Annotated in this window: 98 protein-coding genes (1 of these 98 running past the window's edge); 44 read left to right on the top strand and 54 right to left on the bottom strand. The window is 71.7% G+C overall.

The features are described from left to right. On the top strand, positions 1 to 352 hold a 352-nt coding region (locus tag IE250_RS16160; protein ID WP_308434149.1), incomplete at its 5' end, for a UDP binding domain-containing protein. 153 nt (positions 353 to 505) lie between these two features. Here the strand turns inward: IE250_RS16160 and IE250_RS16165 are convergent. The 4 genes from IE250_RS16165 to IE250_RS16180 form a co-directional block, all read right to left on the bottom strand. Beyond that, a complete protein-coding gene (locus IE250_RS16165) occupies positions 506 to 1900 on the bottom strand; it encodes a polysialyltransferase family glycosyltransferase (protein ID WP_189670345.1) in 1395 nt (464 codons plus the stop codon). Continuing rightward, positions 1901 to 2863 (bottom strand): glycosyltransferase family 2 protein, encoded by a 963-nt coding sequence (locus IE250_RS16170; protein ID WP_189670346.1) that lies wholly within the window; start codon positions 2861 to 2863, stop codon positions 1901 to 1903. A 117-nt stretch (positions 2864 to 2980) separates the two neighbouring features. Beyond that, positions 2981 to 5131, bottom strand: coding sequence for an acyltransferase family protein (locus IE250_RS16175; protein ID WP_189670347.1), 2151 nt, complete (start codon positions 5129 to 5131; stop codon positions 2981 to 2983). A gap of 99 nt (positions 5132 to 5230) precedes the next feature. Further along, positions 5231 to 7111 (bottom strand): N-acetylmuramoyl-L-alanine amidase, encoded by a 1881-nt coding sequence (locus tag IE250_RS16180; RefSeq protein WP_189670348.1) that lies wholly within the window; start codon positions 7109 to 7111, stop codon positions 5231 to 5233. Between the two features lie 142 nt (positions 7112 to 7253). Here IE250_RS16180 and IE250_RS16185 point away from each other — a divergent pair, with 142 nt between their 5' ends. Next, a complete protein-coding gene (locus IE250_RS16185) occupies positions 7254 to 8582 on the top strand; it encodes a SpoIID/LytB domain-containing protein (protein ID WP_189670349.1) in 1329 nt (442 codons plus the stop codon). Positions 8583 to 8635: 53 nt separating this feature from the next. On the opposite strand, the gene IE250_RS16190 is transcribed toward IE250_RS16185, so the two are convergent. Both IE250_RS16190 and IE250_RS16195 read right to left on the bottom strand, forming a co-directional pair. After that, a complete protein-coding gene (locus IE250_RS16190; RefSeq protein ID WP_189670350.1) occupies positions 8636 to 8836 on the bottom strand; it encodes a Trm112 family protein in 201 nt (66 codons plus the stop codon). Next, on the bottom strand, positions 8833 to 10320 hold the full coding sequence (locus IE250_RS16195; RefSeq protein ID WP_189670351.1) for a phosphomannomutase/phosphoglucomutase: 1488 nt from the start codon (positions 10318 to 10320) through the stop codon (positions 8833 to 8835). The genes IE250_RS16190 and IE250_RS16195 overlap by 4 nt, the downstream gene beginning before the upstream one ends. Before the next feature lie 327 nt (positions 10321 to 10647). Here IE250_RS16195 and manA point away from each other — a divergent pair, with 327 nt between their 5' ends. Continuing rightward, the gene (gene manA / locus IE250_RS16200) at positions 10648 to 11886 is read left to right on the top strand and encodes a mannose-6-phosphate isomerase, class I (protein WP_189670352.1); all 1239 of its coding nucleotides are present in this window, start codon (positions 10648 to 10650) and stop codon (positions 11884 to 11886) included. A gap of 88 nt (positions 11887 to 11974) precedes the next feature. Here manA and IE250_RS16205 read toward each other — a convergent pair whose 3' ends face one another. The 6 genes from IE250_RS16205 to IE250_RS16230 all read right to left on the bottom strand — a co-directional run bounded on the left by IE250_RS16205 (position 11975) and on the right by IE250_RS16230 (position 20333). Next, positions 11975 to 12331 (bottom strand): DUF3499 domain-containing protein, encoded by a 357-nt coding sequence (locus IE250_RS16205; RefSeq protein ID WP_189670353.1) that lies wholly within the window; start codon positions 12329 to 12331, stop codon positions 11975 to 11977. Positions 12332 to 12445: 114 nt separating this feature from the next. Beyond that, the gene (locus tag IE250_RS16210; protein WP_189670354.1) at positions 12446 to 13435 is read right to left on the bottom strand and encodes a lysylphosphatidylglycerol synthase domain-containing protein; all 990 of its coding nucleotides are present in this window, start codon (positions 13433 to 13435) and stop codon (positions 12446 to 12448) included. Beyond that, positions 13432 to 14538, bottom strand: coding sequence for a glycosyltransferase (locus tag IE250_RS16215; RefSeq protein ID WP_189670355.1), 1107 nt, complete (start codon positions 14536 to 14538; stop codon positions 13432 to 13434). Before IE250_RS16215 ends, IE250_RS16210 begins: the two co-directional genes overlap by 4 nt. After that, positions 14538 to 15590 carry a glycosyltransferase family 2 protein gene (locus IE250_RS16220; RefSeq protein WP_373301710.1) on the bottom strand — a complete coding sequence of 351 codons (1053 nt, stop codon included), beginning with the start codon at positions 15588 to 15590 and terminating at the stop codon, positions 14538 to 14540. Before IE250_RS16220 ends, IE250_RS16215 begins: the two co-directional genes overlap by 1 nt. Positions 15591 to 17141: 1551 nt before the next feature. Continuing rightward, positions 17142 to 18815 carry a glycosyltransferase family 39 protein gene (locus IE250_RS16225; protein ID WP_189670356.1) on the bottom strand — a complete coding sequence of 558 codons (1674 nt, stop codon included), beginning with the start codon at positions 18813 to 18815 and terminating at the stop codon, positions 17142 to 17144. Positions 18816 to 18824: 9 nt separating this feature from the next. Beyond that, positions 18825 to 20333 carry a glycosyltransferase family protein gene (locus IE250_RS16230; RefSeq protein WP_189670357.1) on the bottom strand — a complete coding sequence of 503 codons (1509 nt, stop codon included), beginning with the start codon at positions 20331 to 20333 and terminating at the stop codon, positions 18825 to 18827. A gap of 209 nt (positions 20334 to 20542) precedes the next feature. Here IE250_RS16230 and IE250_RS24965 point away from each other — a divergent pair, with 209 nt between their 5' ends. Continuing rightward, positions 20543 to 21130 (top strand): metallopeptidase family protein, encoded by a 588-nt coding sequence (locus IE250_RS24965; RefSeq protein ID WP_308434150.1) that lies wholly within the window; start codon positions 20543 to 20545, stop codon positions 21128 to 21130. 9 nt (positions 21131 to 21139) lie between these two features. On the opposite strand, the gene IE250_RS16240 is transcribed toward IE250_RS24965, so the two are convergent. The 3 genes from IE250_RS16240 to IE250_RS16250 form a co-directional block, all read right to left on the bottom strand. Further along, a complete protein-coding gene (locus tag IE250_RS16240) occupies positions 21140 to 22756 on the bottom strand; it encodes a DUF5719 family protein (RefSeq protein WP_189670358.1) in 1617 nt (538 codons plus the stop codon). Then, entirely contained in the window at positions 22753 to 26313 is a 3561-nt protein-coding gene (locus IE250_RS16245) for a glycosyltransferase family 2 protein (protein ID WP_189670359.1), read from the bottom strand. The genes IE250_RS16240 and IE250_RS16245 overlap by 4 nt, the downstream gene beginning before the upstream one ends. A gap of 79 nt (positions 26314 to 26392) precedes the next feature. Beyond that, complete coding sequence (locus tag IE250_RS16250) at positions 26393 to 26734, bottom strand: WhiB family transcriptional regulator (protein WP_229872567.1); 342 nt, start codon at positions 26732 to 26734, stop codon at positions 26393 to 26395. A gap of 362 nt (positions 26735 to 27096) precedes the next feature. Here IE250_RS16250 and IE250_RS16255 point away from each other — a divergent pair, with 362 nt between their 5' ends. From IE250_RS16255 to IE250_RS16265, 3 genes are all read left to right on the top strand, one after another. Then, positions 27097 to 27831, top strand: a complete 735-nt coding sequence (locus tag IE250_RS16255; protein ID WP_189670360.1) for a TIGR03089 family protein — start codon at positions 27097 to 27099, stop codon at positions 27829 to 27831. 148 nt (positions 27832 to 27979) lie between these two features. Beyond that, positions 27980 to 29281, top strand: coding sequence for an LCP family protein (locus tag IE250_RS16260; RefSeq protein ID WP_229872520.1), 1302 nt, complete (start codon positions 27980 to 27982; stop codon positions 29279 to 29281). A 382-nt stretch (positions 29282 to 29663) separates the two neighbouring features. After that, a complete protein-coding gene (locus IE250_RS16265; RefSeq protein ID WP_189670361.1) occupies positions 29664 to 30860 on the top strand; it encodes an LCP family protein in 1197 nt (398 codons plus the stop codon). Positions 30861 to 30991: 131 nt separating this feature from the next. On the opposite strand, the gene purE is transcribed toward IE250_RS16265, so the two are convergent. The 4 genes from purE to IE250_RS16285 all read right to left on the bottom strand — a co-directional run bounded on the left by purE (position 30992) and on the right by IE250_RS16285 (position 34890). Continuing rightward, positions 30992 to 31501 (bottom strand): 5-(carboxyamino)imidazole ribonucleotide mutase, encoded by a 510-nt coding sequence (gene purE / locus IE250_RS16270; RefSeq protein WP_189670362.1) that lies wholly within the window; start codon positions 31499 to 31501, stop codon positions 30992 to 30994. Next, positions 31498 to 32697, bottom strand: coding sequence for a 5-(carboxyamino)imidazole ribonucleotide synthase (locus IE250_RS16275; RefSeq protein WP_229872568.1), 1200 nt, complete (start codon positions 32695 to 32697; stop codon positions 31498 to 31500). The genes purE and IE250_RS16275 overlap by 4 nt, the downstream gene beginning before the upstream one ends. 149 nt (positions 32698 to 32846) lie before the next feature. After that, a complete protein-coding gene (locus IE250_RS16280) occupies positions 32847 to 34202 on the bottom strand; it encodes a sensor histidine kinase (RefSeq protein WP_189670363.1) in 1356 nt (451 codons plus the stop codon). 4 nt (positions 34203 to 34206) lie between these two features. After that, positions 34207 to 34890 (bottom strand): response regulator transcription factor, encoded by a 684-nt coding sequence (locus tag IE250_RS16285; RefSeq protein WP_026366105.1) that lies wholly within the window; start codon positions 34888 to 34890, stop codon positions 34207 to 34209. Between the two features lie 152 nt (positions 34891 to 35042). Here IE250_RS16285 and IE250_RS16290 point away from each other — a divergent pair, with 152 nt between their 5' ends. Together IE250_RS16290 and IE250_RS16295 are read left to right on the top strand one after the other, a co-directional pair. Next, positions 35043 to 36575 (top strand): sensor histidine kinase, encoded by a 1533-nt coding sequence (locus tag IE250_RS16290; protein ID WP_189670364.1) that lies wholly within the window; start codon positions 35043 to 35045, stop codon positions 36573 to 36575. Continuing rightward, entirely contained in the window at positions 36572 to 37324 is a 753-nt protein-coding gene (locus tag IE250_RS16295) for a response regulator (protein ID WP_189670365.1), read from the top strand. Before IE250_RS16290 ends, IE250_RS16295 begins: the two co-directional genes overlap by 4 nt. An 85-nt stretch (positions 37325 to 37409) precedes the next feature. Here IE250_RS16295 and IE250_RS16300 read toward each other — a convergent pair whose 3' ends face one another. Both IE250_RS16300 and IE250_RS16305 read right to left on the bottom strand, forming a co-directional pair. Continuing rightward, positions 37410 to 40034, bottom strand: a complete 2625-nt coding sequence (locus IE250_RS16300; RefSeq protein ID WP_189670366.1) for an ABC transporter permease — start codon at positions 40032 to 40034, stop codon at positions 37410 to 37412. Beyond that, positions 40034 to 40870 carry an ABC transporter ATP-binding protein gene (locus tag IE250_RS16305; protein ID WP_189670367.1) on the bottom strand — a complete coding sequence of 279 codons (837 nt, stop codon included), beginning with the start codon at positions 40868 to 40870 and terminating at the stop codon, positions 40034 to 40036. The genes IE250_RS16300 and IE250_RS16305 overlap by 1 nt, the downstream gene beginning before the upstream one ends. Before the next feature lie 373 nt (positions 40871 to 41243). Between IE250_RS16305 and IE250_RS16310 the strand changes: the two genes are divergently transcribed. Continuing rightward, positions 41244 to 44519: an FtsK/SpoIIIE domain-containing protein gene (locus IE250_RS16310; protein ID WP_189670368.1), complete on the top strand. Its 3276-nt coding sequence runs from the start codon at positions 41244 to 41246 to the stop codon at positions 44517 to 44519. Here the strand turns inward: IE250_RS16310 and IE250_RS24600 are convergent. Further along, positions 44467 to 44739 carry a hypothetical protein gene (locus tag IE250_RS24600; RefSeq protein ID WP_229872521.1) on the bottom strand — a complete coding sequence of 91 codons (273 nt, stop codon included), beginning with the start codon at positions 44737 to 44739 and terminating at the stop codon, positions 44467 to 44469. The two genes, IE250_RS16310 and IE250_RS24600, sit on opposite strands and share 53 nt — an antisense overlap. A 437-nt stretch (positions 44740 to 45176) precedes the next feature. Here IE250_RS24600 and IE250_RS16320 point away from each other — a divergent pair, with 437 nt between their 5' ends. Continuing rightward, the gene (locus IE250_RS16320) at positions 45177 to 45425 is read left to right on the top strand and encodes a WhiB family transcriptional regulator (protein WP_026365970.1); all 249 of its coding nucleotides are present in this window, start codon (positions 45177 to 45179) and stop codon (positions 45423 to 45425) included. Between the two features lie 122 nt (positions 45426 to 45547). On the opposite strand, the gene IE250_RS16325 is transcribed toward IE250_RS16320, so the two are convergent. Further along, entirely contained in the window at positions 45548 to 47029 is a 1482-nt protein-coding gene (locus tag IE250_RS16325; protein WP_189670686.1) for a sensor histidine kinase, read from the bottom strand. Between the two features lie 159 nt (positions 47030 to 47188). Between IE250_RS16325 and IE250_RS16330 the strand changes: the two genes are divergently transcribed. From IE250_RS16330 to IE250_RS16360, 7 genes are all read left to right on the top strand, one after another. Continuing rightward, positions 47189 to 47713 (top strand): DUF2505 domain-containing protein, encoded by a 525-nt coding sequence (locus IE250_RS16330; RefSeq protein WP_189670370.1) that lies wholly within the window; start codon positions 47189 to 47191, stop codon positions 47711 to 47713. A 297-nt stretch (positions 47714 to 48010) separates the two neighbouring features. After that, positions 48011 to 49354: an ABC transporter substrate-binding protein gene (locus IE250_RS16335; protein WP_189670371.1), complete on the top strand. Its 1344-nt coding sequence runs from the start codon at positions 48011 to 48013 to the stop codon at positions 49352 to 49354. A 193-nt stretch (positions 49355 to 49547) separates the two neighbouring features. Then, positions 49548 to 50879, top strand: a complete 1332-nt coding sequence (locus tag IE250_RS16340) for an ABC transporter substrate-binding protein (RefSeq protein WP_189670372.1) — start codon at positions 49548 to 49550, stop codon at positions 50877 to 50879. A gap of 158 nt (positions 50880 to 51037) precedes the next feature. Beyond that, a complete protein-coding gene (locus tag IE250_RS16345) occupies positions 51038 to 52069 on the top strand; it encodes a carbohydrate ABC transporter permease (protein ID WP_189670373.1) in 1032 nt (343 codons plus the stop codon). Continuing rightward, positions 52066 to 52983: a carbohydrate ABC transporter permease gene (locus IE250_RS16350; protein WP_189670374.1), complete on the top strand. Its 918-nt coding sequence runs from the start codon at positions 52066 to 52068 to the stop codon at positions 52981 to 52983. The genes IE250_RS16345 and IE250_RS16350 overlap by 4 nt, the downstream gene beginning before the upstream one ends. Next, a complete protein-coding gene (locus tag IE250_RS16355) occupies positions 52980 to 54581 on the top strand; it encodes a GH1 family beta-glucosidase (protein ID WP_189670375.1) in 1602 nt (533 codons plus the stop codon). The genes IE250_RS16350 and IE250_RS16355 overlap by 4 nt, the downstream gene beginning before the upstream one ends. Continuing rightward, complete coding sequence (locus IE250_RS16360) at positions 54578 to 55603, top strand: LacI family DNA-binding transcriptional regulator (RefSeq protein ID WP_189670376.1); 1026 nt, start codon at positions 54578 to 54580, stop codon at positions 55601 to 55603. The genes IE250_RS16355 and IE250_RS16360 overlap by 4 nt, the downstream gene beginning before the upstream one ends. Positions 55604 to 55618: 15 nt before the next feature. Here the strand turns inward: IE250_RS16360 and IE250_RS16365 are convergent, their stop codons facing one another. Beyond that, positions 55619 to 59254 carry a proline dehydrogenase family protein gene (locus tag IE250_RS16365; protein ID WP_189670377.1) on the bottom strand — a complete coding sequence of 1212 codons (3636 nt, stop codon included), beginning with the start codon at positions 59252 to 59254 and terminating at the stop codon, positions 55619 to 55621. Positions 59255 to 59373: 119 nt separating this feature from the next. On the opposite strand from IE250_RS16365, the gene IE250_RS16370 reads away from it, so the two are divergent. From IE250_RS16370 to IE250_RS16380, 3 genes are all read left to right on the top strand, one after another. After that, on the top strand, positions 59374 to 60138 hold the full coding sequence (locus tag IE250_RS16370; RefSeq protein ID WP_189670378.1) for an AraC family transcriptional regulator: 765 nt from the start codon (positions 59374 to 59376) through the stop codon (positions 60136 to 60138). A 245-nt stretch (positions 60139 to 60383) separates the two neighbouring features. Next, the gene (locus tag IE250_RS16375) at positions 60384 to 61691 is read left to right on the top strand and encodes a Glu/Leu/Phe/Val family dehydrogenase (protein ID WP_229872522.1); all 1308 of its coding nucleotides are present in this window, start codon (positions 60384 to 60386) and stop codon (positions 61689 to 61691) included. A gap of 126 nt (positions 61692 to 61817) precedes the next feature. Continuing rightward, on the top strand, positions 61818 to 62729 hold the full coding sequence (locus IE250_RS16380) for a class I SAM-dependent methyltransferase (protein ID WP_229872523.1): 912 nt from the start codon (positions 61818 to 61820) through the stop codon (positions 62727 to 62729). 76 nt (positions 62730 to 62805) lie between these two features. Here IE250_RS16380 and hemQ read toward each other — a convergent pair whose 3' ends face one another. The 4 genes from hemQ to ald form a co-directional block, all read right to left on the bottom strand. Then, entirely contained in the window at positions 62806 to 63594 is a 789-nt protein-coding gene (gene hemQ / locus IE250_RS16385) for a hydrogen peroxide-dependent heme synthase (RefSeq protein WP_189670379.1), read from the bottom strand. After that, a complete protein-coding gene (locus IE250_RS16390) occupies positions 63591 to 64745 on the bottom strand; it encodes a ferrochelatase (RefSeq protein ID WP_189670380.1) in 1155 nt (384 codons plus the stop codon). The genes hemQ and IE250_RS16390 overlap by 4 nt, the downstream gene beginning before the upstream one ends. Before the next feature lie 162 nt (positions 64746 to 64907). Continuing rightward, positions 64908 to 66059 (bottom strand): glycerate kinase, encoded by a 1152-nt coding sequence (locus IE250_RS16395; RefSeq protein WP_189670381.1) that lies wholly within the window; start codon positions 66057 to 66059, stop codon positions 64908 to 64910. Between the two features lie 26 nt (positions 66060 to 66085). After that, a complete protein-coding gene (ald, locus tag IE250_RS16400) occupies positions 66086 to 67204 on the bottom strand; it encodes an alanine dehydrogenase (RefSeq protein ID WP_189670382.1) in 1119 nt (372 codons plus the stop codon). Between the two features lie 86 nt (positions 67205 to 67290). Between ald and IE250_RS16405 the strand changes: the two genes are divergently transcribed. Then, on the top strand, positions 67291 to 68190 hold the full coding sequence (locus tag IE250_RS16405) for a LysR family transcriptional regulator (protein ID WP_189670383.1): 900 nt from the start codon (positions 67291 to 67293) through the stop codon (positions 68188 to 68190). Positions 68191 to 68200: 10 nt separating this feature from the next. Here IE250_RS16405 and IE250_RS16410 read toward each other — a convergent pair whose 3' ends face one another. Beyond that, the gene (locus IE250_RS16410) at positions 68201 to 68689 is read right to left on the bottom strand and encodes a MarR family winged helix-turn-helix transcriptional regulator (protein WP_229872524.1); all 489 of its coding nucleotides are present in this window, start codon (positions 68687 to 68689) and stop codon (positions 68201 to 68203) included. A gap of 116 nt (positions 68690 to 68805) precedes the next feature. Further along, positions 68806 to 69567 (bottom strand): isoprenyl transferase, encoded by a 762-nt coding sequence (locus tag IE250_RS16415; RefSeq protein WP_308434161.1) that lies wholly within the window; start codon positions 69565 to 69567, stop codon positions 68806 to 68808. A 425-nt stretch (positions 69568 to 69992) separates the two neighbouring features. Between IE250_RS16415 and trhA the strand changes: the two genes are divergently transcribed. Next, entirely contained in the window at positions 69993 to 70667 is a 675-nt protein-coding gene (trhA, locus tag IE250_RS16420; protein ID WP_229872569.1) for a PAQR family membrane homeostasis protein TrhA, read from the top strand. Here trhA and IE250_RS16425 read toward each other — a convergent pair. The 3 genes from IE250_RS16425 to mca are packed head-to-tail and all read right to left on the bottom strand — an operon-like array spanning position 70643 to position 72808. Next, complete coding sequence (locus tag IE250_RS16425) at positions 70643 to 71512, bottom strand: carbon-nitrogen hydrolase family protein (protein WP_229872525.1); 870 nt, start codon at positions 71510 to 71512, stop codon at positions 70643 to 70645. The genes trhA and IE250_RS16425 overlap by 25 nt on opposite strands. Next, positions 71505 to 71924 (bottom strand): hypothetical protein, encoded by a 420-nt coding sequence (locus IE250_RS16430; RefSeq protein WP_189670385.1) that lies wholly within the window; start codon positions 71922 to 71924, stop codon positions 71505 to 71507. Before IE250_RS16430 ends, IE250_RS16425 begins: the two co-directional genes overlap by 8 nt. Further along, a complete protein-coding gene (gene mca / locus IE250_RS16435) occupies positions 71921 to 72808 on the bottom strand; it encodes a mycothiol conjugate amidase Mca (protein ID WP_189670692.1) in 888 nt (295 codons plus the stop codon). The genes IE250_RS16430 and mca overlap by 4 nt, the downstream gene beginning before the upstream one ends. A 183-nt stretch (positions 72809 to 72991) precedes the next feature. Here mca and IE250_RS16440 point away from each other — a divergent pair, with 183 nt between their 5' ends. Together IE250_RS16440 and greA are read left to right on the top strand one after the other, a co-directional pair. Continuing rightward, positions 72992 to 73501, top strand: coding sequence for a DUF4307 domain-containing protein (locus IE250_RS16440; protein ID WP_189670386.1), 510 nt, complete (start codon positions 72992 to 72994; stop codon positions 73499 to 73501). A gap of 205 nt (positions 73502 to 73706) precedes the next feature. Continuing rightward, positions 73707 to 74189 carry a transcription elongation factor GreA gene (greA, locus tag IE250_RS16445; protein ID WP_189670387.1) on the top strand — a complete coding sequence of 161 codons (483 nt, stop codon included), beginning with the start codon at positions 73707 to 73709 and terminating at the stop codon, positions 74187 to 74189. 71 nt (positions 74190 to 74260) lie between these two features. On the opposite strand, the gene IE250_RS16450 is transcribed toward greA, so the two are convergent. The 8 genes from IE250_RS16450 to IE250_RS24880 all read right to left on the bottom strand — a co-directional run bounded on the left by IE250_RS16450 (position 74261) and on the right by IE250_RS24880 (position 80512). Beyond that, positions 74261 to 75583: an RNA polymerase sigma factor gene (locus IE250_RS16450; protein ID WP_189670388.1), complete on the bottom strand. Its 1323-nt coding sequence runs from the start codon at positions 75581 to 75583 to the stop codon at positions 74261 to 74263. Then, a complete protein-coding gene (locus IE250_RS16455; protein WP_189670389.1) occupies positions 75580 to 75909 on the bottom strand; it encodes a YciI family protein in 330 nt (109 codons plus the stop codon). The genes IE250_RS16450 and IE250_RS16455 overlap by 4 nt, the downstream gene beginning before the upstream one ends. Further along, positions 75909 to 76286 (bottom strand): YciI family protein, encoded by a 378-nt coding sequence (locus tag IE250_RS16460; protein WP_189670390.1) that lies wholly within the window; start codon positions 76284 to 76286, stop codon positions 75909 to 75911. Before IE250_RS16460 ends, IE250_RS16455 begins: the two co-directional genes overlap by 1 nt. Positions 76287 to 76395: 109 nt before the next feature. Next, positions 76396 to 77646, bottom strand: a complete 1251-nt coding sequence (gene ilvA, locus IE250_RS16465; RefSeq protein WP_229872526.1) for a threonine ammonia-lyase — start codon at positions 77644 to 77646, stop codon at positions 76396 to 76398. A 38-nt stretch (positions 77647 to 77684) separates the two neighbouring features. Next, complete coding sequence (locus tag IE250_RS16470) at positions 77685 to 78947, bottom strand: AI-2E family transporter (protein WP_308434151.1); 1263 nt, start codon at positions 78945 to 78947, stop codon at positions 77685 to 77687. 174 nt (positions 78948 to 79121) lie between these two features. Continuing rightward, positions 79122 to 79721, bottom strand: a complete 600-nt coding sequence (locus IE250_RS16475; protein ID WP_189670393.1) for a YdeI/OmpD-associated family protein — start codon at positions 79719 to 79721, stop codon at positions 79122 to 79124. Between the two features lie 30 nt (positions 79722 to 79751). Beyond that, positions 79752 to 80177, bottom strand: a complete 426-nt coding sequence (locus IE250_RS24875) for a metallophosphoesterase family protein (RefSeq protein ID WP_268247835.1) — start codon at positions 80175 to 80177, stop codon at positions 79752 to 79754. A 2-nt stretch (positions 80178 to 80179) separates the two neighbouring features. Next, complete coding sequence (locus IE250_RS24880) at positions 80180 to 80512, bottom strand: metallophosphoesterase family protein (RefSeq protein WP_268247836.1); 333 nt, start codon at positions 80510 to 80512, stop codon at positions 80180 to 80182. A 134-nt stretch (positions 80513 to 80646) separates the two neighbouring features. On the opposite strand from IE250_RS24880, the gene IE250_RS16485 reads away from it, so the two are divergent. From IE250_RS16485 to IE250_RS16510, 6 genes are all read left to right on the top strand, one after another. Further along, positions 80647 to 81648 (top strand): hypothetical protein, encoded by a 1002-nt coding sequence (locus tag IE250_RS16485; RefSeq protein WP_189670394.1) that lies wholly within the window; start codon positions 80647 to 80649, stop codon positions 81646 to 81648. Further along, the gene (locus tag IE250_RS16490) at positions 81645 to 82412 is read left to right on the top strand and encodes a hypothetical protein (RefSeq protein WP_189670395.1); all 768 of its coding nucleotides are present in this window, start codon (positions 81645 to 81647) and stop codon (positions 82410 to 82412) included. Before IE250_RS16485 ends, IE250_RS16490 begins: the two co-directional genes overlap by 4 nt. 85 nt (positions 82413 to 82497) lie before the next feature. Beyond that, positions 82498 to 83184: a peptide-methionine (S)-S-oxide reductase MsrA gene (gene msrA / locus IE250_RS16495; RefSeq protein ID WP_189670396.1), complete on the top strand. Its 687-nt coding sequence runs from the start codon at positions 82498 to 82500 to the stop codon at positions 83182 to 83184. A 56-nt stretch (positions 83185 to 83240) separates the two neighbouring features. Next, positions 83241 to 83843, top strand: coding sequence for a pentapeptide repeat-containing protein (locus IE250_RS16500; protein ID WP_189670397.1), 603 nt, complete (start codon positions 83241 to 83243; stop codon positions 83841 to 83843). 122 nt (positions 83844 to 83965) lie between these two features. Beyond that, positions 83966 to 86551, top strand: coding sequence for a glycoside hydrolase family 2 protein (locus IE250_RS16505; protein WP_189670398.1), 2586 nt, complete (start codon positions 83966 to 83968; stop codon positions 86549 to 86551). A gap of 68 nt (positions 86552 to 86619) precedes the next feature. Next, positions 86620 to 88794, top strand: a complete 2175-nt coding sequence (locus IE250_RS16510; protein WP_189670399.1) for an alpha-galactosidase — start codon at positions 86620 to 86622, stop codon at positions 88792 to 88794. A 106-nt stretch (positions 88795 to 88900) separates the two neighbouring features. Here IE250_RS16510 and IE250_RS16515 read toward each other — a convergent pair whose 3' ends face one another. The 4 genes from IE250_RS16515 to IE250_RS24885 form a co-directional block, all read right to left on the bottom strand. Next, positions 88901 to 89701, bottom strand: coding sequence for a hypothetical protein (locus IE250_RS16515; protein ID WP_189670400.1), 801 nt, complete (start codon positions 89699 to 89701; stop codon positions 88901 to 88903). A gap of 543 nt (positions 89702 to 90244) precedes the next feature. After that, positions 90245 to 90910, bottom strand: coding sequence for an LPXTG cell wall anchor domain-containing protein (locus IE250_RS16520; protein WP_189670401.1), 666 nt, complete (start codon positions 90908 to 90910; stop codon positions 90245 to 90247). A gap of 133 nt (positions 90911 to 91043) precedes the next feature. Then, complete coding sequence (locus IE250_RS16525; RefSeq protein WP_189670402.1) at positions 91044 to 92078, bottom strand: LysR family substrate-binding domain-containing protein; 1035 nt, start codon at positions 92076 to 92078, stop codon at positions 91044 to 91046. A gap of 9 nt (positions 92079 to 92087) precedes the next feature. After that, entirely contained in the window at positions 92088 to 92213 is a 126-nt protein-coding gene (locus IE250_RS24885; protein ID WP_268247837.1) for a hypothetical protein, read from the bottom strand. Here IE250_RS24885 and IE250_RS16530 point away from each other — a divergent pair. Then, the gene (locus IE250_RS16530) at positions 92212 to 92613 is read left to right on the top strand and encodes a DUF5997 family protein (protein ID WP_189670403.1); all 402 of its coding nucleotides are present in this window, start codon (positions 92212 to 92214) and stop codon (positions 92611 to 92613) included. The genes IE250_RS24885 and IE250_RS16530 overlap by 2 nt on opposite strands. Then, a complete protein-coding gene (locus tag IE250_RS16535) occupies positions 92610 to 93947 on the top strand; it encodes a class I SAM-dependent methyltransferase (RefSeq protein WP_189670404.1) in 1338 nt (445 codons plus the stop codon). Before IE250_RS16530 ends, IE250_RS16535 begins: the two co-directional genes overlap by 4 nt. 65 nt (positions 93948 to 94012) lie before the next feature. On the opposite strand, the gene IE250_RS16540 is transcribed toward IE250_RS16535, so the two are convergent. After that, positions 94013 to 94414 (bottom strand): FKBP-type peptidyl-prolyl cis-trans isomerase, encoded by a 402-nt coding sequence (locus IE250_RS16540; RefSeq protein WP_229872527.1) that lies wholly within the window; start codon positions 94412 to 94414, stop codon positions 94013 to 94015. A gap of 59 nt (positions 94415 to 94473) precedes the next feature. Then, positions 94474 to 95385, bottom strand: a complete 912-nt coding sequence (locus IE250_RS16545; protein ID WP_189670405.1) for a LysR family transcriptional regulator — start codon at positions 95383 to 95385, stop codon at positions 94474 to 94476. A 144-nt stretch (positions 95386 to 95529) separates the two neighbouring features. Between IE250_RS16545 and IE250_RS16550 the strand changes: the two genes are divergently transcribed. Next, a complete protein-coding gene (locus IE250_RS16550; RefSeq protein WP_229872528.1) occupies positions 95530 to 96435 on the top strand; it encodes a DMT family transporter in 906 nt (301 codons plus the stop codon). A gap of 10 nt (positions 96436 to 96445) precedes the next feature. Here IE250_RS16550 and IE250_RS16555 read toward each other — a convergent pair whose 3' ends face one another. Next, complete coding sequence (locus IE250_RS16555; RefSeq protein ID WP_189670406.1) at positions 96446 to 97759, bottom strand: RNA polymerase sigma factor; 1314 nt, start codon at positions 97757 to 97759, stop codon at positions 96446 to 96448. Positions 97760 to 97782: 23 nt separating this feature from the next. Next, positions 97783 to 98202 (bottom strand): YciI family protein, encoded by a 420-nt coding sequence (locus IE250_RS16560; RefSeq protein WP_189670407.1) that lies wholly within the window; start codon positions 98200 to 98202, stop codon positions 97783 to 97785. A 376-nt stretch (positions 98203 to 98578) separates the two neighbouring features. Between IE250_RS16560 and IE250_RS16565 the strand changes: the two genes are divergently transcribed. The 4 genes from IE250_RS16565 to IE250_RS16580 all read left to right on the top strand — a co-directional run bounded on the left by IE250_RS16565 (position 98579) and on the right by IE250_RS16580 (position 102913). Further along, on the top strand, positions 98579 to 100606 hold the full coding sequence (locus IE250_RS16565) for a glycoside hydrolase family 15 protein (protein ID WP_189670408.1): 2028 nt from the start codon (positions 98579 to 98581) through the stop codon (positions 100604 to 100606). A gap of 132 nt (positions 100607 to 100738) precedes the next feature. Further along, positions 100739 to 101629 (top strand): alpha/beta fold hydrolase, encoded by an 891-nt coding sequence (locus IE250_RS16570; RefSeq protein WP_189670409.1) that lies wholly within the window; start codon positions 100739 to 100741, stop codon positions 101627 to 101629. Then, positions 101622 to 102248, top strand: coding sequence for a TetR-like C-terminal domain-containing protein (locus tag IE250_RS16575; protein ID WP_189670410.1), 627 nt, complete (start codon positions 101622 to 101624; stop codon positions 102246 to 102248). Before IE250_RS16570 ends, IE250_RS16575 begins: the two co-directional genes overlap by 8 nt. Beyond that, entirely contained in the window at positions 102245 to 102913 is a 669-nt protein-coding gene (locus IE250_RS16580) for a hypothetical protein (RefSeq protein WP_189670411.1), read from the top strand. The genes IE250_RS16575 and IE250_RS16580 overlap by 4 nt, the downstream gene beginning before the upstream one ends. Positions 102914 to 102996: 83 nt before the next feature. On the opposite strand, the gene IE250_RS16585 is transcribed toward IE250_RS16580, so the two are convergent. Beyond that, complete coding sequence (locus IE250_RS16585) at positions 102997 to 103902, bottom strand: Bax inhibitor-1/YccA family protein (RefSeq protein WP_189670412.1); 906 nt, start codon at positions 103900 to 103902, stop codon at positions 102997 to 102999. Between the two features lie 222 nt (positions 103903 to 104124). Between IE250_RS16585 and IE250_RS16590 the strand changes: the two genes are divergently transcribed. Then, complete coding sequence (locus IE250_RS16590; RefSeq protein WP_189670413.1) at positions 104125 to 105078, top strand: ABC transporter ATP-binding protein; 954 nt, start codon at positions 104125 to 104127, stop codon at positions 105076 to 105078. Continuing rightward, a complete protein-coding gene (locus IE250_RS16595; RefSeq protein ID WP_189670414.1) occupies positions 105075 to 105968 on the top strand; it encodes an ABC-2 transporter permease family protein in 894 nt (297 codons plus the stop codon). The genes IE250_RS16590 and IE250_RS16595 overlap by 4 nt, the downstream gene beginning before the upstream one ends. Before the next feature lie 130 nt (positions 105969 to 106098). Here the strand turns inward: IE250_RS16595 and IE250_RS16600 are convergent, their stop codons facing one another. Further along, positions 106099 to 109839, bottom strand: a complete 3741-nt coding sequence (locus IE250_RS16600; protein ID WP_189670415.1) for an efflux RND transporter permease subunit — start codon at positions 109837 to 109839, stop codon at positions 106099 to 106101. A 238-nt stretch (positions 109840 to 110077) separates the two neighbouring features. On the opposite strand from IE250_RS16600, the gene IE250_RS16605 reads away from it, so the two are divergent. From IE250_RS16605 to IE250_RS16615, 3 genes are all read left to right on the top strand, one after another. Beyond that, the gene (locus IE250_RS16605; RefSeq protein ID WP_189670416.1) at positions 110078 to 110293 is read left to right on the top strand and encodes a hypothetical protein; all 216 of its coding nucleotides are present in this window, start codon (positions 110078 to 110080) and stop codon (positions 110291 to 110293) included. A gap of 30 nt (positions 110294 to 110323) precedes the next feature. Continuing rightward, positions 110324 to 111028 (top strand): ArsR/SmtB family transcription factor, encoded by a 705-nt coding sequence (locus IE250_RS16610; RefSeq protein WP_189670417.1) that lies wholly within the window; start codon positions 110324 to 110326, stop codon positions 111026 to 111028. A 79-nt stretch (positions 111029 to 111107) separates the two neighbouring features. After that, the gene (locus IE250_RS16615) at positions 111108 to 111710 is read left to right on the top strand and encodes a ClpP family protease (protein WP_189670418.1); all 603 of its coding nucleotides are present in this window, start codon (positions 111108 to 111110) and stop codon (positions 111708 to 111710) included. Positions 111711 to 111795: 85 nt separating this feature from the next. Here the strand turns inward: IE250_RS16615 and IE250_RS16620 are convergent, their stop codons facing one another. The 3 genes from IE250_RS16620 to IE250_RS24970 are packed head-to-tail and all read right to left on the bottom strand — an operon-like array spanning position 111796 to position 113093. After that, a complete protein-coding gene (locus tag IE250_RS16620) occupies positions 111796 to 112014 on the bottom strand; it encodes a hypothetical protein (protein WP_189670419.1) in 219 nt (72 codons plus the stop codon). Then, a complete protein-coding gene (locus tag IE250_RS16625; protein WP_189670420.1) occupies positions 112015 to 112542 on the bottom strand; it encodes a RelA/SpoT-related domain-containing protein in 528 nt (175 codons plus the stop codon). A gap of 56 nt (positions 112543 to 112598) precedes the next feature. Beyond that, a complete protein-coding gene (locus IE250_RS24970; RefSeq protein ID WP_308434152.1) occupies positions 112599 to 113093 on the bottom strand; it encodes a helix-turn-helix domain-containing protein in 495 nt (164 codons plus the stop codon). Positions 113094 to 113262: 169 nt separating this feature from the next. Between IE250_RS24970 and IE250_RS16635 the strand changes: the two genes are divergently transcribed. After that, on the top strand, positions 113263 to 115343 hold the 5' portion of the coding sequence (locus IE250_RS16635) for an excinuclease ABC subunit UvrA (RefSeq protein WP_373301716.1). 145 nt of this gene lie beyond the right edge of the window; only the first 2081 of its 2226 coding nucleotides appear in the window; the start codon lies at positions 113263 to 113265; the stop codon falls past the right edge of the window.

Raw genomic sequence — 115343 nt, forward strand, 5'->3', positions numbered from 1 at the left:
GATCAACGCGGTCGTGGACGCCAACACCACCCGCAAGGACTTCGTCGCCGCCGACATCCTGCGCCGCCAGCCCAAGACCGTCGGCGTGTACCGGCTGGTGATGAAGTCCGGGTCGGACAACTTCCGCGCCTCCAGCATCCAGGGCATCATGAAGCGCATCAAGGCCAAGGGCGTCGAGGTCATCGTCTACGAACCCACCCTGACCCAGGCCGAGTTCTACTCCTCCGAGGTCGTCACCGACCTCGACCAGTTCAAGAACCGCGCCGACGTCATCGTCGCCAACCGCCACACCCCCGCCCTGGACGACGTCACCGACAAGGTCTACACCCGCGACATCTACGGCCGCGACTGACGCCCGGCGTCCAACAGGCAGCCAAGGACAAGGTCTAGACCCGCGACATCGACGGCCGCGACTGACGTCCGGCGTCCGACAGGCAGCCAAGAAGGGGCTCCACCCGCGATGCGGGTGGAGCCCCTTCTTGACAACCGCCACGGACAACCGTGGCTAGTGCGGATGGAACCTGATCGCCTTGCCGATCGCGGCGATCTTGCGCAGACGGCGGTTCCGGCGGAGCACCCGGGCCGCGAGCCGCCGGGCGCGGCGCTCGACGCGCGCACGGTACGGAACGGCGACCGGCTCGGCCACGACCGTCGTGGTCGCCTCCGCCTCCTCCTCAGGCTCCACGAAGTACTTCGCGGCCCATGGCGCCTGCGCCAGGAGCTCCTCGCGGCGCCCGACCGGCTGCTCCTCGAAGTGCGCCGGCTGCATGGCCCGCGCGACCTCCTCGACGAGCAGCTGCACATCGATCTCGGGCGGCTGGCGCACCGAGATCGTGCCGGCCTCCTCGTCCCAGTCGACGCGGTGCAGCCGGACGTCGGTGATCGCCAGCGGGATCCGGTTGCTGTCCTTGAAGCGGGGCAGGCGCTCGAGCACCTTGTCCACGCCCACCGTGTACCCGGTCATGCCGTACGTCTCGACCGCCGTGGAGAGGCCCGTCGAGAAGCAGCCGATCGCCGCCACCGGGTGGAGGCGGTCGTAGAGGATCTCGACGGGAACCGGCTCGTCGAGGACTATGAGGTCGACGCCGAGCGACTTGCCGAGATCAACGAGGCTGTGCGTGAACGCCGGAGGAGCGCTCGGGTGTGGCTTGAACGCTATCGACGAGTACCCGAGCGCCACCGCGGCGCGGAGGAACTCGTGGTGCAGCTCCTCCTCCTCGTCCTCGGTGAGCAGGCCCAGGGCGGCGAGATACTGGCCGAGCATGATCGCCTCGACCGGCTGGCCGGCCATCGCGCCGACGTCGACGTTCTCGAAGGCGACCTTCCCGTACTCCTGGACCACGGCGCGGAACGACTCGGCCGGGACAACCACGTTCTCGATCCCGTGCTCGCTGAGCAGCACCGGACGCAGCCCTCCGGCGAGGTCGAGGTACAGCAGCCGCCGCAGGTTCTCCGCGACGCTCGGCCGGATGGCCTTACGGGTCGGGCCGTAGCTCATCAACCCGTCCGAGACGACGTCGATCGGGGCTCCCCGGAACAGTCTCGTCAGCGTCGTCGAGGGCCGCACCGGGAGCGACTGGAGCGTGATGCCGAACTCCCCCTCGAAGCCAACCGCCTCGAGGATGGTGTCGCGCCACGTCGCGATCTTGTTGGTCGGCGGGTTCCACACTCGCGGGTGGTACGGGAAGATCAGCTCGTTGAGGTACACCACCCGGTCGAACCGGCTGGCGAGCGACTCGAACCCCTGCTGCTCGGTCAGGCTCCGGCCGATCTCAGGGATCTTCGCGTTGTTGATCACCAGCAGCACCCGCTGCTCGGTATCCCGGTAGAGCCCGGAATCGATGGCCGCGGCCATGGTCGCCGCGGCCATGAACGTCGGCGCAATAAACAGCTGATCCATTCAGCGAACCTCGATCCGGAGAATCTTCTTCAACACGATCCGCGTCGGCAGGTCGAAGTGCGTGAGCGCTGCCTTCACCGCTTCCCTGGGGAACGAGTTCAGGAACGCGGACGACCGGTGGAAGAGCTCGGTCTGCAGCTCGGGCGAGAGCCGCGCCCGCATCGACACGTGGAACGCGACGATCCGGGCTGCGCCATATGCGGCCTTCTCGATGTAGTCCCGGTTCTCCGTCGCCAGCGCCAGGTCACGGATGCCCGCGTACGCGTCCAGGAAGTGCAGAGTGTTGCTGTTGCCGGCCTGGGTCAGCGCCGTCGGGTTGGCGTCCTTGCGGTAGAAGTAGCCCTTGAGGCTCACGACCGCCGTCGACTCGGTGTTCAGGTGGAGGCGCCAGAACCACGGCCGGTCTGCCGCCGTACGGAGCGACTCGTCGAAGGCGAAGAGCTCGGGCGCGATACGTTCCCGGTCGTACATCCCGGCCCACAGGTACGGATAGTCGACCATCGTGCGGGTGCCCCGCAGCCCGATCTGCGACTTCGGGTCGAGCACGACGTCGCGTTCCTTCTCCGGGGCGCGCTTCACGCTGCGGTTCATGGCGTCGACCCGCACATGGTCGGTCCGGATGAAGTCGACGTCCAGCCGCTTGAGCCCGTCGAGCGTCTCCTCGAGGTGCCCGGCCTGGTACCAGTCGTCCGCGTCCAGGTACGTCAGGTACCGGCCGTCGGCCTGCTCGAGTGCGATGTTCCGGGACCGCGCAACGCCGTAGTTCTCGGGGTTGCGGATCAGCGTGAGCCACGGCATCTTCTGCGCGGCCTGCTCCAGGATCTGGGGCGTCTCGTCCGTCGAGTGGTCGTCGATGACGATGAACTGAAAGTCGTCCCGATTGTTGGTTCGAATAGTCGCCAGACAATTCGGTAGAAAAGTTGCCGCGTTATACACCGGCACGATCACACTGAGAGTCGTCACGGCTCCATCCTGAGTTAAGTTGCTGGGCCAGGGTACACGGGCGCACTACGGTGGCCGCGCCCGCGCTCCACGCCGCTGGTCGGCGAACGAGGGAGCCTGCAAGGCCCGACAAAACTATCATCCATCCCCGGCGGCCTGGGCGTCGCTCAGCGTGGACCCGGCGGACGGCCAGAGGGCCTCGGCGATGTACGGCCGCAGGCTGCGCGCGTAGGTGTCGGTGACGTGGTTGTTGTCCCGGTAGACCATGACGTTTCCGATGACCGGCATGCATCGCTTCGAACCGCAGTAGCGGTCCGTGAGGTCGAGCACTTCGGCTCCGGCCGCCAGACGAGCGGCCTTCTCGACCGTCGTGTGCGCCGGGTAGTCGAAGGCCTCCTTGCGCGGCACCGAGCACTGGCCCGGACTCTTCGGGTGGTCCGCCACGCACTCCAGCACGTCGTCGCGCGGGCGGGGCGCGTCCTTGATGACGACCACCCGGGTGCCCACCTCGTGCAGAGCGTCCCAGGCCCTGACGAGCCCGTCCACGCCCGGCGCGAGTCCGGCAGCCGTGCCCGTGAACGTCGAGTCGGCGAAGACACCCGTCACGACGATGTCCGGCGCCTCGGCGACGAGCGCTTCCAGCGTCGCCTCGTTGGACTTCAGGCACTCGTCGGCATACTGCATCACCCTCGCCTCGAGCGAGAAGGGGCACGAGTTGTGCAGGTATGTCACGACCCGCCAGCCCCGCTCGGTCGCGGCCTCGACGATCGGGGAGGCGAACATGCGCACGTGCGAGTCGCCGACCAGTGCGAGGGTGCGCTCACCCGCCGGGTTGCCGAACTCGCACCGGGGCGTCGTATCGGACCCCCGGCTGGAGGCGCAGGCCGCGTAGGTCCGGCTCAGCTCCTTGTGCACGTCCTTGAGGTTCGGCACGATCACCGGCCCGGCAGCCGCGACGAACGCCGGGACCCGCCCGCCGTCGACCGCCTCGGCGCCATAGCCGGAGCCGACGCCGACCTCTACACCCGCCGCCTCCTGCTTCCACTCCCGGTCCATGACGTCGGAGCGGAGCATGGGCGTCACGGAGATCCCCGCCGTCACCGCCATCGCTGTCGCGGCGGCCACCAGCACCCGGCTGTTTCCCCGGACTGCCCAGCGCGCGACGCGGATCGGCCGTTCCACAAACGTGTAGCTGAGCTGGGCGAGGAGCAGCGAGAGCGAGAGCAGCCCTAGCGACTCGAGGACGTGCGGCGGCCGGTTCGCCCACGCCTCGAAGCAGATGATGAGCGGGAAGTGCCAGAGGTACACCGAGTACGAGACGTCGCCGAGCCATTGCACCCATCGCCGGTCGACGAGCCAGGTCAGTGAACCCAGGCCCGCGGTGCGGCCCGCGGCGATGATCGCTGCCGCCCCGAGCACCGGCACCAGCGCCGCGACACCCGGGAACGGGGTCGCGGACGTCAGGACGAACGCACCAGCCACGATCGTCGCCAGACCGGCCAGGGCCAGCAGGGACCGCACCGGCGCGAATCGCTCGGTGTGGCGCAGCAGGACGGCGAGAATGCCGCCGGCGCCGAGCTCCCACAGCCTGGTAGTGGTCGCGAAGTAGGCCGACGCATCGCCGGACCGCACCTCGAGCAGGCTCCAGACGAACGATGCGGCGACGATCAGGCCGAACAGGACGAGCACCACACCACGCAGAGCACGTGCCCGGTTACCTCTGACGCGGCGTACCGCGAGCGCGGCCACCACGACCACGAGCGGCCAGAGCAGGTAGAACTGCTCCTCGACGGCCAGGGACCAGAAGTGCTGGAACGCCGTCGGGGCGTTGTCCGCGGCAAGGTAGTCGACCGAGTCCGCCGCGAGCACCCAGTTCTGCACGTAGAACACCGAGGCGAGCGCCTGGCGCTGCAGGTCCGCCCACTCGGTGACGGGGATCACAAGGGGCGCCAGGGCTGCGGTGACGCCGATCACGACGAGCCCGGCCGGCAGGATGCGCCGGGCGCGGCCGGCCCAGAACCGGGCGAGGGAGAGCCTGCCCGTCTGCTCCGCCTCACGGATCATGTGTCCGGTGATCAGGAATCCGGAGATGACGAAGAAGACGTCGACCCCGATGTACCCGCCGGGAAGCATGTTCGGTTCCAGGTGGTAGATCACCACGAGCGCGACGGCGAGCGCTCGGAGGGCCTGGACCTCGGGCAGGAAGCGGCGGCGTCGCTCCCCTCCCGCGTTGTCGCTCACCGGCGGGGCCGGCACCTCAGCAGTGCCGACCACTGTCGGAGCGTGCATGGAAAACGCCTTTCACCCACGGCAGTGCGACGGCTGTTCGGACGGAGCCAACGGAGTTTATAGGGGAAGCGTCGACCGTGGGGGTCGAAATGGTCGGGGTCAGAAGTCCCGGACCAGGCCGATGCCGCTCACGCGGACCTCCTGGGAACCGATGGTCTCCAGTGCAACACCACCGCTGTGGCGGCTTTCCAGGCGAACCGTGAAAACCGTGTGGTCGCTGGGGGCACCGGAGAAGTCGATCACGCCCACACTGGATCCGCCAAAAATTACCCGCACCCGCCCGTAACCCCGGCCGGTGGGCGCCACCACCCGCAGCTGAGACGCCTGCCGGACGTCGCTCACCTTGATCCGCGCCCCGTCCCGCGCGACGCGGTACGCGTACCCCGCGTGATAGCCGGCATCGGTGACCTTGCGCCACCCCGGCCCGATCTCCCACTGCGCGGGGATCGTCTCCCGCGAGGTCCGCACGAGCGTCCGCATCTCGCCCCGGTGATGGTCGGCGCCCAGGGCGCGCACGGCGTACCAGGCGGATCGTCCCGGTTCGGTCTCCAGGACCGTCGACGTGCCGGTGACGGTGCGGAGCGCGTACCAGTACGGCCGGGTCGGCAGGTTCGAGGAGTAGCGCGCCGTCCGCACGAGGATCTGATAGCGGTTGGCGCCGCGTACCGGCTCCCAGCTGTAGCGCTGCCTCGCGCTCCACTGGATCGGCGCCTGCAGCGGAGTGGGGTCGTGCACCACTGGGGCGGGCCGCAGCCGCGGCGGCCCGTACCGCGCCACCGCGGCGTCGACCCGGGAGTTGACCGCACGGCGGATCTCGTCCAGCTTCTGGTTCAGGTAGAAGCCCGGGCAGGCCGTGTTGTTGGTCAGACGGTGCGCGAGGATGCGTGGTACCCGGACCTGCTGCCCGGGAGACGTCCGCGACGTATCACCGGCGATCCCGCGGTCGGTCAGCGTCGCGGTGCCCCACGGGTTGAGGCCGTACTGGTACGCCTTCCAGGCGTAGACCCGGACCATCCCGGCGACCAGGGCCGACGACGGCCTCGCGCTGTCGAAGCTGCCCATCGCGGAGACGCCGATGGTGCCGGTGTTGAACCCGCCGGCCTGCGCCCCGAGCGGGTTGTCGTACACCGCGCCCGTGCGCCCCTGGAAGATGGTGCCGAACCGGTCGACCAGGAACTGGTAGCCGATGTCCGGCCAGCCCCGGGACCGTGTGTGGTAAGCGTGGATGCCCCGCACGATGGCGGGCGACTGGCTCCTGCTGTAGGCGTTGGTTCCTGCCGTGTGGTGCACGTACATCGCCAGCAGGTCACCCGAGACCTCGGGCCAGGGCGCGGACAGCGACTCGTCGGCGCCCCAGGCGGAGCGGCTGACCGTGTCGGGGCGAATCTCGTAGCCTGTCGCGGCGTCGGCGGTCGCCGCAGGGCCCGGAGCGGTCCCCACCATCGCGTCGGCGGCGGCAGTACCGGGATCGACGACGTCGACGCGGAGGCCCGACGGCGGCGCCCCGCTCACGGTGCGCACCCGCGCCTGGACGGCGTCGGCTCCCGTGGAGACGAACGGCTCGGTACCGGCCCGGCCGCCCACCTCGTCGGCCTCGTCGAAACCCACCGCCTGCCAGGCGCCCCAGGCGCCGTCCTCCCGGACGCGCAGCGCGACCTCCGTGACCTCCTCGTCGGCGCCCGCGTCCCACGTGGCGCCGGCCACGAGGAACTCGAGCGTCTCGGTCCTGGCGCTCAGGGCCGCGAGGCGGCCGGGCGCCACGTGCTCATCACGGTCACCGGGGTGTCCCGCCACGTCGGCCAGCGCCGTCGGGTCCCGCCGTGCGGCCGGGTCGACGCCGCTCAGCCGGATCTCGTCGAGCTCTGACGGCACGGCGACGGCGTCCGGCGCCGGCAGCGAGACGACCGGCAGGACCACACCGCCGATCGCGAGCACAACAACCAGGGCGGAGGAAATGGCGTGCTGCGCAGGGGATCGCATGCCAACACTTCACCCCACACCTTGGCTCTCTACCACCGGAGCGGGTGAATTTTTCAGATTGGGGCAGGACTCTTTCCGAAGATGCCGCTCTGTGACGTCTGGGGCACAGTGAGAGGCGCACACTGATCGTGGAGGTGGTGTCATGCGTGCCGGACGACCAGCCGTACGACGTGCCCCGGCCCTGCGAAGCGCCTCATGGCCAGGCCGGGTAGTCCTCGGCGCCCTGGTCCTCGTCGCCGCCCTGCTGGTGCCCGCGGCCCCGGCGTCCGCTGCCGTGCCCGACTCCTTCGTGGTCAAGGGCTCCGGTTTCGGTCACGGCGTCGGGATGCCGCAGTACGGCGCCTTCCAGATGGCGCGTGAGGGCTACTCGGCCTCGTCGATCCTGCGGCACTACTACACCGACGCCGCGCCAAGCGACCGCACGACGCCGTTGCAGGTCTCCGTCCAGGTGTTCGGCCCGGACCCCTACGCGTTCGCCGGCTACGGCGACACGACGGACACCACGACGATCACCGTCACGGGCGGGTGGTGGCGTCTGGTCGACGGCGGGGTGCAGATCGAGTCCGGGCCGCCCGGCACCCTGCGTGCGACGGCGTCGGACGGCGATATCGTGGTCCAGGGCGACGGCCGGACGTTCCGCCGCGACGATCTGACCCTCGAGTGGTCGGGTACCAGGCACTGGAAGTCCACCGCGGCCCGCGCCGTCGTCTCCATCGCGGGCGCGCACGGCACCTACCGGCACGGCCGGATGTTCCTCTCTGAGATCGACGGGGTCCCGAACATCTCGAACCAGCTGCGGCTGAACTCGGAGTACCTCTACGGCATCGCGGAGATGCCGTCCTCCTGGGGCGCCACGGGCGGCCAGGAGGCCCTGCGCGCACAGGCCATCGTGGCCCGCTCCTACGCCGTGCTGAAGGCCGCCGACTGGAAGCCTGCATGCGACTGCCATCTCGTGGACGACGTCCGCGACCAGCAGTTCTCGGGCTGGAAGAAGGAGGCCGAGCCCACCTATGGCACGTACTGGCGCGCGGCAGTCAACGCCACCTGGACCTCGTCGCAGAACGGGCGGGTCCTCACCTATGGCGGCGTGCCCGTCGCGGCCCACTACTACTCCTCGAGCGGCGGCAGGACGGCAAACTCCGAGGACGTGTGGTCGTCGGTGATCCCCTACGAGCGTTCGGTGTCCGACCCGTTCAGCAAGAGGGCACCCGGCAACTCCTACGCCTCGTGGACCAGGGTGATGTCGCAGTCGAGGGCCCAGGATCTCTTCGGCCTGGGTAACGTCAAGTGGATCAGGGTCACCGACCGCTACTCGAGCGGGCAGGCTCGCACGCTGACGGCGAGCTCCGCGCTCGGTGTCGTCCGCACGATCACCGGTAAGGCTGACTACATCCGCGCCACGGTCGGCCGGCACACGTACGCAGGGAGCCTCCCCGCGGCGTGGATCTCCGACGTCGTGGAACGCTACTGAGCCGGCCTGGCGACCAAGCGCGGCGCACCGACCGCAGGCGCACCATCCGCAGGTCAGAGCGGCCGCGCGTCCGACTCCAGCAGCACCGGGATGCCGTCACGCACGGGGTAGGCGAGCGGCCGCTCGGCGTCGGTCGAGTGCAGCTCCGGCTCGCCGTCGGGCCCCACGCCGTCCGTCAGGGTGGCCCCGGTGACGGGGCAGCGCAGGATCTCGCGGACCCACGGCTCCAGCGCCTCGACCTTGCCAGTGCTCACGATGTCTCTTCTCCCTCGTCCAGCCCGTCGGCCGGCTCACGCACGAGCGACAGGACGTCGTCGCGCACCTTCTCCATGATGTCCTGGTCGGCTGCCTCGACGTTGAGCCGCAGCAGGGGCTCGGTGTTGGACGCGCGCAGGTTGAACCACCACTGCGGGTGGGACTCCCAGTGCGACACGGTCACACCGTCCAGCGTGTCGACGACGATCCCCGGGTACGCCGCCCGGTAGGCGTCGAGCACGCGCTCGGTCGCGGCGGCGGCGTCGGCGACCGTGGAGTTGATCTCCCCCGAGCCCACGTACGGCTCGAACATCTCGGCCAGCTCGGACATCGTGTGGTCCTGCGTGCTCAGCGCGGCCAGGACGTGCAGGGCCGCCAGCATGCCGGTGTCCGCGAACCAGAAGTCGCGGAAGTAGTAGTGCGCGCTGTGCTCGCCGCCGAACACCGCACCGTGCTCGGCCATCTGGGCCTTGATGAAGGAGTGGCCCACGCGGGTGCGCACCGTCGTCGCCCCGGCCGCGGACAGCAGGTCCGGGACCGCGCGGGAGGTGATCAGGTTGTGGATCACCGTGGGGGTCCGGCCCGCGGCCAGCTCCTTGGTGACCTCGGCCAGCCCCACCAGTGCGGTGACGGCCGACGGCGAGACGGCGCCGCCGCGCTCGTCCACCACGAAGCACCGGTCGGCGTCGCCGTCGAACGCCAGACCCAGGTCTGCCTCGTTCGCCACGACTGCGGCCTGCAGGTCGATCAGGTTGCTCGGCTCCAGCGGGTTGGCCTCGTGGTTCGGGAACGAGCCGTCCAGCTCGAAGAACAGCGGCACCAGCTCCAGCGGCAGCGCCGGAAGGCCCGCGGCGTCCCCGAGGACGGCGGGGACGGTGAGACCCGCCATGCCGTTGCCGGCGTCGACGACCACCTTGAGCGGCCGCGCCCCGGACAGGTCCACCAGGGAGCGCAGGAACGCCGAGTACTCGCCCAGCATCTCCCGGTCGGTCACGACGCCCCTGGCCGAGATGCCGGAGTCCGGCGTCTCGTCAGGCTCGGCCCCCGAGCCGTCGAGGATCTCCTGCGCCAGCTCCCGGATCTCTGCCAGGCCGGTCTCCTGGCCCACCGGGCGGGCGCCCGACCGGCACAGCTTGATCCCGTTGTAGGCGGCGGGGTTGTGGCTCGCGGTGAACATGGCACCCGGCAGGCCCAGCGCGCCCGACGCGTGGTACAGCCCGTCGGTCGAGCACAGCCCGATCCGGATCACGTCCACCCCCTCGGCCGTCAGTCCGGCGGCGAAGGCGTCCACGAGGTCGGGACCGGAGTCGCGCATGTCGCGTCCGACGACGACGGCGGGGCCGGCGTCATCGGTCGCCTGCGGCAGCACCACCACGCGGGCGAATGCCGTCCCGATTGCTCGCGCCACCTCCAGCGAGAGCTCCTCGGGCACCAGTCCCCGCACGTCGTACGCCTTGATGATCTTGCTGAGGTCGAGAGCCACGTCGACAGCGTACGCGAGCGCCGATCCCTACGAGCAGCCCCGCGGAAGGTGCGCGTTGAGCGGCTCGGAGCTCCCACCGATCTCCGGCTGTCGTCGGCCGGTCGGACGGCGGGATCGACGCCCTCGGATCCGGCGCGCGGTGGTGACCGGACCCCGTACCCGCGCCACGGCCTCCGAACCAGTCTGGGGCATCGCGGACGACCACCGCCGTCCACCTGGACAGTAGTGCCGCCCGCTCGGCCACTTCATGGTTTGGCCAGGTTTTCACCCAGTTTGCAAACAAACCGTCTTCACGAGTGGTCCCAATCGTCGGGCTATCCTTGCGCCGTGCTCGCAGTCGCCCAGTTCCACGCCCCGCTTCCGCTGACCAACACGATCCAGCGGTACGACTGGGGGTCCGTCGACGCGATCCCGAACCTGCTCGGCGCCGAGCCTGACGGGCGCCCGCAGGCCGAGCTGTGGCTCGGCGCGCACACCAGTGCGCCGTCGGTCAGCCAGATCGAGGACGTGGATGTCGCGCTCGACCGCCTGGTGCGCGAGGCGCCCGTGCAGACGCTCGGCCACCGGGTGGCCGAGCAGTTCGGCCCGCGCCTCCCGTACCTGCTGAAGATCCTGGCCGCGGGCAAGGCCCTCTCCCTGCAGGTGCATCCCTCGCCGCGGCAGGCTCGGGAGGGCTTCGCGCGCGAGAACAAGGCCGGCGTGCCCCTGACTTCGCCGAAGCGGTCGTTCAAGGACGACCAGCACAAGCCCGAGATGATCGTCGCGCTGTCGCAGTTCGAGGGGCTGGCAGGCTTCCGCACGCCGCGCACCATCCTCGACGTGCTGGACGGGCTCGACGGCGACCTGGTGGCCGGCGTCCGCGCCGCGCTGCTGCGTGACCGCAGCCACGACGGCATGCGGGAGGCGTTCAACCATCTCCTGTCCGCCCGCGCCGACGAGGCCTGCGCGGCCGACATCCAGACCACTCTCGACTCGGTAGGGGCCCGCCTGGCGGCCGGCTCACCGTTCGAGCGTGCCGACCGCACGGTGATCGACCTCGCCGAGCAGCACCCCGGTGACCCGGGCGCCATCGCGTCCCTCATGCTCAACCGGTTCTCGCTCGAGCCGGGCGAGGCGGCGTTCACGCCCGCCGGCGTGGTGCACGCCTACCTGTCCGGGCTGGGCATCGAGATCATGGCCAGCTCCGACAACGTGCTGCGCGCCGGGCTCACCACCAAGCTGGTGGACGAGGAGAACCTCGTCGCCTGCACGTCGTTCGCGCCGCAGCAGCCCTCCATCCCCGAGATGACGACGTCGGGCAGCCGCGGGCAGGTGCACACCTACCGGGTGCCGGTCACGGAGTTCGCGCTCACGGCGGCCGACGTCGACCCGGCGGAGCCCGTCACGCTGCCCGCAACGGGCCCGCGCATCGTGTTGTGCCTGGACGGCGAGCTGAAGCTCGCCGCCGACCGCGCGGAGGACGGGCCGCAGCGCCTCGTCCAGGGCGAGTCGGTCTTCGTGCCGCACGACGCCGGAAACCTGGAGCTGTCCGGCGCGGGCCACGCCGTCTGCGCCTGGGTCCCGTAAACCCCATTGTTGTGGGCGCGATCGTTGCGCCTAAATCGGGCGTGTCATCACAACGATCACGCCCACAACGGACGTGCAGTGGTTCGGACTAGGAGTCGTCGTCGGCGCGCAGGACCCGGAGATGGCCTCGGCGGGCCGTCTCGGTGACCGACGACGGCTCAGCCGGGCGGCGCACCCGGCCGGCCTCGCGCACGGCGTCGGCCAGGGCGGACAGGTCGTCCGGGCTCGGCCCGGCGTCCTCGAACTCGGGCATGAGTCGGACCACTTCCCACCCGCGCGGCGCCGTCAGCCGCTCGGCGTGCTGCGCACACAGGTCGTAGCTGTGGGGCTCGGCCAGGTGCGCAAGCGGACCCAGTACGGCTGTCGAGTCCGCGTACACATATGTGAGCGTCGCTACGGCCGCGTTGGTACAGGCGGAGCGCGAACACTGTCTCACCGATCTCACGCGCCGAGAGTACGCCCTGACCGGGCACAACGCGCCGAACACGCCGGGCAATCACGGGCGTAACGCCCGGGAGGACGTGGCGCGGGTGGGCGCCGCCGTCATGGCAGGCACGGCCTACGCGCGCGGCCTGTGCACGCCGGTGGGCCGTAGCCCGCGCGCGAGCAGCAGTCCCGCACCAGCGAATGCCAGGTCGACCAGCGTCAGGACCACCCGGCTGACGAGCACAGCGAGCCCGGCGGCCGGTCCGGGCAGCGCCCCCGCGAGCACCGCCGCCAGCACTACTTCGCGCACGCCCGCGCCGGCCGGCGCGACCACGAACAGGAACCCGGCGGTCCACGCGAGCGCCCAGCCGCCCGTCGCCAGGGCGAACGTCCGGAGGGTGAGGGGCAGGCCCAGGCCCGTGCAGAGCACCCACAGCTGCAGCCCTGCGACCAGCCACCCCACCACCGACCAGGCGGCGGCGCGGCCCAGGCCGCCCCAGGTCATCGGGTGCTCCAGCGCACCTCGGCGGGCGATCCGCACGGCCAGCGCGATCAGCCGGTTGAGCACCGGCGGCGCGAGCACGACCACGACAGCGGGTGCCGCCCACACCACCCAGGACCACCCGCCCAGTGCGCCCGCCGACACGAACGGCAGCGCTACGGCGCCCACCGCAGCCCCGGAGGCTACCGATACCGCGACGGCCACCAGCATCGAGGCGGCCGACCGGCTGCGCGGCACGCTGTGCCCGGCGCCGACCTCGGCGGCGGCCACGACGTTCCACACGCCGCCCGGCACGTACTTGCCGAGCTGGCTGATCCCGAACACGGCGACGGCACGGCCCAGCGACAGCGGCGAGCCCAGGTCCGCGAGGACCGCGCGCCAGGCCAGCAGGGTGCACCACACGTACAGGGCGCCCAGGACGACGACGAGCACCACCTCGGTCACCGACAGGTCCGCCGCCGCCCGGAGCAGGGGCTCGCGGTTGCCGACCACGTACCAGGCGGCCAGCGCCAGCGCGGTGGCGAGGAAGCCCCACCGCACCCAGGGCGAGCGGAGCGTCGCGAGCGCCCTCCGCCCCAGCGACTGCCCGACGCCGAGCGCGGCCGCCGCGTCCTGCGTCACGACGCGCCCCGGCCGCGCAGCTCCGCGGCCAGCGGCTCGGTGACCACCTGCGGGCGGATCTGGTCGCGGCCGCGCGCGGCGCGCACCCGCGCCGCCGCCAGCATCGCGGGGTCGCAGAGCCTGATGAGCTCGGCCGCGAGCGCCCCGGGGTCGGCCGCCGGGACCAGCTCGACGCTCTCCCCCAGGGCCCGGCGCTGCGGCGGGGTGTCCGAGGTGACCACCACACAGCCGGCCGCCAGCCCCTGGTACACCTTGTTCGGCACCACGCGGAGGCCCTTGGGGGTGTCGCTGAAGATCCCCAGGCAGACCTGGTGCTCGGCGACGAAGGCGGGCAGCTCGCCGGGCTCGACCCAGTCGTGCCAGGTCACGCCCGGCGTCCGCGCCAGGATCTCGCGGGCCCGGGGCAGGTCCTGGCCCGCGCCGACCATCGTCACGCGCAGGGCCGCTCCCGCCGCGACGGCATCGCGCACGGCCTCAGCGATGACGGGCGCGCCCTGCAGCGGGGTGTACAGCCCGAAGAAGACCACGGACAGCTCGCCGGCGGTTTCGACAGGCTCAACCAGCGGGCGGGCCGGCGCCACGCGCCACGCGTCCGGAGCGCCGACCAGCACGACCAGGCCCTTGTCCGGGTCGGGGAGCATGAGCCGGTGCTCCTCGGTGTCGGTGACCACGACGTCGGCGCACGAGACGGCCAGCCGGTCCAGCCCGGTCAGCAGCCGTACGCGCAGGCCCGCGGCCCCACGGTCGGCCGCGGTGTCCCCCGCGAAGACGAGGTGGTCGAGCACCACCACCGAGCGCGGGTACAGCAGCCGCGCCAGGAGCACGTCGAAGTGGCCCAGGTAACCCACGAGCACGGCTCCGGGGCTGCCCTCCGCGCGCCGCAGCCGCACCATGTCGCCCACCAGGCCGGCCCAGCACCTCAGCAGCCGAGCGGCGAGGACCGGCAGCCGCCACGGCTGCTGCAGCATCCGGACCCGTTCGGCGGTGGAGAAGCCGAGGGGCCGGTTCAGCTCGGTAACCTTCACCCCGTGGGCGCGCAGCCCGTCGACCAGGACGGCGGTGCGGGGGTGCCGGGCGGCGTCGTACGTGCCGAAGGCGATCACTACACCGCCGCCGGGACGTCCGCGAGGCCGGTGTCCGCGAGGCCGGTGTCCGCAGGCCCGGCCGGCCGGGCCCGGTCCATGGGCACGGGCCGGTCGACGGGGCCGGGCCGGTTACCGCCCGAGGGCCGCGGGTTCTTCGGCACGCCGGGCCTGACCGGAACGGCGGCCGTGCCGTACTGCACCTCCTTGAGGCGCTCCAGCGTGTCCTCGAGCAGCACGCGGTTGGTGCGCTGCAGGTCGGCCAGCACGAGCAGGGCGAAGCTGAGCAGAGCCCCCACCATGGAGGTGGCCCCGAGCACTATCGACTGGAGGTGCTGCCCCGGGGTGCCCGCCGCGAGCAGCACCGCATACCGGCTGAACGGTATGACGGCGCCGAGCGCGAACAGCAGCCCGAGCGTGATGAACACCGTGTGCGGCTTGAACATCAGGTAGGACCGGCTGATCGCCTGGGCCGACTTGGCGATGTGCTGCCACATGCTCGTGAACAGTCGCGACTCGCGGGTCTTCGGGTTGGTGGCGATCGGGAGGCTCATGATCCGCAGCCGCTTGTGCCCGGCCTGGATGATCGTCTCCATGCAGTAGCTGAACTGCGTGACGACGTTGAGCCGCATCAGCGCCCCGCGCGAGTAGGCGCGGAACCCGCTCGCGGCGTCGGGCAGATCGGTGCCCGCGGCGAAGTTCACCACTGTGCTGCCGGCCGTCTGCAGCGCCTTCTTCAGCGGGGAGAAGTGCTCGATGGTGGCGGTCTGCCGGTCGGCGATCACGATGTCGGCATCGCCCAGGACCACGGGCATCACCAGGTCGCCGATCCGTTCCTGCGGGTACTGGTTGTCGCCGTCGGTGTTCACCACGACGTCCGCACCGTGCCGGAGCGCGTAGTCGACGCCGTCCCGGAACGACCTGGCCAGCCCCATGTTGCGGGTGTGGTGCACGAAGTGGCGCACGCCGAGGCGACGCGCGACCTCAACAGTGCCGTCTGTGGACCCGTCGTCGACGACCAGGATTTCGATCTCGTCGATCCCCGGGATGCTGCGGGGGATCGTGGCAAGCACGAGAGGAAGGGTTTCTTCCTCGTTCAAGCAGGGAATCTGCACGAACAGCTTCATGGCCCTGTGCTTTCGGATAGCAGTGAGTGGCGTCACAAACCTAAGCACGCGATATGACCGGGGAATGAACACTGCGTGCCATGGAGCGACTGTTACCCAGCCGTGACCCGGCCGTCCCGTCCGGGTCCACCGGCGCGGCTAGCCTGCCCGCGTGATCAGCTCCCTGGCGCGTCCCCTCGGTGCGGAGCGCCGGGCCGTTCTCGCCTCTGTCCTCGCCGCGGTGCTCCTGGCACTGACCGTCGCCCTCGCGGACGCTCCGTACGCCACCGGTGACGAGCCACCGCACGTCGACTACGCCTACCAGGTGTGGCACGGCCAGCTGCCGGTCTTCGAGGACGGGCTCGTGCTGCGGCCCGACGGCGCCTGGCTCGCCCCTGTGCAGTGGACCGCCCAGCACCCGCCGCTGTACTACCTGCTGATCGCCCCGCTCGTGGGGCCGTTGGCGGACGCCGGCCACCCCGTCGCCGCCGTCTACGCGGCGCGTGGCGTGAACGTACTGCTCAGCGGCGTCTTCGTGCTCGCCGCCTGGTGGAGCGCACGCCGCCTGACCCGGCCGGGCAGCCTGCTGCCCACGCCCGTCGCCTTCCTCGCGGGGGCCATGCCCGCAGCCGCCCACGCGGGTGGCACCGCGTACAACGACCTGCTGGCCGCCACGGGGGTGACCGTCCTGTTCGGGCTGGCGGCGAGGGCGGTCCGGCGCGGGCTGGACGCACGCCTGATCGCCCTGATCTCGCTCGTCGCCGCGGCGTGCGCCCTGACGCGGCTGTCCGCCGCGCTCATCGCGGCCGTGGTCGCGGGTGTAGCGCTGGCCGCTGCAGCGCTCCGGGCCGCGCAGGGCCGGGGTCGGTGGGCGCACGTGGCCGCACTGGCGGTGGCCGGACCGGGCGCGGTGCTGCTCACGAGCGGCTGGTTCTACCTGCGCAACCTGGAGCTGACCGGAACCGTCACCGGGTCGCACTTCGACTGGTCGCTGGAGCACCAGAACCGGGAGGCGCGGCCCATGTGGGCGGTGCTCGCCGACCCGGAGACCTGGACCCGGCTGCCCGACCTGTTCTGGTGGGCCGGGCGCCTGCCGCCCAACACGCCCCTGACGGTCACGAGCCTCATCATCACGGCGGCGTTCCTGGTCTGGACGCCGCTGATCATCGCGCTCGTCACGACACTCCGACGACGCCGGGCCCGCGTGGCCGGGCCGTCGCCGACCGAACCGGCCGAACCGGCCGAGCCCGTCGAGACCCGGGCCGACCGGCTCCTGCTGCGCGCTCTCCCCGTCGCGGCGGTCGTCGTCTCGGTGTCCGTCCAGGTCGTCTACGCCTCCAACGGCGGCGGAGCATACCCGCGGTACCTGCTGGTGGTCTCCCTCCCCATCTGCCTGGCGATCGCGGCGGGCCTCGCGACCCGCCCTCGCCTGCTGCTGCCGGCCTGGACGGCGGTGGCTCTGCTCGACCTGGCGGTCTGGCTCACCACGGAGCTCACCACGCCGGCCGAGCCCGGCTACTACGCGGAGCTGCCTGTCCCGGCGGCGGCGGTCGGTGCGCTTGCGGCGGCCGCCGTCGTCGGCTCGATGGCGGCAGCGCTCGCGGTGGCACGGGCGAATCGGACGCAGGCCACCACCGCGGCGATGCCTACGACGACCACCGTGCACAGCACGAGCCCGAGCTGAGGTCCGGCGAGCGAGCTCCAGCCGGCCCACCGGGCCGCGGCGTCGGCCACCGACTGCGTGGGCCCCTGGTAGAAGCCCCAGAACCCGTATCCCAGGCCGCCGGCCGCTGCGGCGCAGCCCGCGGCCGCGACCCACGGCACGGCCTGGTTCAGGCGTGGCCCGAGCAGGGCGAGCGCACCGAGCGCGGTCCCCGCGCTCAGGCCCACCAGCCCCGCGAACAGGTACCGGCCCTGCACGGCGACGACGTGTCCGGTCTCGGCGTAGCCGGGCCACGCGTTTGCCACGACGCCGAGCCACAGGCCCGCGGGCAGCAGCAGTACGACGACCGAGGCGCGGCGTGCGCCGTCCGACCGCGCGACGCCGATCGCGACCAGCGCGCCGATCGCTAGCGCCGCCGACCAGAACACGGCGTCCGGTATCCGCACCTCGAGCCATCCGAAGTTGCCGAAGAACGACCGCGTGAACTGGGTCACCGCACTCCGCAGGAAGAACCAGACCCCCTGGTGCTCGCCCGGCCCGAACCGTTCGGGGATGCCGACGGGCTGGACCACACCGAGGACGAGCAGGTTCCGCAGCCACCACCAGCCGCCGACGGCGAACGCCACCCCGCCGGCGACCAGCAGCCCGCGCAGACGACGGGTTCGCGCTCCGGACGCCAGCAGGTAGGCGGCCGCGACCATCGGCAGGGCGAACGCCGCCATCACCTTCGTCAGAAGGCCCACACCGATCGCGGCCCCGAGACCGACCGCCGTGCGTAAGCGCAGGTCACCAAGGACCACGAGGACACACAGGTAGGTCGCCACGGCCCCGGTCAGGGTCACGAGCGCGTCGTTCGTGACGCTGCCCAGGATGTGGCCCACCTGCGGCACGAACAGAGTGAAGGACGCCGCGACCAGGGCTGCCGCGGAGGACCCGGTGACGCGCCGGACCGCACTGGCGGCGAGGATCGGCACCGGCAGCAGGAACAGAGTGTCCATCAGCCGGAGCGCGAGGAGCTGCACGTCCCACCGGGCCTCTGCCAGGCCGGTCGCGTGCAGGACCGCCGCACCGATGGCGTAGTACAGGGGCGGATGCTGCGTCATCTGGTCGACGGCGGCAGGCTCGAGGACACCGGCCTCGACAGCGGCCCGGGCGCCGCCCTCGACGCCGGCCGGTGGGGCAGCGGCCAAGGCGTCGCCGGCGGTCACGACCACCCGCTCGTCGTCCGGTACGGGCACGACGTCGATGAACGCCCCGTGGTCGGGCCGGTCCGCCGGCCGTCCCGGCACATCGGTGTCGAGAGCGGCCTGTTCGCGCGCACGGTCGACCGCGGGGCTGATCAGCGCCTCGCCGGCAGGCGGCCAGCCCCCGCCGTGCGCGATCCGCAGCACGCTGTTGAGGTGCTGCGGTTCGTCGGGGGCACGGAAGACCGGCGCGAGGAACGCCCAGACCGCTGCGACGAGTACGACAAGGAGGGAGACCAGGGCCAAGGCTCGCCGGTACGACACCTCGGCGGGATCGTCGCGCACGACGCCAGCCTATGCGGCGAGGGACGCGGAAGGATCGGCTACGACGCGCGGGGCGGCGAGCCGGGTCACGGCCACCGCAACGCACACGCACGCAGCGCCCCACGCCACCCAGGCGCCGGTGACCGACAGCGGCGCACCTGGCCACGTTCCCGCGTACCGGGGAGCCGAGACCGCTATCCACAGGGCCTGGTCCACGAGCGGCACGGCGCACCACGCCGCGATACCCCACGGCAGGGCACGCGGCCCGAACCGCTCCAGCTCCACCAGCCCCCGTGCCACGACCAGAGCGAGCGGCGCGATGACCAGCAGCAGATACCGGGGATGCGGGGAGCCCCCACCCGCGGTGTACATCATCTGCATCGCCAGCGTCGCCGCGACCGCCAGCCCGCCGGCCGCGACGATCAGGATGCGGGACGTGTCGGGACCGATCCCCGGACCGGCCCCACCGCTCACCGCCCGCACGGCGGCGATCACCGCCCGCGCGGTGCCGATCACCGCCAGCAGGGCGGGGACCGCGAGCAGCAGCACGACCACGGCGTCGGGAGCAGGTCCGTGCCCGAACACGGCCAGCAGCCGGGCCCAGACCGCCGGGTCCAGGACTACCTCGCCCACGGGCCGGGCGACACGGTCCAGGTTGTCGGCGGCCCAGTCGGGGTGCCCGCCGGTGACGGAGCCGGTCAGCCGGAAGTTCCGCAGCCAGAACCATCCGGTCGCCGCCGCCACCGCGAGCGGAACGCCCAGGGCCAGCGCCCAGGCACGCGCCGCGCGCCGCGGGTGCGCCACGGCCGACCGGTCGGGCAGGAGCGCCGCGATCAGCACGGCGCCCACCATGGTGCCGACCATGACCATCGTGTGCAGCCGCGTACCCAGACACAGTGCCGACACCACGACCAGCAGGACCGTGCGGGGCCAGGTCAGGCCCGACCGGATCGCGGACGCCGCCAGGCCGAACAGCCAGGTGGTGAGCAACGCCGCGAGGACGTCGTTGTAGGCGGACCCGCCCACGCGGGCCACCCATGCCGTCGCGGTGACGACGAGCGCTGTCACCAGGGCCGGCGGTATCCCGCCGGTGACGGCGCCGCTCAGGGGCGACCTGCCCGGGAACGCCCGGCGGGTCGCCCAGGCGGCCACGGCGACGAGCAGCCCCACGGCCAGCACGTTCACCAGGCGCGCGGCGTAGACGGCACCGATGAGATGACCGCCGTCCACCATCGGCCCGACGACGGGTGCGAGCAGCACGTAGTACAGCGGCGGGTGCTGAGCGACCCACTGCACGGGCGGAACCGACCCGACGTCCGGCGTCAGCACGGTGCCCGCTTCGAAGACCGGAAGGTGCCCGGTCCACACCTGATAGGCGTAGTCCAGGTGCGCGGTCTCGTCGCCGGTGTGCAGCGGCGGTACCACGAGTGCCTGCACCAGCGCGGCGAGGACCCCCACGAGCACGGCGAGCGGAACGATGACCTGTCGTCTGACGTGCCCCTCCAGCACAACCGCTACGGCTGCCACAGTCGACTCCACGTCCTCAAGCGCATCGGCAAAGCTCCGCGTTCGGCCGCTCGAGCGGGCAGCCGGCGGCAGTCTAGTGGGCGCGAGAGTACCGCCGGTGTCGTGCGGCCCCATCCCGGATCGGGGGTGGCCGGCGGCGGACGGCAGCCGCGGGCCCGGCCAGTTCGGATCCTGCCGTGGCGGTGGCTATCCGAGGCCCCGATCGGACGTATCGTCAGAAGGTGCCTCCGTTCTCTCCTCGTGGCCGGAACCGGCGGTCGGGCCGCACCCCCGCCGGCAGCTCGCCCGGCAGCTCCACCGGCAGCTCCACCGGTATCTCCAAGGCCTCCCAGGCCGATCTGCTCCGGCTCGCCGCCACACCCTCCGGCCAGCCCGGCGAAGCGTCGGCGGAGAACGCTCCGCGACGCCGGGACCGGCGCGGCCGCGGCCTGCGCGGTCCCATGTTCCCGCCGGGCACTCCCGCGCACCGCACACGCGCCCAGCGGTTCGACGACCTCGTGCTCGACGTCGTCGAGGACCTCGACCGGACCTGGGCCTCGCAGCTGCACGGCACCGAGTTCGCCGTCGAGGACGTACCGCCGTCAGACCCCGCGCCGTGGGAGGACGGCGGCGTCCTGCTCGGCCGGTTCTTCCCCGCGGAAGCCGGGCGCCCCGGGCGGGTGGTGGTCTACCGCCGCCCGATCGAGGTGCGGGCCATCGACGTGGACGACCTCGCGGACCTGGTGCGCGACGTCGTCGTCGAGCAGGTGGCGCACCTGCTGGCCCGCACGCCCGAGGAGATCGACCCGAACTTCGGCGAACGCTCCTGAGGCGGGCCCTCAGCCGGCCGCGTCCACCCGGCTCACGCGCACGTCGCCGCCCGCCGCGAGCGGTGCCGTGGGCGCCAGCACCGAGAACAGCGTCGTATCGCTGATCTGCGCCAGACGCACCGACCACACCACTCCGGCCTCGTCGGCGGGCTGCTCAGTGACCACCGCCACGGTGTGGTCCAGCTCCGCCAGGTCGGCCCAGGCCACCTCGACGGTCTCACCGGTGGGCACGTCGACCGTGCGGGTCCAGGCCTCCTCGCCGTCCGGCCCGACGCCGCGCAGCGTCACCTCGGTGCTGCCCGCCGCATCCTCGATCTGGTCGGGGTCGCGCGCGTCGGGCACGCCGCTCAGCGTGATCCCGTAGGCGGCGTCCGGTGGGATCGCGACGGCGCCGTCGGCCACGAAACCCGCCGGGGACATCGCCTGCCCGGTCAGCCAGGCCCGGTCGTACGGGTCGTCGTCGACCACGGCGTCCTCGGCGGCCGTGCCCACCCGGTCGAGGGCCGCACCCGCGACGACCGGCACGTCGGCGTCGACGATCACCGTGTAGGTGCCTTCGGGGAGACCGCCAAGCGGCAGGGTCGCGACCTGCCCGGGCTCGAGATCGACCTCCTCGCCGCCGCGCAGCCGGACCGGGCCGTCCGGCCCGAGCACCGCGAGGCGGGCCGTGCCGGCCTCGGCACCCGGTGCGAGCAGGTCGAGGCGCGGAGCGTGCGGGTCGTCGACGGCCTCGCCGGTGCTGACGACGCCCGACACCGCCGTGGCCCGCGACGGCGCACTGCCCGCGACGACGAGGTCGGCGCCCATGGGCACCAGGCCGTCGATCCGGTGGTGCTGGATGTACGCGCCGACCCGCCCGCCCTCGGCCGTGACGTGCAGCGTGAGGCGGTTCTGGTCCGGCGCGATGGCCTCCAGCATGGTGACCACCTGCTCCCCCGGCGGCACGACGACGAGCGACTGGCTCCCGAGCGCCACCGGCCCGGACGCACCCCAGGCCTCGAGCGTCACGGTGGCCGGCGTGCGGCCGGGGTTCTGCAGCACCAGCCGGCCGCTCGAACCCACCGAGGTGCTGCCGCCCACCAGCCAGTGCTCGACGGCGGGCTGGGCGCACGGCCCCGCGACCATGCCGCGCAGGTCGCCATCCGTGGTCACGGATGCCACCGTCGCGGTGGCGTAGGTCGCCCCGCCGGGCGTCACGCGCAGCATGCGCGCTCCAGGCGGCGCGCCCTCGAGCACCGCGGCGACGTCGCCCGAGGCCAACGGGCCCGTGAGCTCGGCCGCCTGCGCCCCGTCGAGCGTCGTGACCGACGGCTCTGCGCCCTCCGCGCCGTCCAGCACAGCCGCGGTCAGGGATGTGGTGGTCGCGACTGGCGCAGCGCTGAACTCGTCGTCGCCGACTTCTGGCTGCTCCAGCTGTGCCGGCGCGGGGCAGACCAGCCCGGTCTCGCCGGCCGCCACAGGGACGGTGCGCACGTCGTCCGCCGCGGCGCCGGCCTGCCCGGCACTGCCCGGCTCCAGGGTGTTCGTCGACGCGAGGGCGGCGACCACCATCGCGCACAGCAGACCGCCGACAGCTGCCCCTGCCCGCCGCGCGGCGGCCGGGACCGTCACCTTCTTGCGCTTCATCGAACCCTCCTGCGCCCCACCGGCAGTGCCAGCAGGGCGAAGACCACCAGCGTGAACGTCGTGAGCACGAGCCATGCAGTGCGGTGGGGCGCCTCGTACCAGACCGCGAGGTGTCCGGCGTCGGACCCGAGCGCGAAGGCTTGCAGCCCTGCCGCCTGGTCCACGGCGACCGGCTCCAGCCGCCGGCCGTCGAGGGTCGCGCGCCAGCCCGACCCCGCCGCCTCGGCGAGCACGACGGTGCGGTCCGCGCCGCCCGCCGGCACGTCCGTGTGGACGGCCGTGCCCTCCGACGGCAGCACCGACCCAGTGGCGCCGGCCTCCTCGATGCGGGCCCAGCCGGGCGCCGGCTCGTCCACGGGCGCCACCCGCCACACGGACACCGTCTGGCCTTCGGTCACGCGGCTGATCCCGGGCACCATGTCGAGCGTGGCCAGGAGATCGCCGACGCCGGGATCGGTGTCCGACGGCGCGCCGGTACCGGCCCCGCCCGTACCGGACCGGACCTGCACCGCGCCGATCCCGAGGTTCGCCAGCTGCTGCGGCACCCCGTCGCCCGCACCGGACACCAGGGCCGCGACCGCCGCGTCCAGCGTGGCGGTCGGGTCGGCGGCCTGGTCCCCGTCGCTCGCCGCCCGCGCCGCCACAGAGGCGTCGGCGAGCTGCGATCCGTCGGCCCGCAGGAGCGCGTACTGCACGACGCCCTCGGCATCTGAGGAGAACCCGATCTCAAGCACCCGCGCCTGCCTCGGCGGCGCCTGCATCTGCTGCCCGACGGCGGGGACCACGGGCTCGGTCGTCACGTGCAGCAGCCCGTCCCGGCCGCTGTTCGCGACGCTGCCGGAGCCCAGGAGCCACACGGCCGCCTGCGTCGCGGGGAGCACCAGCCCGATCACCACCAGTCCGACGACGGCGACACGGCGCGCCGCACGAAGGACGCCGCGAGGCGACACCCGGCTGCTGGGCCGGTCGGAACCGCGCTCGGCGTCCCGTTCGGTGTGCGGTCCCTTGGTGTCTGATATCTCGGCGTCCGGCTCTGCGGCGTCCGACTCCGAGGTGTCGGCCGTCTCGGCGGCCGGAGTCGCGGACTGGGCCGGGTAGTCCGCCGGCACCTCGGCCGGGTCCATCCGGCGCCCGACGAGCACCCTGACTCCCGCGAGGGCCGCGGCGCCCAGGCCGAGAAGGAGCAGCGACAGCCCAGGGCCTGACCACCGGCCGTCGTCCTGGGCCAGCACCGCCACCGCAAGGCCGGCCGCGGCGACCAGCCAGCCCACCAGCGACGTCGCCGGAACGTGGAGCAAAGCGTCCGTGACCCCCTTGCGGCCGATCCCGGACAGCGCGCCCGCCAGACCGAGCACCGCCAGCGCGAGCACCAGCACACCGGCCGCCCAGGGGCCGGCCGCCATGACCGCGCGGGCGGCGAGGATGAGGGCACCGTCGCCGGACACGTCGAACCAGGGACCGGGCGTCGCCTGCAGGCCGAGCAGCAGCTCGAGGCCCGAGGCCGTGCCGGGCGCGGGGACGCCCGAGCCGGCCAGCGACTCGGCGGTCAGGAGGGCGCGGTCGCCGTCGCGGAGCACCGTCCACCACAGCGGGGCGCCGACCACGAGGGCAGGGACGAGCGCGAGCGCCAGGTAGATGCGACGGCGCCGGGCGACGAGCGCGGCGCCCAGCAGCACAAGGACGGCGGCCGGCAGCAGCGCGGGCGCACCGGCCACCACGCAGGCCAGCAGCAGGCCACCCGCGCCGGCCGCGCCCAGCGACCCGGCGCCGGTCCGGGCCATGTACGCAGGGGTTCCGGCCGGGCCCTCCGGCGCGCCCTCGGCCGGCCGGAGCCGGTCGACCGCCTGGGCGCCCACCGCGCGGACCAGCGCGACGGCCGTCCAGGGCAGCAGCGCGTGCGCCAGCACCCCGCCGAGCAGGCCGCCGTCCAGTGCCCCCAGGAATGCCGGGGCCACGGTCCACGCGAACGCCGCGAGCACCCGCAGCCACACCGAGCGCGTCACCGCGCCGGCGGCAGCCCAGGCGCCGACGGCGGCGAGCGGCAGCGCGAGCAGGAGCACCGCGTCCACCGCGTGCTGCAGAGACCCGCCCACCAGCACCGACAGCCCGGACAGCACGAACAGCAGCGGGTCCGCCGGGGCAGCCGCGCCGAGCCCGTCGCGCACCCAGCCGGACGTCGCGGCCGACCACGCGGTCGCCGTCGTGCCGCCCGCCGGGAGCAGCGCCCCGCCCACCAGGCGGCCGCCGGACGCGAGCGCGCCCAGCGCGGGGCCGAACACGGCCGCGGCCAGGCCCACCGCAGAGATCACGACGAAGGCGAGCGCCGTGCGGCGGCGGACGGCCAGTACCTGCAGCTCGGCCTGCTCCAGGTCCGACGGCGCGGCGTCGACCTGGTGGGCCTCACTGCGGGCGAGCCGCTTGTCGCGCCGTTCGGCTGCCACCTCGCCCCAGGTGCCCAGCAGCGGCCGGAGCACGCTGCGGGGCACGGTCGACGTGCGGGCGATCCGACGCCGGGCACGCAGCAGGGGCCCCAGACGGAACACAGCCCACAGCGGGGCGACCAGCTCGTCGCGAGCCAGGTCGAGGTGCTTCATCGCGAGCCGGTAGCTCGCCGCGAACGGCGCCCACACGAGCATCGCGAGCATCGCGAAGGGCAGGGTCCACGGCGTCACCGACGTCAGCCGGAGGTAGAGCTGGCTGCGGCGTCGCGCGCCGGACGAGCCAGGGGCGTGCAGGGCGACCTGCGCGTGCCGCACCACGGCGTCGGGCACCACGACCACGCGGTGACCCGCGAGCCGAACCCGGCGGCAGAGGTCCGTCGAGTCGCCGAACTGGCCGTACGCCGGGTCGGTGCCGCCGACCTCGCGCCATACCGACGCGCGCACCAGCGCCCCGGCGAGCCCGACGGCGAGCACGTCCTCGCGCGAGTCGTGCTGCCCCTGGTCGATCTCGGTGTCGTCGATGCCGGTCATCCGCCGGCCGAGCGGCGAGACGGTGTGTCCCACCTCGACGAGCACGCCGCGGTCGGACACCTCCGGGTCGAGCGGCGCCCCGTCCGGACCCGTCTCCCAGTGCCGCTGCTTGCAGCCGGCCACCGCCACCGCGTTCGAGTGCTCCACCGAACGGGTCAGCGCGGCCAGCGCGCCGGGTGCGGGGGCGGAGTCGTCGTGCAGGAACCAGAGCCAGCCGTGCTCCGGGGCGCCGGCCGCGGCGAGCGCGGCCTGGATCGCGTCGCCGAAGGTGCGGGCGCCCGCACCGGCCACGTACCGCGCGCCACCGAGCTGCAGGTCCTGGTGGCCCGACGTCGCGGGGGCTGTGTCGACATCGACCACTACTACGTCGTCCGGGGTGCGGGACTGTTTACGCAGCGCCGCGAGCGTCGCGGCGAGGTAGGGGCTGCTGCCGCGGGTCACCACGACGGCGGTCACCGTGACCGCCACCGGCGGCTGGACGGTGGGCTGGGCCGGGACCTTGGCCCACACGGGTCCCGCCGTGGCCCCGTAGGGGGCCCGGTCCGGGCTGGGTGCCGACAGGCTGTCGGGGCGTGGAGCGCTCATCTCGCTTCACATCATGCGGCGCGTCTGCGCCGACACGCCGCAGACGCGCCGGGGCTGTCCCCGACCGGCGGCACACGCTTCAGACGGCGCGGCGCTTCAGCTTGCGCCGCTCGCGCTCCGAGAGACCGCCCCAGATGCCGAACCGCTCGTCGTTCTCCAGCGCGTAGTCCAGGCACTCGGCCCTGACCTCGCAGCCGGAGCAGACCTTCTTGGCCTCGCGGGTGGACCCGCCCTTCTCCGGGAAGAAGGCCTCCGGGTCGGTCTGCGCGCACAGGGCACGCTCCTGCCAGCCGAGCAACGAGTCGTCCGGCTCGGTCAGCAGGTACAGCTCGCCGAAAAGCGGCAGGACCGGTGCCACCCGTTCCACCTCGCTTTCCGTGTCAGTCGGGAACTCCACGTCCGATTCCAGCATGTTCCACATGACGTGCCCCTCCATGCCGTGTCCGTGCTCCGAGGCCGTTCCGATCGACCGTGCTGGTCAACCGGCCTATGAAGCCTGACTGGCCAGGCCTGCAGTTTCAGGCCCCGTTGCGTATTCGCTACGAAAACTGCATACATGGAATTACACGCGTGTCGCCTGGAGCCGTCAAGCGGAAATGTGCTATCGCCCACTGGTTCCACGGGTAATTCACGAGTCCTTCCGCAGGTCGTGGCCTATGTCTCACTCATGACCCTGCTTTTACCCGGCGGCCGACACGGCGAGCCGCCACGCCGGAGCGGACGAAATGTGCGGCCCGAAGTCATCGGGCCCGGGCGGACACCCGAACCTCTTACGCTGGCCGCATGCAGATCGCGCCCCGCAGTGGCGGCCCCGTGCCCGACGTCGCCTCGCTCCTCGCCCGTCTCGCCGCCGACGGCGGCCGCCCTCGCCTCACCTGGTACGGCGACGACGGCGAGCGCGTCGAGCTCTCGGGCGCCGTCCTCGCCAACTGGGCGAGCAAGACCGTCAACCTGCTCGTCGAGGAGTTCGACGCCGCTCCCGGCACCCGCGTCGTCGTCGACCTGCCCGTGCACTGGCGCACTGCCGTGTGGGCGCTGGCGGCCTGGCGCACGGGCGCGACGGTGGCGCTGCCCGAGGCGGACCTGGGACAGCCGGACGTGGTGGTCACCAGCAGCCCGGACCGGTGGGCCGACGCCGGGGCCGACCTCGTCGTCGTCTCCCTGCCCGCGCTCGCCCGCAGGTACGACGGCGACCTGCCGCCCGGCGCCATCGACGCCGCCTCGGCTGTGATGACCTACGGCGACGCGATCGGCTGGGTGCCCGAGGTGGACCCGGACCGGGACGCGCTGGTGACGGCGGCGGGCGCCGTCGGGCACAAGGACCTGGTGCCGGAGCCCGGCGACGGCGCGCGCGTGCTCGTGGACGGGCGCGGGGCCGTCGCGGACGTCCTGCGCGACCTCCTCGGCGTCTGGGCGGGCGGTGGTTCGGTGGTCCTGACCTCGGCCACGACGGCCGCTGCCCTGGACGCGGACAGCGGCCGCCTGGAACGCCTCCGCGGGAGCGAACGGATCGGCTGAGCGGTCCGGTCTTACCTACGGCCACCATCTCCCGACCCCTCGGCCCGCCGCGGCGAACACACGGCCCAGCGCTTCTCCACGAACCCTCTACGGTCCGCCCCCGGCCGGTGCGCCGCCGTGCAATACCCACCCTCTAGGATCGGTGGCCGTGACGTTTCCTGACTTCAGCGCCCCAGGTGCGACGATTCCCGTCAAGGGGCCGTCGCATGCCCGGACGCTGGAGCTACTGGGCGGCGGCGCGTCCCGCACGGTCGGGATGGTGCTCACCGCCGTGGTGACCCTCGCTGTAGCGGGCGCCGCGACGGCCGCGACCCAGCTCACCGGGAACATCGAGACGGTCGAGATGGGGTCGCTCGGGACGGACCGTCCCAAGCAGGTGCTCCCCGAGGACCCGAACGCGGGCACCCCGCTGAACATCGTGCTCATGGGCAGCGACTCGCGCGGCGGAGAGAACGGCGGCCTGGCGGGCGGCGAGGACGCCGGTGCCCGGTCGGACACGACCATCGTCATGCACATCTCCGGCGACCGGTCGCGGGTCGAGATGATCTCGATCCCCCGCGACTCGACGGTGGACATCCCGACCTGCACGACGACGAACGGCGTCGCGACCCCCGAGCTGTACGGCACCAAGTTCAACGCCGCCTTCTCCCAGGGCGTGGAGTACGGCGCGGACGTCGCGTCGGGCGCGCTGTGCACGGTGAAGGCGATCGAACAGCTCACCGGCGTGTTCATGAACGGCTTCGTGGTGGTCGACTTCGCGGGCTTCTCCTCGATGATCGACGCCGTGGGCGGCGTCGAGGTCTGCGTGGAGGAGGCGATCTACGCGCCCAAGGCGAACCACCTGACCCTGGAGCCCGGCACGCACACCCTGAAGGGGGTCAAGGCCCTCGACTACGCCCGCGCCCGCACGGGCGACGGCCTGGGCGACGGGTCGGACCTGGGCCGCATCGGCCGGCAGCAGGAGGTCATGGCCTCGCTCGCCCGCAAGGTGCTGAGCCAGGAGGTACTGACCAACCCATCCAAAACCCTCAAGTTCCTCGATGCGGTGACCGGTTCGCTCACCATGAACAAGGAGCTGGCCAGCATCGACGGACTCGCCGGGTTGGCCTACTCCATGCGCAACGTGCGGCCTGACACGATCACGTTCGTGACCGTCCCCAACGAGTACGACCCGAACAACCCGGCTAACGTCGTGTGGACGGACGACGCCGTACAGCTGTGGGACAACGTCAAGCACGACAGGCCCGTCGACTTCGACCCGGACGCTCCGTCGGCCGACGCTTCGCCGTCCGCGCCGACGGGCGACCAGGACACGGAGGCCGAGACGGGAACCAAGCCCGGGACCGAGACCGGTGGCTCAGAGACCGAGCCCACGCCTGCCTCGACCGAGATCAAGCAGGCCGGTGAAGAAGCCTTCACCGGCGCCGACACCACCAAGGTCTGCGGCTGAGCCCATGTCAGATCCCAGAACGTCGAACCGTTCGGCCCCAGGGCCCGACGACGACGTGACGCGCGTCCGGATCCCGCCCAGCTTCACGCCCCAGGGCGTGAGCGGGCGTCCGGGCGCCGACGACGCCATCCCGGTCGGTGACACCGGGGAGCGTCCGCGGGTCGTGCCGGGCGCGGCGTCGAGCAAGGAGAGGGGCGGACCCGCGAATGCGGAGACGCCCGGCGTCGGAGTTCCCGGCGTCGGTGGCGCCCACCGCATCGGACGGCCGGAAGGCTCCGACGACGCGCGCCACGAACCACGTATCCGCAGACAGTCTTCACGGGAGGTCCCGGTGTCCGGCCAGCGCAACAATCCCCCGCCCGTCCCACCACGGAGGTCGGGGATGCCGGCACGCAACGAGTCCGGCGGACCGCCGCGATCGATACCGCCGCGGACGGTGCCGCCGGCCGGCGGCCAGCCTCCGCAGGCCATCCCGCCGGGCCGCCCGGTCCGGGCCAGCGCGGGCCCTGTGCGCCCGACGCCGGTGCGTAGCGCGCCGCGTCCCGCCGCAGGCGGCGGCCGGGGTGGCAACTACCCCGCGGGCGCGCTCGCCGCGGGCGGGCGTGGTCCCACGGGGCGTGGCGGCAGCAACATTCGCATCCGCAAGGGCCGGGTGGCCGGCGTGGTGGCGGTGCTGGTGGTGCTCGCCATCCTCGCCTGGCCGATCGGGCTCCTGATCTGGGCGAACGGCAAGATCCAGCACGTCGAGGCGCTGTCCGACGCGGAGAGCACCCCGGGCACGACCTACCTGCTCGCGGGCTCGGACGCGCGCGGCAGCGGCGGCATCGACGACTCGACGTCGGGTGCCCGCACGGACACGATCATGCTGCTGCACAAGCCGTCCTCCGGCCCGGTGGCGCTCATCTCGATCCCGCGCGACACCTACGTCGAGATCCCTGGCGTGGGCGGCGACAAGATCAACGCCGCGTACGCCTACGGCGGTGCGCCGCTGCTGGTCGAGACGGTGGAGGCGCTGAGCGGCCTGACCGTCGACCACTACGCGGAGGTCGGGTTCGGCGGCATCGAGGGTGTCGTTGACGCCGTCGGCGGCGTGCGCCTCTGCTACCCCGAGGACGTGCACGACGTGAAGTCGAAGCTCAAGTGGAAGGCCGGCTGCCACATTGCGGACGGCAAGACCGCCATCGCGTTCTCCCGCATGCGCTACGCCGACCCGACCGGCGACATCGGCCGCACCGAGCGTCAGCAGCAGCTCATCGCCGCCGTCGGCAAGAAGGTCGGGGACCCGGCAATCCTGCTCAACCCGGCCACGCAGGTAGGGCTCGCCGACGCCGGTCTCGCGACCGTGGTGACCGACACCGACTCGGGAATCATCGACCTCGCCATGCTCGGGCTGGCATTCAGGTCCGCCAACGGCAAGGACGGTGTGACCGGCACACCGCCGATCGCGACGATCAACTACAGGACGCCGGCGGGTGCTTCGGCCGTCCAGCTGGACCCGAACCTGGTCGGCGAGTTCTGGGCCAAGATCCGCGACGGGGACTACGAGGCCGGCGAAAAGGTAGGCGGCATGCCGGGCTGACCCCGTCCCGCCGAAGTAGAACTGTGGCGAGACAGAACCAGGGCGAAGTAGAACTGTGGCGGTGGCTACGGGTCTGCTTCGCCCTGGTTCTGTCTCGCCACAGTTCTATCTCGCCATCGGCAGGCAGATGGTCAGAGCTGGGCGCGGAGCTTCTCGCCCTTGGCGTGCGCCACCGCGCTCAGCTCCGCCTGGAACGCCTCCATGCGCTCCCGCAGCGCCGCCGCCTCGTCGCCGGTGCCGGAGGCAAGGATGCGCGCCGCGAGCAGGCCCGCATTGCGCGCACCACCGATCGACACCGTCGCGACGGGCACGCCCGCCGGCATCTGGACTATCGACAGCAGCGAGTCCATGCCGTCCAGGTACTTGAGCGGCACCGGCACCCCGATCACCGGCAGCGGCGTCACCGCCGCCAGCATCCCGGGCAGGTGCGCGGCCCCGCCCGCCCCCGCGATGATCACGCGCAGCCCGCGGCCCGCGGCCTGCCTGCCGTAGTCGATCATCTCGGTGGGCATGCGGTGCGCGGAGACGACGTCGACCTCGACCGGCACGTCGAACTCGCCCAGCGCCTCGGCCGCCGCCTGCATGACCGGCCAGTCGGAGTCCGACCCCATCACGATGCCGACCTGCGGGTTGGTGCTCATGCCTTCGCCTCTTCCTCGGTCGGTTCCTGAGCCTGTCGAAGGGCGACGGGCTCGGCCCGCGGTCCCTCGCCCTGCAGCAGCGCCGCCGCCGCGATCGCCCGACGCCGGACCTCGTCCAGGTCGTCGCCGCTCACGTTCACGTGACCCAGCTTCCGGCCGGGCCGGATGCCCTTGCCGTACAGGTTGACGCGCGCCTCGGGGTACGCGGCGAGCACGTCCGGCAGCGCGTCCGTGAGCTCGGTCAGCGTGGAGCCGAGCACGTTCGCCATGACGGTCCAGGTCGCCGTCGCCTCGGTGGCGCCCAGCGGCAGGTCCAGGACGGCGCGCAGGTGCTGCTCGAACTGGCTGGTCACGGCCCCGTCGATGGTCCAGTGCCCGCTGTTGTGCGGGCGCATCGCGAGCTCGTTGACCAGCACCGTCGGCGCCCCGTCCGGCCCCGCGACCTCGAACATCTCGACGGCCAGCACGCCGGTCACGTCCAGTCCCTCGGCCACTGTCGTGGCGATCTCGCGGGCGCGCGCGTCGAGCTCGGCGGGCAGGCCGGGCGCGGGGGCGATCACCTCCGAGCAGACGCCGTCCCGCTGCACCGACTCGACGACGGGCCACGCCCGCACCTCGCCCGACGGACGCCGCGCCACCAGTGCGGCCAGCTCGCGCGTGAACGGCACCTTCTCCTCGACGAGGAGCTGCGGCCCACCTTCGACCACCTGCGCGAACCAGTCCGCGACGTCGTCCGGGGACGAGAGCACCCGCACGCCCTTGCCGTCGTAGCCGCCGCGGGAGGTCTTCACGACGGCGGTGCCGCCGACGGTCCGGAGGAAGTCTGCCAGGGCGGCCCGCCCCTCCTCCGGCGACGACGGCAGCGGCGCCCACCGCGGGCACGGCACGCCCAGCTCCGTGAGCCGCTGCCGCATCACGATCTTGTCCTGCGCCTGCACCAGCGCATGGGGGCCGGGGCGCACGGGCGTTCCGTGCTCGATCAGGTCGGTGAGCAGGGCGTTCGGCACGTGCTCGTGCTCGAACGTCAGGACGGAGGCCGGGCTGTCGGCGTCGGGCGCGATGAGCGAACGGATCGCTGCCTCGTCCCAGGCCTCGCCCACGGGCGTGTCGGTCACCACCTGCGCCGCGGACGACGCCGGGTCCTCCACCAGGACGCGCAGCCGGATGCCCAGCTCACCGGCCGCGGGGGCCATCATGCGGGCCAGCTGCCCGCCCCCGACCACCGCTACGACGGGCGGTCCGGCCAGGGACGGCGAGGCGCCGGACGGCTCTGCGGACGCGTCGCCGGTGGAGGAAGGCCGGTCGGCCGGGAGGGAATCGACTGTTGCACTCACGTCGGTGAAGCCTACCGGCGGCCGCGGCCCTTCCTCTGGCCGAAGCTGGAGATCTTCGACCCCACCGGCAGCACCTGGTGCGGGTCGAGCGTCTTGGGGACACCCGAGAGGAACACTGTGAACACCGGCGGAGTGCGCTGGGTGAGCTGAAGGTTGCCGCCGTCGGCCGCCACGAGGTCGCGCGCCAGGGCGAGGCCCAGACCCGTCCCCGCGCCGGACGTGACGCCGCGCTCGAAGATCTTGCCCTGCATCTCCTCGGGCACGCCCTCGCCCTCGTCGGTGACCTCGATGGCCATGGCGCCCCGCTGACCCTCACGGATCCGGAGGGTGGTGGTGCCGCCGCCGTGCTTGAGCGAGTTCTCCAGCAGCGTGGACAGCACCTGGGCGAGGGCACCGGGGGTGGCCAGGACGCGGGCGCCGCCGGAGTCCTCGACGTTCAGGTGCCGGCCCGCCCGCTCGAACGACTCGCGCCACTCCTCCTCCTGCTGGAGGAAGACGACCGCGACGTCCACGGACTCGGTGGTGCCACCCTGCGCGCGCCGGGAGCGGGCGAGCAGGTCGTCCACCACGCCGACCAGGCGCTCCACCTGCTCGAGCGAGATCCGGGCCTCCTCCTGCACCTCTGGCTCGGTGGAGGTGAGCGTGATCTCCTCCAGGCGCATGGTCAGCGCCGTGAGCGGGGTGCGGAGCTGGTGCGAGGCGTCCGACGTGAACTGCCTCTCCACCGCGAGCCGCGCCGCGAGCCGGTCGGAGCTTCGCGCCAGCTCGGCCGCGACCAGGTCTATCTCCTCGACGCCGGACGGGTCCAGCCGTGGACGCACCTGTCCCGCGCCGAGCTGTTCGGCCGACGCCGCGAGGTACACGAATGGTTGCGCGAGCCGGTTGGCCTGCCAGGCAGCCGTGACGGCGCCGGCGGCGAACGCACCCACGCTGCCGAACACCACGAGCACAACTACATTGATCGCCTTGATGTACGCCGGCCAGGCCGAGACGGAGACCACCACGCCCATGACGGGCTGCTCCTTGGACGTGAGCCCTCGATCGATGGTGGCACCGGACACGGGTTCGCCCGAGACCAGCTGCTCACCGTTCGGCTGGTTCACGGTCACGAAAGCGACGATGTCGTTGGGCTGAGGCTGCACCGCCCGGTCGACGACCGACTGGTCGACGAACCCGACCTCGGCGGCAGAGCGGTTGCGCTCGTAGGAGTTGACGGCAGAAGCCAGGAGGTCCTGCGCCCGGGTCTCGACTCGCTGGACTTCCTGGCCGTAGATGTACCGGGCACCGAAGATCGCGAGCGGGATGCCCAGGAGCAGGACTGCGACCGCAACCGCGGCGATCGTCGCCTGCAGCACGCGGGCGCGCATCTGGCTAGCTCGCCCCGATCTCGAAGCGGAAGCCGAGACCGCGCACGGTCGAGACGTAGCGAGGTGCGTTCGCGTCGTCGCCGAGCTTGCGGCGCAGCCACGACACGTGCATGTCGAGCGTCTTGGTGGAACCGACCGGGTCCGAGCCCCAGACGTCGCGCATCAGCGTGTCCCGGACCACCACGGAGCCGGCGTTCTGCACGAGGACGCGCAGCAGGTCGAACTCCTTCGTGGTCAGGTGCAGCTCGCGGTCACCCTGGAAGGCGCGGTGCGCGGAGACGTCGACGCGGACGTCCTGCGCGTGCAGCTCCTCCTCCTCGCCGGTCTCGCCGTGCGAGCGACGCAGCAGCGCCCGCACTCGCGCGAGCAGCTCGGCCAGGCGGAAGGGCTTGGTGACGTAGTCGTCGGCGCCGGCGTCGAGGCCCACGACGAGGTCCACCTCGTCGGCACGGGCGGTCAGCACCAGGACGGGCACGGTGAGGCCATTGGCCCTGATCTCGCGCGCGACATCGAGCCCGTCCATGTCGGGAAGGCCCAGGTCCAGAACTACGATGTCCGCACCGGTCGAGCTCTCGATCGCACCTTTGCCGGTTCCTTGCACGACGACGTCGTATCCCTCACGGGAGAGCGCTCGTGCCAACGGCTCGGCAATGGCCGGGTCGTCTTCGGCTAGGAGTACGTGAGTCATTTCGCCATCGTAGGGCATAACCGACGCTCTGGCGCTACCCGGGCACCCACATGATCGCCACCCCACCGAATCCTTTCGGCAGAGGAAGCCATGGCGCAAGTGCTACCACGGTATGACGCGCCCACGCAACGCTTCGACCTACCCTGACCTGCATGGGTTGGTACGAGCGGTGGGCGCAGTGGGCTGAGCGGTACCGCTTCGTCGTCGACCTCACCCTGACCGTCGTGCTGGGCCTGTTCGCGGTGTCCCTCGCCGGGGTCATGTTCGGAACTACGCTCGACAGCCCGGGCCAGCTCATGCTCGTCTCCGCGGCGGTGCTCGCGCCGCTCCCCTGGTGCCGCACGAACCCCGTCGCCTCGTGCACAGCGGTCTTCGTGGTGTGCATGCTGCAGGTCGTGGCGCTCGGTGTCCCGACGGTGCTCCCGGCGGACTTCGCGGTGCTGATGTCGATGTACTGCGTCACGGTCTACGGCCCGCGGTGGGCGTACCTGATGGCCTGCGGGATGGCCGTGGTCGGTTCGGTCGCCGTCGGCGTCGCGATCTGGTCCGGGAACGCCTGGGCGTCCCCGCTCAACGCACTGCCCGTCGTGCTCCTGATCATGGCGTTGCTCGCCTGCGCCTCCGCGTTCGGCCTGGTCCGCCGGTCGCGGCGCACCATGCTCGTCGCCATGCGCGACCGCGCCGAGCGCCTCGAGATCGAGCGCGACCAGCAGGCACAGATCGCCACGGCCGCCGAGCGGGCCCGGATCGCGCGCGAGATGCACGACATAGTGGCCCACTCCCTGTCGGTGGTCATCGCGCAGGCCGACGGCGGACGGTACGCCGCGGCCGCCGACCCCGCCGCCGCCCAGCGCTCCCTCGGCACCATCGCAGAGACCGGACGCGTGGCACTGGCCGACATGCGCCGCCTGCTCGGCGTGCTGCGGGAGGACCAGCCCAGCGCCACCACGCCGCTGGGCCTGGTCGCGCCCGACGGCGTCCCGGCCCGGCCGGCGCTGCCTGCCCGGGGCACCGGTACGGGCGGCGCCGCCGGGGTGAGCGTCGGCACGGCCACGACGGCGCCGCCGAGCGCCGCCGGAGCGCCGGACGGCGCAGGGGCGATCACGCCGCCGGCGGGCGGCCCCGCCCCGTTGCGGCCCCAGCCCGACGCCGCCGACATCGGTCAGCTCGTCGAGCAGGCCCGCGACGACGGCCTCCGGGTCTCCTGGGCCAGGGTGGGCGTCGAGCGGCGTCTGCCGCCCGGCGTCGGGCTCACGCTGTTCCGGGTCTGCCAGGAGGCCCTCACCAACGTGCGCAAGCACGCGGGTCCCTCCCCCGCGGTCACGATCATGCTGCGCTGGGGCGAGGGCGAGGTGGAGCTGCGTGTCGAGGACGACGGCCGCGGCCTGGCGGCCGCCGGCGCCGGACCCGAGGAACCGGCACCTCCGGTCGGCTACGGCCTGCTGGGGATGCGCGAGCGCGCCGAGATGTTCGGCGGGACGCTCACGGCCGGTCCCCGCGGGGGCGGTGGGTTCTCGGTGCGGTTCGTGGTGCCGATTCCTCGAGCGTCCGACGCGATCCCCCGGGCGGCCGCCGGCGGGTTCGAGCAACCGTCCTACGCCGAGCGCCGGCCCGCGGAGGCCGAACCCGCCCAGCCCCACTCCGCACCCCGCAGGACCGAGCACCACGCTGAAGGAGAACGATGACTGACACCCTCGACGGACCCGTGCGAGTCGCGCTCGTCGACGACCAGCCCCTGGTCCGCGCGGGCCTGCGCATGGTGATCAACTCCCAGCCCGACCTGCAGGTGGTGGTCGAGGCCGACGACGGCCACGACGCGCTGCGCCTGCTCGCCGACACGGCGTCCGACGTCGTGCTCATGGATGTGCGCATGCCGAGGATGGACGGCTTGTCTGCCACCCGCGCGCTCCTGGCGGGCACCCGGGGTCCCCGCGGAGCTCCGCAGCGAAGCAAGGACTCCGCGGGGTTGGGCGGCGGCCGGGCCGCGGCGGGCGACCCCCGCGTCGTCATGCTCACGACGTTCGACCTGGACGAGTACGTGCTCGACGCGATCCGCGCCGGGGCGAGCGGCTTCCTGCTCAAGGACGCCCAGCCGGAGGAGCTCCTCACGGCGATCCGCACGGTGCACCAGGGCGACGCGGTGATCGCGCCGTCGTCCACCCGACGGCTCATGGAACGACTGGTGACGGCGCTGCCGCCCGAGGAAGCCGCAGGCCCGCAGGAGGCGCTCGCCGCGCTGACGGGGCGCGAGCGTGAGGTCCTAGTGCTCATGGCGCGCGGGCGGTCCAACACGGAGATCGCGTCCGACCTGTTCGTCGCGGAGGCGACGGTCAAGACGCATGTGGGGCGCATCCTGTCGAAGCTCGACGCCCGCGACCGCGTCCAGGCGGTGGTGACGGCGTACGAGACGGGCCTGGTCCGCCCCGGCTCATGACGCCTAGCTAGTCCGGCGAGGTAGGCGTGCAGCGAGGTAGTCACCCAGCGCGACTACCTCGCTGCACGCCTGCCTCGCGGAGGGGTTACTCGGCCGCGAGCGCCGCCACCGGGTGGGTGCGCACCGCCGCCCGCGCCGGGACGACCGAGGCGATCAGCCCTGCGACGAGGGCGACGGCCAGGACCGCCGTGAGGTCCGTCCACGGTACGGCGTAGCGCACGTCGCCCATGACGGACAGGGCGGTTGCCGCCCCGGCCCAACCGAACACGAGCCCGAGCACGATGCCCAGGATCGCGCCGACGCCGGCGATGAGCACGCCCTCGACGGCGAGCATGCCGCGCAGCTGCTCCTTGCTCAGCCCGATGGCCCGCAGGGTCGCGGACTCGCGGGTCCGCTCGATGACCGAGAGGGACAGCGTGTTGGTGACGCCGATCAGGGCGATCACGACAGCGACGGCGAGCAGGCCCACCACGATGCCGAGGATGACGTCGACGACCTGCCGGAACTGTGCGGCCTGGGCAGCCGGGCCCATGACGAAGGCTTCGCCGTCGACCTGTGCGGCGGCGTCCTGCACGTCCGCGAGCACGGTGGTGGCGTCGGCACCCGAGATGTGGGCCCAGACGTCGGTCCAGGTGTCGTCGTCGGTGATGCGGGAGAGGTCCGCGGCCGTGATGGTGTGGTTGAGCGGGTCAGCGGTCGTGATGACGACGGCCAGGTCGACCGAGCCGTCCGTACCCGAGACGGTGGTCCGGTCGCCCTCGCTGAGTGACATCTGGTCGGCCTCGTCCTGGGACAGCAGGATCGATCCGTCGGTGAGGCGTTCGGCCTCGTCGGACACGTTCACCATTGCGGCGAGGTCTTGGGGGTCGGCGGCGATGATGCCCGCGTCCTCCATGTCTCCGAGCGTGACGATCGCGTTGGTCACGAGCGCCGTGGCGGCGACGCCGGGGGTGTCGGCCACGGCGTCGCGCACGTCCTCGACGTAGTCGGGGGAGGACGTCGAGACGCTCACGTCGTACGGGAAGGTCTCGTCGAGCAGGCTGTCCGCGGACATGCGGGCGCTGGCGGCACCGGTGGACATCATGGTGACGAGGGTGACGCCGATGAGCAGCGCCGTGGAGGTCGCCGCGGTGCGGCGCGGGTTGCGCAGCGTGTTGGCGACCGCGAGGCGCGCCGCGGGACCGGTGCGGGCCACGAGAGCGCCCAGGGCAGCGGCGAAGCGCGGCAGCCAGAGCACCGCGCTCAGCACGACGCCGAAGAACGCGAGAGCACCGCCTCCGACAGCCGCGACGAGGCCGAACTGGGTGCCGCCGGACATCCCCAGGGCGACGCCGCCGCCGAGCGCCGTGAAGCCGCCGACGACGCACAGGAGCGAGATCACGAGGCGGGCACGGCCGGACCGGGCGTGCAGCGTCGGGGCGTCGGACGGCCGCAGCGCCGCGAGCGGCGCGACGCGGGTCGCCGACCGGGCCGGGGCGAGCGCGGCCAGGACGGTCACACCCGCGCCGACGGCCAGCGGGAGCACGACCGACTGCCAGGTCGGTGTGATCGTCGTGGGGATCGGCACCCCGAGGTCGAACGCGGGCGCCACCAGCAGCGCCGCCTGGGCGAGCACCGCACCTGTCACGATGCCCACCGCCGAGGCGACCGCGCCCAGGATCGCGGCCTCGAGCAGGACGCTGCGGTAGAGCTGGCCGGTCCCTGCCCCGATGCAGCGCAGGAGGGCCAGCGTCCGGATCCGCTGGGCGACGAGCACCTGGAACGTGTTCGTGATGACCATGGCCGCGATCAGCAGCGCGATGGCAGCGAACGTCATGACGAACACGAAAAAGACGAGGTCCTGGCCGCCGGTCTGCTCCGCGGTCTTCGCCGTCGCCACCTCTTCGGTGGTCGCTACGGACGTGCCACCGGCGACCCCGTCGGCGGCGGCCTGGATCGCTTCGCTCAGGGGGGCCGGGACGCTGTCACCTGCCGGCGGGACGTCGAGCGCGACGAGCAGCTCGCTGACCGGGTTCGGGTAGGGCTCGGCCGCGTTCCAGGCGTCGAGCGTGGCGGCGGGCACCGCGGCGGCCCCACCGTACGTCGCGTAGGCGCCGTAGGGGTCGTCGGCGAGGCCGGTCACGGTCAGGGTCTCGGTGACCTCCTCCGGTTCGCCGAGCTCGGCCGCCGGGTCCGCCGCCGGGTCCACCGATTCCTGGCTGTCGGCCCAGCCGTCGGGGTACAGCGTGCGCGCGAGCGTCACCGTGTCGCCGACGCCGACCTCGAGTCGCTCGGCGACCTGTGGTGTCAGCGCCACCTCGTCGTCGGCGGCCGGCCAGGCGCCGTCCGTCAGCTCGAGCGGCGAGAGCCGAGAGTCCTCAGGGACCGGGGCGAACGCCAGGTAGCCGCCCTTGCCGCCGTTGCGCAGGTCGCCCATCCAGCTCACGAGCGGCTGGACGGTGTCGACGCCGTCGACGGCGGCAACTGCCGAGACGTCGTCGGCCCCGAACGAGCCCTGCTCCTGGTCGGTGGCGGACACGACGAGGTCGGCCCGCGCGTACTGAGCCGCGACCATGTCGTGCGTGGTGCCCTGGATGACGCCGCCGGCGAGCAGCGTCACGGTGACGAACGCCGTGCTGATCACGATCGCCACGCCGGCGGCGGTGAGCCGTCCGACGCTGCGCCGCATCTGCCCCAGGGTGAGGCGCGCCGTGGGGAACGAGGTGGCCATCAGGCACCTGTCCCGGGTGCGGTCGTGCCGGCGGGGCGGGTGGCGACGTCGGGCTCGAGGGTCCGCAGGGCGTCGAGGCCGGCCATCGCGGACTCCGGCGTCGGGTCGCTGATGTCGCCGGCGATGCGTCCGTCGGCGATCAGGACCGCGCGGTCCGCATAGGCGGCCGCCGACGGGTCGTGCGTGACCATGATGATGGTGCGGCCCAGCTCGCGGACCGAGCGGCGCAGGAAGCTCAGCACCTCGGCCCCCGAGCGGGAGTCGAGGTTGCCGGTGGGCTCGTCGGCGAAGACGACGTCGGGCTGCGCGATGAGGGCACGCGCGATCGCCACCCGCTGCTGCTGGCCGCCCGACAGCTCGCCCGGGCGGTGCGTGAGCCGGCCGGCCAGGCCCAGCGTCTCGACCAGCGTGTCGAACCACGCGCGGTCCACGGCGCCGCCCGCGAGCTCCACCGGCAGGGTGATGTTCTGCTCTGCCGTGAACATGGGCAGCAGGTTGAACTGCTGGAACACGAAACCGACGCGGTCCCGGCGCAGGCGGGTGAGCGCCTTGTCGTTCAGGCCGGTGATCTCGGTGGTGCCGAGGAACGCCTGGCCGCTCGTGGCCGAGTCCAGGCCCGCCAGCAGGTGCATCAGGGTTGACTTGCCCGAGCCCGACGGGCCCATGATGGCCGTGAACCGGCCCTCCTCGAAGTCGACGTCCACCCCGTCGAGGGCGCGCACGATGGCCTCGCCCTTGCCGTAGGTCTTGGTCAGGCTCCGGGCCCGTACGGCGCGGGCTGCACCGCCCGGCGCAGGGGCCGGCTGGTCCGCCGGGAGGTACACGGTGGTGTCCACGAGATTCTCCTCGAGTCGTTGACGCTGCTAGGTGCTGCAGGCGGGTCGCCGGTGGCGGCCCGCGCCGGACGGCGCACGCACGGAAGGTCTCCTGCATGGTGCCCGGAAGTGGTCCGGCGTTCCCGGGGCGAACCTGGTACGGCCGGCACAACGAACCTACGGAGTCGAGACCGGTCTCGGCATCGGGCGACGGCCTGATCCTTCCCTGGTCGTGTCATCCCCCGGTCGTACATTCCGCCACCCCCGGCTAGGGGCACTCACCCAGGGGTCATGCCGTAGCGAGCACGACGCCACGCCTGTGGAAACCGGGATCGTGCACAGCAAGCCCTGTAGTAGCGCCGAAACCGGTAGGCCCGCGGCGAGGCTGGGTGCCATGACCCGACCCCCGACGTCCGACGCCGACGTGCGCGTGACCCTGCACCCCGGCGAGGACGTGCTCCTCCGCCCAGGCGCGCACCTCGGCGACCTGCGCGCACCGCTGGCGGCACTCACCCGCCGCCCCGAGCTGCGGCACGCGGCGCTCACGGCCGACGGCGCCCGCCTGACCGACGACCAGGTGGTCGGCGACCGCCCTCTGCTGCCCGGCGCAGTCCTGCGTGCGCACCCGCCGGGAACGCCGGGCCCCGCCTCACTCCCCGGCCCCGGCATCGACGGGCCCTGGGTACCGCCATGGCGAGGCGCGCGCTGGCTCGTCATCCGCGCCACGGGGCCCGACGCCGGGACTGTCGTCGGCGTTGACGGCCCATTGGCCGCGCTCCGCGCCTGGGTCCACCTGCGACCGGGTGGGCGTCTCGCGGTCCGCCGGTCGAGCGGCCCGGCGGACTGGCTCGCACCGCGCCCCGAGCCCTCGCCCGGCGGCATGTCGTGGGCGCTCGCGGTGCTCCCCGCTGTTGCGTCGCTGGTCCTCGCGGCGGCCCTTCGCCAGCCCGTCCTGGCGGTGTTTGCGCTGGTAGGCCTGGTTGTGGCCGTCCCGCAGCTCCGCGCGGCCCGACAGCGCGCGGCGGCCCGGGGCGCCGTCCGTCACCGGTCGCGCGAGCTGCCCGGTCCGGCCCGGCTCGTGGCCTTCGCGCACGCCGCGTGCCATGTCTCGCCCGGCGCATGGCGGGCGGCCCAGGAGGCCCATGCCGCCCGGTCGACCGGCGCTTCTGGCGCCTCGCTGGCCGCACCGGACGACCCCTGGGAGCAGCTGCTGCACGACGGCGCGGTGGCCGTGCTCGGGCCCGACGACCTGGCGCGCGCGGTCGCCCGCACGCTCGTCGCAGGGCTCGCCGCCCGCGGCGCGGCCGTGCGGGTCGACGAGGGCGCCAGGGGCTGGGCGTGGGCCCGCTGGCTCCCCGCCTTCCCCACGGGCGGGCCGCTCGTCGTGGTGGCCGACCGCTCGGTTGATCGCTCGGGCGGCCGCTCGGGCGACCGTGCGGCGGGCGGTGCTGCGGGCCGTACGGCGTACGGGACGGCCCGGTCGTCCTCCTCCGCCGACCTGGTGGTGTCCGTCGGCGCGATCCCGCCCGGGTGCCGCGCCGTGGCGCGGGTGCTCGACACCCGCCGCGTCCGGATCACCGGGCCGGACGGCGCCGCGCGCGTGGTGCCGCTCGTCGGCGTCACGGTCGAGTGGGCCGAGCGCCTGGCCCGCCTGCTCGCGGGCGCCGCCCGGCTAGGCCGGACCGCCGCCGCGCTGCACGGCACCACCGGCGATCGGGGCACCGGTGGCCTGGGCAGCGGCGGTCCTGGCGCCGGCGGTCCCGGCGCCATGCAACGAGGCCCGGCGGCGTCCGACCCGGACGATCCCCGCCTTCCCGACGTCGTGCCCCTGACCCGGGCGCACGGCCTCACGGAGGTTCCCGGCCCGGATGCGGTCGCCGCCCGGTGGGCCGGCCCCGGCGGCTGGGCCGTGCCGCTCGGCATCGGCACCGACGGCGCGCCCGTCCGCCTCGACCTGGTGCGCGATGGCCCGCACCTGCTCGTCGCGGGCACCACCGGATCGGGCAAGTCGGAGCTGCTCCAGACGGTTGTGCTGGGGCTCGCCCTGGCCCGGTCGCCCGCCGACCTCGCTCTGGTGCTGGTCGACTTCAAGGGCGGCGCGAGCCTCGGCGCGTGCCGGGGGCTGCCGCACGTGGTCGGTCAGGTCACCGACCTCGAGCCCGGCCTGGCGGCGCGGGCGCTCGGCGGGCTGCGCGCGGAGCTGCGGCGCCGCGAGCGCCTCCTCGCCGACCACGGCGTGCCCGACGTCGTCGCGCTCCCGCCCGGCACGCTCCCCCGGCTGGTCGTGGTGATCGACGAGTTCCGGGCCCTGGCCGACGACCTGCCCGCGTTCCTGCCCGCCCTGTTGCGTGTCGCCGCGCAGGGGCGGTCCCTCGGCGTGCACCTGGTGCTCGCGACGCAGCGGCCGGGCGGGGCCGTCGGCCCGGACCTACGGGCCAACGTCAGCGCACGGCTCGCGCTCCGGGTCACCGACGCCCTGGAGTCGCGCGACGTGCTCGACGACACCGCTGCCTCCCATATCCCTGTCACGACGCCGGGGCGGGCGGTCCTGCGCCTGGGATCGGCACCGCCTGTGCCGCTGCAGTGCGCGCACGCCACGGCGCCGCCCGAGGCGCAGCCGCCGCTGGTACGCCGCGCCCCGACCTGGCCGGGTGCTCCCGGGGGGATGCTGGCGGCGGGTACTCCCGCGGCGATGCCTTGGCGGAGTGCCACCGCCGGGCCGCGCGGAGGCCCGCGGGGCGTCCCGCCCGAGCCCGGGCGGCCGGACGTCGCCACGCTCCTGGTCGACGCCGCCCGCCGTGCGGCGGGGACGCGGGCCCACGTACCAGGCCCTCCGCCGTGGCTGCCACCGCTTCCCCGGCGGGCGACCGCTGCGGACCTGCCGCCGGCCACCCGCCGGGATCGGAGCGGTCTTGTCCTGGCCCTCGGCGACGACCCGGACCGGCAGCGGCGCACTACCGTCACCTGGGACCCGGGCGACGGCCACCTCGCGATCCTGGGACGAGCCCGCTCGGGACGCACCACCGCGCTGGTCACGCTCGCACTGGCCGCCCTGCGGCAGGGCTGGGCAGTGCACGGGATCGCCCGCGCCGCCGACGCGTTCGCGCCGCTGGGGCAGCACCCCCGCTACGGCGGGACGAGGCACCCCGACGACGCCGAGGCGGTCTCCCGCCTGCTGTCCGACGCCGGACCGCACACCGGACCGCACGCCGGACCTGACGCCGGACCTGACCTGGCCCGAGCCGGCCCGGACCGCACGCTGGTGCTCGTGGACGGTGCCGAGGACGTGCGCGGCACGCTGCCGCCGGTTGCGCTGCGGTCGGGCGTCGCGTTCGCTCTCGCGGCGGACGGCCCGTCGGTGGGCGGACTGGCGTCGCGCGTGGGGCCGCGCCTGGTGCTACTGGGCACAGACCGCGCGGCCGACGTCGTACTTGGTGCTCCCCCTCTGCTCGCGGGCGCGGGCGGGCCGCCGGGCCGGGCCGCGTGGTGCGGCCGGGGCGATCCGGTGCTCTGCCAGGTCCTCGAACCCGGCGCCGAACCGGGCGAGGAACCCGGCGACGAACCAGGCGACGCGGGAGCCGCGGACGGGCTGGACCGATCCAGGATGGAACTGGGTCTCAGTTCTCCGAACCGGTCGCCGACGTCGCCGCGACGACGGAGGGCGTCATGAGCAGCACGCCCACGGCCACCGCGATCAGGAGCGTCACCCAGCCGCCCGGGACGGAGAGCCCCGTGCCGCTGCCGATCGCCGCGAAGGACCCGACGACCTGGAGGAGCTGCCAGGTCACGACGGGTCCGCGGCCGCTGCGCCGGCCCGCGAGGAGCGCTCGGCAGGAGACCACGAGAACCCAGGCCACGCCGAGGACGAAGAGGACCAGAAAGAGGCTCACGCCGACCGACATGGAACCGCCCGTAACGAGTTCGCCAAGTAGGACCACTGCGAATGCAACGAGCCCGATCACCTCGACCAGGACGCCGATCACGATGGCACGAAGAAACGCCGGGACACGAGGTGCGAAAAAGGCTTCCAGTACAGGCACGACGGACTAGGATACTGGTGAGCGGGCTATTCACAATAGTGTGACGGATACCTCAGGGTTCATCGTTGAGAAACTTCGCCGTAACCCCTTGTGCGAGTGTTCACGAGCGTGTGAACCTAGATGCAGCAATCCCACACACCCCCGAACAAACCCCCGTCGGTCGCCGCCTGGCGCACAGGGATCGAAAACCGATCCACAACCAGACCTGCGCGCCCCAGACGCACGACGATGATGCTCCCTCGTGGCGAGCCGGACGGTGGGTAGTTCCTTCCAAGGAGTACGTGACCATGGACTGGCGCCACCGCGCAGCATGCCTCGAAGAGGACCCCGAGCTGTTCTTCCCGATCGGCAACACGGGCCCCGCCCTGCTGCAGATCGAGGAAGCCAAGGCCGTGTGCCGACGCTGCGACGTCGTTGATACCTGCCTCAAGTGGGCCATCGAGTCCGGGCAGGACGCCGGCGTCTGGGGCGGCATGAGTGAGGACGAGCGCCGCGCGCTCAAGCGTCGCACTGCGCGCGCTCGTCGCGCGGGCTGACCTGCAACAACGCTTTATCCGCGAGCCGCGCCTGAGCACTTCGCCCAGGCGCGGCTCGCGTCTTTCTTTCAGGCGGCGCCCATATTGCGCCTGAACGCTCGCCCGGACGTCTCCGGCCGGATTCAGGACCGCGCCGACTCGGCCACCCGAAGCACCAGCTGCAGCACTACTTCGGTGCCACCACCCTCGCGGGCCGACCACTCGATGGTCCCGCCGAGCTCGTTCGTGACGAGCGTGCGCACGATCTGCGTCCCCAGGCCACTGCCGGGGCCTCGCCCGCCGGCACCGCCGTTCTCGGGCAGCCCCACGCCGTCGTCGGCCACGACGACCCGCAGGTCGGAGTTCTCCCGCTCCACTCCGATTTCCACCGTGCCCACCGCACGCCCCAAGAACCCGTGCTCCACGGCGTTGGTGACCAGCTCGGTGAGGACGAGGGCGAGCGGCGTCGCGTCCTGCGCGGGCACCATGCCGAACGAGCCGGTGCGCACCGTCCGGACCGAGGTGCCGGCGGAGGCGACGTCGGCCGTGAGACGCAGTGCCCTGCCCACCATGTCGTCGAGCTCGACCTGCTCGTCCAGGGTCTGCGAGAGGCTCTCGTGCACCAGAGCGATGGTCGACACGCGCCGCATGGCCTCCTCGAGCGCCTCCTTCGCCGCCGGCACGTCCATGCGCCGGGCCTGGAGCCGTAGCAGCGCGGCCACGGTCTGCAGGTTGTTCTTCACCCGGTGGTGGATCTCGCGGATCGTCGCGTCCTTGGTGATGAGCTCGCGCTCGCGCCGGCGCAGCTCGGACACGTCGCGGCACAGCAGCACGGCCCCGATGCGCTGGCCCCGGTCGGTCAGCGGCATCGCCCGCAGCGACAGCGACACCCCGTGCGCCTCGATGTCGGTGCGCCATGGCGCGCGGCCCATCACCACGAGCGGGAGCGACTCGTCCACGGGCTTCAGCTGCTCCACCATGTCGGCCGTCACCTCGACGAGCGACTGGCCGACGAGCGGCCCGATCACGCCCAGCCGGTGGAAGCACGACAGCGCGTTCGGGCTCGCGTACAGCACCTCGCCCTCGGAGTTGAGGCGGATCAGGCCGTCGCCCACGCGCGGGGCGCCGCGCCGCGAGCCCGTCGCGGCGTTCGGCAGGGGGAACTCTCCCCGCGGGATCATCGCGACGAGGTCGTCGGCCGCCTCGACGTAGTTCAGCTCCAGGCGGGACGGCGTGCGGCCCGAACCCAGGTTGGTCTGCCGCGCGATCACCGCGACCGCTTTGTCCTTGTGCACGACGGGGATCGCCTCCTCCCGCACCGCGTAGGCGCCGAACCAGCGAGGCTCCCGTGCGCGCTGCGCCTTGGCCTCGACCATCGCCTTTGCAAGCTGCGGGCGCTGCCCTTCCGGCGCGAACGAGCCGACGATGTCGTCGTAGTGCACCGTCGCACCCGTCGATGGACGGCACTGGGCGATCGCGACGAACCGCCCGTCGTCTGTGGGCAGCCACAGCACCAGGTCGGCGAAGGCCAGGTCCGACACCACCTGCCAGTCGCCCACCAGGAGGTGCAGCCACTCGACGTCGGCCGGCTCGAGGTCGGCGTGCTCAAGGATCAGGTCACTCATCGCGGACACGCGCTCAGCCTATGCGGGAACCGCGCACAACCTGATGTGTGCACGACCCGCACCCAGGGCCGGACCAGGGCCGGTGCGCATCCGATGTGCGCAAGGCGTCGGTTAGAGTTCCATCACCGGCATGCCCCGTCGGCGCGAGGAGGAGAGCCCGTGCACCTGACAGTGGACCTGACGTTCCCCGCGAACATCGACGACGTCGCCGAGATGCTCGCCGACGAGTCGTTCGTGCGGTGGCGTGCCCAGCGCTCCACCGGATCCGTGCACGGCGTGGTCGAGCAGGCCGACGTCACGGGCACCGCGGAGACCGGCTTCACCGTGGTGGTGCGCCGCACGCTCCCGACCGACATCATCCCCGTGCAGGCCCGGCCGTTCGTGGGCGCACACCTCGAGATCCGCCAGGCCGAGGCGTGGGAGGCGGCCGACGACGGCCGCCGCGCCGGAACGGTGGCTGTCGAGATCCTGGGGGCACCGGTGCGCGTCACCGCCACGGCCGCCCTGGCCGCGCTGCCCGACGGCGGCACGCGCCTCACCTACGCGGGAGACGTGCGGGCGACCGTGCCGCTGTTCGGCTCCGTGATCGAGGAGGCGGCGGTCAGCGCGGTCCGCACGACCCTCGAGACCGAGGCGGAGGCAGGCCGCGACTGGCTCGCGGGCAAGCACACGGGCACGGCCTGAGCCCGCCTGCCCCGACGTCCCTCCGGATGCCCTGAAGGACCGACCTGCAGGGGTCGCACGGGACGCCCCGGCCGAGTTGTCTGACCGATTCTTCCAAACACCTGGGTGCAACTGCGGCATTTCGGACATCGTTTACGGACCGATACTTGACGTTCGTTGAAACCCTGTCAGCATCATCCGGCGGGGTGCTACAACCTGAGCGAACAATCGTGTCCGATGTGCGCGAGTTTGTGCTCTGATATCGCTTTCGCACCGACCCGCGCGCCGAATACCGCGCACGAACATCAAGGAGTCCCAGTGCCCAGCAAACACGGACCAGTCCGAAGCCGGACCGTCGCCACCCGCCGCGCGGCCCTTGCCGCGCTCACGGTCTTCGTCCTGCCCCTCGCCGGCTGCGGCTCGCTGCTGGGCCAGGATTCCGCAGGCTCCGACGGCGACGCCGCTCCGATCACGCTCACCGTGTCGACGTTCAACGACTTCGGGTACACCGACGAGATGCTCGCCGAGTACACGAAGGAACACCCGAACGTCACCGTCGAGCACGTAGTGGCCCCCACCTCCGACGAGGCGCGCCTGCAGATGCTCAAGGCCTTCACCACGGGTGACGGCTCCGAGCTCGCCGACGTCGTAGCGGTCGAGGTCGACTGGCTGACCGAGGCGATGAAGCACCCCGAGCTCTTCGAGGACTTGACCGACGCCGCGGTCACCGACCGCTGGGTGGACTGGAAGGTGGCCCAGGCCACGACTCCGGACGGCAAGCTGCTCGGCTACGGCACCGACATCGGCCCCGAGGCCATCTGCTACCGCGCCGACCTCTTCGAGCAGGCCGGGCTGCCGAGCGACCGCGAAGCGGTCGCGGAGCTCCTCGGCGGCAAGAAGGCCACCTGGGAGCGCTACTTCGAGGTGGGCCGCCAGTTCACCGCACAGTCCGACGTCGCATGGTTCGACGGCGCCACCGGAACGTTCCAGGGCATGGTCAACCAGCTGCCCGCCGCGTTCGAGGACCCGGCGACGGCGCTGCCGACCGAGCTCGCGGCCAACAACGAGGTCCGCGCGGTCTACGACAGCATCACGACGGCGATCGGCGACGGGCTCTCGGCCGGCCTGGTGCAGTGGTCCCCCGAGTGGGCAGCCGGTTTCCAGGAGGACGCCTTCGCGACCATGCTGTGCCCCGGCTGGATGATGGGGCCGATCGAGTCGCTGTCGGAGGGCGTGCAGGGCTGGGACGTCGCCAACGTCTTCCCCGGTGGCGGCGGAAACTGGGGCGGCTCGTTCCTGACCGTCCCGTCGGCCGGCGCGCACCCGGCCGAGGCGAAGCAGCTCGCCGCCTGGCTCACCGCTCCCGAGCAGCAGACGAAGGCCTTCGTCACCGCCGGCACCTTCCCGTCGCAGATCGAGGCGCAGGGGTCGGGGGCCATCCAGGGCTACGCCAACCCGTTCTTCAACAACGCGCCGGTGGGCAAGATCTTCACCGAGCGGGCCCGGTCCATCGCCGGCGCGCCGTACAAGGGGCCGTACTACTTCGCCATCCGCGACGAGGTCAACAACGCCCTGACCTCTGTTGACGTCGGAACGAGCGGCCCGGAGATCGCCTGGAACAACGCCGTGCAGACCGTCGAAGGCATACGCCTGCAGCAGTGATCCGCAGGCCTCACCCGGCGCTCGTCTTGACACGACACCGTCCGCAGCGCAACGATCAGGGCCCGTGGGAGCGCTACCACACCATGATGGTGGGAGCGCTTCCAACGCCGGTACGCAGACGTGCCCCCGCATTTCGCGCCACCGCATCGAGCAAGACCTGTACGCCCCAGACCGCACGACAAGGGAGTCCCCAGTGCTGAGCAGTACCCGAACCACGAGGCGCGCCGCCGCCCGCACCCTCCAGGCGACCGCCGGCGTCGCAGCCGTCGCGCTCGCCCTCACCGCCTGTGGCGGGTCCGGCGAGGCACCCGCTGAAGGATCCAGCGAGGACGACAGCCCCATCACGCTGAAGGTCGCGACGTTCAACGACTTCGGCTACACGGACGAGATGCTCGCCTCGTACACGGAGGAGCACCCGAACGTCACCGTCGAGCAGGTCAAGGCGGCCACCAGCGACGACGCGCGCACCAACCTGACCACCAAGCTCGCCGCAGGCGGCGAGGGCCTGGCCGACGTCGAGGCCATCGAGGTCGACTGGCTGCCCGAGCTCGCGCAGTACCCGGACCTGTTCACGGACCTCGCCGACCCCGAGCTGGAGGGCCGCTGGGTGGACTGGAAGGTCCAGCAGGCCACCACGCCCGACGGCAAGCTCATCGGCTACGGCACCGACATCGGCCCCGAGGCCATCTGCTACCGCGCCGACCTGTTCGAGAAGGCCGGCCTGCCGACCGACCGCGAGGAGGTCGCCGAGCTGCTCGGCGGCGAGGACGCCACGTGGGAGGACTACTTCGCTGTGGGCCGGGACTTCGTCGCCGAGTCGGACGCCGCCTGGTACGACAGCTCCGCCGGCATCTTCCAGGGCATGATCAGCCAGCTGCCCGCCGCGTTCGAGGACCCCGAGTCGGGCGAGCCCACGGACCTCGCTGACAACACCGACGTCAAGGCGATCTACGACGAGATCACCGGCTCGATCGACGACGACCTGTCGGGCGGCCTCGAGCAGTGGAGCGAGGACTGGACCGCTGCCTTCCAGGCCGACGCGTTCGCCACGATGCTCTGCCCGTCCTGGATGACCGGCCCGATCGAGGGCAACTCCGGCGGCGTCGAGGGCTGGGACGTCGCTGACGTCTTCCCCGGTGGCGGCGGTAACTGGGGTGGCTCGTTCCTGACCGTCCCGGCCTCGGGCGAGAACACCGAGGCGGCCAAGGAGCTCGCCGCGTGGCTCACCGCGCCGGAGCAGCAGACCTCAGCCTTTGAGGCTGCGGGCACCTTCCCGTCGCAGGTCGAGGCGCAGGCTTCGGAAGCCGTCCAGACCTTCACCAACCCCTTCTTCAACGACGCGCCGGTGGGCGAGATCTTCTCCACCCGCGCCCAGGCGATCGAGGGCGCTCCGTACAAGGGCGCGCACTACTTCGCCATCCGTGACGAGGTCACCAACGCGCTCAACCGTGTCGACATCACGAAGTCGCAGGACGCCGAGGAGTCCTGGGCGGAGGCCGTCGAGAAGGCTTCGGCCCTCGGCTGAGCCCAAGCCTGAGCCGGAAGAGCGGCTGATGTGATCCGGTGGTCGGGCTTGTCGAGACCTGAGGTCTCGACAAGCCCGGCCACCGATCTGTCACCTGGCCTCCGGCCACGGGCGACGTACCGCAAGTGACCAACGACGATGACGCGGCGGAAGAAGATATGGCTGTCCTGACAGATCGACGATCGGCACCGGAGTCCGGTGCGCCACAGCGCGAGTCGCGGAGGCTCGGCTTCTCCCAGCGGCTCGGCCGCTGGGACGTGAAGCTCTCCCCGTACCTGTACATCTCACCGTTCTTCATCCTGTTCGCGGTGACCGGCCTGTTCCCGCTCGGCTACACGGCATTCGTGTCACTGCACGAGTGGAGCCTGCTCGGCGGGCAGGGCGAGTTCGTCGGCCTGCAGAACTTCACGGACGTGCTGAACCAGCCGACGTTCTGGAAGTCCCTGGTCAACACGCTGTCGATCTTCGTGCTGTCCTCCGTGCCGCAGGTGATCGTCGCGGTCACCATCGCCGCGCTGCTGGACCAGAACCTGCGGTCGGCGACCTTCTGGCGGATGGGCGTGCTCATCCCCTACGTGGTGGCGCCCGTGGCGGTGTCGATGATCTTCGGCCGCCTGTTCGCCGACCAGTACGGCCTGATCAACTCCCTGCTCACTCTGATCGGGCTGGACCCGATCGCCTGGCACGGCGACCGGCTTGCCAGCCATGTCGCCATCGCGAGCATCGTCAACTACCGCTGGGTCGGCTACAACGCGCTGATCTTCCTCGCCGCGATGCAGGCGGTGCCGCGCGAGCTCTACGAGGCAGCCGTGATCGACGGCGCCGGCCGCGTGCGCCAGTTCTTCTCCATCACGGTGCCGCAGATCCGCTCGACGGTCATCTTCGTCGTCATCACCTCGACCATCGGCGGCCTGCAGATCTTCGACGAGGTCCGCATGTACGACGCGACCGGGCTCGGCGGCGCGGACAAGAACTGGATGACCACCGTCCTGTACCTGTACGACGTCGCGTGGGGCAACCAGCACAGCCTCGGCAGAGCGTCCGCCGTCGCCTGGATGCTGTTCCTCCTCATCGTCGTGATCGGCTTCGTGAACTTCCTGGTCACGCGCCAGATCTCGTCGTCGGGGATGGCGAGCAAGAAGTCCAGGCGCAAGAGCGCCACTACCAGCATGAGCAGGGGGAACGCATGAGCTCCGTCGCTGTCACCGCGCAGACCGCCGGCGCGGGTGCCGCCAAGGCCGCCGCCCGCCGTCGGGCGAACAAGGCCTCAGGGAGTGCCACCCGCCGCGCCGGCTGGTACGTCTACGCGCTGCTGGGGATCGTGCTGCTGATCTCGATCTTCCCGCTGTACTTCACGCTGCTCCTCGGCTCGTCGGACGCGGTCGAGATCTCTCGGAGCGCCGTGCCGCAATGGCTGCCCGACGCCTCGCTGTTCACCCAGTTCCGGACGGTCATCGAGGCCACGCAGATCAACTTCTGGCTGGCACTGACGAACTCGCTGATCATCGCTGTGACCGTCTCGGCGACCGTGGTGCTGTTCTCAACGCTGGCCGGGTTCTCATTCGCGAAGCTGCGCTTCCGCGGCCGCGGACCACTGCTCGTGTTCGTCATCGCGACGATGGCGGTGCCCACCCAGCTCGGCGTGATCCCGATGTACATCCTCATGTCGGACCTGGACTGGATCGGCAAGCTGCAGGCGGTCATCGTGCCGGTGCTGGTCAGCGCGTTCGGCGTCTTCTGGATGACGCAGTACCTGTCAGAGGCGCTGCCGTACGAGCTGATCGAGGCCGCCCGGGTGGACGGTGCCTCGATGATCCGCACGTTCTGGAGCATCGCGCTGCCTGCCGCACGCCCGGCCGCGGCCATGCTTGGCCTGTTCACGTTCGTCCAGCAGTGGACGAACTTCTTCTGGCCCTCCATCGTGCTCAGCTCCGTGAACCCGACGCTGCCGCTCGTCGTAAAGTCGCTGCAGTCGAACTACTTCGTGGACTACTCGCTGGTCATGGGCGGTGTGTTCCTCGTGACGCTGCCGCTGCTGGTGATCTTCGCCTTCGTCGGCAAGCAGCTGGTCGCAGGCATCATGCAGGGAGCTGTGAAGGGATGACTCACGAGATGACGCTGAACGTCAAGACCGACGCCGAGGTGCGCCGCGTGCCCGCCCCGGGCATCGCCCTGCCGTACACGCCGAGCGCGCCGCGGACGGAGCCGACACCGAACGCCACGGGCACCGTCCGCTTCCCGGACGGCTTCCTGTGGGGCGCCGCCACGGCCGCCTACCAGGTGGAGGGCGCCGCTCACGAGGACGGCCGCGAGGACTCCGTCTGGGACGTGTTCGCGAAGGTCCCGGGCGCCGTGCTGGGCCAGGACGACGGCGAGGTCGCGTGCGACCAGTACCACCGCTACCCGGCCGACGTCGCGCTCATGAAGGACCTCGGCATCAAGGCGTACCGGTTCTCGACGTCGTGGTCCCGGGTGGTCCCCGGCGGGCGCGAGGTCAACCCGGCCGGTGTCGCGTACTACGACCGGCTCGTGGACGAGCTGCTCGGTGCCGACATCCTGCCCTGGCTCACGCTGTACCACTGGGACCTGCCGCAGGCCATCGAGGCCGAGTCGAACGGCTGGGTGAACCGCGACACCGCGTACCGGTTCCGCGACTACGCCGTGACCATGCACGAGGCCATCGGCGACCGCGTCGACGTGTGGACCACGCTCAACGAGCCGTGGTGCGCCGCCTTCCTGGGCTACACGGGCGGCCAGCACGCGCCGGGCCGGCAGTCGCGCGAGGACGGCCTCGCCGCCGCGCACCACCTCATGCTGGGGCACGGCCTGGCCGTGCAGGCGCTGCGCGAGCGAGCGCCGGGAGCGAACCTCGGCATCACGCTCAACTTCGAGGTCGAGGACCCGGTGAACCCGGACGACCCCGCCGACGTCGACGCCGCACGCCGGCTCGACGGCGGGTTCACCCGCATCTTCGCCGACCCGATCCTGCGCGGCGCCTATCCCGCGGACGTGCTGGAGGACGTGCGCGAGTACGGCCTCGAGCAGCACGTCCAGGACGGCGACCTCGAGATCATCTCGACGCCCATCGACTCGCTCGGCGTGAACTACTACCACGGCAACGCCGTGTCGGCGACGCCCCACGAGCAGCCGCTGGACGGCAGCGCCCCGGTGACCCGCCCGTCGTCGTCCCCGTTCCCGGGCGGCGACGGCGCGTACACGCACCCCCGCGGTCTGCCCCTCACGGACCAGAACTGGGAGGTCCAGCCCGAGGGCCTCACCCGGCTCCTGCTGCGCCTGCAGCAGGACTACACGGGGCCGCGCGGCATCGCCCTGTACGTGACGGAGAACGGCAGCGCCTACGAGGACGTCGTCGGGCCGGACGGGTTCGTGGACGACCAGGACCGCCTCGGGTTCATCGACGTGCACCTGCGCGCCATCAAGGACGCGATCGACGAGGGCGCCGACGTGCGCGGCTACTTCGGCTGGTCGCTTCTCGACAACTACGAGTGGGCGTGGGGCTACGGAAAGCGGTTCGGGCTCGTCCGCGTCGACTACGAGACCCAGGAGCGTACTGTGAAGGCGTCGGGCCGCTGGTACGGTCAAGTCGCGCGGGCCAATGCCGTTCCGGACCGATCGGCGACGACCCCGCAGCCGCAACCCAGTGGCAACAACGGCGGAGACAAGGCGGTTCCCCAGGCGTGACGCTCTCAGACGCACCCACCCTGGATGACGTGGCCCAGGCGGCCGGGGTATCCCGGTCGACCGCGTCGCGCGCCATCAACGGTGGTCTGCGCGTCTCCCCCGAGGCGCAGGCGGCGGTGGACGACGCCGTCGCCCGCCTCGGGTACGCCCCGAACCGCGCCGCCCGGTCGCTGGTGACCCGGCGGACCGACTCGATAGCCCTCGTGGTGCCCGAGCCGAACCAGCGCATCCTGACCGACCCGTTCCTCAGCGGCACCCTCGCGGGCGTCAGCGAGGGGCTGTCCGGGACGGACCTCCAGCTCGTGCTGCTGCTCGCCCGGCCGGGCGAGCAGCGCGGACGCGTGGGGCGCTACCTGCGCAGCGGCCACGTGGACGGCGTCATCGTGGCCTCGCACCACCGCGGCGACCAGCTCGAGACGGAGCTCGGGTGGGCGCTGCTGCCCGCCGTCTTCGTGGGGCGCCTGTTCGAGCCGGTCCCTGAGGCCTCCCGCGGCCTGCGCTACGTGGACGTCGACAACGTCACGGGCGGACGCATCGCCACCCAGCGGATGATCGACCGGGGGCGCCGGCGCATCGGCACCATCACCGGTCCCCTCGACATGCCCGTCGGCGTGGACCGGATGATGGGCTGGCGGGATGCGCTGCGCGACGCAGGTCTGCCGTACGACGCGATAGTCGAGGGTGACTTCACCTCCGCCGGCGGTGTCGTCGCGGCCGCCCGGCTCCTGGACGAGCACCCGGACCTGGACGGCATCTTCGCCGCCTCGGACCTGATGGCCGAGGCCACCCTGCGCGTGCTCGCCGAACGCGGCCGGTCCGTGCCGGGCGACGTCTCGGTGGTCGGGTTCGACGACCTCGGCATCGCCGAGACCACCACACCCCGGCTGACCACCGTGCACAACCCCGTGGTGCAGATGGTCGGCGCGGCGACGAGCATGCTCGTGGACCTCGTCGCCGGCCGCCCGGTACGCGAAGAACGCCGGATCTTCGCCCCCCGCCTGGTCGAGGGCGACTCCGCCTGACCTAACCCTGCCGGGCTACGCGGTGCGGAGGTGGCCGTAGCGGTGCATCGTGCGGCTCACCGCCTGCTCGCGGAGCATCGTGAGCAGCTCGCGGCGCCCGCTCGCCAGCACCGGGCCGTCGAGCACGGTCACCGAGCCGAGGCGGCTCGCCGCGGCGTCGCGCAGGCCCGGGGCCTCGCCCACCACCCGGATCCGGCCGGTCACCTTGCCGTCGGCGAGGGCGTCGGCGAACGCCTCGTCCGTCGTCTCCTGCCCGACGACGGTCGCGGCCACTCCCGCACGCGCGGCGGCCGCCAGCACCCGCTGTACCTCGACGTCCTGCGCGCCGGCGCCGACGCGCACTGTGATGCCCGGTACGGGCCGGTAGCGGAACACGTTCGACTCGACGCCGAGCGCCGACGGGTCGTGCTCCTGCGAGAACTCGGTGACCCACGCGCGGTCGTCGTCGGCCCGGGCCCAGGCGAGCCAGCCCGCCGGGTCCGCGGTGCGCGACGGCACGTCGGGCGCGTCCTCCCACCGGCCGAGCTGCGCCACGTAGTTGGGCCCGCCGGCCTTCGCACCGGAGCCCACCACCGAGGCCTTCCAGCCGCCGAACGGCTGCCGCTGCACGATCGCGCCGGTGATGTGCCGGTTCACGTACGCGTTGCCGACCTCGACCCGGTCGAGCCAGTGCTCCACCTCGGCGTCGTCCAGGGAGTGGATGCCGCCGGTGAGGCCGAACGAGACGGCGTTCTGCAGCTCCAGCGCCTCCTCCAGCGTGCGCGCCGTCATGATGCCCAGCACCGGGCCGAAGCACTCGGTGAGGTGGAAGAACGAGCCGGGGCGGACGCCGTCGCGCACGCCCGGGGTCCACAGGCGGCCGCGGCCCAGGCCCGCCTCGCGCGCCGCCGCGTCGAGGCGGTGCGGCCGCACGAGCCAGGTCTCGCCCGGCTCCAGCGTGGTCAGTGCCCGCAGCAGCTTGCCCTGCGCCGGCTCGGTGAGCGGGCCCATCACGGTTGCCAGATCGGTGGCGGGCCCGACGGCGAGCGACGACACGGCGTCGACCAGCTGCCGGCGGAACCGCTCCCCCGTCGCGGTGCGCGGGTCGCCCACCGAGCCCACGAGGATGACGAGCGACGCCGCCGAGCACTTCTGCCCCGCATGCCCGAACGCGGAGCGCACCACGTCCGCGACGGCCAGGTCGAGGTCCGCCGACGGCGTCACGACTATCGCGTTCTTGCCGGACGTCTCCGCGAGCACCGGCAGCTCGGGCCGCCAGGACGCGAACATCTCGGCGGTCTCGATGGCGCCCGTCAGGATCACGCGGGACACGCCGTCGTGCGTCACGAGCCGGCGGCCGAGGTCGCCGTCGGGCACGCGGACGAACTGGGCGACGTCGCGCGCGAGCGCCGAGTCCAGACCGATCTCCGGCGCCACCTCGTCGAGCGCCGCGTGCACGGCCTCGACGGCGATCTCGAGGCAGCGCGGGGTGGGCGGTGCGGGCTTCGCGATCACCGCGGAACCGGACGCCAGGCCCGCGAGCACGCCGCCCACGGGGATCGCGACGGGGAAGTTCCACGGCGGGGTGACCAGGGTGACGCCGTCGGGCGTGAAGCGGGCGCCCGTCCAGGCCTCCGACGTCGGGTCGAGCGCCTCGGCGGCCTGCGCGTAGTAGGCGGCGAAGTCCACGGCCTCGCTGACCTCGGGGTCCGCCTCGGCGACGGTCTTTCCGGCCTCGTGCACCATCGCGGCGACGAGGTCGGTGCGTGCGGCCTCGAGGTGCTTGGCCGCCGCGCGCAGCACGCGGCCGCGGTCGGTCGGGTCCACCTTGGCCCACGCGGTGCCCGCGCGGCGGGCGAGCGCGACGACGTCGTCCACCTGGGCCGACGTCGACAGCGGCTCCGCGAGCGCCGGGACGTACCCGGACCGCTTGCTCGTGACCTGCTTCGCCCAGTCGCGGTGGGCGGCGACGGCGGGGTCGGTGTCGGCGGCGTTGCGGAACGGTCCGGTCACCGGCTGGGGCGCGGGGCGCGGAAGGCGGCGCGGGGTGACGTCGTCGGGCGAGTAGTGAACGCCACTGGTGACGGACGCGCGGAACGCGGCCTCCTGCCGGTCCATGGGCGAGCCGCCACCGCTGGTCGAGCTTGTCGAGACCGCGGTTTCGACAGGCTCAACCCCCGAAGGGGCGAACGCCGCGTGCAGGAAGTTCTGCTCCGCCGCGTTCTCCTCCAGGCGACGCACGAGGTAGGAGATCGCGACGTCGAAGTCCTCGTCGCGCACCACCGGCGTGTAGAGCACCACCCGGCCGTGGTCCTTGGCGACCTCGTCCCGGACGGCGGCGGCCTCCGTCGGTGCCATGCCCTGGAGCATCTCGATGTCGAGCGCCTCGGAGACACCGCGCGCCCGGCCGAGCAGGATCGCGAGCGCCACGTGGAACAGGTTGTGCGACGCCGCGCCGATGCGGACCGCCTGCGCGCGCTCGGGGCGCAGCGCGTGGTCGAGCATGCGCACGTAGTTGGCGTCGACGTCGGCCTTGGACGTGTACGGCGCCTGGGGCCAGTCGTGCAGGGTGGCCTCGACGTGCTCCATCGCGAGGTTCGCGCCCTTCACGATGCGCACCTTGATGCGTGCGCCGCCGTCGGCGACCCGCAACGCGCCGAACTCGGTGAGGCCGTCCAGGGCGCCCAGCGCGTCCGGCAGGTAGGCCTGCAGGACGATGCCGGCCTCGAGGTCGCGGAACTCCTCGCGGCTCAGGATCTCGGTGAACACCGCGGTCGTCAGGGCGAGGTCGCGGTACTCCTCCATGTCGAGGTTGACGAAGACACGATGGTCGCGCGCGGCGCGGTACAGCGGCAGCAGGCGCTCGACGACGCGGTCGCGGGAGCCCTCGAGGTCCCACGTGACCAGCTGCGCGGCCACGCTGGAGACCTTGATCGACACGTAGTCGACATCCGCGCGCTCCACCAGCGCGATCGTGCGGGCCAGGCGGCCGGCGGCCTCCTCCTCGCCGAGGACCGCCTCGCCGAGGAGGTTCACGTTGAGGGTGTAACCCTCGGCCCGGGTGCGGGCGAGGTGGGCCGTGAGCCCGGCGCCGGCGTCGGCCACGAGGTGACCCACGAGCTGACGGAGGCGGGCGCGGGCGGCCGGGACCACGATGCCCGGGAACACCGGGGCAGCCAGGGCGCCGGCGCGGAACAGGGCGCGGTCAACCGGGCTGAGGAAGGTGGCGCTGCCGGCCCTCTTGCCGAGGCGGGCCAGGGCCTTGGCGGCGACCTGGGTGTCCTGCGGGCGGGCGACATCGTCGACGAACCCGACTGCGAGCTCCAGGCCTGCCGGGTCGGACACGAGGGCGCCCAGGGCGGCAGATGCGCGGGCGACAGCCTTGTCGGTCCTGGAGCCGGTGGTCGCGGCTTGGCGGCTCTCGCCGTCGCCGGCCGTGCCGATGGCGGTGCCGATCCAGGTCCGGGCGAGGGCTACGGCGTCCTCGACCAGGGTGTCGGCGGCTGGCTGTGCGGGCGGCTCGGTCGGAGCTGGCCCCGGGGTCCCCGCGGAGTTCCGCAGCGAAGCAAGGACTTCGTGGGGTGGGGGCGGAACAGCGCTGTCCAGTGCGCCTGCGCCCCCGGTCGGGACATCGGCGGAGGCGGCGCTCCCGCGCCGGGCAGAGGTCTTCATGACACCAGGGTGCACCCGGTGCCGGTTGCATGTATTGGCAGGATCACTCGGTATCCGCGCCGGTTTCGGCCAAGAGGTGGCGCTGCTGGGCGCCGTGCTCCGCGTAGCATCGGGACCTGATGAGCAACCCGCCGAACGGCGCCGCTCGGCCTGAGGCGAAGGCCTTGCTGGCCGCCCTGCACCCCGCCATGGTCGCCCTCATGGACGAGCTGTCCGGAGTCATGTTCTGTGCCAAGGACGCCGACGGCCGGTACGTGCTCGTGAACCAGGTCTTCGTTGGGCGCACGCGGGAGCGGTCGCGGCGCGACGTGATCGGCAGACGGGCTTCCGACCTGTTCGTCCCGGAGCTGGCCGAACGCTACGAGAGCCAGGACGCCCGGGTCCGCGCAACGGAGAAGCCGCTGCGGGGCGAGCTCGAGCTGATCCGGCACGTCGGCGGGGCGCCCGGCTGGTTCCTGACCTCGAAGTTCCCCCTGCATGACGAGGCCGGCGCCTACGTGGGGCTCGTCTCCGTGTCACAGGACCTGCGGTCCGGCGACGCCGACGACGCGACGATCCAGGCCATGGCCCGCCTGCGCGCCGACATCGAGGACCGGCTGGAACGCGGAGAGGTGCCGTCCGTGGCCGACCTGGCTGCCCTCGCCGGCTGCAGCCCCGCGTCCCTGGACCGACGGGTGCGCCGGGTCTTCGGGCTCTCCCCGCGGCAGCTCGTGCTGCGGCTGCGGGTCGACCGGGCAGCACACCTCCTCACGTCGAGCACGGTGCCGCTCGCGGATGTCGCCACCGCCGCGGGCTTCTACGACCAGCCGTCGTTCACGCGCACGTTCGCGCGGCTGACCGGCGAGACGCCGTCGTCGTTCCGGAGCCGCTCGAGGCGCGCGTGAACGCGTTCCCCCTGGTCCCCCGCTCCAGCCCGCGCCGTGTTCTGGCCGACCTGCTCCCGGGTGCCCGGAAGCTCACGGAGCGCTGACTTTCCCGCCGCCCCAGCCGGCGGCCGCTTCGCGGGGATCGCAAGATGAGCACCCAGCCCCGTCGAAGCGATACGGTGAGACCGAGGCGCAAACCCCGCGCCGCGCAACCCGCGCCCCGCTCCCAAGGCGGTAGGCGCCGTTCTCCACGGAGGACCCACGTGACGACGACAACGACGTCCACTCCCGCATCACCGCCCAGCTTCGCACCGTCCGGATCTCCGGCCGTGGGCTCTGCGCTCGCAACTGCGCACGCGCAGCTCGCCACGGCGGCGGAGATCCTCGGCTATGACGAAGGCCTCCATCGCATGCTGGCGACCCCCCGCCGTGAGATCCACGTCGCGGTGCCGCTCCGCCGCGACTCGGGCGAGACCGTCCTGTTCCACGGTTTCCGTGTGCAGCACAACGTGAGCCTCGGCCCGGGCAAGGGCGGCCTGCGTTACCACCCCTCCGTCGATGTCGACGAGGTGCGGGCGCTGGCCATGTGGATGACCTGGAAGTGTGCGGTGGTCCACCTGCCGTACGGCGGCGCCAAGGGCGGCGTCGCCATCGATCCGCGCGGCTACTCCCTGGCCGAGCTGGAGCGCGTGACCCGGCGGTACACGTCGGAGATCATGCCGATGATCGGCCCGGACACCGACATCATGGCGCCTGACATGGGCACCGATGCCCAGACGATGGCCTGGGTCATGGACACCTACTCGGTCAACCGCGGGTACACGATCCCCGCGGTCGTGACCGGCAAACCGCTGGCGATCGGTGGTTCGCTGGGCCGCGGCACGGCGACGTCGGCCGGCATCGTGCACGTCACGAAGGCCGCGCTCGCCGAGTCGGGCGTGCCCCTGGACGAGGTGTCCGTCGCCATCCAGGGCTTCGGCAAGGTCGGCTCGCACGCGGCGGAGATCTTCGCGGCGCGTGGCGCACGCGTAGCCGCCGTCAGCGACCAGTACGGCGGCATCCGGGCCGACGACGGCCTCGACGTGCCCCGCCTCCTGGAGCACGTGCGGCGCACCGGCTCGGTCGTGGACTTCCCCGACGCGGACTCGGTGTCCAACACGGAGCTGCTCGCGCTCGACGTCGACGTGCTCGTTCCGGCCGCGATCGAGGGTGTACTCGACGAGACCACTGCAGGCGACGTCAAGGCCCGCTGGGTGGTCGAGGGCGCCAACGGCCCGACGACCGCGGCCGGCGACGCCCTGCTCGCGAAGAACGATGTGACCGTGGTCCCGGACGTTCTCGCGAACGCCGGCGGCGTGGTCGTCTCCTACTTCGAATGGGTCCAGGCGAACCAGACGTACTGGTGGACCGAGCAGGAGATCGCGGACAAGCTGGAGCACCGCATGACCACCGCCTACGCGGAGGTGTCGGCCCTGGCGAAGCGGGAGGGCCTGTCGCTGCGCGACGCCGCCCTCGTCATCGGGGTCAAGCGGGTCGCAGAGGCGCACCAGATCCGGGGCCTCTACCCCTGACGCGCCGCTGAGACTCTGGCGAGTCCGCTTCCAGAACGACCTGGGGTACCGATTCGACGTCGAATCGGTACCCCAGGTCGTTCTCGGCAGTCCGAGCTTCCGACCGGGCACCTTTAGGCTCTGTGGGTGGACGAACTTGTCGCGCGCCTGCGCGCCGCCGGCTGCGTCTTCGCCGAGGACGAGGCGCGGATCCTGACCGAGGCCGCCGGCGGCGACGCGGCGCGCCTCGAAGAGCTGGCCGCTGCGCGCGTCGGCGGGTTGCCGCTGGAGCACCTCGTGGGCTGGGCCGAGCTCGACGGCCGCCGCTGGCTCGTGGCGCCCGGAGTCTTCGTACCGCGGCAACGGTCGGAGCTGCTGGTCCGGGAGGCGGCCGCGCGTGCGGTGCCGGGCTCGCCCGACGGGGCGGGCGTCGAGGCGGACGGGGACGGCGGCGCCGTACTCCTCGTCGACCTGTGCTGCGGGTGCGGCGCGCTCGGCGGCGCGGTCGCGGCTCGCCTCCTCGCCGCGGGGCACGACGTCGAGGTGCACGCTGCCGACGTCGACCCGGCAGCCGTGACCTGCGCGCACGAGAACCTCAAGGCGCTGGCCGACGACTCCCCCGACGCTGCTGGCGCACGAGGTGTGCTCGCTCTGCCGCCACGCTCCACGGGTACCCCGAGGCCCGGCCGGCTCACCGCACACACCTACACCGGTGACCTCGCGGACCCGCTCCCGGCCGAGGTCTGGGGGCGCGTCGACGTCCTCGTCGCGAACGCGCCGTACGTCCCGACCGCGGCGATCAGCATGATGCCGCCCGAGGCCCGCGAGCACGAGCCGCACGTCGCCTTGGACGGCGGGGGCGACGGGCTCGCGATCCTGCGCCGCGTGATCGACCTGGCCCCGAAGCTCCTGCGCCCGGGCGGGCACCTGCTCGTCGAGACGGGCGAGGGTCAGGTGAGCGCCGCCGTAGGGCACATGACGACCGCCGGGCTGACCACGACTGTCCTGTCCGACGAAGACCTGGGCGCCACGGCCCTGGCCGCCACCCTCCCGACGTAGCCGGCTTTGTTGTGGGCGCGATCGTTGCTGCTTCCCGCCCGTTTTAGGCGCAACGGTCACGCCCACAACAAAGGGGTTAGCTCAGGGGCTGGCGGGAGGCCCAGTCCGCAAGGGTCGTGCGCGGGCCCGTGAAGAACGGGACCTCCTCGCGCACGTGCCGCCGGGCCTCGGTCGCCCGTAGGTCGCGCATCAGGTCGACGATGCGGTGCAGCTCGTCGGCCTCGAACGCCAGGATCCACTCGTAGTCGCCGAGCGCGAACGCCGACACGGTGTTGGCCCGCACGTCCTTGTAGCCGGCGGCCGCCATACCGTGGTCGCGCAGCAGGGTGCGGCGCTCCTCGTCGGGCAGCAGGTACCAGTCGTAGGACCGGACGAACGGGTAGACGCACAGGTAGTCGCGCGGTGCCTCGCCCGCGAGGAACGCGGGCACGTGCCCGCGGTTGAACTCGGCGGGGCGGTGCAGCGCGGCGACCGACCACACGGGCTCCAGGGAGCGGCCCAGCTCGGACGCACGCAGCCGCTGGTAGGCGCCCTGCACGGCCTCGATCGAGGGGCCGTGGGTCCAGAGCATCAGGTCGGCGTCGGAGCGCAGCCCGCCCACGTCGTACCAGCCCCGGGTCACGAGGTCCCCGGTGGTCGCGGCGGGGTCGGCGCCTCCGCCGACGGCAGCCTCGGCGTCGGCCACGACGGCCTTGCGCTCGCCCTCGTCCGCCGGGAGCGTCTCGGTCACGGAGAAGACCGAGAACATCGTGTACCGGATGCCCTCGTTGATGGCGGCCGTGTCGATCTCCTGGCCGGTGTCCGCGTGCACGTGGCCGTGGGGCGCGCTGCCGGGAGCGGCGGTGCCTGGAACTTCAGTGCTCATCGGTACATGTCCTCGCTGCAGAGTGCCGGGATGCCGCTGGGTTCCTCGTGCCGCCGCAGGCAGCACAGGGGCGGCGTGACTGACGGGAAGGCAGGCAGAGAGCCCACCGTAGCCTCGTCGACCTGCTCGCCCCGGGCGAGACCCGCCCGCTCGACGATCAGGTCGACCAGGCCCTGGACGAACGGCGCGCGGGTGCCCACGGTGCCGGCGCGCACGGCGGTCATGCCGAGCTCAGCAGCGGTGGCGAGGGCCTCGGTGTCGAGGTCGTAGACGACCTCCATGTGGTCGCTCACAAATCCAATGGGAGAGAGCACCACGTTGCGCAGGCCCGCGCCTGCGCGCTCGGTGAGCAGATCGTTCACGTCGGGCTCGAGCCACGGCTGGCTCGGCGGGCCAGAGCGCGAGCAGTACGCGAGCTCCCACTCGACGTCGTGGCCGAGCTGCTCGCCGACGGCGGCCGCGACCAGCGAGGCGACGTCCAGGTGCTGCTCGGAGTAGGTGGCGTGCCCGACACCGGACGCGGCCTCCATGGTGTCCGGGATCGAGTGCGTCACGAAGACCAGCTTCGCGTCGGCACCGGAGCCGCCCTTCGTCTCGAGCTCGGCATAGGCCTCGACGACGGCGTCGATGTTGGCCTGTACGAAGCCCGGGTGGTTGAAGTAGGCGCGGATCTTGTCGAACTGCACGCCCGTCGACCCGTCGGGGCCGAGCTGTCCGCGCTTGTCCAGCGTGGTCGCGAGGTCCTCGCGGTACTGGCGGCAGCCCGAGTACGACGCGTAGGCGCTGGTCACGAGCGCGACGGCGCGCTTGGCGCCCAGCTTCTCCAGCTCGTCGAGCGCGTCGCCCGTGTACGGCTCCCAGTTGCGGTTGCCCCACACGACCGGCAGGTCGATGCCGCGTGCGGCGAGCTCGGCCTCGAGCGCCGCCTTGAGCGCGAGGTTCTGCTCGTTGATCGGGCTCTTGCCGCCGAACCCGTAGTAGTGCTCGCCGACCTGCTCGAGCCGCTCGTCCGGGATGCCCTTGCCCGCGGTGACGTTGCGCAGGAACGGCACCACGTCCTCCGGTTTGTTCGGGCCACCGAAGGAGTAGAGCAGCAGGGCGTCGTACGGCGCGGCGTCGTGCGCCGCAGGCTGGGGGAAGTTCGCGGGCATGCGCATATCTTTCCACCGTCGGGCGCGCCGGTCGGCCCTCGGCGGGCAGAACCGGACGTGACATCGATGCGACGTCCTGTCAGAACCGCGCGAGCCCGCTTTGTTGGTTCGAGCTTGTCGAGACCTCGCCGGGTCTCGACAAGCTCGACCAGCGGGAGCTTGCTATCGCCGTCCGGCGGTGACCAGGCTCGTCACGGCGGCGGCGAGGTCGCGCAAGCGGGGCGCGGTGCGGGCGATCAGGTCGTCGAGCTCGACCGGTCCGGGGGCGATCGAGAACGCGGCGGCGATGCCCGCCGCGCGGGCCTGCGCCTCGGGGAGCAGCACCTGGCCGGCCACGACCACGACGGGCGGCCGGGTGGGCGACGCCGCGGCGAGGCGGGCGACGCCGTCGGCCACCTTTCCGTTGACCGACTGGGAGTCGAAGGAACCCTCCCCCGTGATCACCAGGTCGGCGGAGGCGAGCGCCGCGGGCAGGCCGACCGCCTCGGCGACGAGCAGAGCGCCCGGCGTCGTCTCGGCGCCGAGCACGGCGATCAGCCCGGCGGGGACGCCGCCGGCCGCGCCGGTACCAGGGACCTGGCCGACGGCGGCCCCGGTCTCCCGCTCCAGCACCTCCGCCCAGTGCCGCAACGCGCCGTCGAGGAACTCCGCGTCGCCGCCACGTGCGCCCTTCTGCGGTCCGAACACCCGCGCGGCACCGAGCTCGCCGACGAGGGGGTTCGTGACGTCGACGGCGAGCCGCCAGCGCACCTCGCGCGCCCGCGGGTGCAGCCCGGACAGGTCGAGGGATGCGACCGACGCCAGCCCTTCGCCGCCGTCGGGCACCTGGTTTCCGTCCGCGTCGAGGAGGCGGGCGCCCAGGCCCGTCAGGATGCCGGAGCCGCCGTCCGTCGAGGCGGAGCCGCCCAGGCAGACGAGGATCTCGGCGACGCCTGCGTCGAGCGCGGCGCGCGCCAGGTCGCCGGTGCCGCGCGTGCTCGCATGCAGCGGCTGGAGGGGCGCGTCGGCGACGCCGGGCAGGCCGCTGGCCTCGGCCAGCTCGACCACGGCGGTACGCCCGTCGGGCGACACGGCCCACCGGGCCGATGTCGGCCGCCCGATCGCATCGACCGTCGAGACGGTCAGCGGTTCCACCCCCCAGACGGCGAGCAGCGCGTCGAGGGTGCCCTCGCCGCCGTCGGCCATGGGTAGGCACGTCACGACGGCGTCGGGCGCGACGTCCAGCACCCCGTCGGCGACGGCGGACGCGACCTCGGACGCGGACAGGCTGCCCTTGAACGAGTCGGGGCAGACAACGATGCGCAGGTGCTCCACGCGCCGATCGTAGGCCGTCCCTGAGGTCAGGCCGCCAGGATCTCGGTCACCGGAACCGCCACGGCGCCGAATGCCTCGGCTACGCCCGCGTTGGTGATGCGCCCGGCGTGGGTGCTCAGGCCGCGGGCGAGCGCGGCATCGGCGCGCAGCGCGTCCCGCCAGCCCTTGTCCGCGAGCGCGGCGACGTACGGGAGCGTCGCGTTGGTCAGCGCGCGCGTCGACGTCACGGGCACCGCTCCGGGCATGTTGGCCACGCAGTAGTAGAGGGTGTCGTGCACGGCGAAGGTCGGGGCGTCATGGGTCGTGGGGTGCGAGTGCTCGAAGCAACCGCCCTGGTCGATGGAGATGTCGACGAGCACGGCGCCGGGCTTCATCGCCTTGACCATCGCGTCGGTCACGAGCTTGGGGGCGGCCGCGCCGGGCACCAGCACTGAACCGATGACCAGGTCCGCGGACTCGACCTGCTCCGCGACCTCGTACGTCGTCGACGCGCGGGTGGCCACGGCCCCGCCGAACCGCACCTCGAGCTGGCGCAGGCGCGGGATGTACACGTCCAGGATGGTGACGTCGGCCCCCATGCCGACGGCGTTCGCGGCCGCGTGCTCGCCCGCCACGCCGCCGCCGAGCACGACGACCTTCGCCTTGGGTGTGCCGGGTACCCCGCCCATGAGCACCCCGGTGCCGCCCTGCGGCCGCATCAGGTGGTAGGCACCGACCTGTGCGGACAGCCGGCCGGCGACCTCGCTCATGGGGCTCAGCAGCGGGAGCGAACGGTCCGGCAGCTGGACGGTCTCGTACGCGATGGCGGTGGTGCCCGCAGCGAGCAGCGCGTCGGTGCAGGGTGCGGACGCCGCGAGGTGCAGGTAGGTGAAGAGGGTCAGGTCCGGCCGCATGAGCGCGTACTCGGGCTCGATCGGCTCCTTGACCTTGACCAGCAGGTCGGCCGAGGCCCAGACCTCCTCGGCCGTGTCGACGGTGCGTGCGCCGGCGAGCCGGTACGCGTCGTCGGTGAAGCCGGATCCTCGCCCTGCGCCGGCCTGCACCAGCACGTCGTGGCCGCGGCGGACCAGCTCGTGGGCACCGGCGGGCGTGAGCGCTACCCGGTTCTCGTTGTTCTTGATCTCCGTGGGGACGCCGATGTTCATAGTGTGACGGTAAGCACTGTCCCGTGTGCGGGTCCAGGCCACGTTTCTGAATAGAATGTTCGGGGTTTCTGAACGATGATGGGCTGATGCTCAACCCGTGGCGCCTCCGCCTCCTGCACCAGCTGCACCTGCTCGGCACGGTGCGCGCCGTGGCCGAGGCGGCCCACATGAGCCCCTCGAGCGTGTCGCAGCAGCTCGCCACGCTGGAGACCGAGGCGAAGACCCGGCTCTTCGAGCGCGTGGGACGGCGCATCCGGCTCACGCCCGCCGGCATCACGCTCGCGGGCCACGCCTCCGAGATCCTCGACCGCATAGCGGCCGCCGAGGCCGATATCGCGGGCCTGCACACCGAGCCCACCGGCGTCGTTCGGCTGGCTGCGTTCACCAGCGCCTTCCACGGGATAGTGGTGCCGGCCGTGGCTGCCCTCGCCGAGGAGCACCCCCGGATCTCGGTCCGGCTCACGGAGGCGGAGCCCCTGGTCAGCCGCCCCGCGCTGCAGCGCGGCGAGGTGGACATCGCCGTCTGCGCCGACTTCCCGGACGCCCCCGTCCCGGACGACGCCGACCTCGCCCGCCTACCCCTGACAGGCGACCGCGTGGTGCTCGTGACGGCCCGCGACACGGCCACCGGCGAGCGGTCGGGACGCGTCGACCTGGCGACCCTCGCGGACGAGCCGTGGGCGTTCGAACATCCTGGCGCCCACCTGGCCGACCTGGCCGAACGCCTCTGCCGGCGCGCCGGGTTCACGCCGACGACCGTGGCCCGGTTCGAGAGCCACGGCACGCTGCTGAGCCACGTCGAGGCGGGACTGTCGGTCACGCTGCTGCCGCTGCTCGCCGTCCACGACCGCTACGCCGTCCGCACGCTGGATCTCGTCGACCCGCCGCGCCGCGACATCCACCTCGTGGCGCGCCGCACCACGATGGACCGGGCGGCGGTGCGCGTGGTGGTGGAGGCCCTTCGGGACCAGGCGCGCTCCGCCTGACGCTGCGGGGTCAGACGTCGTCGATCTCCGCCTGGGCCGCCCGCAGCCGCTCCGTGAGCTGACGTAGTTGCACCAGCTCTTCGGCGTCCATCGCGGGACCGACGTAGTGGGCAATCGACCGCACGTGACGGCGCCCGAGCTCCTTCTGGATGGCGGAGCCCTCCTCGGTGAGGCTGACCAGAACGCCGCGACCGTCGTCGGGCGAGGGGTGCCGGCGCACGAAGCCGCGCTTCTCGAGCCGCTCCACCATGCGGGACAGCGAGGACTGGGCCATGAGGATGTTCTCGTTGAGCTCGCGCAGCCGGAGCGTCTCCTCGGGCGCGAGCGCGAGCGTGAACAGCACGTCGTACTCGCGCATGCTCAGATCGCCCCATATGTCGTCCGCCAGGAGCCGCCGCATCACCGACACCTGAGCGCGGAACAGGGACTCCCATGCCTCGGCTGCCTCGCGCGCCGACGGCACACGTGCCTCGGTCATCAGCGCGCCCTCCTTCTCCATCCTCGGCACGCTACCTGACTGAACTTTCAGTCACCTAGCCTGGTGCGTGGTGGCGGTTTTCACGATGCGAAGATCCCGCTCGGCCAAGCCGCAGCCCCTTCCGGGCAATGCCATTGTCACCGCCCGAGGCGACGCTCCCGCAACGAGAAGTCGCGCAGTGCGCGCAGGAAGTCCACGCGCCGGAACGCGGGCCAGTAGGCCTCGCAGAAGTAGAACTCGGTGTGCTGGCTCTGCCACATGAGGAAGCCGCCGATGCGCTGCTCCCCCGAGGTCCGGATGACCAGCTCGGGATCCGGCTGACCCTTCGTGTACAGGTGCTCGGCGATGTGCTCGACGTCGATCGACTCCGCGAGGTCCGCGAGCGTGGCCCCGTCCTTCGCGCGCTCGGTGAGGTAGGAGCGGACAGCGTCGGCGATCTCGGTCCGGCCGCCGTACCCGATCGCCACGTTGACCTGCAGGCCCTTCACGCCCGCGGTCCGGTCGGCCGCGGTCCGCAGGGCGGCGGCGAGGCGTGCGGGGAGCAGGTCCAGCCGCCCGATGACGCGCAGGCGCCAGCGGCCCGACTCGGCGAGGTCCAGCACGGCGTCCTCGATGATGTCGAGGAGGTTGCTCAGCTCATCGGCCGACCGGCTCAGGTTGTCCGTCGAGAGCATCCACAGCGTGACGACCTCGATGCCCAGCGAATCGGCCCAGCCGAGGAACTCCGCGATCTTGTCGGCTCCGCGGCGGTGGCCCGTCGCCGCCGTCTCGCCGAACGAGCGCGCCCAGCGGCGATTGCCGTCGAGCATCACGCCGATGTGCCGGGGCAGCGTCGCGCCGTGCAGCGCGGACGCCAGACGTCGCTCGTAGAGGCGGTACAGCGGGCTGGGCAGGCGCACGAATACCTCAGGGGGTCGGGCCATGGGAGCCGCGAGGCGCGGTCCGGACGGCAGCTCTGGCGCTGGGTTCAGTACCCGGCGGGACGTGGACAAAGGTACCCCTCGGACACGCGCGGTCTCGCTCGGCGCGGCCTTCGGCGGCGCTTGACGGGCGACTCCCGCCAACCCGGCGCAGGATCTTCACAAGGCCCTTGTCCGGCCGGCGATCTCCGAACCTACGGTAGAGTAAGTTACGCAACCGTAGGTAGTGCCCGGCAGCACCAAGAGGGCACCGGTTGTCGACGTAGAAGGAGACCAGCGTGCGAGCTCACCCGGACGAGCCGGACCACTCGGCCGGCCGCCTGAACGAGGTCACGGGCGAGGGCGCGGTCACGGACAAGATCGCTGACCGGATCGACGACGCGCGAGAGAAGGCTACCGACGTCGTGCAGGACATCTCGGCCTCGGTGGCCACGACGGTCGAGAAGAAGATCAAGCCGCGGCTGCGCGGGTGGATCCACGCGGGCACGTTCCCGCTCGCCCTCGCCGCCAGCATCGTGCTCATCGCGCTGGCGCCGACCGTGCAGGGCAAGGTGTCAGCGTCCGTGTTCGGCCTGAGCGCCTGCCTGCTGTTCGGCGTCTCCGCGGTGTACCACCGCGGCAGCTGGTCGCCCCGGACCGACGCCGTGCTGCGGCGCCTCGACCACACCAACATCTTTCTGATCATCGCGGGCACCTACACGCCGCTCGCGGTACTGCTCCTGCCCAGGAGCCAGGGAACGGTGCTGCTCGCGCTGGTGTGGGGCGGCGCTCTGCTCGGGCTGCTGGCCCGCATCTTCTGGCTCAACGCACCCCGCTGGGTCTACGTGCCGGTCTACCTCGCGCTCGGCTGGGTCGCCGTCGCCTACATGGGCCAGTTCTGGGCCGTCGGTGGCCCGGCGGTCGTATGGCTCATCCTGGCGGGCGGCGTCGCCTACACCCTCGGCGCGATCGTCTACGGCACGAAGAAGCCCGACCCCAGCCCCGCCTGGTTCGGCTTCCACGAGATCTTCCACGTGTTCACCGTGCTCGGGTTCGCGTGCCACCTGGTCGCGATCTACCTGGCCAACCTCGCGATCTGACCGCCCGGACCCTCGCCGGTGGGCACCACCGCGTAGCGGCGGTTCGCCAGCGACGGGTTCGTCTTGCGGACCGCCGCGAGCGGCGCCGGGTCCAGGTCGACCGTGCGGTAGGCCGGTTCCTCACCCATCTCCAGCCCGACGACGCCGTCCGGGCCGACCAGCAGCGTGCGGCCGGTCAGGCCCGCGCCCGTCATGCCGACGCCGATCACCACCGCGGTGTTCTCGATCGCCCGTGCCTGGAGCAGCGTGCGCCAGTGGTCGGCCTTGAGCGGGCCCGCGACCCAGGCGGCCGGATACACCAGGACGTCCGCACCGGCGTCGACCACCCGGCGGGCCGACTCCGGGAACCGGAGGTCGTAGCAGGTCAGCACCCCGAAGGTGAGCCCGCCCAGGTGCAGGGTGACCGGGTCTGCGTCTGCGGGACCGGGCTCGAGCAGCTCGGACTCCTGGTACCCGAACGCGTCGTACAGGTGCACCTTGCGGTAGACGCCGGCGAGCTCACCGGCGCGGTCGACCACGACGAGCGCGTTCACCGAACGGACGCCGTCCGAGCCCGGCAGCGTGACACCGGCGATCGCGGCGATCCCATGCTTGCGGGCCCTGGACCGCAGCAGCGTGACGAACGGCCCGTCGAGCGGCTCCGCGTGCTCCGGACCCACGCCGTGCGGGTCGTAGGCCGACGCATACTCCGGCAGCACCAGCAGGTTCGCCCGGACCCGCTCCGCCACCTTGAACGCGTCGAGCACCGTCTGGCGGTTGGCCGCGTGGTCGTCGGTGACGGCCACCTGGGCGACCGTCACCCGCACCACGCCGGGTGCGGTGTCCGCCTCGGCCGCGTCAGCCACCTGAGCCGCCGTCGCTGCCGCTGCCACCGGAGGAGCTGCCGCCGTCGGGCGATGAGCCGCCGGAGCCGCCTCCGTCCGGCGATGAGCCGCCGGAGTCGGAAGCGCCTGCGGCGTCGGACCCCTTGGAATCGTCGGTACGGGCGGACTCACCATCCTGCCGGCGGAAGCCGATGACGTCCGGGGTGGGGACCGCGAGGCCCTGCTCGCGGGCGTTGTGCCCGGCGCGGCGCAGGTGCTTGCTCATGTTCAGGAACAGCAGCACGCACGCGACAGCGAGCGCGAACGTGATGACGAACCCGATCAGCCCCGGCGAGACCTGCCACTCCTCCAGGCCCGGGCGGAGCTGGTTCTCGGTGGGGTTCGGCGCCGGGTCGGTCGCGAGAGCGATCGCACCGGCCATCAGCGGGCTCATGCCCGGACCTCCGACCGGATGCCCTCGAACAGGTCGTCCTCGTACTCGCCGGCGGCCCGCTCGGGCAGCGGCACCCGGGACTCCGCGAGCTCGAACTCCTCCCACGGCCACACGTCGACCTCGAGATCGCGGGGTACCGCGAAGAAGAACCCCTTCGGGTCGATCTGCGAGGCGTGCGCCGTCAGGGCGGCGTCCCGGTTCGGGAAGTAGTCGGCCACCGGTACCAGCGTGGTCACGGGACGCTCCGGGATCTCGCGCGCGTCACGCGAGGCGACCCACTCGCCGAACGGCGACTCCAGCCCGGCGCCCTCGATGGCCTCGTGCACGGCGCGGATGCGGTTCATCGAGTAGCCGTGGTCGTAGTACAGCTTGAGCGGCTGCCACGGCTCGCCCGTGCCGGGGTAGCGGTCCGGGTCGCCCGCCGCGGCGAACGCCTCGAACGACACGTCGTGGCACTTGATGTGGTCGGGGTGCGGGTACCCGCCCGACGGGTCGTACGTAGTGATGACGTGCGGCCGGAACTCACGCACCGCCCGCACCAGCGGGGCCGCGGCCTCCTCCAGCGGCACCAGCGCGAAGCAGCCCTCAGGGAGCGGGGGCAGCGGGTCGCCCTCCGGCAGGCCCGAGTCCACGAAGCCGAGCCACTGCTGGCGCACGCCCAGTGCCTCGGCGGCCCGGGCCATCTCCAGCCGGCGCACGGCGCGGCGCCCCTCGATCGACTCGAACTCGTAGCCCTCGGGCACCTCGAACGACGGGTTCAGGATGTCGCCCCGTTCGCCCCCGGTGCACGTCACGACGAGGACCTCCACCCCCTCTGCGGCGTAGCGGGCCGTCGTCGCGGCCCCCTTGCTCGACTCGTCGTCGGGGTGCGCGTGCACCGCCATCAGACGGAGCGGCTCGCGCTCGGGTACGGGCACTGGGTCCTCCTGTGGGATGAGACTGAGTGGCGTGCGGCGACCTGACTTGGGGCTTGAGGCGCCCCAGGGGACAATCGCTCACATGGACCATGATGGTCCACGGACAATCTTGCTACGAACCACTGACACCTCCGATCCGAGCGAGCCGTGATGACCGACCCAGACCCTGCCGTCCCGACCGGCAGCTCGAACGCACCGGCCCCGAGCCTCGCCGAGCGCTACGGCCGCGCGAGGACCGGATCGCACAAGCCCGGAGGTCTGCCCGGGCAGGACGACCCGTGGGAGGAGGGCGACGACATCCGCCCCCGGCCCAAGCTCTCGGTCGGCGCCCGGATCGCTGTCGCCGTGGCCCTGGCGGCAGGTGTCGCCACCGCCGCGTGGTTCACGATCGTCGACACCCAGCGCGATCCCGTGACCTACGCCGACGTCGGGTTCTCCGTGGTGAGTCCCGAACAGGTCGACGTGACGTTCGACGTCAGCATGCCGCCGGGGACGGAGGCCGTGTGCACCGTGACCGCCCTGAGCCAGAGCTTTGCCGAGGTCGGCGCGGTCGACGTCGAGGTGGGCCCGGACGACAGCCGCACCACGCGCCACACCGTGACGATCGCCACGACGGAGCTCGCGACCACCGGCGTCGTCGACCACTGCGACCTGCGCTGAGACCCAGCCCCCGGAGGTGGGCGCGACGTCCGCTCAGAGCGGAACCCGGGTATGTCTTGGCAAGTCTTTCCCGGCAATTGGTATTCTCGTCGTTTCACACGCTGTGTTGTCCGGCTGACGCGCGTGCCCGATCGGCTCCGTCGGCCGGGCCCTGCGCGCTGCCGTAACTGTGGCTCGACCGAGCAACGACGAAAGGAGAGCCCCCGTGGCCGACGCTTCTGTCACCTGGCTCACCCAGGAGGCGCACGACAAGCTCAAGGCTGAGCTGGAGCATCTCTCCGGCCCCTACCGGGCGGAGATCACCGAGCGCATCGCCGCTGCCCGCGACGAGGGCGACCTCAAGGAGAACGGCGGATATCACGCGGCGCGCGAGGAGCAGGGAAAGAACGAGGCCCGCATCCTCGAGCTGACCGAGAAGCTCCGCAACGTCCAGGTCGGCACGCCGGCCGACGACGGCAGGGTCGAGCCGGGCATGGTCGTGACCGCGATAGTCGCCGGCGACGAGATGAACTTCCTTTTCGGCTCGCGCGAGATGGCCGGGTCCACGGACCTCGACGTCTACTCGCCGACGTCGCCGCTGGGCGCCGCGATCGACGGGAAGTCGATCGGCGCGAAGACGAGCTACCACGCGCCCAACGGGCGCGACATCCCCGTGGAGATCACGGGCGCGAAGCCCTTCCAGGGCTGACCGGGCAACGCGCCGCACAGCGCCTGTCCCCGTTCGACCCGGTCCATCCGGGACCGGACGGGACAGGCGCTCTACTTCGCTGTCCTCAGCGCAGCGAGCCGCCGGCTCAGGAGCCTGCGGTCCCCCTCCCGGTCCACCTGTTCGAGGGCGCGCCGGTACTCCGCCGCCGCCTCGACCGGCCGGCCGGCGCGCCGCAGCAGATCGGCCCGCATCGCCGGGAGCAGGTGGTAGGCCGCCAGCTCGGGTGCGGAAGCGACGTCGTCGAGCTCGGCCAGGCCCGCCTCGGGCCCCCGGAGCATCCCCACCGCGACCGCCCGGTTGAGCGCCACAACGGGCGAGCGCGTCATGTCCACCAGGACGTCGTAGAGGGCGGCGATCTCGGCCCAGTCAGTCTCGTCGGCCGACGCCGCCCGCGCGTGCAGCGCTGCAATCGCCGCCTGCACCTGGTACGGCCCGGCACGGCGGGCTGCGAGCGCGTCGTCGAGCACCGTCAGTCCGTCGGCGATCTCGTCGTGCCGCCAGAGCGAGCGGTCCTGCTCCTCCAGGGTCCGCGGCGCCACGTCGGGCGCTGCACCCAGGCGGGCCAGACGCCGGGCGTGCTGGAGCAGCAGCAGCGAGAGCAGCCCGCGCGCCTCCGGCTCGTCGGGCAGCAGTCGGGCGACCAGCCGGGCGACACGCACGGCGTCGTCGGCCAGGGCCCGGCGCTCCTCGGCTCCTGCGACGTCGTCGGCGGGCTCCGCCCACGCGTCGTAGCCCTCGGTGAAGAGCACGTACAGCACGGCGAGCACCGCGGAGACGCGCTCGCGCAGCAGCTCGGGCGGCGGCACCCGGAACGCGATGCCGGTGGTCCGGATCTTGCGCTTGGCCCGGGTCAGGCGCTGGGCCATGGTCGTCTCCGGCACCAGGAAGGCCCGCGCGACCTGCGCCGTCGTCATGCCGGTGAGGGAACGCAGGGTGAGCGCCACCCGCCCCTCCAGCGGCAGGGCCGGGTGGCAGCAGGTGAAGACCAGCCGCAGCAGGTCGCCGTCGGGGTCCTCCGGTTCGACGCCGGCCCAGCCGGTGCCGGCGTCCACGGCGTCGGCCGCCTCGGACGCCGGGTCGGCGGCGTCCGGGTCGAGCCGCTCGGTCAGCCGCGCCGATACCGCCACCTTCTCCGCCTCGACCTTGCGCCGCCGCAGCCGGTCCAGCGCTCGGTTGCGCGCCGTCGTGGTGAGCCACGCGCCCGGGCGATCGGGGACGCCGTCGCGCTGCCAGGTACGCAGCGCGACGGCGAACGCCTCCTGCGCGCAGTCCTCCGCGAGGTCGAGGTCGCCGGTGCTGCGCGCGACGGCCGCGAGCACGCGGCCCCACTCGTCGCGGAAGGCGGCCGTGACGGCCTGCCCGACGTCGGTCACGGTTCCGTCGGCCAGAACGGATGCACCTCGACGGTCGCGTTCCGCGCTCCCGGGGACGCGGCCGCTATCGCGAGCGCCTCCTCGGGGCTCGCTGCCTCGATGATGTCGAACCCGCTGATGACTTCTTTCGACTCCGAGAAGGGCCCGTCCGTCACGACGATCTCGCCCTCCCGCAACGTCACGCGGCGGACGTCGGCGCCCGGGCGGAGCCGCGATCCCAGGACTCGCGCGCCGGAGGCATCCTGCTCCGCGACCCAGGTCTCGGTCTCGGGCGTCGGCCCTCGGTCGGGGACGTCTGGCTCGATGACGAGCATGAGGTAGCGCATCAGCGCGCCTCGGCGTCGGACCCCGCGGCCGCGGCGTCGCCGTCGAGCTCCAGCGGCCAGAACGGGCGCAGCTCGACCGCGCCCGTGTGGGCCATCGGGTGTGCGGCGGCGATCCGGATGGCCTCGTCGAGGTCGGGCGCATCCAGGATGTCGAAGCCGGCGATCACCTCTTTCGTCTCCGAGAACGGGCCGTCGGTGACGACCACCTCGCCGGAACGGACCTGCACGCCGACGGCATCGGCGGGCGGGCGCAGCCGGTCGCCGAGAATCGCTCGGCCGGTGCCGTAGGTGTCCCGCACCCAGTCCTCGATCTCGGGCACGTTCACCGGCTCCGCCGGGGCGTCTGGGGTGGACAGGACGAGCATGAGGTAACGCATGGTGTGTTCCCTTCCGGGGGGTCCTGAGGTGTCATGGTCGCGCGGCCGGGGTGGCCGCGTCATCCTGACGACGAACGGGGGTGCGCCCGCACGACACCCGGACCGCGACTCACACCGCGCCGACCTCGTAGCCCTCGGACTCCAGCCGCTCCACGACGGCGGCGCGGTGCTCGGCGCCCTTGGTCTCGAGCTGCAGGTTGACCCACACCTCGGACACCGAGAGCGAGACGTCGGTGCGCGTGTGGTCGACGGCCACGATGTTGGCGCCGACGGCGGCGATGGTCTCCACGAGCCGGGCGAGCGCGCCCGGCTTGTCCATCAGCCGCACCTGCAGCTTCAGGTACCGCCCGGCCGCGACGAGGCCGTGCTGCACCACGCGGAGCAGCACGAGCGGGTCGATGTTCCCGCCCGACAGCACCGCGACGACCGGCCCCTGGAACGCGCCGGGCCCGGCGGCCATGATTCCGGCGACAGCCGCCGCGCCGGCGGGCTCGACGAGCAGCTTCGAGCGTTCCAGCACCGTGAGCAGGCCGCGCGAGAGCTGGTCCTCGGTGACGGTCCTGACCTCGACGCCCTGCTTCTGCACTATCCCGAACGGCACGTCGCCCGGAAGGCCCACCGCGATGCCGTCGGCCATGGTGCTGCCGAGCTTGCTCGCCAGCGGCCTGCCGGCCTGCAGCGAGCCCGGGTACGCCGCGGCGGACGCCGCCTGCACGCCGACAACCTTTACGTGCGGTGCGACCTCGGCCAGCACGGCGGCGATCCCGGCCACCAGCCCGCCGCCGCCCAGCGGCACGACGACGGTGGCGACGTCCGGCACCTGCTGCAGGATCTCCAGGGCGACGGTGCCCTGGCCCGCCACGACGTCGACGTGGTCGAAGGGGTGGATGAGCACCCGTCCGGACCGGGCTGCCTCGACGCGTGCGGCGGAGAGCGCCTCGTCCACGGACGAGCCCACCATCCGTACCTCCGCGCCGTACCCACGGGTCGCGGCGACCTTGGGCAGGGCCGCGTCGACCGGCATGTAGACGACGGTGTCGATGCCGAGCATCCCGGCGGCGAGCGCGACGCCCTGCGCGTGGTTCCCGGCCGAGGCCGCCACCACGCCCCGCTCTCGTTCAGCGGGCGTCAGGCGCGCGAGCCGCACGTATGCGCCGCGTACCTTGAACGACCCGGCGCGCTGCAAGTTCTCGCACTTGAGCAGCACTTTCGTACCCGCGATCGTGGAGAGCGCTCGGCTCTCGGTGACGGGCGTACGGGTGATGACACCGTCGAGCAGGTCGGCGGCAGCCCTGGCGTCGTCGGCGGTCACCGTGAGGTGGCCGCCGTAGGACTCCAGGTCGAACGGATCCAAGGGCACAGCGCGCATGTTGCCCGACTACGCGCCCAGATGCACGTTCAGCGGGCCGGATCACCATCCGGCGTGACGCCGTCCCCGTCGATACCGACGTCCTCGACGGCGCCCTCGGCCAGCACACCGGGGGCGCGGCGCAGCCGGATGGGCGGTGCGTCCGCTGCGCGCCACCGGATCGGCAGGGCGTCCTCGTCACCGAGCTCAGGAAACTTGTCGTGCCCGTTGAGGTACAGGATCACCGTGTTCAGCAGGGCCGCGAGCGGCACCGCGAACAGGGCACCGACGATGCCGGCGGCGAACGATCCGGCGGCCACGGCGAGGATCACCGCGACCGGGTGCAGCGAGACGGCCTGGCCCATGAGGAACGGCTGCAGCGCGTGCGACTCGACCTGCTGCACCAGCAGCACCACGCCGAGCATGATGAGGGCGGCGACCCAGCCGTTCGACACGAGCACGACGACCACCGCGATGGCGCCCGTGACGATCGCACCGACCATCGGCACGAACGAACCGACGAACACCAGGATGCCGATCGGCAGCGCGAGCGACGGGACGAAGAACACCGCGCCGATCCCGATGCCGACGGCGTCCACGGCGGCGACGAGGATCTGCGTACGGGTGTAGGCCGCCAGCGTGACGGCGCCGCGACGGCCGGCCTGGTTCACCCGCTCGCGGGAGGACTGCGGGAGCAGGCCGACGACCCAGCCCCAGATGCCGCGCGGGTCGTGCAGGAAGAAGAACGTGCAGAACAGCGCGATCAGGGTCCCGACCAGCACGTTGCCCGCGGTGGCGGCGGCGCCGAGAGCGCCGCTCACGATGGCGCCCTGCTGGCTCTCGAGCTGGTCGAGGATGTCCTCGCTGTAGCTCCGCAGCTCGTTCTCCAGCCCGAACTGCGCCGAGAGCTGCGCCCACAGCTCGTTGAAGCCGCTGACCGCCTGCGTCTGCAGGTCGGCGAACCCGCTCGCGATCGACTGCCCGGCGAGGGTGACCAGGCCCGCGACCACCACGATCAGGCCGATCAGAGAGAGGCCGGCGGACAGCCCGCGCGGCAGGCGCAACCGCTCGTTCAGCAGGCGCCGTACCGGCGTCAGCATGATCGTGAGCAGCAGTGCCACCGCCACGGGGATCACGATCGTCTTGAGCAGCGAGAGGAGCCACAACGCGGCGGCGATGAACGCCCCGATGAGCAGCACGCGCCACGACCAGGAGGCGGCCGCGCGGATGGCTGGCGGGACCGCCCCCGAGTTGTCGGTGGGCGGCGCGGTGGTCTGGCTCGACATCACGCTTTTCTCCTGGGTCTGCGACACGGGCACCACCCTAGGCGAGCACACCGACACCCCGCCGATACCCCGCCGACCTGCCCGCGCGTCGCACTGAAGGTGCACCGCGCGCACACCGATCCGACAGATGTCGGGCCGCCCGTCGCATGCTCCAGAGCGCTCACCATGCGCGCGAGGCCCTGGTCGAGGGGACGTCCGGGCTCAGACGTCCAGCTTCCGCTTCTGCGGGTAAACCGTCTCGCCCTGCTCCAGCATCGCGACGAACCTGGCGATGTTCCGCGCCCGGGTCTCCGGCTTCTTGACGCCCGTGATCCGGAACAGGATCGCGAACCGGTTCTGGGCGGTGAGGATCCCGAACATCTCTGTCGCGCGCGGGCTGGCCGCGAGCGCCTCGGCGAGGTCGGGCGGCACCTCGATGTCCTTGCTGCCCTCGTACGCGGCGTCCCAGCGGCCGTCGGCCTTCGCCTTCTCGATCTCCTCCCGGCCGCGGGGCCGCATACGACCTTCCGCGATCAGGCGTTCCACGAGCCGCACGTTGCGCGCCGACCAGCGGCTACGCGACCGGCGGGGGCAGTATCGCTGCAGAGAGGTGGTGTCGTCACGACCACGGGACTGCGCGTCGATCCATCCGCTGCACAACGCCTCCTCGAGCGCCGCGTCGCGGGTCAGGCTCGTCGGTGAGTCCTTGCCCTTCTTTGCGAGGATCACCCAGACGCCGTTCGACGTCGACTCGTGCTCGTCGAGCCAGGCGCGCCAGGCGGCGGGGTCGGTGAGCAGGACCTCGGGGTCTGTATCGGCCATGGACAGGACGCTACGCCGGGACACCGACAGTCACAGACGCCGCCCGTCGCGGGGCGCGAACGCCCGCAGCGCGTCCGCGTCGCTGTTGGCCGACGTCACGTACGCGCGCGCCCACTCCTCCGCGCCGGGATACGCGCTGCCGGCGGCGACGGCAGCCACGGCCGCCTCGACGTCGACCGGTGTGTGCCGCAGCTCGACCTGGCCGTCCCGCAGGAGCGCCCAGGACCCGCCCGCGCGGCCGTACGGCATTCCGACGCTGCCGGGATTGACGCAGATGCGCCGGTCGACGAGCCGTAGGAACGGCATGTGGGTGTGGCCCATGACGACCGTCGTGACGGAGGGGTCGAGCCCGTCGAGCACCTCTGCCCAGCGTTCCAGGGAGGAGTCGACGAGCACCACCTCCTCGTCGTCGCGCGGGGTGGCGTGGCAGAACACGACGCGCCCGAACCCGCGCACCGTCAGCTCGGCCGGGTACGGCAGGCCGGCGAGCAGCGCGACGTCGTCGGGCCGCAGCCCGCCCAGGGCGCGACCGGATCGGGGATGGCCGTATCTCCGCCGCCGGCGAGGGACACGAGCTCGCGGTCCGCGTTCCCGCGCACCAGCAACGCCCGCTCCCCCAACGACCGGAGGCGGTCCAGGACCTCGATGGGCTGCGGCCCGGCGGCGTGGTCGCCCGTGACGACTACGCGGTCCGCCGCGGTCACGTCGGGCTCCGCGAGCACGGCCTCGAGCACGGGGAGCACCCCATGGATGTCCGACAGGACCGCTACCGCACCGACCTCGCTGCTCATCTGCCGACAATGGCTTGCGCGGCCCGACGGTGCCACCCGGTTCTGCGGATGGCAGAAACTCAGGACGAGCGACATGTCGTGCACCACCCAGCGAGGTGACCTAGGATATAAGCATTAAGCAGGAAAGGCGTCTGATGCTTATCACCGAACCCTGGTCTACGATCGCCGATCGACTGGGAATAGTCGTCTCCGCACCGCCACCAGACAGCGGCGCCGACATCGTGCTTGCGGGCGCCGACTGGCCGATGACCGCCTACCGAGCGAAAGTCTTCCCTGCCCCGATCCGGCCGGAAGGGATGCGCCGTCACGCCGCAGCGGCACGGGAGTTGGGCGTCTCGCTCTTGGTCATAGTGCCTTCCGCGAGCCCCGGGGTCAGCCGGGCCGCACTGGACGAGAACGTGTCGCTGCTCATCGTTCCCCCTTCGCCGGGCAGCGACGTCACAGGCTTCCTGTTCTCCGCCGCGGGGCGGCAGGACCTGGCAGATCCCGTCACCGAGCCCGAACCGAGTAGACGCCCGGGGCGTGTTCCCTGGGCGACGTACGCCCTGGCGTTCGAACTCCTCGAGACTCCCAACGTCTCCCAGCGCACCCTGGCCCGGCGGATCGGAGTAACTCAGCCACGCGTCAGCCAGGCCTTGCGGGACCTCGACAACGCCGTTCGCCGCACCCAAGCCGGATGGGAAGCGAGGTCGCCCGACGAACTCGCCGATTGGATCCTTGCCCGGTACCCATGGCGGCCGAGAATCGCTACTTCGTGGCTAACTCTCGACGCGCCGGTGACTGCCGCGCGGCGTGTCACAGCGCATCTGACGGAGCGGGGCATCGAACACGCTGTCGGCGGCGACGTCGCAGCCGACTCGGTCGCGCCCTGGGCTCGGCCCTTCACCGCCTGGATCTGGGCAGGAGCGCCGATCGACCTCCAGGAGACCGGCGCCACCCCGACCACTGCGAGTGCAGCGAACCTGTTTCTCGCCATCTCCGACGACCCATATCTCCTGAAGTCGGCTACGCGTGCGGAGAATGGCGACTCGATGCTTCCCGCATGGCGCGTGTGGATCGACCTCGTACGTCAGGGGCACGACGATGCCGCGCTCGCCCTTCGAAGACACCTCACGGCACAAGGAAGCCCACCATGACCACCCTCCGGCTGGCTTCACCGTCGGTTGCCACCGACGGTGCCTGGCTCGCAGCAGCCGACGTCACAACGATCAGCACATTGCTCGATATCGAGTACCGCCTGGTCGGCGGGATCGCGACGACGCTCCTGACCCACCTCCATGGAGTTGCAGACCGTGTTCCTGCACGAGAGACCGCGGACGCGGACATGGGGGTGCCCATTCCGGTGTGCGCCGATCCGCGCTTGCCCGAGGCCTTGTCGCAACTTGGTTACACCCAGGAGGACGGCAGCCGGTTCGTCCGTGACGACCCAGACGAGCGACGTGTCATCGATGTCCTCGTCCCGTCGTATGGGGGCAAGCACGTGGCCAACCAGGAGCATGGCTCATTAGTCGTCGACGCTGTGCCTGGCTTGTCGCTCGCACTCGCTCTACCTGCCACGAAGGTGGTCCTGGTTGCCCACTTGAGCACGGGAAGCACCGTCGAGCTGGCCCTGCTACTTCCCGATGTACGCGCTGCGCTCATCCTCAAGTCGTACGCATACCGGGAACGACTCACGGACAGAGACGCCGTCGACGTCTGGCGACTTCTCGAGTCCGCGGAAAGCGCCGGACTCGAAGCCGACGACTGGCCGGCCCGTGTGAGCGGGCGTGACGCCGCGGCATACCTGCATAAGTTCTTCGGCACCGCTGGCGCACCGGGCGCACGACGAGCCTCTCCGGTGCCCGCAACGCAGGCACGTGTGCGCCTACTGGTGCAAAAACTCATACCCCGGCCGGAGTAGCACAGCGCCGGAACACCTCCGCACCCGTTCGCGTTGCAATGGGCAAACGTGCTGTCGCACGAAGCAGACCTTAAGGATGTGTCCGATGGCGTTCCTGAACTCCCTCTTCGGCCCTGGCTCCGGTTCCACGAAGACCACCATGGTCGCGCCCGAGCAGGCCCTGCCCGGCCGTTCCGCGCCGGTGCTGCAGAACCCGAAGCCGCACACCGTGCTCGGCTCGTCGATCACTGGGCCGTGGGAGCCCGGCACGCGTGTCCTGTACCTGGCGATGGGCTGTTTCTGGGGCGCGGAGGAGATCTACTGGCAGGTCCCCGGCGTGGTGAGCACCGCCGTCGGCTACATGGGCGGGACCACGCCGAACCCGACGTACGAGGAGGTCTGCACCGCCCGGACCGGCCACACGGAGACCGCGCTCGTGGCTTACGACCCGAACAAGGTCACCGAGGCCGAGCTGCTCAAGATCTTCTGGGAGCGGCACGACCCCACGCAGGGCTTCCGCCAGGGGAACGACGTCGGCACGCAGTACCGCTCGGCGATCTACTGGACGACGCCGGAGCAGGCGAAGGCCGCGCAGGAGACGGCCACCCGCTACGCCGAGGTGCTCAGCGCCAAGGGGTACGACGCGATCACCACGGAGCTCGCGCCCGCCGCCGAGGCCGGACCGTTCTACTACGCCGAGGACTACCACCAGCAGTACCTGTCCGACGCCAAGAACCCGCACGGCTACCGCTGCCACGCGACCACGGGTGTCCCGTTCCCGGACGCCGCCTGACGCCGGTTCCGGCCGGCCAGCAGGCAGTGTCAGTGTGACGCCGTAGGGTCGGCCGCATGATTCGGATGCCCGCCACCGAGCTCTCCGTGGCCAACGAGGACTGGTACAGCCGCGACCTGTCCGGCGAGGACCACATGGCCACGTTGTTCACTGACGTGGACATGACGGAGGCCTCGGGGACGGGCGCCACGTTCGACTCGTGCGTGTTCCGCGGCGTGCGCTTCAACAGCGCGCACCTCACGGAGTTCGCGTTCACGTCGTGCGTGTTCGACGCGTGCGTGTTCTTCGACGCGACGCTGGAACGCTGCAAGCTCGTGGGCTCTCAGTTCGCCGACTGCCGGTTCGACCTGCTCAAGGTCGAGGGCGGCAACTGGTCCTTCACCGACCTGCACCGCGCCGCGCTGGCGGGCGCGCAGTTCGACGGCGTCCGCTTCCGTGAGGCCGACCTGGCCGGGATCAAGGCGACCGGTATCGTCCTGGTCGGCTGCGACCTGTCCGGCGCAGACCTCGAGCAGGCGGACCTGACGAATGCCGACCTGCGCGGAAGCGACCTGTCGACGCTCGACCCGCTCTCGGCGAGCCTCACGGGTGCCGTGGTCGGCGAGGCTCAGGCGATCATGCTGGCCGAGACCCTCGGCCTGGTGGTCCGGCCCGACTGAGCGTTGCGAAAGCCCGCGCAGACGGCCGTGATATCGGTTCGATCCGAGTCGGCGCCCGGCCCTATGCTCGGGTCCGCTTGCACGTGTACCGGGCACGTGCTCTCGAGGGACGAGGATCGATGATGATCAGCCGCGAACTGACCGAGTGGAACCTGACGGCCACCGGTGGCCCCGTCCCCGCAGATCTCGCCGGGATCGAAGTTCCCGCGACCGTCCCCGGTACGAGCCACACCGCGCTCCTGGACCGCGACCTGATCCCCGACCCGTATCTCGGCACCAACGAGACCTCGCTCGCCTGGATGAAACGCGCCACCTGGCGGTACGCGACGGTCCTCGACGAGCCGGCGGCGGCGTCCGACGAGCGCGTCGACCTGCTCTTCGAGGGGGTCGACACCGTCGCGGGCATCTCGCTGGGCGGCGTCGAGCTGGGGCGCACCGCGAACATGCATCGTTCCTACCGGTACGACGTGCGGTCGCTGGTCGGTGCGCCCGCCGACCTCGTCGTCGACCTCGACTCCGCGCTCGAGGCCGCCGCGGCCGAGGCGCTGCGCCTCGGCACGCGTCCGATGGCCTACGACCAGCCGTTCAACATGGTCCGCAAGATGGCCTGCTCCTTCGGCTGGGACTGGGGACCGGACCTGCAGACGGCGGGCCTGTGGAAGCCGGTCCGGGTGCAGCGCTGGCGCGTGGCGCGCCTGGTCCGGGTAACGCCGCTGGTCACCGTCGTCCCAGGGGACGTCGCCCTGTCGGACGACGAGGTAGTCGCTCCCGGCAGCTCGGTCTCCGACGCCGAGGGCCGCCGCACCGGCGTCGTGGACGTGCACGTGGAGATCGAGCGGTCGGGGCTGGGCGAGCCGGTACCGCTGACCCTTGACGTCTCCGTCGGCGGGCAGAGCGGACGCGGGGTCAGCACGTTCCTCCCGGCCTCGGCGTCGGGCACGACACACGTGCGCGTGCACCTGCCCGACCCGGAGCTCTGGTGGCCGGCGGGGCACGGCGAGCAGCCCCTGTACCCGGTCGAGGTGAGGCTCTACGCGGGGAACGGTGAGGACCGCTCAGAACCACTCGACTCCTGGGACGGACGGGTCGGTTTCCGCAACGTCGTCGTCGACACCACGCCCGACGAGCAGGGGACGAGCTTCACGTTCGTCGTCAACGGCAAGCACGTCTTCGCGCGCGGGGCCAACTGGATCCCGGACGACCATCTCCTGACCCGCATCACGCGCGAACGCCTCGAACGGCGCATCGACCAGGCGCGCGGCGCGAACCTCAACCTGCTGCGGGTGTGGGGCGGCGGCATCTACGAGTCGGACGACTTCTACGACGTCTGCGACGAGAAGGGCGTCATGGTCTGGCAGGACATCCTGCTCGCCTGCGCCGCCTACCCGGAGGAGGACCCGCACTGGGGCGAGCTCGAGGCCGAGCTGCGGGAGAACGCGGCCCGCCTGGCACCGCACCCGTCGCTCGTGCTGTGGAACGGCGGCAACGAGAACATCTGGGGCCACGAGGACTGGGGCTGGAAGGAGCCGCTGGGCGACCTCACCTGGGGCGCCGGCTACTACTACGAGCTCTTCCCGAAGGTCCTGGCCGAGATCGACCCGACCCGTCCCTACGCGGACGGCTCGCCCTACTCCCCCGGCTTCGCCCCCGAGGAGATGCACCCGAACGACCCGAACCACGGCACCCACCACCAGTGGGACGTCTGGAACCGGATCGACTACACGCACTACCGCGACGACGTGCCGCGGTTCCCGTCGGAGTTCGGTTTCCAGGGCCCGGCGACGTGGGCGACGATGCGGCGCGCCATCCTTCCTCAAGGGGACTCGGTGGTCGAGCCTGTCGAGATCCCGCCCGGGTTCAAGGAGTCCGAGGTCTTCCTGCTCCACCAGAAGGCGGAGCACGGCAACCTCAAGCTCGACGGCGGCCTCGCCGCGCACCTGGACGTCCCAGAGGGCTTCGTCGACTGGCACTGGGCCACGCAGCTCAACCAGGCGCGCGCGATCCAGTACGCCGTGGAGCACTACCGGTCGTGGTGGCCGCGCACCGCGGGCGCGATCGTGTGGCAGCTGAACGACTGCTGGCCCGTGACGTCCTGGGCCGCCGTCGACGGCGACGGCAGGCGCAAGCCGCTCTGGTACGCGCTGAAGCACGCGTTCGCCGACCGGATCGTGACGGTGCAGCCGCGCGGCGCCGGGCTGGTCGCGGCCCTCGTGAACGACACCGACGAGCCGTGGACAGGGCAGGTGGATGCGGCCCGGACGACCCTGGGCGGTGACGTGCTGGCGACGTCGGGCAGCGAGGTGGCGGTGGCTCCGCGGTCGGTGACGCTGGTACCGCTCGAGGGCACCGTCGCCGACGTCGGCGACGCGGCGAACGAGGTACTGGTCGTGACTTTCGGCGGGGCACGCGGGCTGCATCGGTGGGCGGAGAGCAAGGACCTCGCGCTCGATCCTGCCCCGGTGCGGACCACGGTGGTCGCGGAGGAGGGCGGCTACCGCGTGGACGTGACGGCGACGTCGCTGGCGCTCGGCGTGACGCTGCTGCCCGACCGGCTCGACCCGGACGCCCAGGTGGACGAGCAGGTGGTCGACCTCCCGGCCGGGACGACGACGGTGTTTCACGTGACGAGCCAGGGCCTCGACCCGGAGGCGCTGGCTTCCCGGCCGGTGCTGCGTACCGAGAACGACCTCGTGCCCTCGGCGGGCTAGGGTCTAGCGGATTTCATGTCAGTGACCACGCGTACGGTGTGGTCCAACGGGGGCGGAAGGACGGCACGATGAACGGGACCGACGAGGGTTCGAGCTGGTCAGTACTGCGACGGGACGGCGTCGCCGTGGTTGTGGCGCATCCCGAGAAGGGCCTGCCGCTGGTGCTCCACTGGGGTCCCGACCTGGGCGAGCTCTCGCCCGCCGACCTGCAGGGCCTCGACTCGGCCACCAGCCGGCAGACGGCGCCCGGCACCCTCGACTCGGCCTGGCGGCCGTCGCTGGTGCCGCAGGAGGCGGACGGCTGGGCGGGCCGGCCAGGCTTGCTCATGGTGTCGGACGGCGTTCCGCTCTTCCCCCGGTGGACCGTCATCGAGGCGGAGCGTGACACCGCTGACCTGACGGTCACCGCCCGGGACACGAACCTGGGGCTCACGCTGCGGTCGCACCTGGAGATCGGCGCGGGCGGCCTGGTGCTGCTGTGGCACGAGCTCACCAACGACGGTCCCGGCCTGGTGGACGTGCACTGGCTCGAGGCCACGCTGCCCGTGCCGAGGTCCGCGGACCACCTGACCCAGTTCACCGGCCGCTGGTCCCGCGAGAAGGCTCCGGTCACCACGGCCATGCCGGGCGGCAGCACGGCCCGACAGACCCGCCGCGGGCGGTCAGGACACGACGCGCCCTGGGTGACCGTGGCGTCGTCGGGCACACCGAGCAACCGGACCGGCGAGGTGTGGGCCACCCACCTGGGGTGGAGCGCCGACGTGACGCACCGCGTCGACCACCTCACCGAGCACACCACGCTCCTCGGGGCGGGCGAGCTGGTGCGGCCGGGCGAGCTCCGGCTGGCGCAGGGCGAGACCTACCGCGCGCCGGTCGCGTACTTCGCCTGGTCGCCGGCTGGCCTGGACGGCGTCGCGGACCGGTTCCACACCTGGATGCGGGCGCGTCCGCAGCACGTGACAAGCCCACGGCCGCTCGTGCTGAACACGTGGGAGGCCGTGTACTTCGACCACTCGCCGCGCAAGCTGCAGCGGCTCGCGCGGCGCGCCGCCGCGGTGGGCGTGGAGCGCTTTGTGCTCGACGACGGCTGGTTCCACTCCCGGCGCGACGACACGGCCGGGCTGGGCGACTGGGTGGTGGACACCGACGTCTGGCCCGAGGGACTGGGCCCGCTCGCCGGCCTGGTGCACGAGCTGGGGATGGAGTTCGGGCTGTGGTTCGAGCCCGAGATGGTCAACCTCGACTCCGACCTGGCACGCGCTCACCCGGACTGGATCCTGTCGAACCCGGCCGCCGTGCCGTCGCCCGACGGGCTGTCGTTCCGCACGCAGTATGTGCTGGACCTTGCCAACGGCGACGCGTGGGAACACCTGCGCTCCCAGATCTCGGCCCTGGTGACGGAGCTGGGTATCAACTTCATCAAGTGGGACCACAACCGCGACCTGGTCGAACCCGTTCACGTGGGTCCGGACGGCGTCGCGCGGCCAGGTACCCACGTGCAGACCCTCGCCGCGTACGCGCTGATCGCACGGCTCAAGGCGGACCACCCGGGGCTGGAGATCGAGTCGTGCTCCTCGGGCGGCGCGCGTACCGACCTGGGGATCCTGGAGGTCACCGACCGGGTCTGGGCCTCAGACTCCAACGACCCCGTGGAGCGGCAGGACATCCAGCGGTGGACGTCGCTCGTGCTGCCGCCCGAGCTGGTCGGGGCGCATGTGGGGCCGTCACCGTCGCACTCGTCGGGGCGGACCACCGACCTGTCCTACCGAGTGGCAACGGCGTTGCAGGGCCACGCCGGGTTCGAGTGGGACCTGCTGACGTGCACGGACGACGAGCTGGTCGCCGTCGCGGCGTACGCCGCGCTCTACAAGGAGCTCCGGACCCTCGTGCATACCGGCACCGTCGTGCACGCCGACACGGTGGACCCGGCGCTGCGCGTCACGGGCTTCGTGTCGCCCGACCGGACGGCAGGGATGTGGACCATCGCTACCGTTGCGTCACCGCTGGACGCGGCGCCCGAGCGGATCCGGCTCGACGGGCTGGACCCCACCCTGCGATACAGCGTGCGGGTCCGCGACGAGGTCGGCTCCGCGAGGTGGAACGGCTGGGTTACGCCCGCCTGGCTGAGCAAGGACCCGGTGGACATGCCGGGCTCGGTGCTGACAGGCGTCGGGCTGCAGCTGCCGACGCTGTGGCCGATGCAGGCGCTCATCATCCAGGTGACGGCCACCTCGGCGAGCTAGAACCGGGGGAACCCGGACCCGCAGCGAAGTAGAACCAGGGCGAGACAGAACCGGAGTTCGGTTCTGCCTCGCCCTTGTTCTCTGTCTCGCCCTACTTCAGCGGGGCTCAGGCGAGCCGCCGCTTGGCCAGGACGATGAGTGCTGCGCCACCTCCGAGCAGGGCAAGCGCGAGCATGCTGTAGCCGATCGCCTCTGCCGGGCCCGTCGAAGCGAGCTCAGACGGCGCGGCCGCAGGACCGGCAGGACCGGCAGGACCGGCAGGGCCGGCAGGGCCGGCAGGACCGGCAGGACCGGCAGGACCGGTGGGTCCGGGAGTCGGCTTCTCGGTCGGCGGCGGCGTCGGCTTCTCGGTCGGCGTCGGCGTCGGCGAAGGCGTCGGCTTCTCGGTCGGCGTCGGCGTCGGCGAAGGCGTCGGCTTCTCGGTCGGCGTCGGCGTCGGCGAAGGCGTCGGCTTCGGTGCCTTCTCGAAGAACACGGTGTAGTGGCTGATGTCCTTGCCGCCTGGGTAGGTGATCGTCACTGTCGTGACCGGCTCTGGGAGCGTCACCGTGACGGGGCCGTCTCCCTGGTTCTCAGATCCCGCCTTCACGCAGTAGCCGACGATGACCATACCCTCGGGGGCTGTGACGGTGACGGAAGTTTGGTTGCCCGTCACGTCGACCTTGTCCCCGGGACAGACCTGCTCGTTGACGGCCGTTGCGACCGAAGACGCGCTGGCGATGGCCGCTGCCGTGCCGTAGAGACCAAGCGCCAAGAGCACAGCGGCTCCCAGCGCGAATAAGCGTTTCATTGTGGTGTTCCTTTGCCTGGTAGGGGCCCGCCCCAAAGGGAGGTGCGGCGCATCTGTCACCTTGACGGTAAATCCGTCGGAGAGTCCATGCAATGGAATCAAAAGGGACATATCCATTCGCCCCCAAGAATTCACCCAGAACGGGGTCGAACGGCCAATCATCCGGCACAGCTGCGTTTCGGGTGAAAGCGTGGCCGACCCGTCTCGAATTCACCCATTCCCCGTCAGGCGGTGCCCTGACCAGCGCTCATGTGCATAAAATGGCCCGGACCAGCGGTAATGAGATCGGCCTCCCGTCCACCGCCCTGCGCCCGCGCGGCGTTGCATGGTTTCAATCAAAGAATCACCCCTGAGACCGCGTCAGATAATCTCCGCACGGCCACGCCGGCTCGATTCCACCAAACCCAGCGGGCAAACGTTTATTAACCCGATCGGAGGGAAATCGGTACGGACAAGAAGTTCACCCTGGCAATCGAAAGAAGTTCACCCGCGACATAGCAATTCACCCCAAAGAATTCACCCCAAAGGGAATCCACCCAAAGGGAATTCACCCTAAAGCAGAGCGGGCGCCCGGCAGGCTTTCCGTCCCGAGCCGAAGCTCAAGGGAAGGAAGGCCCGCCGGACGCCCGCTCTACCTGCGGTCGCTCGGTGGCGACTGGATCAGCTACCCAGCACGCCCTTGCGACGAAGCACGATCAGGGTGACGCCACCGCCCACGAGGGCAAGCGCGATGAGCGTGAAGCCGATCGCAGTGCTGGCGCCGGTGCTGGCGAGAACCTCGGGCTCCTCCTCGACGGACTCCTCACCGTCGAGCTCCTCGCCCGGAACGGTCGACCCGTCGGTCGGCTCGGTGCTCCCGGACGGCTCGACGGCGGGCTCGGAGCTGCTCGGCTCCGGGCTCGGCGAACCACTCGGCACGGAAGGGCTCGGCGACGGCGTCGGCTCGGTCTCGACTGTGATCAGCGTGTAGTGGCTGATCGCCTTGCCGGACGAGTGCGTGATCGTCACCTCGGCGGCAGGCGGGTCCACGACGTAGTTCTCGGGGCCGTTGCCCTGCTTGTCCGACCCCGCCTTCACGCAGTACCCGGTGATGAGGTAGCCGGGCTCGGCGGTGACGACCAAGGAGGCCTGCTCGCCGTCGACGTCAACCTTGCCGTCCTTCGGACAGGTCGACTCGGAGCTGCCCGCGATCGAGTCGGTCGATACGTAGTCGCCCGTGGTCGAGACGGGAGCGCCAGCGATCGGCGCGGCGAATGCAGCAGCCGGCGAGCCCACGAGGCCGGCGATGAGGAGCGCGGTTGCTCCCAAGACGGTCATCTTGCGCACTGAGCGCTCCTTCGAAACGGGATAGGTCCCGTGTCCGACATCGGACACGACATCCCGGAGCGTAGCCACAATGTCGCAGATCGCCAATATGCGTTATCTTACCGAAATATCTTACATATCCTTGTATCCCGCCCTACCGGCCTTTGCCCTTTTTCTTCGCCTTGGGCGCCGGACGGGCACCCTTGCCCCGTTGAACACCCCCACGAGTACCTGCCTTTGTACCGCTGCGACCCCCACCGGAGCGTCCCTTGGCCCCGCCGGGCACGCCCTTTGCCGAGTTCTTCACCCCAGAGTTCGCCCTTTTGTTGTCAGTTCCCCCGTCCGAGGCGCCATCCGGGGTCGGGCGAGAGGACGGGCCGCCCCTGCCACGTGAGCTGTTGACCGTGCGTCCACGAACGATGCCGATCAGTTCCTCGACCAGGTCCGTGGTGCGGTCGATGGGCCAGACCAGACCCACCGGCGCCATCGGCCCGTCCAGGAGCGGACGGTAGGTCACGTCCTTGCGGCGGTGCAGCCGCGCGAGCGACATCGGCAGCACCGCGACCCCCACGTTCGCGGCCACGGTCGCGACGACGTCGGCCGTTGTCGCGAGCGGGTCCAGGGCGTTGCCGTCGGGATCGGCGGGGACGGTCCCGGGGACCGGGTGGGCGGCGAAGAGGACGTCGTCCGCGGGAACCCAGACGGGATCCTCGGCGATATCGGCGCTGGACACGGCCTCGTCCTCAGCGAGGGCGGCGAGCAGGTGGTCTCTCGAGAAGCACACCACCGACGTCTCCTCGTAGAGCGGGATCGCGGAGAACACGTCCTTGTCCACCGGGAGCCGGCCGATCGCGGCGTCGGCCTCGCCGGCCTCCAGCGCCGGGCCGACAGCGGCAGCCTCGAGCTGCACCAGCTCGAGGCGCACGTCGGGCAGCCGCTCGTGCCACACGGTCGCCCACTTCCCGGGCGTGGCGCCGGGCACGTAGGCGAGGCGGAAGCGCGGCAGGTCCGGGTCGACGTCGGCCGGCGCGCCATCCGTGACGGGCGAGGCGTCGTCCACGCCATCGACGTCCGTCGGATCCGCTGCGTCCGCCGCCTCGGCGGTCGGGTCCGCTGCATCGGCGATAGGGAGGTCGGCGAGGTCGGCGCCCGGGGCGGGCGGTCCGACGTCGGGCACGGGCTGGCTCACGCTCCAAGGCTACGGGCCTGGAACCACGACGGTGGCCCGTCCTCGGGCCGCTGTCGGCGCCGCGACGGCCCGAGCGGCGAGGATCACGTCCACCGTGGAGAGCGCGGTGGGCGCACGCCGATACCCTGGGAACATGAGTTCCTCCTTCGCCTCGCAGCGGTTCAAGCCGTCCAACGCCGCCAAGCGACTCGGCGTCTACCTGCCTGCCACACCGCAGGAGTTCCAGGACACCCCGATCACGCGCGCGGAGCTGGAGGAGCTGGAGACGAACCCGCCCGAGTGGCTGGCCGAGCTGCGTCGCAACGGACCGCACCCGCGGCCGGTGGTCGCGGGTCGCCTCGGCATCTCGATCGCCGGGCTGGCCCGCGGCGGTATCACCGAGCCGCTGACCACCGACCAGATCAACGAGCTGCGCGACAACCCGCCGGAGTGGCTGGCCCAGGAGCGCGAGGTCGCCGCACAGGTGCGCGCCGAGGAGGAGCGCATCGAGGAGGCCCGCAAGGCAGCGGAGAAGAAGGCACGCTCCGCGCGGTGAACCCCGAGGCCGACGCCGTCCTCGCGCAGCTGCGCCCCTACCCCGAGGACGGCTCCCGCGCCGACGGCCCCGTCGCCGTCGACGCGACCGACCGGCTCCTCCTCGACGAGGCCGCCGCACTGATCGAGCGGACCCCGGATCAGGTGGTGGTGATCGGCGACCGGTTTGGGGCCCTCACACTGGGCGCCCTCGCGCTCGGCGCCCGCGGTATCCGCGTGCACCAGGACCCGAGCGCGGCCGAGGCGGCGTTGGACGCCAACTCCGCGCGCGTGGCCCAGACGCTGGCCGGGCACCAACGAGCCGCCGCGAACCTACCCGCCTCGCCCGAACCGACCCGACTCGAGTGGACCCGGCACGACGAGCTCGGGCCTGCGCTGCTGGCGGGCGCGCGGCTCGTGCTGCTCCAGCTACCGACGTCGCTGGCGGAGCTGACCGAGATCGCCGAGCACGTGGCCCGGCACGCCGACCCCGCCGTGACACTGCTCGCCGGCGGCCGGGTGAAGCACATGACGCACGGGATGAATGACGTGCTCGGCGCGTCCTTCGCGCACGTCAGCGCGTCGCTCGCCCGGCAGAAGTCGCGGCTGCTGAGTGCACGCGAGCCGCGAGCCGACGTCGGGCCGCTCACCTATCCCGTCACGGCCCACCTCACCGACGGGGAGGTCCTGGATGCGCTCGCCCCGCTACGCGGATCGGCCTCGGGCCTCACCGTCGTCGCGCACGGCGCCGCCTTCGCGGGCGCCACGCTCGACCTCGGCACGCGGTTCCTGCTGGCGCAGGCGGACCGCTGGCCGGACCTGTCAGACCCACAGGTCATCCGGGTGACCGCCAGGTCTGACCCGCAGCACGCGGACGCGGCGCCCAGCACCGACGCGCCCGACGCCGGCGCGCGCCCGGTCGCCGTCGACCTCGGCTGCGGCACCGGAATCCTCGCCACCGTCGTGGCGCTGCGGTTCCCCGGAGCGCAGGTGATCGCGACGGACCAGAGCGCGGCGGCCTGCGCCTCGGCGCGGGCCACGCTCGCCGCCAACAGCGCCGAGGCCACAGTCGTGCGCGACGACGCCGGCGCCTCGCTCCTCGACGACTCGGCCGACCTGGTGCTGCTCAACCCGCCGTTCCACGACCGTGCGGCGCTGAGCACGGACGCTGCGCACCGTATGTTCGCCACGGCGGGCCGCATCCTGCGCGACGGCGGCGAGCTGTGGACCGTCTTCAACACGGGCCTGCACTACCGCCGCGCGCTGGAACGCGCCGTCGGGCCGACGGAGCACGTGGCCCAGAGCCCTAAGTTCACCGTGACCCGGAGCCTGCGGAAAGCCCAGTCGCCGAGGTAGTCATGCAGCGAGGTAGTCACCCACGTGGGTGACTACCTCGCCAGACGACTACCTCGGGGGAACGGTCACTTGACGTCGACGACGTCCACGACGAAAACGAGGGTGTCGCCGCCGCCGATGCCGGCCTGCGGCACGCCGCGCGCGCCGTAGCCGTGCTCCGGCGGGATCGACAGCAGCAGGCGCGAGCCGACGTTCTGGCCCACCATGCCCTTGTCCCAGCCACCGATGACGGCGCCGACGCCGATCGGAAAGTCGATGGTCGTGCCGCGGTCGTACGAGTTGTCGAAGACGTGGCCGCCCCAGGTCTGGCCCAGGTAGTTCACCACGATGGTGCGCCCGGACTCGACGACCGGACCGTTGCCCTCGGCGAGCACCTGCACCTGCAGGCCGGCGGGTGCGCCACCCTCGGGGAAGGTCAGCTCCGGCTTGTCACCGAAGGTGCCGGAGGCGGTAGGAAGCGTGGTCACGAGGATTACCTCTCGCTCGGGGTGACGCCGGATTCCCCCGGCGTCGGTACCTGCCCACCCTAAGCGGCGACCACGGCTGCCCGCGAAGCGACGGCTGCCTGCCGCAGCGCCTCCAGGGCCGCCATCGCGGGCGGCGTGTGCGCGACGGCGTCCTGCAGCACCGCGTAGATCGAGCGCACCGGGGTGGGGCGCACCACGGGCACGGCGACGGTACCGCGCGGGAGCTGGACGGTGCCGAGCTCCGGCAGCACGGTCATGCCGATCCCTGCCTCGACGAACGCGACAGCAGTCGGGTAGTCGTGCGCCTCGACGTGGAACGTCGGGCTGAACCCTGCAGCCGTGCACGCCTCCAGGAGGTTGCGGCGGCACCAGCCGCGCGCGAAGTCGTTGTCGACCCAGGACTCGTCCGCGAGCTCGGCGAGCTCGATCTCTTCGCGGTCGGCCAGCCGGTGGCTCCGCGGGAGGACGACGACGTACGGGTCGTCGAGGAGGTGGTACGCGGTGAAGCCGCTCCCGGGGTCGAACCCGGTCTGCGCCACGACCACCTGCAGGTCGGCCCGGTCCTCGGTCTTGTCCGGGATGAGCTCGGCCAGCTCCAGGTCCAGCCGCACCCCGGGAAACTGCGTGGTGACGGTACGCACGACGTCGGGCAGCCAGGCCGAGCCGACGGACGCGAAATAGGCGACGGAGAGCGAGCCGGTACGGCCGGCGCGCAGGTCGGCGACCATGGACTCGGCCTCGCCGAGCCGTTCGAGCACCCCGTCGGCCTGGGCGGCCAGGGCGCGCCCCGCGGCGGTGGGCCGGATGCCGCGGCCGTGCCGGGCCAGCAGCTTGAGCCCGGTCTCCCGCTGGAGCGCTGAGACGTGCTGACTGACGGCGGAGGGCGTGTAGCCGAGGTTCGCCGCGGCGGCACCGATCGATCCGGAGGCGACGACGGAGCGGAAGACGCGGAGGCGGTGGACGTCAAGCATGAGCCAACTGTACAGCGAGACTGAATCCAGATGTAGAAACAGTCGCTGGTGCTTCACAGTGTCCGGGGCGAGTATCGAAGCATGACCAACGCCACGGCCGATAGCCGCCAGACCTCGCCGTCCGCGCCGGGCAGAGTCCCGGGTATGACCCTGTCCACCGAGGCCGCCGCACCCGCCCCACCCACCTTGAACCGCTTCCTCGTGCCGGCCGCCGCCGCGGTGACGGTCGTGCTCTGGGCGTCGGCGTTCATCGGGATCCGGTCCGCCGGCTTCGACTACTCGCCGGGTCCGCTGGCGCTGGGCCGGATCTTCGTCGGCACCCTGGCGCTCACCGTCATCGCCGGGCTGGCCGGCAAGCTGCGCCTGCCGCGCGGCCGGACCCTGGTGGGCGTCGTCGTCTGGGGCGTGCTCTGGTTCGGGCTGTACAACCTCGCCCTCAACACGGCCGAGCGCACCCTCGACGCCGGCACCGCTTCCCTCCTTGTCGGGCTCGCGCCCATCCTCATCGCGGTGTTCGCCGGGATCTCGCTCGGCGAGGGCTTCCCCGCGCGGCTCCTGCTGGGCATCGGCATCGCGTTCGCCGGCGTCGCCGGCATCGCGCTGGCCACGTCGAACGGGGCCTCGGACGGGATCAGCGTCACCCTGGGCCTGGTCGCCGCCGTGGTCTACGCCGGAAGCACCATCCTGCAGAAGCGCCTGCTGCCGAAGGTCGACTCCCTGACCATGACCTGGCTGGGCTGCCTGGCCGGCACGGTCGCGTGCCTCCCGTTCACACCGGTGCTCCTGGAGGAACTCGCCGCAGCGCCGACGTCGGCCACCCTGAGCGTGGTCTACCTGGGCGTCTTCCCCACCGCCATCGCGTTCGTGACCTGGGGCTTCGCCCTCACCCGGACGACGGCAGGCCGGCTCGGCGCCGCGACCTACGCCGCCGCGCCGCTCGCGGTGCTCATGTCGTGGGCGCTGCTCGGCGAGGTCCCGACGCCGGTCGCCCTGATCGGCGGCACCCTGTGCCTGGCGGGCGTGCTGGTGGCGACCCTGCGGCTGCGCTGACCGACACCGCTCAGGGCTCGACCAGGCGGGCCTTGCGCTCCAGCACCGAGCGCTCGGCGGCGTTGCCGCACAGCTCGGCCGCCCGCAGGTACTCTCCCCGGGCCTCGGCGGTGCGGCCGAGCCGCGCGAGCAGCTCGCCCCGTACGCCGGGCAGCAGGTGCGATCCCGCGAGCACTCCACGGTCGACGAGCCCGTCCACGACGCGCAGGCCGACGTCGGGCCCCTGCGCCATCGCCACCGCGACCGCCCGGTTCAGGTCCACCACGGGGGAGGGCGCGATGCGCCCGAGCGCCTCGTAGAGCACGACTATCCGGTCCCAGTCGGTCTCCGGTACCGAGCGCGCCACCGCGTGACACTCCGCGATCGCGGCCTGCAGCGCGTAGGCGCCCATGCCCGCCGGGCCGCTGGCCCGCCGCAGTGCCGCCCGGCCCCGGATGATCGACGCCCGGTCCCAGCGGCGCCGGTCCTGGTCCTCCAGGAGCACCGGCTCCCCCGACGGCCCCACCCGGGCCGGGAACCGCGCCGCCGTCAGCTCGAGCAGCGCGAGCAGGCCGAACGTCTCCGGCTCGGGCGCGAGCCGGGTCAGTACACGGGTCAGGCGCACCGCCTCGCGGGCGAGATCGTGCCGGATCCAGTCGTCCCCCGACGTCGCCGACGAGCCTGAAGTGAAGATCACGTACAGCACGCCACGCACCGACGAGAGCCGGGCGGCCCGGTCCGCGCCGTCGGGCACCTCGAACGGGACCCGAGCCGCCCCGATCGTCTTCTTCGCGCGCGTGATGCGCGCCTGCACCGTCGCTACCGGCACCAGGAAGGCGCGGGCGATCTCGTCGCTCGTCAGACCACCCACCACGCGGAGCGTCAGCGCGATCTGCGCCTCCCTCGACAGCACGGGATGGCAGGCCACGAACATGAGCGCGAGCACGTCGTCGTCGATCCGGTCGAGATCGAGCATGGCGGGGTCAGAACCCGGGTCACCTGCGAGGATGCCCGTTCCGGACGGCGCAGGCGGACCCGGGGCGCCCGACGTCGCCTCGCCCTCGGCCAGGCCCTGCGCGAGCGCCGCGTACCGCTCGTCGCGCCCGGCCCGACGCCGGTAGGCGTCTATCGCCCGGCGTCGGGCCGTCGCGATGAGCCACGCCGCGGGATCGCGCGGTGTGCCCTCGCGCGGCCAGGAGACGAGCGCCTCGGCGAGCGCCTCCTGGGCCACGTCCTCGGCGAGCTCGAAGTCGCGGGTGTAGCGCGTGAGCGCACCTACGATGCGCGCCGACTCGATCCGCCAGACCGCCTCGACGGCCCGCCGCGCGGCGCCGTGCTCGCTCACCGTCTCCTCCTGCTACGGGCAGCTCAGAGCTGGCCTGTGGACTCGCGCCAGGCGCGTTCCTTCTGGATCCACTCGTTGTCCTGCGGGAACTCGTCGATCTGGGTGACGCGGCGGATCTCCGTCTTGCTACCCGGGCCGGCCATGGGTGCGCGCTTGGCCCACTCGACGGCCTCCTCCTTCGAGCCGACCTCGAGGATCCAGAAGCCGCCGAACAGCTCCTTGGTCTCACCGTACGGACCGTCGGTCACGACGGGCGGCTCGGACGAGTAGTCGACGACGACGGACTCGGCCGGGTCGAGGCCTTCCGCCGCGACCAGCACGCCGGCCTGGATCATCTCGTCGTTGAACTTGCCCATCGTTGTCAACATCTCATCGAAGTCGATGTCCGCCGCGGCGGCCCACGTCTCGTCCGTCGCCCGCATGATCAGCATGTACTTTGCCATGGTCTCTTCTCCTGTGTTTCCCGGCCCCTGCATGGACCTTCTCACTCACAGGTCGAACGGGAAACCGCTCGATCGACACGGCCAGAGCAGAGGGTTTCGCACATCACACGCGTGAACTCGCCAACTGTGATCAAGGTCACAATGACATCGATGTCCACCGTCGGCGGGCCCCGTCTGACATGCACTTGGCCATGGTTCCTTCATCCCAGTGGTTCTTCGGCCCCTGGTGAGAACGCTTCCATGCAAAAGGTGAATGGAAAATCCACCGCATCGACACCCGCCTGAGAAATCCCGTTTTGTGCAGCCGCGCAGGGTTCCGCTCGTCACACCGACGTGGCTTGCCACGCGCGCTGGACGTACGGAAGCCTTGACCCCCATGACGCTCGAACAGACTGAGCCGCTGGGGGCCGATGTTCACGCTCACACGTCCCCGCGGCACCACCAGCCGCCGGAGCCCGCGACCCCGGGTCCGGTGACGGGACACCCGTCGAGCGACATCGCCTCCCCGCGCGTGTGGGACGGGCGCAGCAAGTTCCCGCACATCGGCGAGTACGGGTTCCTGTCGGACTGCGAGACCAACGCGCTGATCGCGCCGTCGGGCAGCGTGGAGTGGATGTGCGTGCCCCGGCCCGACTCGCCGAGCATCTTCGCCAAGATCCTGGACCGGGGAGCCGGCCACTTCCGTGTGGGACCGCACGGCGTGCGCGTGCCCGTGGCACGCCGCTACCTGCCCGGCACCCTCATCCTCGAGACCACCTGGCAGACGTCGACCGGCTGGCTCGTGGTGCGTGACGCAATGCTCATGGGCCCGTGGCACGACGTCGAGGATCGCTCCAGCACCCACCGCCGCACCCCCACCGACGACGACGCCGAGCACGTCCTGATGCGCACCATCAAGTGCGTGTCGGGCACGGTGGACCTCGAGGTCGTGTGCGAGCCGCGCCCGGACTACGCGCGGGACGACGTCGACTGGGAGTACGAGAACAGCGGCTACTCGTCCGTCGTGGCCCACGTCGGCGACTCCAACCCGGACCTGCACCTGCGCTCCAGCCTGCGGTTCGGGCTGGAGGGCGGCAAGCGGGCTACCGCGCGCACCCGGATGACGGAGGGCGCCACGCACTTCGTCGCGATGTCCTGGGGCTCGCAGGACCCGCCGACGAGCTACGCGGACGCGCTCGACGCGATGTGGCGCACGGAGCGGTTCTGGCGCGACTGGATCACGCAGGGCCAGTTCCCCGACCACCCGTGGCGCGACTACCTGCAGCGGTCCGCGCTCACGCTGAAGGGCCTGACCTACTCCCCCACCGGTGCGCTGATCGCCGCCGCGACCACGTCCCTGCCCGAGACCCCTGGCGGGGAACGCAACTGGGACTACCGGTACGCGTGGATCCGCGACTCGACGTTCGCGCTCTGGGGGCTGTACACCCTGGGACTGGACCGGGAGGCCAACGACTTCTTCGCGTTCATCCAGGACGTCTGCCGCGACAACCGGCAGCTCCAGATCATGTACGGGGTGGGTGGCGAGGAGAGGCTCGAGGAGTTCGAGCTGCCGCACCTCTCCGGCTACGAGGGCGCGCAGCCCGTCCGGGTCGGCAACGCCGCCTACGACCAGCGTCAGCACGACGTCTGGGGCGCGGTGCTCGACTCCGTGTGGCTGCACGCCAAGTCGCGCGAGCAGCTGCCCGAGTCGCTGTGGCCGATCCTCAAGCGACAGGTCGAGGAGGCCGCCAAGCACTGGCACGAGCCGGACCGGGGAATCTGGGAGGTGCGCGGCGAGCCGCAGCACTTCACCAGCTCCAAGCTCATGTGCTGGGTGGCGATGGACCGCGGCGCCAAGCTCGCCCGCCTGTACGACGAGCCGGACTACGCCACGGCATGGCAGAAGATCGCCGACGAGATCTCCGACGACATCTGCACCAAGGGCGTCGACGACCGCGGCGTCTTCACGCAGCGCTACGGCGACCCGGCGCTCGACGCGTCGCTGCTGCTCGTGCCGCTGCTGCGGTTCCTGCCGCCGGACGACTATCGGGTCAAGGCGACCGTGCTTGCCATCGCTGACGAGCTCACCGAGGACGGCCTGGTGCTGCGGTACCGCACCGAGGAGACCGACGACGGCCTGCAGGGCGAGGAGGGCACGTTCACCATCTGCTCGTTCTGGCTGGTGTCCGCGCTGGTCGAGATCGGCGAGGTGGAGCGGGCCCGGTCGCTGTGCGAGCGGCTGCTCGGCTACGCGTCGTCCCTCAACCTCTACGCCGAGGAGATCGAGCCGGGCACCGGCAGGCACCTGGGCAACTTCCCGCAGGCGTTCACGCACCTGGCCCTGATCAACGCCGTGATGCACGTCATCAAGGCGGAGTCCGGCGAGGCGGAGAAGGGCTACTTCGGCGCCCCCCGCCCGGTCTGACCCACCACTGCACTGGCTGTGGGCGTGATCGTTGCGCCTATGACGGACGTGTAATCGCAACGATCGCGCCCACAGCCAATCCCCCGGCTGAGTCTCTTGCGCGGGTTGGCTAATGGGAGTAGCTTTTAGGCTATGACAACCAGCCACAGCGTCACCGCCGCCTTCCTGCACCGGCCAGAGGGCAAGATCGCGTACAGCGACACGGGGTCCGGCCCGCTCGTCGTGGCAGTGCCCGGCATGGGAGACCTCCGGTCGACCTACGACGACCTGGCGCCGGCCCTCGTCGACGCCGGCTACCGCGTGGTCGTCGCGGACCTGCGCGGCCACGGGGACTCCGACACCACGTTCCGCGCGCACGGCGACGACGCCACCGGCACGGATCTCCTCGCACTCGTCGAGCACCTCGACGCCGGTCCGGCCGTGCTGCTCGGCAACTCGATGGGCGCGTCCTCCGCCGTCTGGGCCGCTGCCGAACGCCCGGACCTCGTGCGCGGCCTCGTCCTGCTCAGCCCGTTCCTGCGCCAGCCCGGATCCGCGGCCCAGCAGCGGGTCATGCGGGGCGTCTACCGTGTGCTTCTCGCCCGGCCGTGGGGCGCCGCGTTCTGGGCGTCCTACTACTCGTCGATCTCGAAGGGCCGCCGCTCGCCCCGGCACGGCGAGCACGTCGCCGCCGTCCGGCGGAGCCTGCGCGAGCCGGGCCGCCTGCGCTCCTTGCGCGACCTCGCCGTGGCGCTCGACCACTCCGTCGTCGAGGCGCGGCTGTCAGCGGTCGAGGCCCCGGCTCTCGTCGTGGTCGGCGCGCTCGACCCCGACTTCGCCGATGCCGAGGCGGAGCTGGGCTGGATGACCGACACGATCGGCGCACGCGGTGTACTCGTCCCCGAGGTGGGTCACTACCCGCAGCACCAGGCGCCCGACATCGTCGTACCCGCCGTGCTCGAGTTCCTCGCGGGCCTCCCCGGCCTCCCCGACGCGTCCGACGGCCCGGCCGCCCCTGCACAGGACGGCGGCCGGCATGCCTAGGGCCGGCCTGAACCACGCCGTGGTGGTGAACCTGGCCGCCCAGGTCGTCGACGACGGCGGCCCACGCGGGTTCGCCGAGCTCAGCCTGGCGAAGGTCGCCGCCAAGGCCGGTGTAGCGGCCCCCAGCCTCTACAAGCACGTGGGCTCGCTGGCGGACCTGCGCCGCGACGTAGCCCTGATCGCCGTCCGGGAGCTCACGGCCGCCGGGACCTCCGCAACGGTCGGCCGAGCCGGGGCGGACGCTCTCCATTCGCTGGCGACCGCCTGGCGCAGCTACGCCCACGAGCACCCCGGGCGGTACGCGGCGACGCAGATCGGCCCCGACCCGGAGGACCCGGCCGACGCCCGGCTCCGGGAGGCGGCGGCCGAGAGCGTCCAAGTCGTGGGCGCCGTGCTGCACGGATTCGGGCTCCCGGACGACCGCGTGATCGACGCCGTCCGGGCCGTCCGCGCCGGCATCCACGGCTTCGTGACCCTCGAGCTCGGGGGCGGCTTCCGGATGCGGGAGGACGTCGACCAGAGCTTCACCGTCCTGCTGGACATGCTCGTCGCGGGCGTCGCCGCGCTCGCCACCTCCGACACACTGCTCGATCACGACGCCACCGGGAGCCATCGATGACCACCACCGCCCGCTGGACCAGTGCCGCCTTCGTCGCGGCCGGCCTCCTCTTTCTCCTCTTCCCGCTGCTGCGACCTTGGCCCGACGAGTCGGTAGCCACCACCCACCTCGCCACCGCGTTCGCCTCCGACCGCTGGGTCGTGTCGCACCTCTGCGGAATCCTCGGCCTCGGCCTGCTCGCCCCGGCGCTCCTGGGCTTACGCACGGTCCTCGCCGACGCCGCGGGCGTCGGCGTCGGCGCTGCGACCTGGGCACTCATCACTGCGTGGGCCGGTGCAGGGTGCGCTGCGCTCTACTTCGGCGCCGAGATCTTCGGCATCCGCACCATCGCCGAGGCGGCGCTGCGGGAGAACGACCTCGGGCTGCTCGCAGAGGTCGAGGTGCTGCGCATGCAGCCGTGGGCGGTCGCTCTGTTCGGCGTCGGCCTGCTGTTGATCGCAGTGGCCGGCGTGCTCGTCGCGATTGCCTTCTGGCGGTCGGGTGCTGTCCACACGAGGTGGGCCGGTATCCCGCTCGGGATCGGGCTGGTACTGGTGCTTCCCCAGTTCTTCGGCGGGCCGGAGCCGCGGATCGCCCACGGATTCCTCGTGGCGGCGGGGTGCGTGCTGATCGCCACCACTGCTACGCGCGGCTTTGAGCGTGCTCCGTTGGCTGTAGACAGCTAGCCGCACGCAGCGGGCTGTGGATACGACAGAGGCGTGAGCCCCGGACGGGACTCACGCCTCTGTCGTACGGCGAGCCGGAAGAGCTAGTCGCCGCTGAAGAGGCTCTGCAAGATCGTCAGAAGCCGCAGCAGCTCGATGTACAGCCAGACCAGCGTCACCAGCAGGCCGAAGGCCGCCGACCACGCCAGCTTGGCGGGCGCGCCGCCCTCGACACCACGCTTGATCGAGTCGAAGTCCAGGATCAGCATCATGGCTGCCAGGCCGACGGCCACGATACCCACGATGACGCCGAGCCAGCCGGACCGCATGCCCCAGCCGTCCAGCACGTTGAACATCACAAGGAAGAAGTTGACCAGCGAGAACACCGCATAGCCCGTGACCGCGATCAGGAGCCAGCGCGTGAACTTGGGCGTGACGCGCACCCTGCCGCTCCTGAACAGGAACAGCGCGGCAGCGAACGTGGCGATGGTTCCGAGCACTGCCTGCACCACGACGCCGGGCGCCATGGTCTCCATGACCTTGGAGATGCCGCCCACAAAGGCACCCTCGAACACCGTGTAGGCAACGATCAGTGCCGGGCTCGGGTTCCTCTTGAAGCTGTTCACGAGGCCGAGGACGAGGCCGCCGATCGCGCCGACGATCATCACCATGAACAGCATCGCCGGCGGCACCAGCGTCCACGTCGCAGCGGCCACCACGACCAGGAGGGCAAGCAGCCCACCGGTCTTGATGATCACGTCGTCGTAGGTCAGTCGCTTGGTGTCCGCCGTGGTGGCAGACGGCGACGAGTACATCGCGTCGAGATCCGACGCGTCCATCGGCGGCTGACCTGCGCCGTACTGACCGTACTGGCCAGGCTGCGGCGGGGTGCCGTATGCGGGAGTCTGGTTGGGGTAGGTGGCGGTGCCGCCGCGGCGTGCGTCGGCGCTTCCACCGGCGCGACGGGGTTCACCGAAGACGTCGCTTCTCGAAAAGACGGGGTTGCTCATCTGCTCCTCCTGGTCTGTCTGACCATCCTAGGTAACGCTGGGACCTGATCTGTAGTTCCCGGCTCATACCAATGGATGAAGTGGGTCCGCCCAAAGGATGATCAGGGGGCGTTATGGGTGCGGCGGCCGTCGTCGGCTCCCTAGTCTCGTAACAACCAGTCTCGTAATGACCGACCAGTGACCGCAGAGGCCACCCCGGCGTGCCAGATGGAAGGGCAAGTGATGATCGAGGCCAGAGGCCTGACGAAGAGGTACGGCGCAAAGACTGCCGTGGACGGCGTCACGTTCACCGTGCAGCCGGGCCAGGTGACGGGCTTCCTTGGCCCGAACGGCGCGGGCAAGTCGACGACCATGCGCATGATCGTGGGTCTGGACCGGCCCACGGCGGGCACGGTCACCGTGAACGGCAAGCCGTATGCCGCGCATCGCCGTCCGCTGGCGGAGGTGGGCGCCCTGCTCGACGCGAAGGCCGTGCACACCGGCCGCACCGCGCGCAACCACCTGCTCGCCATGGCCGCGACCCACGGGATCGCGACCAAGCGTGTCGACGAGGTGATCGAGCTCACTGGCCTGCGACCCGTCGCGAGCAAGCGCGTGGGCGGCTTCTCGCTCGGTATGGGCCAGCGCCTCGGCATCGCGACGGCCCTCCTCGGCGACCCGCGCACGCTCATCCTCGACGAGCCCGTCAACGGGCTCGACCCCGAGGGCGTGCTCTGGGTCCGCAACATCGCGAAGTTCCTGGCGTCCGAGGGGCGCACCGTCTTTCTGTCCAGCCACCTCATGAGCGAGGTCGCCCTCACGGCCGACCATGTGCTCGTGATCGGCAGGGGCCGCATCCTCGCCGACGCCCCGGTCACGGAGATCGTCAACGGCGCCGCGCGCAAGGTGGTGCGGGTCCGGTCGCCGCAGGCCACGGAGCTCGCTGAGCTTCTGAAGGGCGCCGACACCGAGGTGGACGCCGTCGAGCCCGGCCTCCTGGAGGTCCGGGGCACCGATGCGGCCGCCGTCGGCGAGCTCGCCGCCTCCGCGAGGATCGTGCTGCACGAGCTCATGCCCGTCGCGTCCACGCTCGAGGAGGCCTACATGTCCCTCACCGCCGACGCGGTGGAGTACCAGTCAGAGGACATCGCCGCCATCACCGGTGCGACGTCCGACCTCGAGGGGAGCAAGGCATGAGCGCGACGGTCACCGCCCGGGCAGGCGGGCCGGCGTCGGGCACGACGGCGGAGCACACCCCCGTGCAGAACGTCACCTTCTGGCGGCTGCTGCGCTCGGAGTGGGTCAAGCTGTGGACACTGCGGTCGACCTGGTGGACGCTCGGGTCCACGGTCGTCATCATGGTCGGCGTCGCGCTGATGATGTCCTTCGTGGTGCAGTTCGTGATGGACGAGATGGGCGCCGGCGAGATGTCTCCCGAGGACCAGGCGTCGATGGGCGGGATCTTTGGGGCACCCACAGTCATCGCGGGCGGGTACGAGTTCGCCGCGCTCGTGGTCGCGGTGCTGGGCGCCATGGTGATCACCGGCGAGTACTCGACCGGCATGATTCGCTCCACGTTCGCCGCCGCGCCCGGCCGGCTGGGGGCGTTCGCCGCCAAGGCGACGGTGCTCGCCGTCGTCACGGCGGTGCTGACCACCGTGTCCCTCCTGCTGAGCTGGCTCGTCAGCTACCCCATCTTGAACGCCAACGACATGGCGCTCGACTGGTCCGACGGCGACCAGCTCCAGAAGCTCTACGGCGTCGTCATCTACACCGTGCTGGTGGCGCTGTTCGCGCTGGGGATCGGCACGCTGCTGCGCCACACGGCTGGCGCGATCTTCACCGCCGTGGCGGTGTTCCTGGTGATCCCGATGGTGTTCGGCATCGCCGTGGCACTCGCGTCGAACGTGGACTGGGTGCTGGACGTGAACAAGTTCCTGCCGAGCGTCGCGGGATCGGCGATCACGCCCTCCGGCGCGCAGGTGCCCGAGGTGCTCGACCCGTGGGTGGGCGTGAGCGTGCTCGCCGCGTATACCGCCGTTGTCGTCATCGGTGGCGCCTTCCGGCTCAAGCTCGACGACGCATAGCGAGCCGACGTCGGTCGGTCGCCGGCGTCAGGCGATCATGCTGAAGGTCCGTTTCCATCACACGATCAGGCACGGTTCTGGCTTCAGAACCGTGCCTGATCCTGTTCTCGAAGCAGACCTCGGACGTCTTTTAGTCGAGCGGGTCGAGCGGGTGGGGCCAGACCGGCGGCGGCGCCTGCCGCCGGCGGTCCGGCTCGGACTCCGGTTCGCCCTCCGTCTGCCACTGCGGTGCCTGGTACTGGGCCGGCTGGTGCTGTGGTGGGGCCGGCCACTCCTGCTGCGAGGGCGCCTGCCGGCGCTGGGGCGCCTGCCGCGGCGGTTGCTGCCACTGGGGCGGCACCTGGACCGGCGGGACCTGAGCAGGCGGGACCTGAGCCGGCGTCGGCCTGCTGTGCCGACCCGGGCGCGCCTGGTCTGGCATCGTCCAGGTGCCGGACGAGGCGGGCACGGCCTCCCTGGCCGGCGGCCAGCCATGCCCAGCCTGCGCACCCTCCGGCGCACCCTGGGGTAGCGGACCGCTCCGCGGTACCGGACCGCCCTGGAGCGGTAGCGCCGCGCCCGGCGGCCGCCCGACGGCCCGGAACGCTCCGGTCGCCACGCTGGGGAACGCACCCGTCAGCGGCCTGCGTGCGGTGCGTCCGGCCGCCTCGTCCTGGGCCCGACGCCGTTCGGCCCGGCGCTCGAAGATCGTGTAGATCACCGGCACCACGTACAGCGTGAGCAGGGTCGAGGACACGAGCCCGCCGATCACCACCAGCGCGAGCGGCTGCGAGATGAACGCCCCGCCACCGGTCAGCCCGACTCCCATGGGCGTCAGCGCAAAGACCGTGGCCAGCGCCGTCATGACGATGGGGCGCAGCCGCTTGCGCGCGCCCTCGCGCACCGCCTCGTCGAGGGCCATGCCGTCATGGCGGTACTGGTTGATCAGGTCGATGAGCACGATCGCGTTCGACACCACGATGCCCACCAGCAGCAACGTGCCGATCAGCGCGGGTACGCCCAGTGGTGTGTTCGTGGCGACCAGCGCGATCAAGGCGCCCACGGCAGCGAACGGGATGGACACCAGCAGGATGAACGGCTGCGCCAGGCTTCGGAAGGCCGCAACCATGACGATGAAGACGAGGGCGATCGCGGCCAGCAGCGCCACGCCCAGGTCCTCGAAGGCCGAAGCCTGGTCTGCGGCGGCGCCGCCCACCGACACCGTTGCGCCGGCCGGCAGGTCGATCGACCCGATCTCGGCATTCACCGCGTCGGTGACTGCGCCGAGGTCGTCACCGGCCGGCGTCACCGCCACGGTGGCGGACCGGTCGCCGTCGATCCGGCTGATCGACGTCGGCGTCTTGGCCACCTCCACGCTCGCGACGTCGTTCAGCGGAACGACGCCGACGGCCGTCGGGACCGGGATCTCCCCGATCTCGGACATCGTGGTCGGCACAGCGCCGGTGGAGAGCGTGACCCCGACAGGCCCCTCGGCAGTGTTCAGCTCGCCCATCTCCTGGGAACCGGTCATCGCCGCGGACGCCATCCCGGTGACCTGCGTCTCGGTGAGCCCGTACTCCGCCGCGGCCTTGCGGTCGACGGTCACCTCGACGATCTCCTGTGCGGCGGACAGGTCGTTGCTGACCTCGGCGACGCCGCCCAGGCCACCCATCGCCTCCTGGAGCTGATTCGTGGCGTCGGTCAGCGTCTCGTCGTCGCGCGCACGGACCACGAGGTCGATGGAGGACGTGCCCACGGAGTCGCCGGCGGACACGGCGATCTCGGTCGTGGGCGCCTTGGTCAGCCCTTCGACGGCGGCGCGGATGTCCGTAGCGGCGTCCCCGCCGTCGGCGCCCTCGTCGAGCGTGACTGCGAACGACGCCTTGAGCCCGGCGCTCGCGCCGCCGAACGCAGCCATCGACATATCGCCGCCGCTGCCGACGGTGGCCTGCACGCTGTCGACGGCGTCCACGCCGGCCAGCGCGGTCTCCACCTTCTTCGCCGCCTCGTCCTGGCCCTCGAGAGACGTGCCGGGCGCGTAGTGCTGCGTGACGGTCACCGTGTTCTGGCCGCTGTCTCCGAGAAAGCTGGTCTCCATGTTCGGGACGAGGGCGGCGGTGCCGCCGAGGATCGCGACGGCCACCCCGATGGTGACCACGGGCCGCGCGAGCGCACTGTTCAGCGACGGGACGTAGATCCGCTGCCAGATGCCGCGGCTCTCCTTCTCCTCGGCCGCCGCGCGGGCGAGGGCCACGCCGCGGCCGATCTTCTTCGGGGGACGGATGAACCAGTACGCCAGCACCGGCACGATCGTCAGGGCGACGACGAGCGAGGCGAGCATCGCTGTCGACACGGTCAGGGCGAACGGCCGGAACAGCTCGCCCACCATGCCGCCCACGAACGCGATCGGCAGGAACACCGCGACTGTGCAGATCGTGGAGGCGGCGATGGCCCCACCGACTTCGCGCACCGCCGCGAGGATGGCATCGACCTTCTCCTCCCCGTACGACAGGTGCCGCTTGATGTTCTCGATCACCACGATCGCGTCGTCGACCACGCGGCCGATCGAGATGGTGAGCGCACCGAGCGTCAGGATGTTCAGCGTGTAGCCGCCCGCGTCCATCGCGATGAACGTCACCGCGAGCGAAAGCGGGATGGATATCGCGGACACCAGGGTGGACCGCACCGACATCAGGAACACGAGGATGACGAGCACCGCGAACAGCAGGCCGAGGCCGCCTTCCGTGGCAAGGCCGTGGATCGAGTCCTCGACGAACGGGGCCTGGTCGAACACGACGGCTGTCTCGACGTCTCGGTCGGTCAGTGTGTCCGCCACGTCGGGCTCGGCGAGCGCCTCCTCGATCGCGTGCGACACCTCGACGGTGTTGGCTTCCGGCGTCTTCGTGATGGCCAGCCCGAGGGACGGCGAGCCGTCGAGGCGGGAGTACGACATCGCCTCCACGGGCTTGAGCTCGACCTCCGCGACCTGGCCCACGAGCACCGGGCCGTCCGCGGTGTCCTCCGGGATGACCGGCGTGGTGGGGTCCGTCGGCATGGCGTCCGCCATCGCGTCGGTCCCGGCCCCTGTGCCTGCCTCCGCGTCGCCGGCTGCCCCGCCCTCGGCGGCGGTCCCGCCCTCGGCGGCGGTCCCGCCAGGGAGGACGGGGAGCTCCTTGAGCTGGTTGACCATATCGACGGGCTTGCCGAGCTGGACCGCCCAGGCGCGGCCGCCCTCCGTGATCTCGCCCGCGGGCATGACCACACCGTTGTCCTGCAGCACGGTGGTCAGGTCTTCCGTCGTGAGGCCGGCCGCCGCGAGCTTGTCCTGGCTGGGCCGGATGCGGACCTCGGTCTCGCTCTGTCCCGTCACCGAGACCGAGCGGACGCCGTCGACCTCCTCCAGAGCCGGCACCACGTCGTTCTCGACCGTGTCCGCGAGGGCGTTGGGGCTCTTGTCGCCTGACACGGCCATCTGGACCACTGGCACGTCGTCGACGGCGCCGGTCGTGACCTGCGGCTCGACCTCCGCGGGCAGGGCCGGCCGGACGCCCGCCATGGCCGTCTGGAGGCGCTGCGTAGCGACCTCCATGTCGGTGCCGTAGGTGAACTCGATGGTGGTCAGCGAGACACCGGTGGACGCCGTAGAGCGGACAGACGCGACCCCGTCGATCGAGGAGACGGCCTCCTCGATCACATCGGTGACCTGCTCCTCCACCACCTCGGGCGACGAGCCCTGGTACTGCGCGCTCACGATGCCCGTCGGGAGCTGCAGGGAAGGGATCAGCTCCTGCTTCAGGGAGGTCATGCTCAGCACCCCGAACGCAGCTATCGCGATCGTCACCAGGGCCACGACGGCTCGGTTGGCGAGGGACATCCGGGCGAGATGGAACACGAAGACTCCATGGGGCGGACGACGATCGGGCATACGGCGCAACGCCGCCGCTGTGCCTGACGGACCAACGGGGTGAAATCGACCGAAGTATCAGAGTAGGGCAGTGCCCTGCGCAGGCCACAGGAACCGCGCGAGACCGATTCCAAAGGTCTGATTGCAAAGATTTGCTTGCAACGAAGTCTTGGCATGCGTAGGGTGGGCACACGAGCTACCCCGCCCCGAGCCAGGAGAAGCCACGATGAGCACCTTCGCCCCCACCGCCACCCTGCGGATCGTCGACGTCTTCGCGTCGCGTGCCGCCGCGGCGTCTTCCCCGAGCCGCCGTCAGGACGTGCCGGCCCACGACGACCGCGAGGCGATGCACCGGGAGGCCGAGCGCCTGGCCCGACAGCGCGCGCAGGCCGAGCGGGCACGCGACAACGCGGCGGCGCGCCACCCGCTCGCGCTGCGCTGATCGCCCCGCAACCTGGGTAACGTCCTGCCTATGGCGACAGCACGCGAGGACTCCCTGGGCCGGCAGGCGGGGCGAGAAGCCCCCTCCCCGTCAGTGCCACCCGCACCGAGCACGACGCCGGACCTGTCCGAGCCGGCCGCCGCGGGGAGGCCACCGGAGCTGGGCCCCGCCGCCCTCCGCGCACTCGCTCATCCCCTCCGCATCCGCATCCTGGACCTGCTCCCGAGCCACGGTCCGCTCACCGCCAGCAAGCTCGGCGAGATCGTCGGCGAGTCCAGCGGTTCGACGAGCTACCACCTCCGCCAGCTCGCCAAGCACGGCCTGGTCCGCGAGGTCGAAGGCAAGGGCACGGCGCGAGAGCGCTGGTGGGAGCGCACGCCCGGCGGATTCAGCATCTCCAGCGCAGGAAAGGACTCCCCCGCCAGCCGGCAGACCGCCGAGGCAGTCAACATCGAGTTCCTTCGCCTCCGCCACGAACGGGTGATGGCCTTTGTCCGTGCAGGGCAGAACGCGGACAACGACACCCTGGAGGCGTGGATGGGAGTCACTACCTTCTTCACGTCCAACAAGTGGGCCACGCCCGAGCAGATGAAGGCGGTAGTGGAAGCTTGGGACCGCTTCATCGCCGAGCACATCGATCCGCTGAGCGGTCAGGCGGGTGCGCCCGGAGCCCTGCCGTTCGAGGTCCACTTCGACGCGTTCCCGACGGTCGACCCAGAGGGCAACCCGCTCTGACCCTGGGCTCTGCCATGAGCAGATCTGCGGCGGGCAGAGATCGCTGTCCCGCGGCTCGGCGTCGGGCCATCGTGGAGACATGACCGAGACCACCCAGATCCAGCCCTTCGAAGACCACCTCGCCGCGCGGCTCCTGCATCAGCGGATCGTGCTGATCGGCAGCGAGATCGACGACGCCGTCGCCAACCGCGTTACCTCGCAGCTCCTGCTGCTCTCAGCCGAGGACTCGGCCGCCGACATCAGTCTCTACATCAACTCCCCCGGCGGCTCCATCAGCGCCGGCCTCGCCGTCTACGACACGATGAAGCTGCTGCCGAACGCAGTCTCGACGGTCGCCGTCGGGTTCGCGGGCAGCATGGGGCAGTTTCTGCTCGCCGCGGGTACCAGGGGCAAGCGGTTCGCGCTCCCGCACGCGCGGATCATGATGCACCAGCCGGCGGGTGGCGTCGGTGGAACGACGAGCGACGTCGTCATCCAGGCCGAGAACATCCGGTACGTCAAGGAGGTCGTGACGCGGCTGCAGTCCGAGCACACCGGCCAGCCCCTCGAGACGGTGGCCGCGGACTCTGAGCGCGACCGCTGGTTCACCGCCGAGCAGGCGCTTGCCTACGGCATGATCGACAAGATCGTGGACCAGGTGAACGACGTCCGCCCAGGCGGAAAGAGGCGCGCTGGGCTCTGATCCGCAGCAGGTCAGAGGTGGCGGACGCGGATCGGAGAGGGCCCGTCCCGGTCGATCCTGCAGTTCACCACTGGACTTAGAGCGATCAGGCCAGCTCGGCCATGAAGTAACGGCTGTGCGTGCTGCGGATCGTCTCCAGGGAATCGGAAACCAGGGAGACGATCTCGATGTTCTTGTCGGTGCGCGCCCGCTCAAGCTCAAGTCGGCGTAGAACACCGGCGCGGTTGGCACGCTCACCGGTGAACTCCTCGACGCGAACGGCGCCGGTCCTGCGGTCGTACTCAATGACGAAGCTCATCAACATTCAGGACACCCCTTTCGCGTGCGCTTGTACGTGAGTTCTCACCTGCACCTCAACCCGGCCAGCGGGCGGGCGCAGCCACAAGTGGACAGCTCGGTAACCCGAGTGTGCATCTTCGCGGAGGTCCTTGACCGCAGCGACACAGGGCTCGAACAACCGAACCATCTCGTCGACAACGAGGTCCTGCTCAGCGATCGTCATCTCCGCTTCGAAGCGAACACCTGCAATGTCCTGAACATCGGCAAGTGGCATAGCCGGATGCCGGACAAGCTTCTGGGTCAAGGTGTCGACGGTCTTCGCCCGCGATGTGAACCTCGCCTCGACCGCCCGGTCACCGAGCAGTCGCCGCCACGCACACGAGCGCACTGCCTCGTTCACCGCTGTCGCGATCTCGTCGTACCAGAGCACGACAGCGTCGTAGGTCGGCGCGTTGACAGGCGGCGGTACACCGTCTCGCATGCTCACACCCAGCCGGCTCAGCGCCCTCCTGGACCATGGGGGCGCCACTAAACAGACCTCTGGAACTGTCATCCCATGAGGCTAAATATTCATCCTCGATGGTGCGCGTTATTGCGTATACGCAACGATCACGCCGCCAGGAGCACAGCCTCGCCTCGCTGCCCGACGCCGGAGGTGCCGGTCGGCGCCGCGGGCTGCGCCTGAAGGGGGTGGCGAGAGGACGAGAAGCCAGCCGAACGGCGAGCAGCGGACGACAGGACGCGGACCCGCCGGCCCTCCTCCTGTGCCGCGAGCGCGATCGCGAGCTCGGCCCACGCGCGTTCCACAAGGTCGACCAGGCGCATACCGAGCGCCTCGCACACGGCGGCGAGCACCTCGGAGGAAGCCTCCTTGCGCCCTCGTTCCACCTCGGACAGGTAGGCGGTCGAGACCCGCGCATCCGTGGCGACGTCGGCCAGGGTGCGGCGCTGCTCGCGGCGGGCGCGGCGCAGGATGCCACCCACCAGGTCACGGAGCAGCGGTTCGCGGGTGTGTTCGAGCGTCCCGGGTCTGGTCCCCGGTGCGCCGTCGTTGGTGGTGCCGAGCCCAGCAGTACCTGCGGTATCAATTGAGATCATTGCCATCTGCCCACTCCCGCCGTCGATACCCGTCACGCTACCCAACCCCACTGACACCGCGGGTCGTTCCGGCGTCTGCTGCTGGCGTAACGCCGTGCACCAAAAGGCCGAGTGAGTGTCAGTGGCTCCTGGCACCATTGAGCCACCGACCGGAGGGACTGTGGTGTACGGATCCATCGAAGTGCGCGGAGCCCGGGAGAACAATCTGCAGGGGGTCTCGATCGACATCCCCAAGCGGAAGCTCACGGTGTTCACCGGGGTTTCCGGGTCGGGCAAGAGCTCGCTCGTGTTCGGCACGGTCGCGGCCGAGTCGCGGCGCCTGATCGACGAGACGTACTCGGCGTTCCTCCAGGGATTCATGCCGTCACGTCCCCGGCCCGACGTCGACACGCTGTCGAACCTGTCGGCGGCGATCGTCGTGGACCAGGAGCCGATGGGCGCCAACGCCCGCTCCACGGTCGGCACGGCCACCGACGCGTACACGATGCTGCGCGTCATCTGGTCCCGGCTCGGTCAGCCGTACGTCGGCGGGTCGAACGTCTTCTCCTTCAACGACCCCCAGGGCATGTGCGGCAACTGCGAGGGTCTGGGACGCGTCTCCGCGATCGACACCGAAGCCCTCGTGGATCGCAGCAAGTCGCTGGGCGAAGGCGCCATCACGTTCCCCAACTTCGGTGTCGGCACCTGGTACTGGAAGGTCTACGCCGACTCCGGCCTGTTCGACGTCGACAAGCCGCTCAAGGACTACAGCGATACCGAGTGGCACGACCTGATGTACGGCGCCGAGCGCAAGATCGTCTCGGGCGGCATCAACGTCACCTACGAGGCGCTGGTCCCCAAGATCACCCGGCTCTACCTGGTCAAGGACGTCGAGTCGATGAAGGGCGCGATGAGGGCGGCTGTCGACCGGCTCGCCACCTTCACGCCGTGCCCCGCGTGCGGCGGCACGCGCCTCAACGACCGGGCGCGTTCGTCGCTCGTCAAGGGGAAGCACATCGGCGAGGCCGCGGCCATGCAGCTCACGGACCTGGCCGAGCTGGTGCGCGACCTGGCCGACCCGCACGTCCAGCCCATCCTCGACGGGCTCAACGACCTGCTCGCCACGTTCGAGCAGATCGGCCTGGGGTACCTGTCGCTGGACCGCGAGTCGTCGTCGCTGTCCGGCGGGGAGGCGCAGCGCACCAAGATGGTGCGGCACATGGGGTCTGCCCTGACGGACATGACGTACGTGTTCGACGAGCCGACCATCGGCCTGCACCCGCACGACGTGCGGCAGATGAATGCCCTGCTCCAGCGCCTGCGGGACAAGGGCAACACGGTGCTCGTCGTCGAGCACAAGCCCGAGGTCATGGCGGCGGCCGACCACCTCGTCGACATGGGCCCGGGCGCCGGGACGCACGGCGGCACGGTCGTCTACCAGGGCGACATCAACGGGCTACGCAACTCCGGCACCGCGACGGGCAAGCACCTGGACCAGGCGGTCACGCTCAACTCAACGCCCCGCACCCCCACCGGATACCTGCGGATCGAGCACGCGAACCTGCACAACCTCCAGGACGTCTCGGTCGACGTCCCCCTCGGGGTGCTGGTCGCGGTGACGGGCGTCGCCGGGTCGGGCAAGAGCTCGCTCATCCACGGCTGCCTGCCGCGCGACGGTGTCACGTTCGTCGACCAGTCGGTGATCCGTGGGTCGCGGCGGTCCAACCCGGCCACCTACACCGGGATCCTCGAGCCCATCCGCAAGCAGTACGCACGCGCGAACGGGGTCAAGCCCGCGCTGTTCAGCGCAAACTCGGAGGGTGCGTGCCCGGCGTGCAAGGGCGTCGGGCTCATCTACACGGACCTGGCCTTCATGGCGGGCGTCGCCAGCGTGTGCGAGGCGTGCGAGGGCAAGCGGTTCACCGACGAGGTGCTGGGCTACACCCTGCGCGGCAAGAACATCGCCGACGTGCTCGGCATGTCCGTCGAGCAGGCGCTGGACTTCTTCACGGAGAAGTCTGTGCTCCCGATGCTGTCCCGTCTGTCCGACGTCGGACTCGGCTACATCTCCCTCGGCCAGCACCTCAACACCCTGTCGGGCGGCGAGCGGCAGCGCCTCAAGCTCGCGATCGAGATGGGCGGCGACACGCCCGCCTTCGTTCTCGACGAGCCCACCGCCGGCCTGCACATGCAGGACGTCGACAACCTGGCCGGTCTGCTCGACCGCCTGGTCGACGCCGGCCGGTCGGTCATCGTGGTGGAGCACAACCTGTCGGT

This window comes from Promicromonospora soli, assembly GCF_014653785.1.
In the GTDB taxonomy this organism is placed as follows: Bacteria; Actinomycetota; Actinomycetes; order Actinomycetales; family Cellulomonadaceae; genus Promicromonospora; species Promicromonospora soli.

Bases quoted from the DNA above. Each gene is read 5' to 3' on its own strand.
- IE250_RS16165 (WP_189670345.1), bottom strand. From the start codon at position 1,900: ATGGATCAGCTGTTTATTGCGCCGACGTTCATGGCCGCGGCGACCATG.
- IE250_RS16175 (WP_189670347.1), bottom strand. From the start codon at position 5,131: ATGCACGCTCCGACAGTGGTCGGCACTGCTGAGGTGCCGGCCCCGCCG.
- IE250_RS16180 (WP_189670348.1), bottom strand. From the start codon at position 7,111: ATGCGATCCCCTGCGCAGCACGCCATTTCCTCCGCCCTGGTTGTTGTG.
- IE250_RS16185 (WP_189670349.1), top strand. From the start codon at position 7,254: ATGCGTGCCGGACGACCAGCCGTACGACGTGCCCCGGCCCTGCGAAGC.
- IE250_RS16240 (WP_189670358.1), bottom strand. From the start codon at position 22,756: ATGAAGCGCAAGAAGGTGACGGTCCCGGCCGCCGCGCGGCGGGCAGGG.
- IE250_RS16245 (WP_189670359.1), bottom strand. From the start codon at position 26,313: ATGAGCGCTCCACGCCCCGACAGCCTGTCGGCACCCAGCCCGGACCGG.
- IE250_RS16250 (WP_229872567.1), bottom strand. From the start codon at position 26,734: ATGTGGAACATGCTGGAATCGGACGTGGAGTTCCCGACTGACACGGAA.
- IE250_RS16255 (WP_189670360.1), top strand. From the start codon at position 27,097: ATGCAGATCGCGCCCCGCAGTGGCGGCCCCGTGCCCGACGTCGCCTCG.
- IE250_RS16265 (WP_189670361.1), top strand. From the start codon at position 29,664: ATGCCGGCACGCAACGAGTCCGGCGGACCGCCGCGATCGATACCGCCG.
- purE (WP_189670362.1), bottom strand. From the start codon at position 31,501: ATGAGCACCAACCCGCAGGTCGGCATCGTGATGGGGTCGGACTCCGAC.
- IE250_RS16275 (WP_229872568.1), bottom strand. From the start codon at position 32,697: ATGATGGCCCCCGCGGCCGGTGAGCTGGGCATCCGGCTGCGCGTCCTG.
- IE250_RS16280 (WP_189670363.1), bottom strand. From the start codon at position 34,202: ATGCGCGCCCGCGTGCTGCAGGCGACGATCGCCGCGGTTGCGGTCGCA.
- IE250_RS16285 (WP_026366105.1), bottom strand. From the start codon at position 34,890: ATGACTCACGTACTCCTAGCCGAAGACGACCCGGCCATTGCCGAGCCG.
- IE250_RS16290 (WP_189670364.1), top strand. From the start codon at position 35,043: ATGGGTTGGTACGAGCGGTGGGCGCAGTGGGCTGAGCGGTACCGCTTC.
- IE250_RS16295 (WP_189670365.1), top strand. From the start codon at position 36,572: ATGACTGACACCCTCGACGGACCCGTGCGAGTCGCGCTCGTCGACGAC.
- IE250_RS16300 (WP_189670366.1), bottom strand. From the start codon at position 40,034: ATGGCCACCTCGTTCCCCACGGCGCGCCTCACCCTGGGGCAGATGCGG.
- IE250_RS16310 (WP_189670368.1), top strand. From the start codon at position 41,244: ATGACCCGACCCCCGACGTCCGACGCCGACGTGCGCGTGACCCTGCAC.
- IE250_RS16320 (WP_026365970.1), top strand. From the start codon at position 45,177: ATGGACTGGCGCCACCGCGCAGCATGCCTCGAAGAGGACCCCGAGCTG.
- IE250_RS16325 (WP_189670686.1), bottom strand. From the start codon at position 47,029: ATGAGTGACCTGATCCTTGAGCACGCCGACCTCGAGCCGGCCGACGTC.
- IE250_RS16345 (WP_189670373.1), top strand. From the start codon at position 51,038: ATGGCTGTCCTGACAGATCGACGATCGGCACCGGAGTCCGGTGCGCCA.
- IE250_RS16350 (WP_189670374.1), top strand. From the start codon at position 52,066: ATGAGCTCCGTCGCTGTCACCGCGCAGACCGCCGGCGCGGGTGCCGCC.
- IE250_RS16355 (WP_189670375.1), top strand. From the start codon at position 52,980: ATGACTCACGAGATGACGCTGAACGTCAAGACCGACGCCGAGGTGCGC.
- IE250_RS16365 (WP_189670377.1), bottom strand. From the start codon at position 59,254: ATGAAGACCTCTGCCCGGCGCGGGAGCGCCGCCTCCGCCGATGTCCCG.
- IE250_RS16370 (WP_189670378.1), top strand. From the start codon at position 59,374: ATGAGCAACCCGCCGAACGGCGCCGCTCGGCCTGAGGCGAAGGCCTTG.
- hemQ (WP_189670379.1), bottom strand. From the start codon at position 63,594: ATGAGCACTGAAGTTCCAGGCACCGCCGCTCCCGGCAGCGCGCCCCAC.
- IE250_RS16390 (WP_189670380.1), bottom strand. From the start codon at position 64,745: ATGCCCGCGAACTTCCCCCAGCCTGCGGCGCACGACGCCGCGCCGTAC.
- ald (WP_189670382.1), bottom strand. From the start codon at position 67,204: ATGAACATCGGCGTCCCCACGGAGATCAAGAACAACGAGAACCGGGTA.
- IE250_RS16405 (WP_189670383.1), top strand. From the start codon at position 67,291: ATGCTCAACCCGTGGCGCCTCCGCCTCCTGCACCAGCTGCACCTGCTC.
- IE250_RS16410 (WP_229872524.1), bottom strand. From the start codon at position 68,689: ATGGAGAAGGAGGGCGCGCTGATGACCGAGGCACGTGTGCCGTCGGCG.
- IE250_RS16430 (WP_189670385.1), bottom strand. From the start codon at position 71,924: ATGAGCCCGCTGATGGCCGGTGCGATCGCTCTCGCGACCGACCCGGCG.
- mca (WP_189670692.1), bottom strand. From the start codon at position 72,808: ATGGCGGTGCACGCGCACCCCGACGACGAGTCGAGCAAGGGGGCCGCG.
- IE250_RS16440 (WP_189670386.1), top strand. From the start codon at position 72,992: ATGACCGACCCAGACCCTGCCGTCCCGACCGGCAGCTCGAACGCACCG.
- IE250_RS16455 (WP_189670389.1), bottom strand. From the start codon at position 75,909: ATGCGCTACCTCATGCTCGTCATCGAGCCAGACGTCCCCGACCGAGGG.
- IE250_RS16460 (WP_189670390.1), bottom strand. From the start codon at position 76,286: ATGCGTTACCTCATGCTCGTCCTGTCCACCCCAGACGCCCCGGCGGAG.
- IE250_RS16475 (WP_189670393.1), bottom strand. From the start codon at position 79,721: ATGGCCGATACAGACCCCGAGGTCCTGCTCACCGACCCCGCCGCCTGG.
- IE250_RS24880 (WP_268247836.1), bottom strand. From the start codon at position 80,512: ATGAGCAGCGAGGTCGGTGCGGTAGCGGTCCTGTCGGACATCCATGGG.
- IE250_RS16485 (WP_189670394.1), top strand. From the start codon at position 80,647: ATGCTTATCACCGAACCCTGGTCTACGATCGCCGATCGACTGGGAATA.
- IE250_RS16490 (WP_189670395.1), top strand. From the start codon at position 81,645: ATGACCACCCTCCGGCTGGCTTCACCGTCGGTTGCCACCGACGGTGCC.
- msrA (WP_189670396.1), top strand. From the start codon at position 82,498: ATGGCGTTCCTGAACTCCCTCTTCGGCCCTGGCTCCGGTTCCACGAAG.
- IE250_RS16500 (WP_189670397.1), top strand. From the start codon at position 83,241: ATGATTCGGATGCCCGCCACCGAGCTCTCCGTGGCCAACGAGGACTGG.
- IE250_RS16505 (WP_189670398.1), top strand. From the start codon at position 83,966: ATGATCAGCCGCGAACTGACCGAGTGGAACCTGACGGCCACCGGTGGC.
- IE250_RS16510 (WP_189670399.1), top strand. From the start codon at position 86,620: ATGAACGGGACCGACGAGGGTTCGAGCTGGTCAGTACTGCGACGGGAC.
- IE250_RS16515 (WP_189670400.1), bottom strand. From the start codon at position 89,701: ATGGATATGTCCCTTTTGATTCCATTGCATGGACTCTCCGACGGATTT.
- IE250_RS16530 (WP_189670403.1), top strand. From the start codon at position 92,212: ATGAGTTCCTCCTTCGCCTCGCAGCGGTTCAAGCCGTCCAACGCCGCC.
- IE250_RS24885 (WP_268247837.1), bottom strand. From the start codon at position 92,213: ATGTTCCCAGGGTATCGGCGTGCGCCCACCGCGCTCTCCACGGTGGAC.
- IE250_RS16545 (WP_189670405.1), bottom strand. From the start codon at position 95,385: ATGCTTGACGTCCACCGCCTCCGCGTCTTCCGCTCCGTCGTCGCCTCC.
- IE250_RS16550 (WP_229872528.1), top strand. From the start codon at position 95,530: ATGACCCTGTCCACCGAGGCCGCCGCACCCGCCCCACCCACCTTGAAC.
- IE250_RS16560 (WP_189670407.1), bottom strand. From the start codon at position 98,202: ATGGCAAAGTACATGCTGATCATGCGGGCGACGGACGAGACGTGGGCC.
- IE250_RS16565 (WP_189670408.1), top strand. From the start codon at position 98,579: ATGACGCTCGAACAGACTGAGCCGCTGGGGGCCGATGTTCACGCTCAC.
- IE250_RS16570 (WP_189670409.1), top strand. From the start codon at position 100,739: ATGACAACCAGCCACAGCGTCACCGCCGCCTTCCTGCACCGGCCAGAG.
- IE250_RS16575 (WP_189670410.1), top strand. From the start codon at position 101,622: ATGCCTAGGGCCGGCCTGAACCACGCCGTGGTGGTGAACCTGGCCGCC.
- IE250_RS16580 (WP_189670411.1), top strand. From the start codon at position 102,245: ATGACCACCACCGCCCGCTGGACCAGTGCCGCCTTCGTCGCGGCCGGC.
- IE250_RS16585 (WP_189670412.1), bottom strand. From the start codon at position 103,902: ATGAGCAACCCCGTCTTTTCGAGAAGCGACGTCTTCGGTGAACCCCGT.
- IE250_RS16590 (WP_189670413.1), top strand. From the start codon at position 104,125: ATGATCGAGGCCAGAGGCCTGACGAAGAGGTACGGCGCAAAGACTGCC.
- IE250_RS16595 (WP_189670414.1), top strand. From the start codon at position 105,075: ATGAGCGCGACGGTCACCGCCCGGGCAGGCGGGCCGGCGTCGGGCACG.
- IE250_RS16605 (WP_189670416.1), top strand. From the start codon at position 110,078: ATGAGCACCTTCGCCCCCACCGCCACCCTGCGGATCGTCGACGTCTTC.
- IE250_RS16610 (WP_189670417.1), top strand. From the start codon at position 110,324: ATGGCGACAGCACGCGAGGACTCCCTGGGCCGGCAGGCGGGGCGAGAA.
- IE250_RS16615 (WP_189670418.1), top strand. From the start codon at position 111,108: ATGACCGAGACCACCCAGATCCAGCCCTTCGAAGACCACCTCGCCGCG.
- IE250_RS16620 (WP_189670419.1), bottom strand. From the start codon at position 112,014: ATGTTGATGAGCTTCGTCATTGAGTACGACCGCAGGACCGGCGCCGTT.
- IE250_RS16625 (WP_189670420.1), bottom strand. From the start codon at position 112,542: ATGACAGTTCCAGAGGTCTGTTTAGTGGCGCCCCCATGGTCCAGGAGG.
- IE250_RS24970 (WP_308434152.1), bottom strand. From the start codon at position 113,093: ATGGCAATGATCTCAATTGATACCGCAGGTACTGCTGGGCTCGGCACC.